Here is an 86984-nt window from a genome sequence, read left to right as displayed (position 1 = left end):
GTCTTCGCATGTCGCTGCCCGAGATCCTTCATCCACGTTGCTAGTTTCGTTAGCCCTTCTGCATCGTTGTGGAACGTGCAATCCTTCCCAAGCTCGATGCCGCGGAAATCTACTGCTCGAGCCACATGGACTTTCTTGGCGATGTCCGCTCCAACGACCAGTGTTGTTTCGGTAATTCGTGTAATTCGTTGATTCTGTTTCTGCTTAAGTTTATACTTCATGTTGAGTGCCTCTTTCGTATGTGGGATTTGTTCTTTGGACGGAACGTTTCCCAGTATACAAGAGGTGCTTTTTTCGTTCAAAGCTCAAATTACTTCATTACAGGAATGGCTCCTTTATCTATTTTTATTTAAGACAAATCTGCTTTTGCATTTGTGACATAGATGCGACAATAAGGTTTTGCGGAATAAAGGAAAGAAGCAGTATAATAACGGAACATGACACATTGGGTCCATTAGGGGCGCTCTATAAACCTATCACTCGAAGAATTTAATAGATTAAGTTGAGATAAGGAGTTGAAAGGGATGTCGGATATGTCGACTGTCGACTCGTACCGTCCTCTGCTGATGACGCTCGCCTACCGGATGCTCGGTTCCTTAAGCGAAGCGGAAGACATCGTGCAGGATGCGCTGGCCGATTACGCGATAACTGCGGATCACGCCAGCATCAAGCACGAAAAAGCTTATTTGGTTCGAATGGTCACCAATAGAAGCTTGAACCTGAAGCAATCCGCGCGCAAACGCCGCGAACTCTACGTCGGACAGTGGCTCCCGGAGCCTGCCATTGCCGTTGACGGGGTCGGCTGCGCGTCCGGCGCGCTCGGATCCGCGACCGGCAAGAGCGGGAATCCCGCCGATTACATCGAGCGGCAAGAGAACATCACGTACGTGATGCTCGTTATGCTAGAAAGGCTGACCGCCGTCGAGCGCGCCGTCTTCCTGCTTCGCGAGACGCTCGACTTCGACTATGGGGAAATCGCGGACATCGTGCAGAAGTCCGAAGCGAATTGCCGCAAAATTTTCAGCCGGGCCAAAGAAAAGCTGCAAGGCTCGGCGGTAGAAGGCGGCGGTGCGGAAGTGATCGATCCCATGCGGCTCAACGAAGAACAAGCATACGCTTTTGCCAAGGCGTTCATGCAGGCGGCCGAGACCGGAAATTCGTCCGCGCTCGTGGACATGCTGGCGCATGACGCCGTACTCGTAACCGATGGCGGCGGCAAAGCCCGCGCGGCGATCAATCCGATCGAGGGCAGCGAGCGCATCGCAGCATTCTTTATGGGTAACGCGCGCAAAGGCACGATGGGCGATTCGTTCTTGCCGGTCGACGTGAGCGGCCAACCCGGCTTGATCGTTACCCAGAACGGCCAGCCAGCCAGGATCATGGTGTTCGGTTGGGACGCGGAAAAGCGGATTTCGCGCATTTTTATTATTATGAACCCTGACAAGCTCGCAGGTGTCACAGACCGATTCGCTGCTTTGTCTTAGATAGCGAAAGCCGATGCAAGCAGGTCGGTACTACTATCTAAGGAGTGATTGGCAATGGAACCAAGAATGTTGTTGAGAGAGGTTAACCCTGCGGCTTTCGCGGCGATGGTCGGACTCGAAAAATTTCTGGACGGCGCAAGTCTCGACAAAAAACTAAAGGAGCTCGTCAAAATTCGCGCTTCGCAACTCAACAGCTGTGCCTTCTGTCTCCATATTCACGCAACCAACGCCCGCAAGCTGGACGAAACAGACGTTCGCATCTACACGATTAACGCTTGGCGCGACACGCCCTACTTCACCCCGAAAGAGCGCGCGGCGTTGGCATTGACGGAAGCCGTGACCCTGGTCGCCTCCCATCACGTTCCCGACGACGTGTACGAAGAAGCGGCCCGCCACTTCAGCGAGCAGGAAATCAGCGAGCTGCTAATGACCATCATCACGATCAACGCCTGGAACCGCATCGCGATCACGACGGGCATGACCCCTCCAGCATAATGGATGGCCTGGTCGCCGGGCGTTCTGGTGGACGCTGCAGCCATGTACGAACGCATGATAACATCCCACTTTGGGAGAACGATAGATGAATGACAACAGCGGCAGTCTAGGACCTTAGTTTCTTGTCCTTGGATGCCGCTGCTTTATATTAACGCTTCAGTCTAAAACTTATTTTACAAAGGATGCCGATTCTTCGATTCAAAAACCCCGCTAAATCAACAACTCTGGCCTGAGATCGACATTCCTCGTTATCGTTTGGGCGAGTTTCGACCCGTTGTGGTAAAGAAGCATTAGACTCAAGCCACCTAACTTTTAAAATCGACGACATCGATTAAATACACCCGATCCTGAAAACCGCCACGCGTCTCCGCCTTCTTCTCTCTTAAAACTTCAAGCTGCTCCCACGTCGAACCATGTACGCCAGCCAACGCCCGAATAACCTATAGCATATCCGCAAGCTCTTCTAGGGATTCCTCTGGACTTTGAGCGGAAAAGTATTCCTCTGACTCTTCTTTAAGCTTCATGACCAGTTCTTGGTTATACTCTTCTTCATCCAATATACGCGTGCGACATTCCTTACCCTTCGCTTGAATCACCTGGGGAATCCGATCACGAACAAGCTTATTATAAACCGACACGGGCATCTCATCCTTTTCATGTTAGTTACCTATTGTTGTAACACAACAACAGGAATAGAAGAGTTCGGTATTGTGGTTCATTTTATCGCAGAATGGTGTCCATCTCTGTATCCAAGCTCATACATCCGTTTCAATTCAAGCACATGAAGCTTCCAGTACTCCTCTTCCCAGGCCAGAAAACGATCCCGGCTCTCGATACTTAGGCTGCTCTTCAAGCTTGCAAATATCTCCTGCTCCCGACTCCGCAGCTTTGCAATATCTTCTTGTGCATCGATCTGCTCAAAAACAACCTCACTCACATCAGCGTCATAACTGCGCATCCCAATCCCCCTGAATATCGTCTCTCCCCTATCTCGCAGCTTCTGCCTCATAAACCAAATAGCAGCCACGATGAGCCAGATAAATCATCGACAATTGGCCCCGATCATTCACAATCACATACTCCTTGTCGTACTTATCGTAAAACAAACGATAGTGCTTATCCGGGGTAACACCGCTCCATGCTCCTCCGTCTTCCGTCCACCGCTCATCCTTCACGGGCATCCAGTGGGTGGCTTCATGTATGTCTGCGGTTACTCTAACGATGAGTTGATTTGAGGTTGGTTCGTGCATGCTTGACCTCCGATTGGTTTCTTTTTGGAAATGTGCTTTAAACTCCTGTAACAATTACACGCTTTACCGGGTTAAATGTTAATTTCATAAAACAAACCACTATTACAAATCATGTTTTGTTATTATTTTACTTTTTGTTGAATATTTTATCTGTTTTTGATTAGTATAACAGAATGATAATGGACTTAAAAGGAGAAATCTCCCTTGAGCGAACAACCCATTATCATCAAGCAAATTATCGGAAAAACCGTTAAAGCGATACGCATCAAGCAAGGCTTAAGTCAAGAAGATCTGGCGCATGAATGCGACGTGGACCGCTCCTATATCTCAATGATCGAGGTAGGCAGGAACGAGCCTTCCGTCACGAAAATATTCGACCTTTGCAAGGGATTGAAGATCAAACCGTCCGACTTCTTCAAGCTGGTTGAGGGTGAATATGAGAAGATGCGAGAGCAGGGGCAGAGTGGGTGAAGCTAATGGCACTAATCCTGAAGTGAGAAACAGGTGATGCGAATTGCTCGCATCCCTTGTTTCCCCGATTTATTTACTCCTTACATTAGTCCTTGCCTTCATAACGGAAGACTGTAATAAAATAATGCTTCCAAAATAGAGTATCCTTCTAATCGAACTTAAGAGAATATATAAATCAACGGGAAATAAGGAAACTAACGTTAAACGGATTTTGCTCCCTCCGGATTACAAGTAAATTGACTTTTATGGATTTATTTAAGCATGCTAACATAAAAAAGCGTGGAACAATGCTCCATTGTTCCAACGCTTTTTTATGGGAAGCTTATCCCCCCTTCACCCCCACACTCATAACCTTCCGCGCAAAGTCAATATGCTCATGATCCAACTTCACTTCCACGCGACCTCTTCGACGCGCTTCACGCCACAGAAGCAGTTCCTCTTCATTCTCTAGCTTCAACTCGGCCACTTCCATTGCCCGATCGAATATATACTTTGAAGTAAAAGCTATACTCCGAACCCCGTGACCTCCCGGGAGGATGACTTGTTCCCTAGGGTTCCATTCCTCGATTTCAAACACAACATAAAGCATATCTGGAGGATTATGCTTAGAAGGGATCACCGTGATTTCGCCGCGCTTTACAATCTTCCAGTCCTTTATTTTCCCGTAGTACTTCACCCCGACGATTTCATTGGTCTTGCCAAAAAACTTCTTCGATTGATACAGCGCTACATACTCCAACTGCGTTAGCAACTTGTGATGCGTTATATTCTCCAATGGTGTGTGGTAGAAGTTATCCCGCAGCGCAATCTCTAACTGCTCCTCTCGGCTCATGCAGCCAATCAGTACGTTTTTGCCACTGTACTTGTTATCGTAATACTCTTTCGACCCTTTTGGTCGGACTGCGCGCTCATATGCATTTTCCGGACTGTCCAGTATGATCTCATCCAGAAATTCCTCCAACAACTTTGTAGATCCCGGCAAAAACGGAAAAGCTCCAACATTAACGGCTTTAATACTTTTGTAGAAGCGATGCTCCCTATACCTTTCCTCATCCGGATAAGGAAACAACACATACGCCCCAAACATCGTCCGCTCGAACTGCTCTGAGTCTTTCTCCGCATGAACGATGGCGTCTCGGTAGCGATGCATGGTGTTGATATCGCCCTCCTCCGGGCCTGGTAGTCCATCGTACGTCGTATAATAAGAAGTCCCTGGTTCCGCAGGGTTCAATCTGTACTTCGCATCGAAAACATATTTATACTCCGTAGAAGTCTCCACTTTCTTTAGGGTAAGGACATTATCTGGTTTTTGCGTAAGTGTCGGTCCCCGTAATGTTTGGTTGTAATATAACTTAAAAACTTCCCCATTATTCGGGTTTCGGTAGGTGACTGTTGACGCGGCGGATTTCTTTAATTTAACGAACACACCGCTATAATCTAACTTGATAATGTCCTGCCTTACTAACTCATACTTCTTACTGAGCAACTGATGAATCTTAAGAAAACACCAATATTCGTACAAAGTGGCTAAGTCCTTCAATGACAAACGGAATAAATCATCCTGAATAGCAAGGCCTTTGAGCAACATTAGGTATGTCTTGTATACTTCGCGGTACCCCGGGGTCAGCTGCATGACAAGAGAACTCGAAAATCGCTCCATGGACCCCACTTGTAAAAAATCAAACTGAAGTACTCGTCGCACTTCCCTCTGCATCCGTGTCATCAGCTCTGACAGCATAGGATCATCTCTCTTTTGATCCTTAAGCATGTTCCACAAGTCTTTCAACTTCCGCTCAACGCGTAGAAACACCCAACGAACGAATCGGTTTTCTTGCGTGTCATAATTAATGATTCTTCTCGTGTCCAGCACATGAGTAGGTATGTATCTTTCGCCTCTAACCTGAACCAATCCATTCACTTGATCCTTGATCAGAAGCTGAGGATGTCTGCTCAAGTATTGCACGGTTTTGTGATTGATCTTCTTTGCCCTCTCAGCAGGGACAAGGCGTTGATCTTGGTGCATCTTCGTGTGCGGAGAGCTCTCGATCCGTTGTACCGCTTTTATCAATTGGTCAAAAAGGTAGCGCAATATGGTGAAATATTCCGTCAGACTCTGATGATTCGACTCTTTGAGCCCGGTTAATTGGTATGTTTTGCGCAGAAAATCAAACGTTAGGTTATGAAGCTGTTGATTAACATCCTGTAGAATGGTATGGTAATCTCTCTTGTAATCCATTTTCACCGGGAAAATTTCCAGCCTGAGCTTCAACAGAGGTGAACTGTTTAAACGAAGTTCAAGCTCTGTAAACCCGATCTCATTCTGAAAATTTAAATTCCCCGATAAAATATGCTTGCCCTTCGGCATTACAGCTTCTCTCATTGTAAAATTCTCATGGTAAAAAGTTAAATCGATATCCATTTTCTTCTCGACTAATAAACTATAAGTTTGCGTCTCATAGAAGATTGGAAAGCTAGCTTCTTGGTTCTCCCACGGTTCTAGCTCATCTGTTTTTGGATTAAAGACAGAAATAGATAATACCTGCAATTGATCAGAATGAGATGACACATGAAGCTCCGCCCGCTCCCATTCTCTCTCCTTCGTTCGATGTAACTGAAGCAAATCTACCGTTGGATGATACGGCTTTCCTTCCAGATAAAGATCAAATAAATTCGTAGTAATGTGCAGAAGGATAACACTCTTTTTAAGAGACCCAGAATGAAGTGAATCCGTCATGATCCAGCCTCCGTAGCATGAAAATGAGCTTCCTAGCCGTTTGAGGGTATTTCACACTACTTTCCTTCACTTGCTTCGCCCACGTCTGTTCGATATCTCTTTCCCCATCCACGTATTCTTTGCTATTAGAAGTGGAGCCGTTAAGAGAAAACAATAATAGTTCAATGATTACCTTTTTAACCTCTGAATTATTTCCTTGTATGCGAGGGAGAATTTTTTGCATGATCTGCAAATCCAATGCTTCATCCGTCGTCATTAAAGAAAACCGCGCGTTGTATATCAAGTAGAAACAGATTGAATCTCTGACACGGAAACCTACATGGGCATGGATGCTTTCTAGAATCGTGTTGATCTTTACCAACTGACTTACCGTGCTTTGGATGATACCTTTATACTCCGTGTATGCGTCCTTTAGCTGTAAATAGTTGCTGATCAAAAACCTTGCCGTTGGGTATAGATACTCTTGCTCCTCTTCGTTAGACATTGCCGCTTCTTCTAAGCCCGAGAAATTATCTAATTGGATATGGTTAAATTCGATAGTATTGGCTCGGTCCAGTACCTTTTTACTAAACGGATGCGTGGTTTCGTCCATGTTTACCGTACCAATAAAAAAAACATTTTCAGGAATACCAATGTTGCGACCTACTTGATCTTCAGCCACAACCGTATCGGTCACTATACGCCCTTCTTGCCAACGTTGAGTCTCTAAAATGCTAAGTAAATCGCTGAAGTAATGCTCCACCCTCGCAAGGTTCATTTCATCCAAACAAATAAAATAAGGTTTCCGTTGATTCTCCGACGCAGATGCTATCTCTAACACATAAGTTAACTTCCCGCGGCGGAATGTTCCACTAAGATCCTTGTAACCGATTAAATCAGATGGATCATTCCAATCCGGCCTAACGGGAATGAGCGTGAACTGCCCATTTGCTTCTGTGGCTCCGAGCGCTTCCGCGAATTCTTGAATGAGCTTCGTTTTCCCAGTACCGGATATCCCGGCTAGGATTACGAATGGTTTCGTTTTTAGGGATAGGTAAAAGTTTTCAATCAGAAGTTCTGGATATGTGAATCCTTGCTGTTGAATATAGCTTTTTACAACTTGTAGATGCGCTTTCGTCTCCTCATCGCTGAGTGTCACGAGTTCAACTTCTTCTTCTACCTCTTCCACTTCGGAGAGCAAGGTGAATTCCGGCCATGGAGTTCCCTTCGATTTGTTCTGGACAATACTTAATCCCTGCAATGTAAATGGAAACAGATATCCTTGATTGACACCACCTATTTTATTAATAGGTCCCTTAGCAATATGAAGCTGAAGTAAATCCTGAGAGATGGCTTCTAGTGGTATGGGCGGATTCAGGTCATGGTACTCGGTAACAACTAGACGTCCTGTCTCCTCCCACTGTTGATCGGACAAACTCGCTGGCTTGGGTCTCTCGACCGCTGCTGCCTGAACCTGACTAACTGCGCGTAAAGCCCCATTAGAGTAATGAAGGATAATGTCGTTAACCTCAACATCCTTCATTGTTTCCCAATGATGTGGTGTTTTTCCTCTGCTATCCTTTAGTGGAGCCCATAGAATACCTTCCTGTTTCTGAGAATTATAAGATGTCCCTTGGCATACCCACCAAATCGATCTTTGATCTTCGGGGATAGGCGTATCGTTCGTAATGAATCTCACCTCATATACAAAAGGTTTGTCTGTTGCATAAAACTCCAAGTACTCCGCGAACTCCTCGGGAACCGTGATCGGATTTTTAGTGCTTGCCGCCTGGCTGCGCTTATTAGACAAGTAATTGTATGTAGTGTTGAATCTCGTAATCATGTATTCCTTAAGCTCAGAGTTCGTGTCATACCTAATTTGTAAAGCTTCTCTCTTCTGCTTTTTTTGGTTAATCCGGCTTAAGTTACACTCGAATCGATTTCCTTCCTCGATAAGAAAAACCCTGTGACTTTGACCCAAAGGAACTTCGATATGTTGATTCGCTGCGACAAAATCCTCGTGAAAATCCATAGGAATGTGTGTTCCATACTCAAATATGGACCAATCTATTTGCTTTCGTCCTATGAGATTAGGGATGGCATCATCTTTCCACCAGCTGCGGTTTTTTTTGATCATTGGATACCTGCCTGCTTGTTGTTTTATGAAAACTGAAAAGGTTAACAATATAAATTAATTATATTACATTTTCCTGGAAAGGTGCATTAGTATCTCAAGAGACTATTTAAAACTAATGAGCAATATACGGTTCGAACAAATATTGATATGATAAAGGAAATATGAACGAATTAAAGTATCAACATAGGAGAGACCCAATATGGAGCGACTTATCCAAGACATTATCGCCTTTCGTGACGAAAGAAATTGGAAGCAATATCATAATCCTAAAGATCTAGCACTATCTCTGTCACTTGAAGCGAGTGAACTACTGGAAATCTTCCAATGGAAAACTAGCGAAGAGGCAGTGCGTACAAAACGAACTGAAATCGAAGAAGAGTTAGCTGACGTGTTAATTTATGCGATAACAATGGCTCACGATTTAGAAATTGATGTCGCTTCTGCAATACGAAACAAAATAAGCAAAAATGCTATTAAATATCCCGCACATAAAGCCAAAGGTTCCGCCAAAAAGTATAACGAATACAGCAGTGACTGAAGGAGCGAGAAATTGTGATCATCTATGAAGCAACTAAAAAGCAGTTCATGGATCATGTCACAGAAGATACAATTGCTGTGAAAATATACGAAACATTCGTCGAGCGGATCGGGCGAACATCTAAAAGCGAGATTAACGCTTGGAACAATTCCATGAATTATATGTACAAGGTTCTGAATACAAACGAAATACCGGATGATATCACCGTCGCCATTGAATTCCGGATCCCAGCAACCTCAATGAGAGTTGACTTCATACTGACCGGATTAGACGAAAACAACGCATCAGCAGTCATCATTATCGAACTCAAACAATGGTCTGAATTGAACCTCGTCGAGGACGAGGACGGTATCATACAAACCGTTTACAATCGCAAAAAAACGACTCATCCTTCCTATCAAGCCTGGTCATATGCAAAAACCATTACCGACTATAACGAAGCTGTACAAGACCGAGCAATATCCATATATCCCTGTGCTTACCTGCATAATTACATCCGTTCAGAGAATGACCCACTTACCAACGATATTTACCAACAATACCTCGATAGCGCTCCAGTATTTACTAAAGGAGACGCGCTCAAACTTCGAGGGTTTATTGCGACATATATCCGAAAATCGGATCGTAAGAAAGTCCTGTATCTGATTGAACACGGCAAAATTAAACCTTCCAAATCGTTGCAAGACGCCTTAATCAACATGCTCGAAGGCAATGAAGAATTCACCATGATCGAGGAGCAGAAGGTCGTCTACGAGTCTGCCGTGCGAATGGCGAAGGAAGCTGTGCGGCATGGCCGCAAAAAAGTGCTAATTGTCGAAGGCGGACCGGGGACAGGTAAATCCGTGCTGGGCATTAATTTGCTAGTTAAGTTCACCTCTTTAGAATTTGTAAGTCAATACGTCACCAAAAACAGCGCCCCACGTGAAGTGTACGCCAAGCAACTACAAAAGAATTATAAAAAGTCGTACATCAACAACCTATTTAAAGGTTCAGGTGTATTTTACGAAGCGCTTCCAAACGAGTTCGATACGCTCATCGTCGACGAGGCCCACCGGCTAAACGAAAAGTCGGGTCTTTTCAAGAACAAAGGCGAGAATCAAATCATGGAGATTATCCGTGCGGCAAAATTCAGCGTTTTCTTCATAGATGAGCATCAACGTGTCTCCCTTTCCGACATTGGAAATAAATCAGAAATCGAACGATTTGCCCAATTTTTTGACGCTGAGGTCCAAGTGATGCAATTAGAATCCCAATTCCGCTGCAACGGCTCCGATGGATTCCTAGCGTGGGTCGATGACCTGCTGGACATCAGAAAAACCGCTAACGCGGATGGCGTTGATTTTGACTATGACTTACAACTGATCGACAACCCAAACGAGCTGCGAGAACTTATCTTTGAGAAAAACCGTATAAAAAATAAAGCCCGGATTGTCGCTGGATATTGTTGGGACTGGGTTACGGAGAGCAAAAATAACGAGAATATATACGATATCGTCATCGAAGAACATGATTTCAAAATGAGTTGGAATCTCGGAAATTCAACAACTTGGGCTATAGATTCCGGTTCTGTTGAACAGGTGGGTTGCATCCATACATCCCAAGGTCTGGAGTTCGATTATGTCGGTGTGATCATCGGTGCTGACTTGCGTTATAAGAACGACCAAGTTATCACCGACCCGTTCAAACGTGCCAAAACCGACAAATCCCTTTCCGGCTTCAAAGCCATGTATAAGAAAAAACCTGCCGAAGCATTACTGCAAGCCGATCAAATTATCCGTAATACATATCGCACTCTACTTACACGAGGCATGAAAGGTTGCTACATTTACTGCGCCGATCCCGGTTTGCAGATGTATTTGAAGCAGCGGATTCGTAAAAGTAAGTTTATTTATGAGTTGTCGTCGTCTACTGCGCCAATCGCAGCAGAATCTCGCGAAATGTATGGTAAAGAGTAACGTTAAGCTTAATTATTAATCATTTCCTCAATAAGAGCACGGATGATGGCATCAGAAATCGTACCGTGGAGTATAAAAAAATCCCGAACGTCAATTCGACGCTCGGGACCAGTATCTCTATATCAGCGTTCACCCACGCAAACCCTCCATCAAAATCAGGAGCGTTAGAGCTTGACCGTAAGTCATCGGGGAAATCGGAATGTCTTTGTAAAACTGCGCATCATTGCCCACAGGCGTACCGTAGGAAACTTCTTGAACAACCCCGTTCTCATCGATTCGGGCAAGCACGGCCTTGAGCGCATTTTGTCCTACGGGCAAATAGCTTGGGTCCAGGTACCCTTTACGCACGGCTTTCAAGATGCCATAACCAAAAGCCGCCGTACAGGATGTCTCTTCATAGGAAGAGGGATCGTCCAGGACCGTATGCCACATGCCGTTATCCGATTGAAGGGAAGCCAGTGCTTCCACCTGGCTGCGCATGGTGTCCAGCAGGTACTGCTTGATTCCTTCCTCCATGGGGGCCATGTCCAAGAAATCTACGATGCCGCATGTATACCAGCCGTTGCCGCGCCCCCAGCGCACTGCCCCGTAGTTGTGTCTTCCATTGAAGTCCCACCCGTGAAAGAACAGGCCGGAATGGCGGTCATACAAATATTTGATATGAATCAGGAACTGCTTCTTCGCTTCCTCGACGTATTCCGGACGGTTAAAGTATACCCCCGCCTTCGTCAGGAAAAGAACGGTCATGAAGAGCGTATCGATCAAGATCTGACCGTCATTCGGATCACCGGTAATCATGTGCTGGAAAGCCTGGTCGCCGGTGCGGATCAAACCGTCTTTGCTGTCCATGATCCAGCGGCTCCACTCATCGCACACCCGGATATAGGTCTCGTTGCCTGTCAGCTCGCATAGGGAGATGAGCGTGAGCAGCGGCGAGCAGGTATTGATATTTTTCTCGGGCAAGCCTTCCCGGATACGGGCGTCGAACCAGCTTTGCAAAAATTGCAAGGTCTCTGCATCCCGGGTTTCCTCATAATACTGATAGATGCCGTATAAGCCTACGCCTTGGGGCCATTCCCACAGATGGATATCGATGAGCCCGATCGGATAAATCTCGTCCATCCCATCGTTCTTCATGGATTTCATTGCCTGGGACACACGTTGGATCGCATGTAGAACCGTCTCTTTGCTCATTGTACCGCAGCCTCCCTTACCTTTCGCGTCAATCGGCCTTCTCCTCCGCAATCGCGGATTTGCACAGTCTCTCCGTTCACGGTAAGAGGCTCCTTCCAGCCCAATCGCACATCTCCATATCTTGGATCCTCTACCCGGACCTGCAAGGTCTCTGCCGATACCTCAAGCGGCATGGTTACCATGCTTTCGATGAATTGATCGAAGGAGCGGAATTCCCGGTCATCGGAAGCGACCACCAGCCAGACGTTGCGGCGGCCTTTCGACGTAAGCTCGCGCCCGCGGTTAACGCCTGTCGTAGTAAGCTCCAGTCCGCCCGCAGCATAAACGGCTGCATACGCCCCTTCTCTTTCGCCGAAAAACCACGATCCCCGGGATTCGACACGGGTAAATGCATACGCCGGAAAGTAGGCATGCGTATAATCGGCGTCATGATCGGGATCAATGTCAAACAGCAGCATGCCGAGTCCTTTGTACTGCGCCGCTTTCGGCAAGTAGCCGTTCCCTGCCCAGAAGCACGGCCGTCCGGAGCCATGGGCATAGATTTCGCCCGGATGATTGACCCAGACTTGAGCCACCGGAGAAAACGCGAGATGCAGCACATGCTCTTGATATCCCTTTAAGCCCGCGCGGAAATCGGCGATGCTCGACATCACAAAGGAATGGGTCCGGTAATGGATAAGCTTGGCATAGCCGTCCTTGCCCTGCTCCAGCTCAAATTCCAGTTCATTCTCCGCACTCAGCCCCGTCAGCTCGCCCAGCTCCTGCGGCGGAACGTAGTCCGATAAATACAAGGACACATTGAAGGACGTGCTGTTTACATTGCCCGTGCCGTACCCGACCCAAATCAGAGAGGTTGTCCCCGCGGCGTGGTTTCCGATCAGCTCTTTCTCATAGCTTCGGCCGAACGTCGAGGTCAAGTATCCTTGATGGGCCTCCGCCGTCATGTAGATATACAGCAGATCCATCGCCTTCTTGGCCTGCTCCCGCAGAACCGGCAGCTCAGCCAGATCATACAGCTGGATCAGCCCCAGGAAATCAATCGGGATATAGGCGCTGGAATTCCACTCGGCCAACCCTTCTTCCATGAAGCGCTCGAACCAGCCGATCAGCTGCTTCTCCGCCTTCGCCTGTCTTTCCGCTCCGGTTTCCCCGCTGTTGGTAAACTTGTCCTCTGGGAACAACTGGCCCGCAAGAAGCTGGCAGCTGTGGAACAGAAGCGCATGATTTTCACTGAAGAACCACATCACATCGTCCCCGGGTTCATCGATCCAATAACGGAAGCCGAGAATCGTTTCCTTGACCTGCCTCCAGAAATCGTCGTCGAACAGGCCGCTGTCCCGGTAATCCCGCCAAAACCGGAATATGGCGATCAAATAAAAGTCGGCGCAATCCCGCCTCTCTTGTATGCCGGTCAGTCCGTTCAGAATCATAGCCCGGGACTGCTCAGGATCCCCTCCGGTTTGCAGCTTCGCAATGGCCGTATGAATATTCGGAATACCGAGCGCCGCTACGCATTCCAGGGCGACTTGCTTCCGCTCCTCCACCGTCATCGCTAAGCTGTTCTGCGGCTGAAACCGGCTGTTGTGCAGCTCGATGCCGAATAGCTTCCGAACGGTTGCATGGCCGATGCGGGTACTGAGCTCAAAATACTTATAATCTATGCTGTAATCCGAAGTATGCCCGAGGGACAGACGCTGCTGGCCTGCTTCAAGCTTCCGCTCCATGCTGTATTTGCCGCTAAAGAAGCTGCTGAAGCTCACATCAAATGTAATCTCGCTGCTGTACGGCTGCTCAAAAACAAGATGAATCTCGTCGTCCGTTACGCTGTCTTTGGGAAAATAAGCCTGTTCCAATGCTGCCTCGATGCCCATTACCGCTTGGGCGGGTTCCGTCTCCGTCAAGGGCAGGCGAATTTCCAATGACTCGGCTCCCGTATATTCGAGCGTGTAATGATAAAGGGTATCCCGCTCCGCCAGGTCCTCATGACAGATAAAAAATTCGTTTTCGCCTTCCTGCAGCTCGATTTCTACCTGCGTCTTCTGCTCTATGTTTCTTGTGAAAGGCGTGAAATCGCAGACCGGACGTCCGTTCACCCACAACGCCACCCCGCCGCAAGTTTTCAGGTTGAACACCGCTTTATGAGCTTGCGGGCTGACAATGACTGTGTAAGCGTATCTCAGCATGTGGGTAGGCACATAATAAAAACCGGACTCCTCGACGCGGGAGTTCCCCCATGGGAAGTAGAGATCCCATTTCGATTCCGAATCCCACATCCTTACGGTGTCTCCAAGCGAAGGCGGGTTCGATAACGGAAGCTCCGGCTTGGCTTCCCGTCTTGCTTCTACGAATTCCTTGCGGCAAGGATTTTCGTGGATGGAAAAGCCTTTGATCAGCCAATCGTTGATATCCCCTTCCATCGTCATCGGTTCAAACCGGACGTTTCGGGTGAGTATGCCGCTGACGAGCCACCGGTTTATGACCTGGTTCTGCAGGTTGAGCGGGGAATAAGCTGCATAGTGGCTGCCTGTTGTCATCTTCATATTCATGATGGTCCTCCATTGTCTGATATAGTGCCTTCTTAATCGGTTTATGTCTGGTGCATCTTGCGGTAGGCCTGAGGAGAGACGCCGGCATATTGCTTGAACATACGACTGAAGTGAACGGGATTGCTGAATCCCAATTGCTCGGACATAGATCCGATCGCTTCATCCGATAACCGCAGCAATTTCTTCGCTTCGTCGATCCGCTTGCGCGTGATATAGTTGTTAATGGATAATCCGGTGATCTCTTTGAAGCAGTGGCACATGTAATATTTGTTTAGATGCATCTCTTTGGCTAGTGCCCCAAGCGCGATCGTGTTTCTGTAGTGCTGGTTCAGATACATTAATATACGGCGCACATTCGTTTCCTTCAGCGACTGCGCCGGAGCTGTCAGCAGAGCGTACATCTCTTTCGATTTGCGGTAAATTTTGAGCAGCAGCTGAACCATCAGGCTTTGGATCATAAATTCGTTCCCGATCGCTCCCCTTTCCCTTTCATGAACAAGGGCGGTGAAATGGCTGCCGATATCGTCCATACCGCTCTCGTCCCATCGGATCAGCAAACCGTTCGGTTGTTGAAACAAGCCCAGAAGCTTTTCCGCCAAATCGGCGCCCGCCATTTCCTGAACGTAATCCGCCGTAAAATTAATATAGCTCCGGATATAAGCCGTATCTTTGGAAGGGTTCGGCCGATGCAGCACATCTCCGCTAAACAGAAACATATCGCCGGGCTGCAGCAAATAAATTTCATTGCCGATAATCAAGTGGACATTGCCTTGCAGGAAATAATAGATTTCATAGCCGTCATGCGTATGAAGCGGCCAGCTGTCCTGCCACTCCGATACTTCATGACGAATATAGATGCGCTCCCTCTTCAATACCTTATTAGTGAGAAAATGGGAATGATACGTCATATGCCGGCCCCCTCCCTATCTCATTGATTTGGATGAACTCCGTTTATATGAAGGTAGCGCTTCTATCCAAGCGTACCATACCTGCCGAACGCCATAAGCACGGAAATTGCCCTATACCCAACGGATGTTGCTGTTCTTTTTCCTTGAAAGAGAAAGAGCTACCGTCCGGCAGCCCTTTCGAACCTACGTATCCTACACCGACTATTTTCCTTGCTCGCTTATCGCCTTATCGATCAGCTTCGCCGTTTTGTCCAGCGCTTCCTTCGCCGTTACTTTGCCTGAAATCGCCTCAACAATGTTATTCTTCAGATCGGTAGAAAACTTCGGCACGATATCTTGTCTGGACCAGTCGTTAGCCGCAAGCGATGTCGTATTTGCCAGTTCGTCCGCAAACACCTCGAACATTTCTTTGCCGAAGGCATAATCCAGCTTGGCATTGTCCTTACGCGGGCTGATGAATAATGATTCCTTGTTGTACCTTGCATTTACTTCCTTCGAGGATAAATATTTGATAAAGTCTGCCGTTTCTTTTTCTACGCCTGTGCCTTTGAAGGCCATGACGTATTTACCGCCGGGCACAGAGGAGCGTATTTTTTGTTTCGGCATGTAGGTGACGCCCCACTCAAAGTTGTTGATGTCCTTGTAATTGCTCAGCATCCAGTTGCCCGCCCAATGCACGGCTACCGTTCCGGAACGGAACAGGTTGTTGGGGTTCTCGGACCCTAACCATACGGATGGAGGAATAATGCCGTCCTTATGAAGCTTGACGAAGTATTCCAGTGCCTGAACGCCTTCGGGGCTGTTGATGGCTGCTTTTTTGCCGTCCTCGCTGATCATGCTGCCCCCAAATTGATACAGCATGGTAGACCATCTGTGCGGTGTGAAGTCCCACACCAATCCGGACTTGGCTCCGCCCTTCTCCATAACCTGTTTGAGGGAAGCGGTAAACTCATCCCATGTCCAGACGTTGTCCTTGGAGGTTGGTACCTTGACTCCCGCTTTATCGAACAGCGTTTTGTTGTAGATGATTCCGTTGGCCGTAACGTCCATCGGCGCTGCGATAATTTTGTTATCTACGACATAATAAGGCTTGATGGAATCAATAAACTGGGAAGTGAAGCTATCCGCGCTTCCGACATACGGCGTTAAATCCAAAGCTTGATTCGCGAACATACCCGTATCGGTCATACGCGCAAGCGCAGGAGGCTTGCCCCCCGATATCATCGTCTTCAGCTTGGTCCCCAGATCTTTAAAAGGGACCTCGATCAGATTGATCTTCACGTGAGGATTTTCTTTTTGATAATCAGCCGTAATCGCTTTCATGACTTCGCCTTCAATACCATCCGTAAACCAGAGATAATCGAGGCTCACTTCCTTCTTGTCAGCGGTTCCGCCATTGCCCGCATCCTTATTGCCGGATGTTGCGCTGCCCGAGGTTCCATTTGAACAAGCTGCTGTAGTAAGGGTAAGAGCCGCCGCAAGGGTAAGCAGCATCGTCGGCTTAACGCTTTTTATCATTTTAACATTCCCCCAAATTATATTGTTAGCGGTTACAATGAAATGTTATCACAGAAGCTCTTCTCCGTTATATCAATTATTGCTCTTAATTTATCATATCTTGCTGTGCTGAATTTCCCGCCATATCGAATGGTAAAAACCTCCTGGAATACTCCTGGTATGGAGTCCAAGAGGTTCATCAACCATCCTCCCTATGGGAATCAGACGGGGACAACAGTTTCTTGAAGCTGCTGCTCAAGCTCTTCCCTGTAACGCTGTGTGTCTTCTTCGCTCCATTGCAAATAGTGCGCCATAAAAGCAATAACCGGGGCCTTATACCGATGCACCCAAGCGATATCGAACAGCAGGGCGCCCGTACGCCGGTTAAAGAAATCGGTCGGCCGTACGGCCATCTCCTCTTCCAAGGCATAGACGAGCATGGCCAGCACATCAAGCGGAAGTCCGTAAGCGGAAGCATCCGGTTCGTGCTTGGCCGACAGCTCATACATACGATCAATATTGGAGCCGTACTTGCGGATAAGCTTCTCCGCTTGCTCCCTGCTAAAGCCAAACTTCACGCCTTCCGCAGCTTTGCGCGCCATATAGGAGGGGAATTGACCGGGCCCTCCTACATGGCCTCCCGAGATCGGCATGCTTTTCGTAACGCACGGAGTAAAGCGGCTTACGCCTTCCATCCGGAACAATTCGGTCAAACGGTCGACAACCATTTCCGCCATTTTGCGGTAGCCGGTCAGCTTGCCCCCGGCTATCGTAATTAATCCGGACGGAGACTCCCAGATTTCATCCTTGCGGGATATTTCCGACGCGCTTTTGCCTTCTTCGAAGATGAGTGGCCGCAGCCCGGCCCAGCTGGATTCAACGTCCTCAGCCGCGATGTTCAGCGTAGGGAACATGTAATTGATGGCATCCAGGATATACGCCCGGTCTTCCGCGGACATCCTCGGATGAGCGGGATCTCCTTTGAAGACGGTGTCGGTGGTGCCGACGTAGGTCTTCCCTTCACGCGGGATAGCAAAAACCATTCGCCCGTCCGGCGTGTCGAAATAAACGGCTTGCTGCAGCGGGAACCGGGATTGATCGATCACGAGGTGAACCCCTTTGGTCAGCTGCAGATGCTTTTTCGTTTTCGATTTGTCCTTCTCCCGTAGCGAATCCACCCACGGCCCCGTCGCATTCACAATTTTCTGCGCATAAATATCATACGTCTTGCCTTGAACGGTATCGGTCACCTTTACTCCGACGGCCTTGCCGCTGCTGTCATAAATAAACTGCTCCACCTTCGTGTAATTAACAGCCTTGGCGCCGCGGGATACCGCTTCTTTCATGACCTCAATCGTGAGCCGCGCGTCATCGGTCCGGTATTCCACATACACGCCGCTGCCCTTCAGTCCTTCACGCTTCACGAGCGGCGCCCTGCGGATCGTCTCCTGCACGCCAAGCATAGTCCGCCATTCGCTCCGCTTGACCCCCGCCAGAAAGTCATACAGCCTCAAACCCACCGAGGTGCTGAATTTACCGAACGTACCGCCCTTGTGAAACGGCAGGAGCATCCATTCCGGCGTCGTCACGTGAGGACCGTTTTCGTAGACAACCGCCCGCTCTTTGCCGACCTCGGCAACCATCTTCACTTCGAACTGCTTCAAATACCGAAGCCCGCCATGGACCAGCTTGGTCGAGCGGCTGGACGTACCCGCGGCGAAATCCTGCATTTCTACAAGCACCGTGCTCATCCCCCGGGTCGTTGCATCCAGCGCGATCCCCGCTCCGGTAATTCCGCCGCCTATCACAAGCAGATCAAATTTTTGATTGTGCAGGGCCTCTATTATTTCCGTTCTTTGCTTACTTGAAAAACGTATGTCCGTCATCTGGCATTCCCCCGAATCAAACAAAGTTAAATGGAGATCAGGTCCTTGACATCAAAGCTTACGACCAGGTCATACTCGGTCTCAAGATTGTTGTACTTGATTTTCGCCGCTTTGAGCTCCAGGTCGTAATACCAGCCTTCCTCCTTCGCTTCCCACTCGGCAGGATCCAGGAACATAGGCAGCAAACGCCCCTGCAGCGTCACGCGAACCGGAGCTACGGTTCTTGCGATCAGGTCGATCACCATACGCTTCACACTGCTGGTATGGCCGCCTTCTTTCTGAAAGGAAATTGTTGTATCCCGCTTCGTCTCGACAGCGATCGTCGTTTTCAGATAATCCCCGTTCTTGTAATTGTTCGTTACTCCGTCGTCTTCATACAGCACAAAACTCGAATTTTCCGACGGCTCAACCAGCACATGCAGCTCTTCTATCGCATCCTTATGAATGTTCTGTACATGCGGCGCCATCGGAATGATCGCTCCGCTTCGGATCAGCATCGGAATAGAGCCGAGCGATACCTCCAGTTCGATTGTCTGTCCGCCTGCATAACGCTCTCTCGTATCCCAAAGGATCCAATCGCTTCCTTGCGGCAGGACGACCTTCCTCGTCTTCGCGTTCTTCTCCAGTACGTTGGCCACCAGAATCGAACGTCCCAGCATGAAATCAAAGCTCTCCTCCCAAGTAGCGGGGTCGTGCTGGAATTCATACACCATAGGACGCATCACAGGCGAGCCCGCTTCAGAGGCCTCATGCAGCAAAGAATAAAAATAAGGAATAAGGCGGTAACGAAGCCGGATCGCTTCCCGGATATACGATGTATACGAAGGATACATCCACGGCTCGGTCACCGTATTATCCGTGTTACAGGAATGGATGGAGAACCTTGGCTGAAAGATGCCGTTCTGAACCCAGCGGACGAACAGCTCCGGCTCCGGGGCCGGCCCGAAGAAGCCGCCGATATCGCAGCCCTGATTCGCAACGCCGGACAGTCCCATGCCCAAAATAACAGGGACATTGAATTTTAGACTATGCCAGCTCGTATTATTGTCTCCCGCCCAGGTTTGGGCAAAGCGCTGAATGCCGGCAAATCCGGCACGGTTGACGATATAAGGTCTCGTATTCGGCGCAGCCTCGGCGATCGCTTCTTTGGCCATTTGGGCCATCAGGTTGGGCAGAATCGGCCGTAATGCGCTGATTTCCTTCTTATCGCCTTCAAACTCACAGCGTGCATCCGGATTATTAATTTCATATTCATTATTGTCATTCCAAATCGACGTGACGCCCAGGTTAACAAACGATTCCTTCAGATGCTTCTTCCACAGCTCTCTGCCCTTCGGGTTCGTGAAATCGACGAAGGAAGCCTGTCCTCCCCAGTATCTGTCTGTCTGGGATTGTTCCCCTTGTTCATCCTTAATATAAGCGCCGGCCTTGTCGAACTCCTCATAAAGCGGGTGTGTCAGCAGCATGCCCGGCTTAACATTAGGGGCAAGCGCCGCTCCCTTGCTATGCATCTGCTCGATAAAGCTTTGCGGATCGGGAAACCGGTCATGGTTCCAGTTAAACACATACCTTTTCCCGTCTTTGCCTGTCGTGTAGCCGGATGACATGAAGAAGCCGTCGCAGGGAATGCCTTCCGCCTTGCATTTGTCCAGAAAGCGCAATATCGCTTGATCCGAGTCGTGATCGAGCTCGGTGTAGTACATCGTGGAGCCCATATAGCCAAGCGAATACCGGGTCGGCATGATCGTCTTGCCTGTCAGATCCGTATAATGCCGGACTACATCCTTCACCTCCGGGCCGTACATAAAGAAGAGGTCCAATTCCCCGCCGTCCGCGCAGAAATAACTGTATTTGTTCCAGTAGCCGCTTCGTTCGCAGCCCATATCAAACGCGGATTCATAACTGTTATGATAAAACAGGCCTGTAGCGGCTTGCGTCGATCCATTAAACTTTATATAGAAGGGAATATGCTTATACAGCGGGTCCGTTTGCTCGGAATCGTAACCGATCGTGTCTACATTGCGCATCCGCAGCCTTCTCTTCTTTTTGTTCAAATACCCGCTTTTCTCGCCAAATCCGTAGTAATGATCCTCATCCTTCATACACGAGTAGTGGTACAAGCGTCCCTGCTTATCCTTCACATAGGAGCGCTCCTTCAGATCCTCGTGCAGCACGCGCCCCTCCGCATCCGTAATTTCAATGGCAAAGGGCTCCCGGTGAATAAGAATACGCAGCTGATTGGTGGCGAGCAGCAGGTGGGTTCCCAAATCCTCATACCGGGCCGGGAGGGCCTCGACTCTCTTGCGGTCTTCCACCAGCGCATCCAGCTTATCGTCCCATGCGGTCATCGTCAGCGCATACGAGGCTTCTTCGGCGAACTGTTCGTCGAAAGAGCAGCGAATCCGGATGATGTTATCGTTCATTAGGTAGATGCGATACTTGGCCGCATCGGTTACCAGCTCTACATAGTGATTGGCTCCGACGACCTCCACCAGCTTATTGCTTACTTTCATGGTTTCCCCTCCAACTTTCCTATCCGTTATTTAAAAGCTCTGGCTGCATAAACGGCTTTTCTCCATCCTTCGTACAGGTCGCGGCGCCTCACATCGTCCATGTCCGGCACGAAGGTTCTATTTATTTTCCATTGACTCGAAATTTCCGACTGGCTTGTCCAATAGCCTATGGCGAGTCCGGCCAAATAGGCCGCGCCGAGAGCCGTCGTTTCGCCCACTACAGGGCGGTCAACAGGCACATTCAAGAGATCGCTTTGGAACTGCATCAAGAAATTGTTTTTAACCGCACCGCCGTCTACGCGCAAAGAATGTATAGAAAGACCTGCGTCCTCTTCCATCACCGCAAGCACATCCTTGGTCTGATAAGAAAGCGCCTCTAGCGTTGCCCGGATAAAATGCTCCTTCGTCGTTCCGCGCGTAAGCCCGAATACGGCTCCCCTGACATCGCTGTCCCAGTAGGGCGTACCGAGCCCGACAAGCGCAGGCACGACGTATACGCCTTCTGTCGATTCCACGCTTGAAGCCAATGACTCGCTTTCCTCCGCGTGTTCAATCATTCGGAGTCCGTCACGCAGCCATTGAATCGCAGACCCCGCTACAAAAACGCTGCCCTCCAGCGCGTAATCTACCCGGTTGCCGATCCCCCATGCAATCGTCGTCAGCAGTCCGTGCTTCGAGCTCACCGCCTTGCTCCCGGTGTTCATCAGCATGAAGCATCCGGTGCCATAGGTGTTTTTTACCGCGCCTTCCTCGAAGCAAGCCTGACCGAATAGCGCCGCCTGCTGGTCTCCCGCTGCGCCGGCAATCGCAATTTCCACACCGAACAGCTCTTTGTCCGTCACCCCGTACAGGCAGGAAGAAGGACGAACCTCGGGGAGCATTGAGGCCGGAATGTTTAATAACTCCAGCAGCTGCCGATCCCATTTCAACTCGCGGATATCGAACATCATCGTGCGGGACGCGTTGGAATAATCCGTCACATGGACTCTGCCCCCGGTCAGCTTCCAGATCAGCCATGTATCGATGGTTCCGAACAGCAGCTCTCCCTGCTCCGCCCGGGCTCTGGCGCCAGGCACCTCATCGAGAATCCAAGCCGCCTTGGTCCCGGAGAAATAGGCATCGATCAAGAGGCCGGTTTTCTCGCGGACAACCTCCCGCCAGCCTTGCGATATCAGCCGCTCACAGATCGAAGCGGTTTGTCTGGACTGCCATACGATCGCGTTATAGATGGGCTTGCCGGTCATTTTGTCCCATACGACTGTCGTTTCGCGCTGGTTGGCAATGCCGATGGCTGCAATTTGGCCCGGTTGGATGCCGGCACCCGTTAAGCAGGCGGATATGACGGATACCATCGAATTCCATATTTCCTCCGCATCGTGCTCAACCCAGCCCGGCTGCGGGAAAATCTGTGTAAACTCCTCTTGCGCCGTGTATACGATCTCGCTGTCGTGATTAAACAATATCGCTCTGGAACTGGTCGTTCCTTGATCTAATGACAAGATGAAGCGTTCCATAGTCCAAACTCCCTTAAAAAATCCCTTCGCAAGCAGAGACAACAGTCACTGTATGGAAGGGAGTTTACATTCACATTATTTCATTCCCGATGTCACCATACCGCTGACGAATTGGCGTTGGAAGATGATGAAAACAACAAGCACGGGAATCATCGTAATGACAGACATGGCGAGCAAGCTGCCCCAATCCACATTGTATTCCCCTATAAAGTTGGACAAGGCCAGCTGAACCGTATAAAGAGACGGATCGCTGATACCGATGAGCGGCCATAAGAAGTCGTCCCACCGCCACATGAAGGAGAAAATCGCCAGAACCGCCAAAATGGGTTTACAGAGCGGCAAAATGATCCGTGAATAAATGCGCCACTCCGATGCTCCGTCCATCCGCGCCGCCTCCAGCAGCTCATCCGGCACAGTAAGCAAGTACTGCCTGATCAGGAACACGCCCGTAGGTGTAGCCGCCGGCGGAATAATAAGCGCCAGCAGCGTATTGAACAGACCCAGGAAGCTAAGCACCTTAAAGATCGGGATCATAATGACCTCAAGCGGAATCATCAAGGTTGAGATGAATCCGACCAGCAAAATCGTGTCGCCCTTAAACCTGTACTTGGCGAGCGCGAAGCCCGCCATGGAATTGATCAACAGCAGCAGAATCGTCGAGCTGATCGTAACAATCGTGCTGTTCATGAAATAACGGCCGAAGTTGCCCTTCTCAAAGGCAGCCGTAAAATGCTCAAATGTAAACGGCGAAGGCCAAAAGGTGGGCGGAAAGTTGTATAAGTCGGTGTTCGTCTTGAAAGACGAGATGACGATCCAAAGCACAGGAAACAGCCAACATGCCGCCAAAAGAACTAGAGCTATATATAAGGCAGCTTTTGCGGAGGATTTCAGTTCCACGTTAGTTCGAGCCTCCTTTAGACAATCGGTTCTGCGTCGCCGTAAATATGACAATAAGAAGGAACAGCAGCACAGACATGGCGCTGGCCATACCCAGCTCTTGCTTGGCAAACCCGGTTTCGTAAATATACTGAACGATAAAGGTCGTTTCCTTGCCCGGTCCGCCGCCCGTCAGAGCGAACATTAGCGGGTACGCTTTAAACGCCTCGATCATCGAAAGCATAATGACCAGCACCGTAGTAGGCTTAAGCAGCGGCAGCGTAATGCTCCAGAACACCCGGGGCTTGGAGGCGCCGTCCAGCCTGGCCGCCTCGTAGAAGTCGGTTGGAATCGCTTGCAGTCCCGCTATGAAGATAACCATATAAAACCCGAGGCGCGACCAGACCGTTGCGATAACAACGGAGACATTCGCAAAGAATGAATCCGACAAGAAATGAACCGGATCGACCCCGAACAAGGTCAGAAAGTAATTCAGCACCCCGAAATCGCCGAAAATCCATTTCCATGTCAGACCAACAATGATGTAGGAAATCATTGTTGGCCAATAAAACACGGACCGAAACACGCCTTTAAACCGAAGGGGCTGAATCAGCATCATAGCTACGGCAAGTGCTACACCATAGATGAGCGGTACCACAATGACCGCATACAAACCTGTTTTCCCCAAGGCGGTCCAGAAATCTGTGTTCGAAAAGATTTCTTTATAATTGTCGAAGCCTACGAATTCCATCGGATTCAGACCGTCGTACTCGTGGAACGAATACACAAACCCGATAATAGTAGGAATGACAATAAAGGTGGTGAAGATCAGCAAGTTAGGCAGTACGAATAAATAGGGGATCAATCCCATGGATTGATTGGGACGCTTTTTAACCTTCTTTGCTGCCGGGACTATTGAAGACATCATTCATACTCCTTTCAACGTTATTTCTTCTCAGCGCTGATTGCTTTGTCAATTAAGCCTGCAACCTTATCCAGACCTGCCTGCGCCGTTGTCTTGCCTGCCACGATATCCGAAATGGTCGTCTTCAAATCGTTGCTGAATTTAGGTACGATCGTTTGTCTGGACCAATCCTCAGCTGCAGCCGGAACCGTGTTGCTCAGTTCATTCGAGAACAATTCCATCATTTCTTTGCCGAAGGCGTAGTCCAGCTTCGCATTATCTTTGCGCGGGCTGAGGAACAGCGCCTCTTGGGTGTATTTCGCGTTAACTTCTTTCGTCGTGATATAGTTGATGAAATCTGCGGCTTCTTTTTCTACGCCGGACTTTTTGAACGCCATAGCGAATTTACCGCCTGGTACCGAAGAGCGCACCTTGGCTTTCGGCATATACGTAACGCCCCATTCAAAATTCGTGATATCTTTGTAGTTGCTGATCATCCAGTTTCCCGCCAAATGCGCGGCAACTGTGCCGCTGCGAAACAGGTTATTCGGGTTTTCCCCGCCATACCAGACCGAAGTCGGAGCAATGCCGTCCGTATGCAGCTTCTTGAAATATTCCGCCGCTTGCACGCCGGCTTCATTATTAATCGTTGCTTTTGTTCCATCCGGACTCATCATGCTGCCTCCGAATTGATACAGCAAAGTCGACCAGCGCTGCGGCGTAAAATCCCAAACCAGGCCATACTTCGCCCCGCCTTTCTCCATGACCTGCTTCAGGGCCGCGGAGAACTCATCCCAAGTCCATACTTCATCAGGCGATGAAGGCACCTTGACTCCCGCTTTGTCAAACAACGTTTTATTGTAGATCAATCCGTTAGCGGTTACGTCCATCGGAGCGGCCACCGCCTTGTTGTTCACCACATAAAACGGTTTTAAAGAATCAACAAACTGTGCCGTGAACTTATCCAATCCGCCGTTGCTCTCGCTTAGCTCTACCGCTTGGTTAGCAAATCCGCCAAGCTCGCTGGTGCTGATCCGGGCAAGCGCCGGCGGCTTTCCGCCTGAGATCATCGTTTTTAATTTCGTGGAAAGGTCCTTGTAGGGAACCTCGATCATATTCACTTTGATGTTCGTATGTTTAGCCTCATAATCTTTAATGATGCTCTTCATGATTTCGCCTTCATTGCCGTCTGAAAACCAGACAAAATCCAGCGTTGCATTATTTGGGCCTCCAGCTGCCGTTCCCGCTCCGGATTGTTTGTTCCCGCAAGCCGACATGAATAGGACCAGAACCAAGAGTGTGGCGATGGACGCCGTTTTCCAAGCTTTCCGCATGATGCTACCTCTCTTTTCTCATTGATGACAAATCTATGTTTACCGCGGATTCGAAGTCGAAGCATCACGGCCCCACAGCTTGTTTACGGTAATGCTGAGGTGAGATTCCGGTAAATTTCTTGAAGGAACGGCTAAAGTGAACGGCGGTGTTAAACCCTAGCTTTTCCGATATGAAGGCTACCGGCTCATCTGTTGTTCGAAGCAATTTCTTGGCTTCCTCGATTCGTTTGCTGATCACATAGTTATTGATCGTTGAACCGGTGACCTCTTTAAAGCAGTGACACATATAATATTTGTTTAAATAAAGCTCTTTAGACAGCTCTTGCAAAGAAAAATTTTCTGTGTAATGCTGGTTAATGTATTGCAGGATGCGTCGAACATTTTCCTGGCTGTGCGATTGCTGTCCGGCAGGCGCAATTTCGTGCAGTCGCTTGGCTTTTCGGTAGGTGGCGATTAACAGCTGCGTTAAGAGCGTTTTCAAAATGAGCTGGTAACCGAATGATTCATGTTCGTTTTCCCGGTGAATGGCGCGGAAATATGTCGCTACCTCATCCCGTTCTTCCGGCGACCACCGAATTAGCATGCCGTTGGGCGCTTCAAACATCGACATCAGCTTCTCGAACATATCCTCCGGCATCTGCTCCCGCAGGAAAGCTTCGGTGAAATTGACATAACTGCGTATATAGGGAACATCCTTCGACGGGTTCACCCTGTGAATCGTACTTCCTCGAAACAGAAGCATATCGCCGGGGAATAAATCGTAAATTTCCTCACCAATGACATAATTAGCATTTCCTCGTTGAAAATAATAAACCTCAAGCCCCTCATGGGTATGAACCGGCCAGTTATACTGCCAATCATCCGCATCAGCCCTAACGTAGATGCCTAGTTTCTGGAGAGCGAGATTAGTGGGCGTATGAATTACCAAGAGGGCCCCCCCTTCGAAGTCAAGCTGCTCATCTTGTAGTAGCATTTACAGTAAAAAATATATCATACTGAAATTGCGGCGATTTATCATATATTGCTCCGTATTTGACTAGTATTGTTGAAAAGCAGATTGAAAATACGGGGAACCCTTTTGCATAATACGGCTTGCACAGCAACAACAAAGGGGCCTGCCCCTTACTGGGACAGCCCCCTTTTTCATTATCATCGCGGCGTCGAGCTGAAAAAACATAGTCGAGCATGAGTGTTTTCCGCTGCCAAAACCACAATTGGCCGCGATGCACACCTTTCACTTATTGGGCAAGCAGCTTATCCATCAGGCGAATGATCATCGCGACGGATTCAGCACGAGATGACGGATCATTCGGTTTGAATAAGCCGTTGTCATTCCCATTTATAATACCGGCATTTGCGAAAGCATGGATGGGCTCAGAGGCCCAGTTTGTATCGACATCTGTGAACAGATTGGATGTATTTGAAACATAGTTCGTAAGCCGAGCCAGGATTGCAACAATTTCAGCGCGGGTGATACCTTGATCCGGATGAAAAGAACGATCTTCATAACCTGAAACTACCCCTGCGGCCTGTAAGGCAGCAATCGCTTCAGAGGCCCAATGCCCTTGCGTATCAGCAAAGGAAGAACCGCCGGAAGCCGTCAGACCAAAAGCTTTTGCAACCATCGTGGCGAATTCAGCGCGGCTTACCTTTTCATTCGGTCGGAATGATCCATCGCTGTACCCCGTAATAATTCCCATCTTGGATGCGCGTTCTACCACCGAAGCACTCCAAGAAGAGGCTGCAACGTCCGTAAAGCTTAGAGCTGGAGCCGACTTCTCCTTTTCTATCATATGTTTAACTACATCCAGATCCACCTTGTCGTTAAAAACAGGCTGCGAAATTGTCGGCATCCGTGTTGGTGTTGGCGTGAGTGTTGGTGTCTGTGTTGGTGTCAGCGTTGATGTCGGTGCTGGCGTCGGTGTCGGTGTCGGTGTCGGTGTCGGTGTCGGTGTCGGTGTCGGTGTCGGTGTCGGTGTCGGCGTCGGCGTCGGCGTTGACGTCTCATCGTCGTCTTCCGTATGGTCCCTGGTTGGTTTCCGAATGGAGAACTCATCCATTTTATCGCCTGTAATCGTATGCGCCGCCACTTGAATCTTATCTTCCGTAATTTCAATAGCTGAATACACAGGGACATCTTCATCAAAGATATAATTCAAATAGTGATATGGACTGCCGTCATAGAACTTCCAGCCCGAAGCGCCCCCATCCAGATATACAGTACCCTCATTTGTAACTTTATTAGGCTTTCCGTCTTGCATTGGATACGTGCGCCCATATACATGATCATGGCCGACCAGAACCAAATCCACTTTCTTCGCTTCCAATATCGGCGCAAAATAGGTTTGCGTATATTCAACCAGTAACTCTCGCCCATTTTCCGTATGGTAAGCAGGTCGGTGAAACATAACGACCGTCCACTTCCTTTTGTTCCGATCCAAATCTTGCTTCAGCCAAGCGGCTTGATCGATCATTTGTTCTTCTGTTCCTTCAGAGTTCAATACGACAAAGTGAGTATTATCGACATCGTAACTGTACGCATACTGCAATTGGGACTCCGGCCCGTTCTCCGGGAAATTCGCTCCCTTTGTAAATACTTCTTTTCCTTCACTCTTTACATCATGGTTACCCAATGTCTGAGCCGTTGGAATCGTTGTCGCATAGATCGAAGACGCTTGCCAGAATTTTTGCCATTCTTCAAATGAGCCGCCTGCATCCACCATATCGCCTCCATGCATAATAAATTGCGTGGACGGGTATTGGGTCAAGGCGGTTGTCAATAGGTCCTGATAGGTTTCCATGCCTTTCAATTGATTGGTATGAGAATCGGTTACAAACAAGAATGAGGTTGGTGTCGCTTGGTTCCGATCCACTGTGGAATATTCATACCAATTCGTCCAATGGTCCTCATAGCCAACACGATACTTGTATGTCGTATCTGCTTTCAAACCTTCAATGAGAACATTATGGAACCGAATCTCTCCTTTTTTCCCATTTTCCTTCATGCTCAAGACCAGAAGCTCACTGTCAGCTTGCATCTGTTTTACATGACCGGCATCAGGTCTTTCTCCTGCCCCCCATTCGCTGGCTTCTATGTATTCAATAGAAGTGACGGGTAGATCCGAATAAGTTTGCCAGGCCACGCTCATTTGCGAAGACATATCTTCCGCCACGTAGATTTGCACATATTGAGGATAATTTGTACCGTACTGCTCTACGACTTCATAACTGACAACCTTACTGTTCTTATCACCGTAGACAGCCTGAACCTGATAGGCGCCAAGCGCCAATGTCGTCAGGTCTGTGGTGAATTGTCCATTCGCAGCCGTCTTCCCGAGAGATCCGCTTAATTGCTGACTCGTCACATTGGCTTCAGAGATATACCCTGTTGTTTCGCCATCCGGAAGAATCACTTCGAAAAATCCATCATCAGCTTCCGCGGACCCATAGTAACGATCACCGGCCTGCGCAACGAATAACACATCAGAAAACGTATCATCGTCCTCATATACATTAGATGTTACCGTGGTAACGGTAACGAGCGAGCTTTGCTTTAATAATCCTGTGAAAACAATATCTACACCTTCTTGCGGTGTTCCCTCTCGGTTAAATACTGTAAAGGTGGAAGGCGTCCCCAGCCCGACTCCCGTCATTTCCATCCGATAAGGAAATGCGATGGTATAGGGAATCGGAGCAGCAATCGGAGAGCTTGTCTGAACCTCTCCTGCTGTCAGACTCGTATCGCTCATCGTTATGGTTTTATACGCTTCGCCGCGCTCTAACACGGCATCCGGGCTCACTTTGAAGTGAACGGCAGCATCATGGGCTGTCGCCGACAGTTGATCAAGCGTTACCTGAACAACGCCTTGCTCAAGATGATCCGAGGTTACGGCAACACCGGGCGCCTGCGTAATACTATCCACTTGGAGCGTATTGGGATCGTAATGCAATGAAAATTTCGCCCGATCCGCATTCGCGTAACCGTTAATCTTAACTTGCACAGAGTAGATTTCATTACTTACCGCTTCTTTGTCGGCAGTCATGTATAAACGTTCTCCCGCCTGTATGGTGAAGGCATATGCTTTCCCTGCCGGGTTGCCGTTGTTATCCTTCACTTCGATGAGAAGCTCATGATACCCGCCATCCACATACTCTCCCGGATAGGTTAACAAGTGTGTAAGCGGAGAGTAAGTCACTCTACTTGTGATATCCGTTCCATCCAGAAACACGGACAACGTATCCAAATCCAACCCCGATCCGTCATCCTTCAGTTCAACCTTCAATTCGTCGATCGGAGCGAGCAATACCTCATTCTCGACAGGAGCTATTGGAGTAATGACGGGGACCGCCTTGTCCTCATCGGATTCTTCATAGATAAGAGTAATATCGTCTACCCAAATAGAGCCCTTATTTTTCTTGGTCATATTGGATTGCTTCAACTGAAAAAACAATTCAAGGAAAATCGGACCCGGCTTTCCCTGAGGAACATCCGCCTCGATATATTTCCACCCGTACCAATCTACGCCGTTCCCATTCGCATCATAAAATTCTGCCTGAAACGAATCTCCCTCGCTATCTCGAAACTTTGTCGTCAGCAAATGTCCTTCATTATTTCCAAAAACCCACATTCCTACTTTAATAGGATAACCCGTAAGCTGAATTCTCCCCGCCTTGTAGCCTACTTCTATTTGAGAGGGGTTATCTACGATATCGATCATATCGTAATCAATTCTAGCCGAATACTGCCCGTTTCTCACATACTTTATATGATCTTCTAAGTGCAGCGTTGCGTCATACATACGTTTAGGATTAAATTTTACATCCGAGATTCCGTCTTCAAAATCTTCAACCATCACGGACGCAGGTGCATCTGCCGCATAAACGCGAGGATTTTGGACAAAATCCGGGTGTAACCCTGCTGCTAGAAACACTGCCATGGATACGACTACTACTAATTTGTGTAATGATTTTGTAAGCATTCCTGTCCATTCACCTCTTAAAAGTTATAGATTCTAAGAGTACTGTAACAATGGAATGTAAAATCAATACCACTTACATATTAAGAATTTATAAATGGCCCTCATCATGATGACAAGAGCCATTTAACGCTTAATGTTTTTCTCGAACTACGGAGCCAAACGCACCGCAACATCATCAAAATAAACCTTGCTCATATGCGAATACACACCGATTTTTCCCGCTGAGAACGCGCTGTCTGTAGCTGTAGCAATAAGCTGGCCATTCACATAAGCCTGCAGCGTGTTTCCTGTTACGGTAAATCGCAGATTATGGTAAACTCCTGCGGCGAGCGGTGGGATTGGAGCTGAAATCGCAAGATCGGTTAGAGCGCCGTTTTGTATCTTGCTGATGTAGACTTTTTTTGAAGCGCTGTCGTAAGTCATACTGTAGTAGTTGTTAGGATCGACGAATCTGGCCACTACCCCCATTCTGCCGCTCGTTGCATCCGTTTTCCCCTTCGCTTCTACGCTGTAGTTGGTCCATGTTGAGGTTCCTGTGACTGACTTCGTTGCTCCTTTGTCCGCATTATTGGATAAGTAGGCTTTGGAGCCGTTTGGAGCCGATGCCACGGAGAAATTCCCCCAGGAAGAAACGACAGACCACCCGTTCGCGGTGCCCGATTCGAAACCCGTAGCGTACAGCGCGTCGTATACGAGCTCAAAAGCAAAGCCTTTGTCCGTCTCCAGCGTAACAGATAACGCCTGCCCGTTCACGGCCACAGGGATTTCCTGAAGGCGCGCGCCACCCAGCGCAAGCTTATACGCTTTATATCCGGAAGCAGGTTTATTCGTGGTTAACGTGAACTGAGCAGTCTTCTGCTTCACCAGTGTAGGCAGTGTCCCTTTGTAATACTTGATTTCGCCGGATGGCTGTGTCACATATTGTTCTCCTGTCGCCGCAACATCTGTTGTATAGACAAGCAGCATGCGTTCGCTATCCTTCAGTTCATTTTCGTCCAAGGAGGATGCAAAAAAAGTACCCTTCTCCACATCGCCGGTCACTGTCGCTTGCCCTATTGTGAACGTTTGATTGTTCATCGTTCCTGCCGCGGCAATCACTTTCGGCGTGTTCACGAAGTAGGTGTCCAGATTGAGATCGAATATGAGCTCCCCGGTGTCGGACAACAGCTTATTTTGATTCAAGGCAGCCAGCATTTCCGCCTTCTTGTTCGCATCGTCCAAAGCGTTAATAAACAGCTCCGCTACCTGTTTGTTCGACATTAATTCCGAAATCGGCGGCAGCTTATTGGCTGCCGGCAGATTGCCGCTAGCGATCTGTGCCGGCGTGAGGTTCGGCGTAATTTTGTACACAGCAAACGGTTCATTCGGTTTATCTGCATACACACTCACGGTCTTGAACAAGTGCGGAATATACATCATGTTAGCTACATAAGCGCTGGTTTCCGAGGCTGCACCTGTGTTGCGGGCCCATGTGCGATCCCACACGAACACGAATTTGGGACTTGCTGCCTGAACCGCCTCATTGCGGAAGAGAAGCGCCGCTTCCGTCTCCGTCATAATGGCAAGCGGGTCGCCTGCAATAGAGAATTCCTCTGCGGATCCCATCGCCAGATTCGTAAACCCATCCCCACTGTCCCGGCCGAAGGAGTATCGGTTCATCATATCCCAGCCCTGATAGGCCCCGACGGCACCAACAAAAATCCCGATATCCTCACGCCCTTTGACGGGAAAGGTATCTTGAAACTCGGTAAGCACAAATGGTTTGTTATACGGCTGCCTTAATGACAGAGCAGGATAATACGTTCCAAAATGGCTGTCCGTCCCCCAACGCTTCGGATAATTGGCGGCTGTAGCGCTATTGAAAGCCATACTTAGACGAGGCTCCAGAAGTGGATGATACTGATAGCCGCTCCCTGTACTATCGGTGAATCTATCGTTTGAATATTGGTAATAGGTATGGGTTTCATACACATCGGAAGCTTGATCGCGCCAATAGTTCACATTCGGACTATAAATGAAATTCATTCCGCCAATAGGCGCTTTAATGCCGAGCTCATCTTTTAAATACGCTCTCATCGCATTGGAGACATTAATCGTTTTATTTGAGTAATAAGCGCTAAGCTGATCTTTAATGTCCCCCCATGCATCCCAATAATTGTTAGGAAAGCTGGTGATGGCCGGCTTCCCTATCGAAGCCCGGTACTGGTTAAAATCCTGAAGCATGTAATCGCGCAAAGGCGCCTTCATACCGCTGAGACTCATATTCAGGAGTAAGGTTTCATTCCACGGGCTGACCCCGATCAGAACGGGGTCGTTCTTCAAAGCGAGTCCTGTGTAGGGGTTCACATGAGAGAGCCACGTGCCCGCGATCGCCTTCCACATATCCAGCGCCTGCGGGAGCAGCGGAAGCAAATACGGTAAATTCCCCCCGTCCGCATACTCGCCAAGTCCCGGTATATCTTTGAAATTATACAGGTGGAAAACATCGATCACCACATAAATGCCCTTGGACTTCAGCTTCGCAATAAAGTAATCCAACCGATCCAATTTACCATTAACACTATCCTCCAGCTCGGGCGTTGTCGATCCATTCTGAACGAAGATACCCGGCGCCCAACTGGTCATGGAATCGACCGGATGCAGCCGCACCACGTTGTAGCCTAACCGTGCGAGCCGATCTACCGTTTTATCCGCATCTTCCTTAGAGCCGTAATACATATTCCAGGTCACATTGGCTCCATATAGCTTCACCTTCTTGTTCGGCGCCTGCTCGAAGGTGTAGTCGCCGTCAGCCCCTTGCTGGATAAAACCATATTTCCCCGCCGGTGCATCATTCATCCCGGATAAATCCAGGGCGCTGCCGGGAACCGTCATCGGCTCCGTGTCCATGGGCACCCAGACATCGGCCGCCTGTGCTGCCGGTGCATAGCCCAAGAGTCCGCCGACGCCAATCATAGAGAGCATCAAAGTAATAACAAGGAAGGAAGTCCAGCCTTTACGGATCGATGTGTACATCATCCATCAGCTCCTTGAATTGAAATTACAGACCTAAGGCGTAACGGTAACAACCACATCGTCAAAATAGGCCTTCTGCACATGGCTATAAACCCCTATTTTACCGGCTGTAAAGCTTGAATCCGTGGCAGTGACAAGCAGCTGCCCATCCACGTAAGCCTTTAATGTACTGCCATTTACCTCAAGGCTATAAGTATGGTACACGCCGGCTGTCGGTGCTGCGGCCATCGGTGCTGATGCAAGGGTCGTCTGACTTCCATTCAGATTCTTGACGATGAATAGCTTATTGGAATAGGTATCATAATACATCGCGTAAAAATTATTCGGATCGACGTACCTTGCTATCAAACCGACTCGATTACTCCAGCTATCCACCTTAGTTTTAGCCTCAACCTTATAATTGGACCATTCGGCGGAACCCGCAACGGACTTCGTGGCGCCTTTGGCCGCATTATCGGATAAGTAGACCTTGGAGCTTCCATCCGCAACAACCGAGAACGTTCCCCAGAAGTTAACAACCGACCAGCCATTCGCGTTGCCGTCTTCGAAATCATCTACAAGAAGTGTGTTGGTTGTCGTGGCCGTCGCTTCGTTGCTTGCTTCCGATACCCGTCCCCCCGAATCGAACGCTTTGACCTTATACTGATAGGTTGTTGCGATTGTCAGGCCCGTATCCTTATAGCTGTTGACCACGCCATTCACCGTTGCGATTTCTTGTCCGTCGCGATAAATTTTATAGCCCGACACGCCGGTTTCATCCGAGGACTCCTCCCATGTGAGATCCATTTGTGAGGATGAGTTCGCCACGGCCGTCAAGTTGGAAGGAGCCGTAGGAGCTGCCGCGTCGTCATGACGGACAACCACGTTATCGAAGTATGCTTTTCGGCTGGAGCTGGTGATGAGGCCGACTTTTCCGCCGCTAAAAGCAGGATCTGTGGAGCTGGTTATGAGGCCGACTTTTCCACCGCTAGAAGCAGGATCTGTGGCGCTAATCACCAATTGGCCGTTTAGATAACCTTTTAATGTAGTGCCGACGGTTTCAAAGCGCAGCTTGTAGGTTGTTCCCGCTTCCATTTTTGGAAGTCCCGACACGGACTGAATCTCAATGTTCTGATTATTCTGGCGCTTTTCGAGCTTGGCTTTGCCGGGATTTGCGTGATAGGTAAAAGCATAATAATTGCCGCTATCCGCATACCGCGCTACAAGACCGAGGTCTCCCCTGGTATTGGACTCCTTAACGTCCGCTTCTACCCAATAATCAGTACCGTACGTTGCATCGGCCACGGAAAGTCCCGATTTTTCGGACAGATAGACGGAAGATCCGCCCTCCTGCACGGTGCTCCATTGTCCTTTCTGCGGACTCCAGCCGTTTGCGTTGCCCGCTTCAAAGCCATCCGCATAGATCGCATCGTACACGAGCTCGAAAGCGTAGCCTTTATCCGTATCAAACTGGACAATGACTTCATCTCCTGCGGTGACCACGGGAAGCTCCTGCAGCCGTACACCGTTGGTCGCCAGCTTGTAAGCTTTGTACGCCGCAGGCACGAGTGTCGTCTTCAGGCGGAATTCCAGGGTCCCGTATTTGGCAAGCGTCGGCAATGTCCCTCTTACATAGGTCCTCTTATTGCTATCGACAGGATCTTGAATGGTATCTTCCCCTGTGGCTGCTACATCAGTTGTATGGATGACCACGATTCTTTCACTTTTATCGAGAGATTGATCATCAAGCGCTGCTGCGGACACGGTTCCTTTATCCACACTCGCCTTCAAGGATACTGGACCAAGCTCGAATGTGTTGTTATTGAGTGTACCTACAGCTCCAACCATGTAAGGGGTATCGATGAGGTACGTATTTAGATTAAGATCAAAAACAAGCTCACCCGTGTCCGAAACCAGCTTATTTTGATTCAGATTGGCAAGCATGCTGTTTTTCAGATTGACATCGTCCAGAGCATTAATAAACGTCTCCGCAACCTGCTTGATCGTCATGCTGTTTGTAATCGTAATCTTATTCTGGGCGGGAATATTGCCGCTTGCGATCTGCTCGGGCGTAAGATCAGGTGTGATTTTGTAGAAGGCATAAGGTTCTCCAGGCTTATCTGCATACACGGTAACCATTTTGAACAGATGCGGAATGTAGTTTCGATTAGTCTCTTTATCTTCATTCTCCGTCGAAGCCGCATCCGTCTTCACCGATGTCTTATCCCTGACAATGACAAATCTAGGCTGGCCTGCCGTGACGCCGCCTTTACGGAAAAGAAGGGCGCTTTGAATTTCGGACATCGTGACCAACGTATCGGTTAGAATGTCGAAGGAGGTAAACCCGCCCAAAGTAGAGCTTTGTTGAACGGCTTGTTCTACACGGGACACATATTGAAATCTTTGCAGCATATCCCAGCCATTGTGGGCGCCGGCCGCGGCCGCGATCAATCCTAGTTCGTCCCGGCCTTTCGTCGGAAACTCCTGGTTATACTCCGTTAATGCAAATGGCTTCTGGTACAGCTGCCCAAGAGCAAGACCGGGAATATAATTTTTAAAGATACTCTGCCCGGCGTAAGTCGGCACATAGTTAGCCGCTGTTTCCGGATCAAATCTCATACTGTACCGGGGATGCCTCGCAGGGGTATAAGAGAAGGATGCTCCCCTCCCGTCCACAAGCCCATTGTATAAGTGGGTTTCGTGAATGTCTGTTTGTGTGCGCCAATAGTTGGCCAAAGAATCATTGATGTAATTCATTCCTCCGATGGGAATCTGGATTCCGATTACATCTGTAAGATAATTTTTCATTTCATTATAGGAAGATAACGCTTTGTCTGTGAAGTACTCGGCAAGATCGTCACGGATACTCGCAGGCGCACTCCAGAACGTGTTGGGGAATGTGGTGATCGCAGGACGCCCTTTACCGGCCAGAAATAGATTAAAGTCTGTAAGGAACCACGCATTTACATTTTCATTTGAAAAGTTAGCATTATAAAGGATAGCCTCATTCATGGGAGAAAGCCCCATCAAGATAGGATCATCCTTCAAGGCGATTCCGGTATATGGATTCACATGAGTAAGCAGCTGCTGAGCGAAGGATCGCCAGATCGCTTTCCCTTCCGGAAATAGCAGCGCCATATTTTTGTCTTCGAATGTGCCGTATTGGCTTAGGCCTGGTACGCCGGAGAAATCCGGATAGGCCATAAGGTCAATGTTGATATAGATGCCCCGCTCCTTCAATAAATAAAGAAAGTACTCGAAATTGTCCAGTTTGGCCGAATTCAATGTAACGGTGGTGGAAGTAGGCTTCTCCATAAGCCCTTTTGCCCAGTCATAATTTTCATCAATGGAATGGAAACGCGCCGAATTATAACCCATAGCTGCAATCCGGTCGGCGATGACCACCATTTCATCTCGGGAAGGATCCTGGCCATAGCTGCCGTTCAGATTGGTACCGAAGAACTTTACTTTCTTATTGGGCTCATCCGTAAAATAATAATCGCCATCCGCATCGATCTTGACGAAGCCTTTCGTTCCAGCCGGAATTGGATTCATATAGGACAAATCAAGCGCACTTCCGGGAGCTACCGCCAGTGTAGTATCAATAGCCTTCCAGGTGCTGTCAGCCACAATGGGAGCTGCTTGTGCGGTAGGGTCCGGCAGACCTGTACCCCCTGCTAATTGCACGATTAAAGCAGTTGCCAGCGTAACTGAAACCTTAGTCATCGTTCCTTTTCTCATTCTCAATCCTCCTGTTCAGTTGTATTAAAGCCCTTTCATAATTCTTTACAATGTCGCTGATTTGCGCGACAGCAACCACCTCCTTTCAGGCCTATCGAACCCGGCGCGCTTAGCTGAGCGTGCTGAAGAAAGCATGTGCCGCCTGCCGGTGTCCCGGCTCTACCGCATGCCCCATGAACGGAAACACTTGAATTGCTTTATCGGCGGACGAAATTTTGTTGTAAGCGGCGAAAATCGTCTCCGGCATGCAGACCGTGTCCTTGAGTCCTGCCGTTACGCGAATCGGCATATGAATCCATTCGGCCAAATTCATCACATCAAAATAACTGAGCGTACGCAGGACAGCGCCAAGGTGCTGCGGCATGCGTGTGACGAAATCAGCTGCCTCCGTCACCGAGCCGGTGGAGTAAAGCAGGCCGTAATCCATATGACACATATTGGGCACTTTCGCGACCGTCCCTTTGATGCGGGAATCTAGCGCGGAGACGACCAGCGCCAAGCCTCCGCCCTGGCTCGTGCCTGCGATGAAGATTTGATCCGGATTCACCTCCGGCTGCTCGCGTGCATACCGCACCGCCCGCAAACCGTCGATGGAGATCGCCCGGTAATAGCAGGTTTCCGGATCAAGAATCCCTTGCGTGACCCAGCCTGCGGTCTTCCCATAATCCTGAGGCAGCATATTGCCCGTCTCCCCGCCTTGACCGCGAATGTCGACCGCCAGCACCGCGTACCCCATCATCGCCCAAGCGGCGTAGTCCTCCGGGTTGCCCTTCGACCCGGAGTATCCGTGAAAAATAACGACGCACGGTACAGGAGCTTCGCCCCTTCCCGGCGGCAGCATGTATAAAGCGTGGATCGGCGTGTCGCTCGCACCCGTGAAGACGAGCTTGTAGACCGGCGCATCAACGAACGGAGATGCCATCGGCTCGCGACCGCAAGACCCGGCTTCCGCTGCTTCGAGGAGCACACGCTCCCAAAATGCCGCAAAATCCGGCTGAGCCGTTGGTTCCGGCTGAAGCTGACTCAGCTCCTTCAGTCGTTTCTCAATTGCGTTCACCCTTCATTCCTCCTTCCATCTGTCTCTTCATGCAGCCTCCCGCAGCAAATAAACGGTACATCCCTACCCCATATTTCCTTGCTATCACGGCAAGCCCCAACCATCGAAAAACAACTGGGGCTTGCGCGGAATTAGCGCTTAAGCTTCTGATGCTCGGCTTCGTATTCCTTAAGCATTTGATCCCCGCCAGTCGAACGCCATTTCTGGATCGCGTCGTCAAAGCCTTTATCATCCAGCTCGTTCATGACGTATTTGGTCACGGCATCGTCGATCAGCTTTTGCAGCTCGTTGCCTTTCTCGTTCCGCGTCTGCGAGACCAAGCCTGCGGACGGGTTCGGGGTAAGCGTCTTGCTTTTGCCGTTTTCCGCCACGATCTTGTACATTTCCACGTGCCAGTCCGGGTGACCATCTAACGGAACCTCCGGCTTCGTTGCCGCAAGAGCAGTCAGCGAAGCCAGCACAGGCCACTGATTGTTGATGATCGTCTTCTTGCCGTTCTCCACTTTGTAATCCGTGCCTTCAATGCCGTATACGCGGAAGTCGGCGTTCTCCGGCGCTGCCAGGCGATCGAGCGCGCCAAGAAGCTCAAGCAGACGCTCTTCCGTTTTGACCGTGCCTTTCGGGAACATCATCGTCGTGTAGTAGCCGGTGTTTGCATAGTTGAGGTTCGGGCCGTCCATATCAGAGAAAGAGAGGAGCTTCGCGTTTGCGTTATTATTCATCACCTTAGCCCACAGGTCTGCCCGGTCCACGTTGCCGAAGTAGGCCCCGGCTTGACCATTCACCAGTATTTCGTCCGTCTGGCTGAGCTTCGCATACGCAAAATCCTTATTCATAATACCCTCGGTGTACAGCTTACGGAAAAACCTCATCGCGTTCCGGTATTCCTCCGTTGCGAAGGCCGGTACGAATTTGCCGCCCTCCACTTTATAGCCGTTAGGCGCTCCGAATTTCTCTGCAAAAAACCAGAGCGGAAGTCCGGAGGATGCCAATCCATACGTGTCTTGCTTGCCATTGCCGTCCGGATCGTTCTGGGCGAACGCCTTCAGCACGTTGTACAGCTCATCCATCGTCCGCGGACGCTTCAACCCAAGCTTATCCAGCCAATCCTGACGCATATTGATCCCGCCACGGTCGAGGTCCATCGGCTTGTAAAGCGCCCATATTTTTCCGTCCACCTGGATCGCGTCGTCGCTGATTTTAGAGCGGCTGGCCTTCAGATTCGGGAATTTATCGACATATTTACCGACTTCCCAGAATGCTCCGGCACGGATGGCCTGGATAATGGAGGGCTGATTACCCTGCAGGACGACCAGAATATCGGGAAGATCACCGGAGGCAAGCGTTACGTTGACCTTATCCATGAAACTGCTGCCCTGGACAAAATCGGCTGTGATCTGGGCGTTCATGATTTGTTCCATCTTCTTGAACAGCGGACTGGACGTATCCGGCAGCGCGGACGACCAGTAAGGCTGCATCGTACGGATACTGATCGGTTTATTCGGTTGGGTGGACGGAGTCTGGCTCTCGCTTGGCGCATTGGAAGCATTGGGACTGCTGCCGCTAGCGCCGTTTCCGCTTGAACAACCGGCCGCAAGCGTTGTGGATACCAGTGTAAGCATCAGCAAGCCAGCCATCTTTTTTCTACTTTGTTTATTCATTTTCTTTAACCCTCCCAAACTAAATTGTAATCTATTGTTAAAGATGAGAATAGCTCATCCTTTAACCGACCCTACCATAACGCCGCTTGCAAAATATTTCTGTACAAAAGGGTAGACAACCAGAATCGGCAGCGTGGCGACGACGATAACCGCATTCTGCAAACTGCGGGACGGAACGTCGACTCTGACGCCCATCTCCGAGAGATCGAAGGTCGCCAAAACCAGAATATTCCGCAGCCAGATTTGGACAGGCCACATGCTCGGTTTGTTTAGATAGAGGAACGCTGAAAAAAAGTTGTTCCAATGTCCGACCGCGTAGAACAACGTAAACGTTGCCAAGGAAGCTGTGGACAGCGGCAGCACGATTCGCCAGAAAGTAGACAGATCATTGCATCCGTCGATTTTCGCGGAGTCGAACAGCTCCTCCGGCAGCTGCATGAAGAAATTGCGCATCAGCACCAGATTAAATGCGGCGATAGCGCCGGGGATAAGAACCGCCCAGTACGTGTTCAGCATGTTCAGCTGCTTCACGAGAAGATAATGCGGAATAACCCCCGCGTCGAACAGCATGGTGAACACGATCATGAGCATCATCCATCGTCGGCCTTTCAGCCCTCTGCGGGACAAGGCATAAGCTGTGATCGCGGTGAAAAATAGATTGATTGCCGTCCCTGCCACGGTAATGAATGCCGATACGAGCAAGCTTCGCGGAATTGCCCCGCCCGAAAAAATCATCCGGTACGCCTCCACCGAGAAAATTTCCGGAATGATAACGAACCGCTTGGCCGCAAGCTCCCCGGCCGTAGCGAACGAGCCGCCGACAATTGAGAGAAACGGGAACAGGCAGGCGAACGCGCATGCCGTCAAAAAAACATAATTGAACAGGCTGAATAATCGGCTGCCTGTACGTGTTGCTTGCGTTTGGATCAATGTGAACATCTCCTTCCTAAAAAAATGAAATCAGGTCTATCCTGGAGTAGCCGCTTCAGAACACGCCTTCCTCGCCAAGCCGACGGGCAGCGGCATTCGCCAACAGGACTAGCACAAGTCCCACCAGCGATTTGAACAAGCCGACCGCGGTGCTGTAGCTGAACTGCCCCTGGGTAATGCCCGCAGTGTATACGTAGGTGTCGAACACTTCGGCATACAGACGGTTGCCCGGATTCAGCATATTGAAGATTTGCTCAAACCCAAGGTCCAGCATATGCCCCAGCTGCAAGATCAGAAGGATCACGATCGTGCTGCGGATGCAAGGCAGCGTGATATGCCACATCAGCCGGAACCGCCCCGCTCCGTCCATCCGGGCCGCTTCATATAATTGCGGATCGATGGCGCTCATCGAGGCCAGATACAGGATCGTTCCCCAGCCGGCTTCCTTCCAGATATTCTGCGATGTCAGCAGTGTGCGAATCCACGTCTCAGTGCCAAGGAAGTTGATCGGCTCGGCTCCAGCCGATTGAACCATCTGGTTTATCAGCCCTCCTTCGGTCGTGAGCAGCATGTAGGTCATGCCGACAATCACGAGCCAGGAGAAAAAATGCGGAACATACAGAATCGTTTGTACCACCCGCTTGAACAGCTTGATGCGAACTTCGTTCAGCAGCAGAGCGAGCACGATCGGGACAGGAAAATAGAACAACAGTTTGTAGATCGCAATGATCAGTGTGTTGCGAAGCAGTATCGGAAAATCGTCATTGCTGAAAAATCGTTCGAAATGCTTCAGCCCCACCCAAGGGCTGTCCAGAAACCCGGCGAAAGGCTGATAATCCTTAAACGCAATCGCGATGCCAAGCATCGGTACATATTTAAAAACGGCAAAGTAGAGGATGCCCGGCAAAACCATTAAATAGAGCCATTTATGACGGCGGACCTCCTTGAGGAACTGGTTGGCAACCGATCCGACTGCCCGCTCGGCTGCCGCATGGGCGACGGTTTGTTTCATTTACGCTGCGCTCCCTTATCGTGTGTTGAACTGCTCCCTTATCATAGCCGTGACCTTGCATAACCCGATATAATCCGCTCAGCAGTTGTTCCGCATCCGGCGTGTCTTAGGCCGCCGATGCTCTCCAGAATAGAAATAATCAACAGAATAGATTATTGCCTAGCGTACTTTAGCTATCTTTGCATATCTACGATACTTCCCTATAATAGGGATACGGTTCGGAACTACGCGCGTCTAAGGACGAGGAAAGGGATCATGACTCCAATGAATGTGCCCAAATATTTGCGGCGTCTGCTGCTTTTTGCAATTCTTATCTCTACGCTGCCCGTGGTCTGCCTTGGCGTCTTCTCCTATTTCACCGCATCGGTGAGTATTGTGAACAAGGTGGAGCAGAGCATGCAGCAGCTGCTGGAGCAGACACGCATGACCGTCGAACAAAACCTGCAAATTGTGGAGCATACCATGAAGCAAGTTGCTGCATCCCCCCTCCTGGCAAAGGGAGCGTATACGCCGCTGCAGCCCCGCGAGTTCGAAATGATTCAAGAGCTCAACCATTTATTAGGAACGACCGCCGCCGGCAATTCCGATATTCGCAGCTTGTATTTCTTAAACATCAAAAACAAGTGGGCCATTTTCCCCAACAAAATATTCGACTTGAACGACAGCGAGCGAGAGGCATTCGAACGGTTGAACGAGCAAGTGAAGCTGCATCCCTTCATCCTGGAGCATAGCGCCGATTCCGGGCTCTCGCTTGCAGATGCCGGTATTCCGTACGGCTTCCTGTTTGCCAAGCCGATCCCTCAGTACGCGTCCGAAGCGAACAGTCTGGTGCTCTCCCTGATCGAGTATAAGCAGGTGAACCGCTGGATCGCCAATTCGGGACAATTCGGCAGCGTCTGGATCGCCAACGAGCGCATGCAGATGATCGCCTCAAACGCCGACAACGACACCCAGACGAAACCGTTGGAGAAGATTTTATCCGGGTTGGTCACCCAGGCAAGCTCGCCGACCGGCTACGCTAAGGAGAATCTGCTCGGCGAGACGGTCTATATTTTTTATCAAAAATCGGCCTACACGAACTGGACTTACTTATCCGTTGTGCCTATTTCGGTCATCAACCGGGAAAACTACGGGATCGCTTGGGCGACGCTGTTAACGGGCGCAGCGATCATCGGCATCATGCTGGTGCTTTCTTATAAAGGCTCTTTGCGTATGTATTCGCCTATCCATAATCTCTACAGCCAGCTCGCAAAGGATAAACAAGGGAGAAGAAATCTGGACGAGCTCGATTTTATCGCGAGCTCGCTCCTGAATATGCGGCAGCAGCTCGCCAATCAGGGGAAGGAACTGCACAAATATTACGTGTTGAAGCTGTTTCAAGGGGAATTTCTGCCTAAGGAAATTGAGGAAAAGGTGCTGCTCAGCCATCCGCGCTTCCGCGACTCCAAGCACTATGCGGTGCTTGTCATGAAGATCGATACATTCGAAGGGATCCGCTTCAGGGAAGCTGACCGGGAACTGCTGCTGTTTGCTGCGATGAACATTTTGCAAGAGACCATCCCTTCGCCGGTCCAGCTCTCGCCCGTCGTGATGAACCAGTCGCTTATCTGTCTCGTCTCCTTGAGCGGGGTTTCGCAGGAGCTGAACAAGCAGGAAGTCCTCGCCTTGGGGGAGGACGTGCAGCGGAATATCACCCAGTATCTAGGAATTTCTGTCAGCTTTGGCGTCAGCCGAACATTCTCGGAATTGTCGCTCGCGCAGGAAGCCCTGGCGGAAGGGCTGGACGCCCTGAAATATCGCGTTAAGTTCGGGAACGGCTCCCTGCTGTTTATTGAAGACGTGGAGCCGATCTCTGGCAGCGCCATGTTCCGGTACCCCGTCGTGCTCTCCGCTCAATTGAAGGACGCGATCAAGCTGAACGATAAAGAGACCGCGCAAGAGGTGCTTTCGCGGTTCATTCAAGCTTTGCTGCAGCATGCAGGCACGCCGGCCGACTACCAGCTCGTGCTGATCCGGCTGCTAAGCGAAATCTTAAATCAGTATCCTTTCGAGCACGGCCCCGACCAGAAGCTGATCCAGGACCTGATGGCGCAGCAAACCGCCGCCGACATTGAGGATTGGTTCATGCGTCAGGTAATCGGCCCGATCATGCAGCTCATTGAGGACAAGACCGATCAGGAGCACAAAAAAATTTCCGACGATATGATTCGGTGTTTGGAGCAGGAAGGCTACTCGGAGCTGACGCTGGAGGAGCTCGGGGTGAAGCTTAGCTACTCTCCAGCGTATTTAAGTCAAGTATTCCGCAAGGAGAAAGGCATGTCGTTCACGGAATATTTGACTGCCAAACGCATTAGCGTCGCGAAGACGATGCTGCTGGAAACCGAAGATAGCGTGAACCGGATCGCCCAAAACTTGCATTTCACGAATCCGCAAAATTTCATTCGCTCGTTCAAGCGCGAAGTCGGGATGACTCCGGGAAAATTCCGAGCATTAAACGGATATCAAGGGACAAGCGAAGACGAGGCCTAGTCCGCGAGAGATAGAGCTCTGCTGTCTGCTGCGCCAGCTTTTAGATACTTTGTTAGCGCGAAGCTCTCCCTCCCTACTATAGCGCCGGATAGTACGATAACTAAAAACAATGGCAACCGCTCGATCGTGATCGTCCAGCTGCCATTGCCGTCGGCTTCCTAAAAGTCCGGTGAATAACGTGCGGCCTCGGGCCTCTTGTTCACCGGACTCCTAGTTCAGCGCTGACTTGATGAGCGATTTCACATACGTATTGGTCAGCAGCTCCACATGGGATACCCCATAAATTTTAATGTTATTCGCTCCGAACAGGAAAGACCAGTTATTGGCGACTACGCCGTCATTCGCACTGTAGATCGAAGTCGTAGCTATGCCCCACGGAGCGTAGCTGGTCGTTACGCTGTTGGCTCCCCCCAGTGTAACCAGCTTCGAAACCTTCGTATTTCCTCCCTTATACAGAATGTAGTACAAGCTGTTGGCGCCGCCCATGCTATGCGCGACCATATGGACTTTCGAGTGTCCGGTTTGCTGGATCCACAAAGGAAGCAAGCGCTGCCGAGTTCAACTCCTGATGGCCGCTTTTACTTGGCAAATCTATCGCATACAGCTCATCCTCGCTCCACCCTTGGCCCAGCAGATAGCTTTTGATCGAGTCAAAATTCGTATCGCTGCCGGTTAATCCGTGAACGAATACGACCGGGACACGGGCAGTAGCCGCTTCTGCGGTGTTTGTCATGGGACTCCATGCACATGTTATCGCCAACAGGAGAGCAAGCATGCTGAACAGCATCATGAACTGCATTTTTCTTTTCATCATATGACCTCATTTCTTCTTGATTTATGGAACTGGCAAGCCCTTCTTCCGACCGAAACCGCTTTCAAAACAAAAAGGACCCTCTACCTCATCAATCGCCCAACCCCTTTCATATAAAGTGCTTACATAAAAAGATTAGCAAAAATAAGCCCAGTGAAATATCCCAAAACCTCTAGAAATGGTTCAAATAATAGTGGATCAGTTGTGGAGGAAACGGTTCGAATTACGGGAAAGTTGGTCGCTTATTTAGCAACGGGGCTGTAAATCGGAATAGCCCCTCCCGCCGGTCTTATGCGTTAGCCGGAAGCAAGGGGCTTTACGTAAAAATTTTGTCAGTGAAAACCTTGTGGAAATAACGGTCTGTCCATCATCGAATGAGCCAGATGAGGCGCTCCTTAATTGCGTTAAAGTTTAATCCTCTGAAGTCTTAACGCGTTTAATACAACCGAAACCGAGCTAAGCGCCATCGCAGCGCCGGCCAGCCATGGCGCCAGGAAGCCAAGCGCCGCGATCGGAATGCCGATGACGTTGTAAGCAAGCGCCCAGAACAAGTTTTGCTTGATGTTGGCCATCGTTTTCTTGCTCATAAAGATAGCGTCGGGAATGCTGTTCAAGTCTCCGCGCATAAGCGTGACATCCGCCGCCTCCATGGCCACATCGGTACCGGTTCCGACAGCCATCCCGATATCCGCCGTTGCCAGTGCGGGAGCGTCATTGATCCCGTCTCCGACCATGGCTACCTTCTTCCCGGACTCCTGCAGCTTTCTCACCTCAGCCGCCTTGCCTTCCGGCAGAACCTCGGCCAATACCTGCCCGATCCCGGCCTCAGCCGCGATGGCTCTCGCTGTCCGTTCATTGTCGCCCGTAATCATGATGACATCGATGCCAAGGCTCTGCAAGCGCCGCACGGCTTCCCTGGACGTTTCCTTGATCGTGTCGGCTACAGCGACGATGCCAGCATAGCGGCCGTCAATCGCGACGAGCATCGCGGTCTTTCCGGTCTCCTCCAGTTCATTCATCCTGCCGTAGGCGGCATCGGCCTGAATATCGTATTTGCCCATCAGCTTTCTTGTACCGACAAGCAGCTCTTTCTCTTCCACGACAGCGCGGATGCCATAGCCCGGAATAGCCTCGAATTGGTCTGTCTCCGGCAGCTCGATCCCTCGGGCCCCGATGCCTGCGGCGATCGCTTCCGCAAGCGGATGCTCCGAATGTTTCTCCGTTGCGCCTACAAGCCGCAAGAAATCCTGCTCCTTGAACTGACTCTCCACGATGACATCCGTCAGCTCCGGCTTTCCTTTCGTGACCGTCCCGGTCTTATCCAGGATGATGGCATCGACCCGGTGAGCGGCCTCCAGATGCTCTCCTCCCTTGAAGAGAATCCCCAGCTCGGCCGCGCGGCCGGAGCCGGCCATGATCGAGGTTGGCGTCGCCAGGCCCAATGCGCAGGGACATGCGATAACGAGGACGGCTATCGCTTTTTCAAGCGCGTCGGCGAAATTCCCCGGCTCGGCCGCGAAATACCAGACGAGGAAAGTAACGACGGCAATACCGACGACGATAGGGACAAATATCCCCGAGATGACATCGGCCACCCGCTGGATCGGCGCCTTGGACCCTTGCGCCTCCTCCACTACCTTGATGATTTGCGCAAGCGCCGTTTCTTTACCGACCTTCGTCGCTTGAATCCGCAGCATGCCGTTTTTATTGATCGTCGCGCCGATAACGAGATCTCCTGTGCGCTTCTCAACAGGAATGCTCTCCCCGGTCAGCATCGATTCATCGACGGAAGACGTGCCGTAGACCACTTCGCCGTCTACCGGAATTTTCTCTCCGGGCTTCACCACCACAACATCCCCGGCTATCACCTGCTCGACGGCTATCGTCATCTCCTGGCCTGCCCGGATGACCGTTGCCGTCTTGGCCTGCAGCCCCATCAAGGTTTTGATCGCCTCGGACGATCTGCCCTTGGCCAGCGCCTCGAACAGCTTTCCCAGCAAGATCAGCGTAATCAAGACTGCGCTTGTTTCATAATAAAGGTCAACCTGATGATGTCTGCCGGCAGTAAGCGTATTTATCGTCTGATAAAGGCTGTAGAAATAGGCCGCTGATGTGCCCAAGGCCACCAGCACATCCATATTCGCGCTGCCGTTCCTGAGCGCTTTATAGGCACCGATGTAGAACTGTCTGCCGATAATAAACTGAACCGGGGTTGCCAATGCCAGCTGAAACCAAGGGTTCATAAACAGCTCCGGCAGCCAGATGAAGGAAGTGAAGGAGAAATGGCTGACCATCGCCCACAGCAGCGGGAGGGAAAGCAGGGCCGACACCGCAAGCTTGCGCTTCTGATGCTTGATCTCTTTCTGCCGGCGGTCCCCCGCATCCTTCTGCTCCCCTTTGACCGCTGCCTGATAACCGATCGTTTCAATTTTCCGAACGATGTCGGCTGCGGTCACAGCGGCCGGATTGTAGGCCACATGAGCCGTTTCCAGAGCCAGATTCACGTTTGCTTGCGTCACGCCCGGCAGTCTGCCGAGTCCCTTCTCAATTCTGGCCGCGCATGCCGCACAGGTCATACCTGTAATCTGCAGATCAACCAACTCCGTCACAGTGCCGTAACCGAGCGCTTGAATTTTTTGCTCCATGCGGGAAAGATCGGTTTTACCCGGATCGAAGGTAACGGAGGCTTGCTCCAGCGTAAAATTTACCGTCGCCTGGGAAACGCCCTCCAGCTTGCTTAATCCCTTTTCGATCCGGTTAGCGCACGCGGCGCATGTCATGCCGGTAATTTGCAAAGTGGTTTGCCGCTGCTGCTCCAAAGCTTTATTGCCGCTCATATCCGCTTCCTCCCCTATCCATTATGTACCCCCATGGGGTATATAGAAGACCAAAAAAATGGCTTGGGGCTCCAAAATCCGGAAGCCCCATAAGCCTAGACGACATCGTAGCCTTGTTCCTCGATTGCTTCCTTGATCGCATCCAATGTGACTTGGCTTTCCTCGTATTGAATGCTGACCGAGCCTGCGGCAAGATCTACTTTCCCGGATACTCCCAATGTATTTAAGGCGCTCTCGATTGAGTTTACGCAATGGTTGCAAGACATTCCCTGGACAGTTAAAGTGGCTTGTTGCATAGTTATCCCTCCAAAATTAATATGTTATACCTGTCATTACCCTAAACTTCGAAAGCTTGCTTCCGACAGGATGCTTTTACTTGCTCTCGGTAATGTCATCATACTATACCCTCCATGGGTATGTAAAGAGCAAAACTAAATATTCTTGCGGTCTCCCTATTCATGCTTGTCCGTCCGTCGATCATCCGCAGACCGCGGGTTGTTCACCGGACTTCCAGTGCCGATCAGGTTATTTCTTATGTATGCCCCTATTTTTCTTGATTATCGGACCGTCGACCTTGCGCAAGGCCCCTCGCAGCCGGCGTCAATTACCGCTGTGCTGCGAGGGAAGCCTTGTGACCGCCTCCGGCTTTTCTACGGGGGGTCTTTATCTTGCCCGGCTATGTGCCTTGCTAACCTTCCTCAGCCGTAGACGGTCAGCAGCGCGGGAAGCTGCGCAGGATGATGACGAGCAAAATGTACAGCACCAGGATGCTTGCCGCGTTCATCCGGGGAGCGGCATAGGCAGGAGAGACTGCCGCAGGCATGTGATGATGGTGGTGGTGCTTTTTCGGAGCATAGATGTTGATTTCCTCATAGCTGGCATGGACGTTGATCGGTGCGCCATACATCGGCTGAGGCATGGCTGCCGGGGAAACGGCTGGGGAAGCCGGGGCTGCCATAGCAGGCATTTGCATCGGGCTTTGCATCATCGGTTGAATTTTTTCCATCGAGAGAACACCTCCGTAGATTTGCGAAAGTCCGGCATGCCGGCTTTCGTTGTTCAGAGCCCGATTGCGCCGGGGCAAATGCTCCTGTGCGATTGTCTCGGGACACAACAACAGTCTATGGTGACTCACCTATCCCGAGCACGGTATTCACCCATTTTCAGTTAAAATAGACGTCAGCCCTGTTTCAGCCGGTTCTTCCCCGGTTGTCTTCGGTTACGCGCTCGATGACAACGCCGGCTGCTCCGGCCGCGTAGGCCGCTGCCTCAAGCTGTTCACACTGTGGGGGATTGCCTTCTGCCGAACGCCAACAAGCCCGGAAGGGAAGACGAATGTCTGTCCCATCCGGGCTTGTCGGTTTGTCAGTTATACGTAAGGATTATGCTCGCGCTCGTAGCCGATCGTCGTCTTCGGGCCGTGTCCCGAATAAACGATCGTGTCGTCCGGCAGCTCGAAGAGCTTGCCATGAATCGAATCCATCAGATCGCGCTGGCTGCCGCCCGGAAGGTCGGTGCGGCCGACCGACATGCGGAACAGCACATCGCCGCCGAACAGCAGCTTGCCGTGCAGGATGCTGACGCTGCCAGGCGAATGGCCCGGCGTATGCATGATCTGGAACGTGCGGCCGAGCAGTTTCAGCTGCTGGCGGTCGTCCAGCGCATATTCTGCAGGATCGGTCGTGATCAGGGCTCCGAGCTCCGGCCAGCGGGCCGAGCCGTTGCGCTTCGGGTCGCCAAGCCAGTCGGCTTCCGCGTCATGCAGATAGACCGGGCAGCCCTTGGCTTTGCGCAGCTCGTCGACGCCGCCTATATGATCGAAGTGAGCGTGCGTCAGCAGGATCGCTTCGATCTCCAGGTCGGCTACCCGCTTCATCAGCGGGCCGGGATTCATCCCGGGGTCGATGACGATGCCCTTCTTCTCCCCGGGTACGGTCAGCAGGTAAGCGTTCGTCTGGATCGGACCCAGCTGGAACACTTCGACTTGGAGCGGCTTCAGTTCTTCGCTCATCGGCCGCTCTAGAACGTGGACAGCAGCTCGCGAAGCTCCTTGACGATAACCGCCTGATAGCCGGTGCCTTCACCGTACTGGCGTCCCATCTCTTCGCGGGCAACCTTGATTTTATCCTGATAATCCGGAGCTTCACGGTCCGGGTTTTCCTGCTTGAACCGGTTCATCACGGCTTGTACATGAGCCGGACGCGGCCCCCACTGCCCCAGGACGAATCCGCTGAAATCGGTAAAAATAACGATCGGGATCGCTTCACCGCCCATGGTCAGGAACTGGGCCATCACATCGGGATGCTCTTCCTTGATCAACAGCTCCGTCGGAATGCCCGAAATTTCCAGGGCGCGCAGAACCGCAGGCACGTTGCGGATGACATCGCCGCACCAGTCGGCCGCCAGAATCAGGCAGCGCAGATCGTCGCGATTGTTCAACGACTCGAAAAACTCCTTGTCCCCTTCATTCTCCCAGGCGAAAGCTTCGTACCATTCCTTGAATTTGTCCTGGTTTTTGGTCATCGCATTGATGAACTGCTCCGGCGACAATCCTTGATTCAGCTTGCTGCTCAAATTTTTGCTCATGCGCTTGGTTCATCCTCCTTCAGGCTGCTTACTATGGGTTATTGTACCAAAAAATCCGTCTGCGCTCCATCCCTTAGGCTCTGGCCTTCGTATCGCCGGGTGGCCGGCAGAGCCGCCCTGACAAACTTGCCGCCGCCGGCTCCGTCCGCGCCGTCTATTCGCTGTTCTCGAGCAGGATTTGCTCGATCCGGGCAACCTCCGCCGGAGCGAGCGTCCGGCTGGGGCGGTAGTTTTTCAGAAAAGGCACGAGACGGTCCGCCTTCAGCGCCGTGAAAGCCTGGCTTGTGCCGATCAGCCGGCTGTTCGGATGCGTGAAGCAGACGATGCCGATGACGTCCGCGCGCATTTTGTGCTGCCGCAGCAGCTCCTTGATGACATACTCATGCCGGTATAGCGGTGCTGTAGGGTCTATGCTGCCCTTATCCGGCTCTCCCGCTGCGGCCGTCTGCGACGGGCCTTTCTCCAAAGCTCTCTCCTCGAAGCGGATTTCTCCCGACCAAGGGTTCGCATCGATATGGAACACTCCTCCCGGACCGATGACAATATGATCAATTTCCTGCGGACTGCCGCTGCCTTTGACACGCCGGCCATGAAGCACACGGTATTCCCCGCCTATGTACCGGAGCTGCTGGGTTACTCCGCTGAGCGCGGCCCCGGCTCCCCCCGCCTGTCCGTCCGTCTCCCGCAGCGCAGGAGAAGCCTTGGTCCGCCGGCGCGCGGCGCGGCGAAGCAGCCATTTCCACACGAAATACAGCACTGCAAGCATGACGGCGCCGTACAGCAGAGGTTTCACATACGGACCTGCGACCTCGTCAATCTGCTCCCAATTGTTGCCCAGCGTCCGGCCCAGGTATACGAATAAGATCGCCCAAGGAATCGTGCCGAGCAGTGTATAGAAAAGGAAGACGGTGAGCCGCATGCGGGCCATCCCCGCCGGAATCGAGATCGCCTGCCGCAGCACCGGCACGAAGCGGGCCAGAAATACCATGCCCGGGCCATACCGGTTGAACCAATTTTCCGCCGTATCCAGATGCTTTTTCTTAAGATGCAGATATTTGCCGAACTTATCAAGCACCGGACGCCCGCCATAACGGCCCAAGCCGTACAAAATTACCTGCTGAAGCAGGCAGCCGATCGTACCGAATATAATGGCGCCGAGGAGCGAAACTTCGCCGCGAGAGACGAGATACCCGCCGTACGCGAGCACGATCTCGCTCGGGATCACCTCCAGCATAAGTCCAAGTAAAATTCCCCACACGCCAAGCCCTTCGATGAACAGAAGCGCCGATTGAATCCATGAATGCAGCAGCTCGCTCATAATTGTGCCGTCTCTTCCTTTCCTCCTCCAAATTGTTCACTGGCTTCTCTGTTATGGTCTGGGAGAATCTGTCATCTTCTCCAAGCCCATTCTATTCTATCATAAGCCTGTTCATGCCGCATCCGGCTATATGCGCATGCAGCAGCTCCGCAGGCAGGGATAACGCCTTCCGCTTCAGCCGGACAAGACCGTGGCTGAAGGACTTGCCGCCCAGCCCTGCGCAGACGGCCAGCTCGCCGGCAGCCAGCTCCGGCCGGACGCTGGAGCGCGGGATAAACGCAAGCCCCCAGCCGCTTCGCACCGCCTGCACGATCATCTCCAGCGAAGCAAATTCCGCCCGCATGGAGACGGCGGCGCCCATCCGGGCCAGCGACGCTTCCGCTTCGGCTGTGTAGGCGCAGCGCGGCCCGAATCCGATCAGCCTCAGGCTGCCGACCGCGGCTGAGCCGTCCGCTGCGAGCCGGGCAGCCTGAGCGGGCGCGGCGACCCAGATCAGCTCATCATCCGCGATAGGCAGGAATTCGATATCGGCAAGCCCCGGATCGCCGGGGATAAGTCCCAGCTCGATGCGCCGCTCGCGCAGCGCTTCGATCGTGTCGGACTGAAAGCCGCAGTCAAGCTGGACCTCGACTTGCCCGTAGCGGGCCATAAACGCCTGAAGCGGCTCCCAGAGGAAGGCGGCTGCGAACGACTCCAGCGCCCTGAGGCGCACGGTTCCTCTCGGCTCCCGCTCATCGGTCATGCCCGCTTCCAGCTCCGTCCCGAGCTCCAGGAACCGGTAGGCGTACGAGGCCAATCGGCGGCCGGCTTCAGTAGGCTCCACGCCGCGCGGCAGCCGGTCAAACAGCCGCTGCCCGACCGATTCCTCCAGCAGCCGGATTTGCGTAGTGACCGTGGACTGCACATAGCCAAGCTTCTCTGCCGCCCTGCCGATGCCGCCTTCCTCCAGCACCGCAATAAATGTACGAAAAAACCGTCCTTCCAGCCGGTCCAGCATCTGGTATCACTCATTTCATTATTCGATGATTGTTATCAAAAACATTCGTTATTCAAATGAATCATGTTCATGATACCATGCTGGAGTAATGATCGCCATCATGACATTCCAAAAATGGAAAGGAGAGAGCCCAATGAATCCCCATGCATCCGTAGATCCCGGCGCTTCGGCGAGTCCGGGCGGTTCCGCGAACTCTACACCTTCTCCCCGCGGTCAGGCGGCCGTCTGGCTGAGGTTGTCGCTCGCCGCGATCGGTCCCGGCGCCGGAGCGTTCGCCGCTATCCTCGCTGCGCTTCAGTTCGGCTCCTGGACGGGCTGGGCGCTGCTGATGGCGCCGTTTGGGGCCAGCTGCGTGCTCGTATTCGCTTTGCCCGACAGCCCGCTGGCCCAGCCCCGCAACGTCATCGGCGGGCATGTGCTCAGCACCGCCATAGGGTTAGCCCTGCTGCACACAGCAGGCATGCATCCTTGGTCGGCCGCGCTTGGCGTCGGCCTCGCCATCACGCTCATGCTGCTGACCCGTACGCTGCATCCGCCTGCCGGCGCCGACCCGCTCGTCGTTATGCTGGGCGGCGGCGCCTGGAGCTTTCTCGGGGCGCCCGCGCTGGCAGGAGCCGTCTGGATTGTGGCGGCCGCCTGGATATACCATCGGCTGCAAGGCCGGCGTTACCCGCAGCGCTGGCTGTAGAAGCGGGGCAGGCTTAGTCTGATGGGAGACGGGCCGGTTTTTTGGCATTTACAATTTTAGTTGTCAAACATATAATTGTTATGACAATTAATTTTGCAAATAGAGGTGACTCATGATGCCCGAACCATCTTCCGAATCCATCGGATTTCTTATCGGACAGACGCACCGCAAGATGGCCAACCTGCTTTCCATCCGTCTTCGCGAGCATGATATTACGACCGAGCAGTTCTCCGTGCTGTATCGTCTCCATGATGAAGACGGGATCAGCCAGAAGGAGATCGCCGCGCGTTCCGTGAAGGATCAGCCAACGATAGCCCGTATCCTGGACTGTCTGATCCGCAAAAACCTGGTGCGCAAGGAGATCAACCAGAACGACCGACGCTCGTTCCAGGTCTATCTGACACTGCAAGGCCGCGAGAAGATCGAGTTGATGATTCCGATCGAGAATATGACGCTCCAGGATATATTCGGGGATATGGAAGCGGCAGAGCTTGACATGTTCCGCCAGATTCATGAGCGCCTGCAGGACCGGCTCGGGCTGCTGCTGGAGGAGGGGGAACGTTCATGAATCCATCCGTCTCCCCCGAGCCGCGTCTATGGACGCGCAGCTTCATCCTGCTTACTTTAAGCAACCTGCTGCTGTATCTGAATCTGCAGATGATTACGCCGGCGCTGCCCTCTTATGTGACGGAGGCGTTCGGAGCCGATCAGTTTGCCGTAGGGCTTGTCATCAGTCTGTTCGCGCTGACGGCTGTCGTGGCCCGGTTGTTCACCGGACGGATGCTGAAGACCGGTCCGCGGCTCGCTATCCTGCTGGTCGGGCTTGCTTTCTATGTATTGGCGACAATAAGCTTCTATGCCGCCGGTTCCTTCCTATTGTTCCTTGCCATCCGTCTCCTATACGGCGTCGGCTTCGGAGTAGCCAGCACGACGTATGGCACGATGGTATCGGATATTATCCCGATGAAACGCATCGGAGAAGGGATGGGGTACTTTGGCCTGTCATCCGGCTTCTCCATGGCCCTCGCCCCGCTGATCGGCCTTTGGCTGCTGGACGCTTACGGGTTCGGCACGCTTATAGCCGTGGCTGCTGTGCTCGGCGCGCTGATCATTCCGCTGGTCTACGGCGTCCGGGCCAAGCGCCCACAGCAGGAGACAGCTCCCGCAGCTGCAGAGTCTGCGCCCAAAAGCATGTCTCCGGAGCCGCCGCCCGCCTCTCCCGCTCAGGCTGAATCCTCCGGCAACCGCAGGCTCAACCGGGGGATGCTGCTGCCTTTTCTGCTCAGCATGATGCTTGCGTTTACGTACGGAGGGCTTATCAGCTTCCTGGCCCTGTACGGCAAGGAGGCAAATTTGGCCAATGTCGGCTGGTTCTTCCTGTTCAATGCCGGCGCCGTCGTTCTGGTCCGCCCATTCGCAGGCAAGCTGTTTGACACTCGCGGCCACCTAGCTGTACTGCCGCCGGCAGCGCTACTCGTCCTTGTCGGACTTCTCTGCTTGTCCTATACTCACGGGCTTGCCGGCCTAATTGTCTCAGCGCTTTGCTATGGCACCGGCTATGGTATGCTCCAGCCTTCCCTCCAGGCTTGGATGGTAGGCTCGGTCAGCCCCGAACGCCGGGGCTCGGCCAATGCGGCCTTCTACAACTCGATCGACCTGGGCATCGCCCTCGGCTCCCTGCTGCTCGGGAGTATTGCGGCCAGCACCGGCTACGCCTGGATGTACCGGATGTCGGCGCTGACGATGGTGTTGTTCCTGCTGCTCTACGGGGGAACGCTGCTGATGGAAGCCCGCTTCCGCAAAGTGGCTGCTTCCGGTCTCAGCCGGTAGCCGTCTTTTTTGGCGGCCTTCCCTCTTTCCGGATAGAAGCATCCGTAGGATTACCCGGTCACAGCGCGGGAGGCCGGCATGGCGGAGGAGGCTGCTCAAGCGCCGTTATTACTGCCAGAGGAGAAGGCTTCTTACCGCATCATGAGCAAAAAGGTCGGGTTCAGGGCTGCTACAGCCCCTGGACTCGACCTTTTTGGATTCACGGCGGCCTGCCTGGGCCAGTTCAGCGCACAATTTCATAAGCGCAAGCCCGCCGGCAGGCTTAGAGACATGATCCAAGCCCGCAAACGGCCTCGATCGCACGCCTCGATCAGCGCCGCAAACCTCCGACGAGCCACACGGCAGGAGTCATCTCACGACCACGCTGCCAGATTCCATTTTCGGACTCCCCGTCCCGTCAGCCCAATCGTACGCCCCCATCCCTACCCGCACATCTGAGCCGTCCCCACCTGCTCATCTGGTACATCCGCCCCGTCTCCCGCATACCATAGGTGGGAAGGAGTGGGTGAACCTATGAATCCGGGAAATCACATGAAGCATCAGAAGCCGCTGCCGTCCGCCAGGCAAATACGCCGCACCTGCAGCCGCGAGCTGTACCGCGCCCGCAAAAAGCTCGGCCGTTTCATCACGCCCGAGCAGATCCGCGAGGCGGATGATTTTTATTACCGCAAGGTGATGGCCAATCTCCCCTATATTGCGGAGAATGGCAGCAACCGCAAGCTGCTGGCCGACTGGTTCGACGAGCATGTCAGCTCCGAGGTTGCCGCCATGTGGGGCGTAGAGCAGCCGGCGATGTCCCATGCGTTCCGCGAGTCGTTTGGAGGCTGATGCATGCGCATCGGCCTCTTCCTGCCGAACGCTCAAATTCGAGGCTTGACAATTGCGCGCGCCCCGAAGTCGAAGTCAAAATCAAACTCAAGACCGGCAACTCCCGGCTGCCGATACGAGCGAAGCCATCCTGCCGGAGTCGATCACCTCGACCTGCGGACCACCCGCCTCCCGGGCGGCCAGCCGCATCGCAATGGCGACGGTGCGGGCTTCGATCGCTCTGTACTTTGCCAGCGGCCCGATCATCAGCGTGCCCAGCGGCTTGAACAGCACCGCAGCCGCGCGCTCGCCCGGGCGCTTCTCCTGCCGGTCGCCCAGCAGCAGGGACGGACGAAGGATCACAAGCCGCGGGAGACCGAGAGCGGTCAGATCCCGCTCTGTCTCCCCCTTCACCCGGCTGTAGAAAATTCTCGATTGCGGGTCCGCGCCCAGCGACGACACGATGACATAACAGGCCGCCCCTCCGCGCCGTGCCGCACGGCCAAGGGCCAGCGGGTATTCATAGTCGACGCGGCGGAAGGCTTCCTGGCTGCCCGCCGTCTTGATCGTCGTTCCCAAGGCGCAGAACACATCCGCCCCCTGCAGCAGCCCTTCATTCCGTTCTCCATTCAGCTCTTCCTCCAAGCGGTCGAAGGAAATTTGCCGCTCCGAGAGCTTAGGGTGGGACAAGCCCGTTGTTCTGCGCACAAGCACGGTCACCTTGCAATAGGACGGCTGCTCCAGCAGCTGGCGGACAAGCTCCCTGCCCACAAGCCCCGTAGCGCCAGCCACAACAGCCGTTTTACTTGTTTGCTGATCCATCATTTGTGCTCCTTCGCCTGATTACTTTTTTCCGAAACCTGTCCGCCTGAAGACGCAGCGGCATAGATAGGCCATTGTACAATGGACACTGTTTCACTATACTAATTCTATTGCCTGCGAGGGACGCTTGCACAAGCAGCCCTCCAGAGAAATTCATCACGATTCTCATCTAAACGTTAGGAGTCTGCATCATGGAATGGCCCACATTGGACATGCTTCTGTTTCTGCTGGCGGCGGGCTTTATAGCCGCCTTTATCGATTCCGTCGTAGGCGGGGGAGGGCTCGTCTCCCTGCCCGCTCTGCTGCTCGCCGGATTGCCGCCAAGCATCGCGCTTGGCACCAACAAGCTGGGAGGGACTTTGTCCTCGCTGACCAGCACCTTATCTTTCCTTACATCAGGGAAAATTGACAAAAAAATCGCGCTGGCTCTGTTCCCCCTTGCCTTCGTCGGGTCAGCGCTGGGCACCTATACGGTTCATCTGCTGCCGTCTTCGTTCCTGCGCCCGCTTGTCGTTAGTTTGCTGATTGTCATTCTCATCTACACGTTGTTCAAAAAAAATTGGGACGGAACCGGCCGCCTGCGCCCGATGACAAAAACTTCGCGGACTGTGCTTGGGGCGGCCGCATTCGTGCTCGGCTTCTACGACGGATTCTTTGGCCCCGGGACCGGGTCCTTCCTTTTGTTCGTTTTCCTGCTGTTCGGCTACGACTTCGTAGGCGCCTCCGCCAATGCCAAGGTGCTGAACTTCGCGAGCAATATCGCCTCGCTGGCCTCCTTCTTCCTCCTGAAGTCAGTCCATATCGGCTACGGCCTGCCTATGGGGCTGGCGATGATCGCAGGCGCGCTGGTCGGCTCCCAGCTGGCCATCCGCAAAGGCTCGACCTATGTAAAGCCGCTTTTCATCGTCGTCACGACCCTGCTGATCGGCAAGCAGCTTTGGGACTTGTTCTGAACGGCAAAGGGAGAGATCGCCTCCATGACACGGAGCGAGCTCTCCCTTTCAGGTTCGACAGACAGTTCGGGATTCCTTTCCCCTAGCTGCTGTCATGAATGATAGACCACACAGGTGGACAGATGATCCGTCTGAGTCGGCGGCCAAATATGCTTCATCTGATTGCTCATCCATTCCTTGCCCGGATCGCGGACGATATACGGACTTTCCACTGCGCGGAGGTCTTCCCAGACGCAATCCACGCCCAGTCCGCCCGCATCCCCGGCAAACATGCTGCAGCTGCGGCAGAAGTCTTCCTTCTGCTGGTCATCCAATTTCACGACTTTATTTCTCAGGCAGCAGTAGATACGGCCGCTCTCATCTTTCAAATTACGATGCTGAACAGGTTGCATACATACAAAACTCCTCTCTCTCTTGCGCCCATGAAGACGCACTAACAGATAATACCCCATATATATGCGGACGAACCTCGATATGTGAACTTTTTTTAGCGGAAAACGATTAATCGTGTTAATCAATCACCGGCCCCCTTTACAAATAAGAAAAGATAGGTTAGTATTCTCCTCATACCATTTACCTAACTATCGTTAGTTAGAAAGCAGAGAGGGGCTGGAGCCTATGACATCCGACCGCATTAAAGAAGCCGCGCTGCAGCTGTTCACCCGCAGCGGTTACGACGGGGTCCCTTTGTCCGAAATCGCCGGGGCTGTCGGAATCAAAACTCCGTCCATCTACGCACACTACAAAAGCAAGGATGAGCTGTTCATGGCCGTGCTGGAGGATTGCCTCGGCGAGCATAACCGGCGCATGGAGCAGCTGATCGGGAGCCTGGAAGGACGGTCTGTGGCGGATAAGCTACGCACCATCCTGGAGGATGCCCGGCACAGCTATCTGCTCGGCGATGAGCAGGTTACCTTCCTGAAGCGGGCGATGCTGTTCCCGCCCTCTTCGCTGGAGGATCGGCTGCGCGATCAATTCTCAGGTTATGAGCAGGCGCTTCATGCCGCGCTCGGCGCGATGTTCGAGGAAGGCATCCAGGCCGGCCAGCTCAGTCCGCAGCCGATCGATGAGCTGATCGCTTCCTTTTATTGCGTGATGGACGGCTTGTTCCTGCAGCAGTTCTACTACCGTCAAGACGATTCGAAAGCCCGCATGCAAGCGGTCTGGTCTATTTTCTGGAAAGGAATATGCAAGTGAGCGGCTTATCCGGCCGAACGGCATAACAGGTGAACCAACATGAATAAACAATGGATTCAAGTCATTATAGCGTCTTTTTTCGAGGTGGCATGGGTAAGCGGATTAAAGCATGCAGACAGTGCGCCGGAATGGGCCGGCACGGTCGTGGCGATCGCTGTCAGCTTCTACGTGATGATCAAGGCGTCCAGCGTGCTGCCCGTAGGCACCGTCTATGCGGTGTTTGTCGGACTGGGCACGGCCGGTACGGTGCTCTCCGAGGCGCTTTTCTTCGGGGAACCGCTTCGCATCGCCAAGCTTGTGCTGATCGCGATACTGCTAATCGGGGTTATCGGACTCAAGCTGGTAACCAAGGAACCGGGGGAAGCTCAAGATAAGGCGGAAGGAGTGCGGACGATATGAACTGGGTGCTGCTCGTATGCGCGGGATTTTGCGAAATTTCCGGCGTTGCCATGATGAACAAGCTGAATCAGGACCGCAAGCTATCCTCCTTGCTGCTGCTTGCAGCGAGCTTCGGCGCCAGCTTCCTGCTGCTGACGCTGGCGATGAAGACGCTGCCGATGGGCACCGCCTATGCCATCTGGACTGGGATAGGCGCTTCCGGCGGGGCTATTCTGGGGATGGTCCGTTATGGAGAGCCCCGCAGTCTGCTGCGCATTCTGTTTATTACGATGATTCTCGGCTCTGCAGTCGGGCTGAAGCTGGTCTCGTAGGCGGGGAAAGAAGCTGCGACGACGGCGCTCGGAAGGCGCCACCTGCGCGATGGCTGCCGACGGCAGCCAGACCCATTTATACGATTTTTCATATAACTTCGTCTTATATGTTGCCAACAAAACGTATTTATACGATTTTCCACACAAATCTCTCATTTTTGACCGCCGCGGGGAGCATTTGTACGGTTTTCCATATAAATCCGATACGTTGACCGCCACTCCGGCGCATTTTATACGATTTTTCGGCTTCCTGTCTGAAGGGGCCTCTTTTTTTAATGAAACCTGATGCGTCAAGCTGCGGCAAATAAGCTACAGCAGGAAGACCCGGCGGAAGCTCCATGCGACCGACCGGGTCTTCCTTCATTACATGAACGCTACTCCAAAAGATCCATACATTTAGGCGCTCTCGAAGCTGGATGCATGGTCCCGTGCGCATCCTCAGAAGCCCGCATTCTGCCCCGCACCTATGACAGCTCAAGCCCTGTGCCGCCGCCAGCATCAACCTTCGCGAACTGGGTGCGGAACAGCCGCGCATACAAACCGCCTGCCGCCAGCAGCTCCTCATGACGCCCGGACTCGGCCACCCGGCCGTCCTCCAGGACGATGATCCGGTCGGCTGCCAGTATCGTGGACAGCCGGTGGGCGATGACAAGCGTCGTCCGGCCCACCATCAGCTTGTCCAGCGCCGCCTGCACGAAGGCTTCGGATTCCGAATCGAGATGGGATGTCGCTTCGTCGAGGATAAGAATCCGCGGATTTTTCAAAATCGCGCGGGCGATGGCAAGCCGCTGCCTCTCGCCGCCGGACAGCCGGTGGCCCCTCTCACCGACGGTGGTGTCATAGCCCTCCGGCAGCGAGAGGATGACCTCGTGCACGTGGGCCTGCCTGCAGGCTTCCTCCATTTCCGCTTCGGAAGCGTCCGTGCGGGCGAACAGCAGGTTCCCGCGGATCGTATCATGGAACAGGAACGACTCCTGCGTAACGAAGGCGATCTGACGGCGCAAGCTGTCGACGGTCAGACGACGGATATCCGTCCCGTCGACCTTCACTTCGCCATCCGTCGGATCATAGAGCCGCGCCAGCAGCCCGATCAAGGTCGACTTGCCGGCCCCGCTCGGTCCGACGATGGCGACCACCTCACCCGGATGAGCCGTGAATGTCACATCGCGCAGCGCATACTGCCCCGGCTGGTAAGCATAAGCTACCCGGTTGTATTCGACCAGTCCGGTCGCCTGCCCCAGCTCCCGCGCATCCGCCCCGTCCGCTATTTCCGGAACCAGGTCCTCGTATTCGAATAAACGCTGGAATACGCCCAGCACCGTCCCCAGCTCTACGCGCAGATTGAGCAGTGTCCCTACCGGACCGTACAGCATGCCCAGGTAAGCGGCGAAGGCTACGATGCTGCCGATCGTCATCGTCCCGTTGATGACCTTCCAGCCGCCATATAAATAGATCAGCGCCGTTCCGAGCGGACCGAGCACCCCGACCACCATCCCGAACCAGCGGCCGACCAGATTCAGCCGCAGCTCCAGCTCCATCACCCGCTCGTTCAATTGCCCGAACTGCCGCTGCTGGGCGGGCTCCTGCTGGAAGATGCGGGTCAGCATCGCGCCCGATACCCCGAATATTTCCCCCAGCTTCGCCGACATCTCTCCGCGCACCCGCTGCGTCTCGATGCGCAGACGCTTGCGGATGGCCGATACGCGGCGAACCGGCAGCAGGAAAAGCGGCAGGATGACGGTCGCCACCAAGGCCAGCTGCCAATCGAGCGCAAATAAAATGCAGACGGAGGTCACGACAATGGCCGATTGTGTGATCGTGGAGACGATCAGCGTCGAGACGATCGATTGGACGGCTTGCACATCGCCTGTCAGCCGCTGGATGATCTCCCCCGACTTGGCATCCGTGAAAAATTTCATCGACTGGCGCTGCAGGTTCGCGAACAGCGACTGTCTCAGATCCCGCATGACGCCCTGCGCGACCTTCGTATTCTGGTAATTTTGCCACACGCCGATCAGCCCGCTCAGCAAAGGCAGGAGCACCATCAGCCCCACCATGAGCATCAGGTCATGGGTTCTGCCCTCCGGCAGCGCATGGTCGATAATTTCCTTCATCACGAGGGGCGGTATAAGTCCTAATACGCCCCCCAGCAGCGCCAAAGCGAGTATGGCGGTCAGCGCCCATTTGTATGGCCGGAACAAGCCGTATACACGCGACATTTGGACGTCTTTCCAGCCTGCCGGCTCCCGCGGCTGACGTCCGGGACCGCCCTCTCCCATGCCCGCTCCCCTCATTGCTCTCCCTCCCCGATCATGGCAGCAACCTCCCGCCATAATCCGGAGGCAGCACCTGGCGGATCGCCGACGCAATTTCCTTAGCCATGTTCATGACCACATACAGGGATGTGCTTTGCAGCAGCGCGTATTTCTGCCCCTGGTCGGCATTCACGATAGCCGCGATCGAATAGGTACCCACCGGAGGAAGCCGCCGGCCTACCGACTTGCCCGGCGCAAGCGGCCGGTTCGACACCTGGTAATAACCGATCGACGCCGGCTGCCCCAGACAAGCGTCGACAGCCAGCACGACGCGGTTTACCGGCAGCGATGCCAGTCTCGTGGGCAGATTGCTGGCATCGAGGGGATGCGCCAGCGTGCCGATCACATCGCGATAGCCGGCCTCCTCCAGCAGCGAGCCGACCAGCGGGCCGAGCGCATCGCCGGTCGAACGGTCTGTGCCGACACATACGAAGATCATGTCATTTACCGTCGTCCCCTGATCGCGGATCATCCTTATAAACTCGGGCAGCTCCTCGGCCCGTACTTTTTTCCGAACTAACGGCTGAGCCGTCTCTTCCTGCATGACGTTACCACCTGTCTTTCGCCGGTCCTGTCCGGGTCCGCCCCGCGGGCGGTTCCTCTCCGGCATCATTCTTGTATTTGTTAGCATACTGTACGCTGTTCGAACTCGGCAACTATTTGTTGCGGTACTCGCCCGCATGCTATAATTCAGGACAAACCCGGGGACAGTTGGAGGTGCGGCCATGAGCCTGCTCGGCTTTCTGTCGCTGTTCGCGCTCGGCTACTGGATCTTTATGCTGGTAGATACGCTGCGGGCCCAGCGTCTGATGTTTACACTCCCCCATGACGAGGGTAATACAGTTATACAAACAGCGGTGCGCCGTCAGGCGGCCGCTGCCGATAGAACGCAGGGGCTTGCCGGGAAGCAAGCTTTGTTCGATTATCCGCTTGTGTCCATCATCATCGCGGCCAAGGAGGAGGAGTCGACCATCGCGGACACGGTCAAGCATCTGCTCGGTCAGACTTATCCGCGCATCGAGATTATCGCCGTCAACGACCGTTCCCAGGATGGAACCGGACACAAGCTCGACGAGCTGCGCAGCTGGTCCGAGAAGCGGGAAGGCATTCGCGTACCGCTGCGGATCATCCATATCACCAGCCTGCCCGCCGGATGGATCGGCAAAAACCACGCGCTGTATCAAGGCTATACCCAGGCGCGGGGCAAATATTTGCTGTTCACGGACGCCGACGTCCGCTTCTCTCCCGAAGCTGTGTCCGATGCTGTCGCTTACCTGCAGCAGGAGCGCGCGGATCATCTGACGCTGGCGCCCCGGATGCGGACAAGCGGCTTCTGGCTGAAAGCATTCGTTCATTACTTCTTCTTCACGCTCAGCCTGTATGTCAGGCCCTGGCGCTCCAACGACGATCTCCAGCATCGTCACGGCATGGGCATCGGCGCTTTCAATCTGATGACCAGACGAGCCTATGAGGCGATCGGGACGCACCGCGAGTTCGCGATGAGACCCGACGACGATCTGGAGCTGGGACGCCGGGTCAAGCGGAGGCGGCTGCGTCAGCGGCTGGCCTCTGGCGCGGATCATATCGAGGTGGAGTGGTACAGAGATCTGAACGAAGCTGTGAAAGGACTGGAGAAAAATTTGTTCTCCGGCTTCGGCTATAAAGTAAGCATCGCGGCGCTTGGCATTCTGGGTCAGCTGCTGCTGTTCTTCCTGCCGCTGGTTGCTTGGGCCTGGGCGCCCGGCTGGGCAGCCTGGTGCTTCGGCGCATCCGCAGTCCTGATGCTGATCGTTTACCTGAAGCTCATCCGTTCGATCACAGGCGGGGGAGGCCGCGAGCTTATCGGCTTGCCGGTCACGATTTTGCTGCTTGTCTACGTAGTCGGCCGCTCGGTAGGACTTACGCTGCGGCAAGGCGGCATTTACTGGCGCGGCACCTTCTATTCGCTGAAGGAGCTGCGCTCCATGCGCGATGAATAATCCAACCCATCGGTTGTGGCGTCAAGCCAAAGAGAGGCTGCTGCTTCATCAAACTTTAACACGCCCCTCTTCCGGCTTGCGATACAATATAATTAAAGCCTACAGGTAAAGGAGAGAGCTGCAATGACTTTTTCGGAGAAAGCACTTAAGTACACGGTCATCAGTACGGCGCTGACATTTACGCTCCTTACACTCCACCAGCTGATCCAGTCGATGTGATGAGCGGTCTGCCGGACATGCCGCCGGCCGGTACTTGCTCTCTGTGAAGGCAACTCCTGTATGTGTGTATAGGCGAATAACGACGGCAAAAGGGTGCGTCTCCCATCGGGGACGCACCCTTTTGCTTTTGCTCTTGCTTTTGCCGTCCGGCCTTAGCGCATCTGTCTGGGCTGCTGCGTGTTGGAGGCCGTAACGTCCAGACTTTGCTGAGCTTGCGTCAGCTGATCCCGGACCTGGACAAGCTCCTGAGCGAGGTGCCCTTGGTCCCTGGCTTCCAGCTGGCTGTCCGCCTTCCCCAGCGCATGCTGAGCCGCTTCGAGTTCCGCAAGCGCGGCCGCGAGCTTATGAGGATTGGATTCCAGCTGGGCATGGCGCACGGCCATCTCGGCATCCTTGGCAACCTGGATCGCTTTCTCGGCGTTATCGATCACATGCCGCTGCGGCATCTGATGCTGCTTCACGTCGGTCATGGGGCATCTTCCTCTCGGGGGGATTCTAGGGGTTCCCGTCCTTAAGATGCACGGATGGCCGCCGTTTCATTCCTAGTCCATCACATGCAGCATATCCTGAATGCGGTCTGCGGAAGCTTCCCGGTACTGCGAAGGGGTCAGCCCGACCAGCCGGACGAACACTTTGCCGAAGTAGCTGGTGCTGCTGAAGCCGCAGCTTCGAGCGATCTCGGTGACGGACAGCCCGCTCTGCCTGAGCAGCCTCGCCGCCTGCTCGATGCGCCGGTTCCGCACATAATCCATCGGGGTGCAGCCGAAGTAGCGGGGGAATGTTTTGCACAGATGATGCTTCGTGATGCCGACAATCAGGGCCACATCCTCAAGCGAGATATCCTCGTGAAGATGGTCCCGGATGTATGCGGCCGCCCGTTCGTAGGCATCCGGAACCCCTGCTTCTTTCAAAGGCAGGCTGCCGCCCGAGCAGGCTTTCTGAAGCAGCAGAAGCCACTCGTACAACCGCAGCGACATGTCGAACTTGTCCCCGATTCTCTTGGCCGATACGTCCCCGTACAGTCTCCACAGCCCTTCAAGCACAGGAGCGCCGGGCTCCAGCTGTACGATCGGCCCCATGCTCCGGATGCATTCGGCTCCGATCTCTTCCGCCAGCATCCCTTCAACGCGAAGCCAGACGAACTCCCAGGGGACATTCCCCGGCTGCTGCTCGTAATAATATTCATGATCGCTCGGCACCGTGACCAGAAACGCCTGACCCCTCACGAGCCTGTGTACGTCTTCGCCAAGCCGCAGGCGTCCCTCCCCGGACAACGTGTACTGAAAGATAAGTCCGCCGTGCTTCCGGCTAAGTCCCTGCCAGCGGTACTCCGGCCGCTCCGCGGTGCCGTGACCGATCGACACTATCCTGTAAAGCTTGTGACCCTGTCCGTCCGGGTAACGAAAGCCGAATGTATGCTGCACAATATTTTACCACTCCATCTCAATTCATTACCGTTGATTAAAACTAGAAAAGCGATTTAATATATAAATTACTTCATCAATATTATACCAATTATTAAGGGAGGGACAAGGGATGCGTATGCTTGGGGAATGGAAGGATTGCTACGCGGGGATCAAGGGCGTCAACCTGCATGTCGGCAATGCACGGCTGGAGAGGGTGTGGGATTTGTCGTCCGGAACGCCGATCACCGTCTCGATCCTCGATAAGCGGACAGGCGAGGAATGGATCGAGCCCTCAAGCCGTTTGCCGATGTTCCGATTGGCCTGCCTGGGCGACACAGGCGGCGCCGAATGGATCAAGGCGGCCTGCATGAAGGGGGACGACGCCGGGCTGTCGGCCCCTTATCTGAGCGTAGCCGTCGATTTTCACTACAGCTCCGCCCAGAGAACGGTTCGCTGCCTGACCCGATTGTATCCGGACTCCGCCTTCATGAGGCATGAGCTGCTCGTGCTGGCTTCTTCGTCCGTGCCTATATCCGAGACAGCGGACGGACCTCAGGTTATTTGGCCGCCGGCCTCAAACGAGACTGTCGCTTCGCGCGTTCCGGTCCCGGGATCGCCGGACTACCGGCTCGACGACAACAACAAGCAGCGTGCAGCCGCTCCGCCCGATTATGTGGACGCGATGGAGCTGGCCGAGCTGCACTGCCGCTGGGAAACGGTCAGCTTCCGGGATGTGACCGATACGAATAATAATCTGGTCAGCACGGATAAGGGGCTGCTGTACCCCAACGAGCGAAGAAGCTTGCGGGGCAATATCGCTCTGCTCAGCAGAACCGTCCGGCCCGGCGGACTGATTGCCTTGAAGGAAGGGCCTACTCCGCTCGCCCACCTTCAGGATATGGGCGAGGATTACCGCTTCAGCGGGCGCCGCTTGTTTACATCCGGTTCGGGTCTAAGCGCCGACGATCTGCAGCCGGAGGAATGGATGCATGCTTACGGCAGCGCTATCGCGGTCTTTGGCGGAAGCCGTTATGGGGCTTATGCCGCGCTGCACGACTACCATCGAGCCATTTACCGGTATCAGCCGGATCGGGATTATTACATCATGAGCAATACGTGGGGCGACCGGTCAAGAGACGGACGGGTGACCGAGACGTTTCTGGAGCAGGAGCTTCTTGCCGCGGCACGGCTCGGGATCGATATTTACCAGATTGACGACGGCTGGCAGAAAGGAGCCACGGCCAATTCGGTCGTTGCCGGAGGACGATGGAGCGATTATTACGAGGAAGGCAGCGACTTCTGGTCCGTGCATCCGGACCGTTTCCCGCGCGGGCTGAAGCCCGTGTCGGAGCTTGCGGACAGCCTTGGCGTCCGGCTCGGCTTGTGGTTTTCGCCCGATTCCTCGCAGGACTTTGCCCATTGGGAGAAGGATGCGGCCGTGATCCTTGATTTGCACCGCAAGTACGGCATTTGTTATTTCAAGCTGGATGGGGTCAATCTGGCATCCAAACGGGGCGAAACGCGATTCGTCCGCATGATGCGAACAGTCGTCGAAGCGACGGGGGGGCGAGTGACCTTTAATCTGGACGCCACTTCCCAGGTCCGGCTAGGGTATTTCGGCAGGAATCAGTTCGGCACGTTGTTTCTCGAGAACCGGTATACCGACTGGGGCAACTATTATCCGCACTGGACGCTGCGGAATTTGTGGAGTCTGGCGCCCTATGTGCCCGCCCAAAAGCTGCAGCTGGAGTTTCTGAACGTGTACAGAAACGCCGAGCTGTATCAAGGCGATCCGCTGGCCCCTGGCGCATCCGGCCTGCTGTACGCCTTCGCCGCTGCGCTGTTTGCGAATCCGCTGGCCTGGATGGAGCTGACCGGCCTGCCGTCCGCTCCCTTCGAGCAGCTGCGCCTGGCCATACAGGATGTGAAGCCGTATCACTCCGATCTGTTGTCCGGTCATATTGTGCCGATCGGCGAAGAGCCTACGGGCACAGGCTGGACCGGCATGCAGAGTATCGTAAGCGACCGGTCGGGATATCTGCTTATTATCCGGGAACGCCATCCATCCGAGACTTGCAGCTATGAGCTGTTTGTCCCCGGTCTCGCCAGCGGCCCTGACGCCGGCGGCTCGAGCCAGCCCTACGGGGAGCTGCTATGCACTCCGCTCCTGCAGATGGATGAGCGGGACCGGCTCGTACGGCCGAGGCCGGAAGGAGCGGCCTTCGCCCCGCTGCAGCTGCGTCCCGATGAACGGGGAGCCTATACGTTTACGCGCCCCGCTCCCTTTACATTCGCCTTGTATCATTATGCCTTCTACTCATAAAGCTTCAAGGTCGCTTGCCCGGCCAGACGCGAACAGGGAGCCGTTTATCGACAACGGCTCCCTGCTCATGGCCTTCTTTAGCTCCGCTCATACTGCACGAAGTCGTAATCGTACGGGTTCTTCTCGTCGCGCACGCCCGGCACCCGGGACACTTCCCGCCATTCGCCCGGCTCCAGCTCCGGAAAATACGTATCGGCCGGGAACACATGCCGGATTTCGGTGATATACAGCCGGTCGGTATAAGGAAGCAGCAGTCTGAATACTTCGGCGCCGCCGATCACAAACAGCTCCTCGTCCGCCTTCTCCCCGCCCCGCCCGTACGTTTCGGCCGCCTCGGCGACCGAGCGCACCACGCGGCAGCCTTCCGCCTGAAATTGCTCATCCCGTGTCAGCACGACATTCGTACGTCCCGGAAGCGGCTTGCCGATGGAATCATACGTTTTGCGCCCCATCAGAATGGTTGCTCCCATCGTCGTCCGCTTGAAAAATTGCAAATCCGCAGGCAGACGCCAAGGCAGCTTATTTTCGTAGCCGATGCCCCGATTTTCGTCCATCGCCAAAATATAAGAAATCGTCATGATGTGATGTACCTCCCTAGACTGCGATCGGCGCCTTGATGCCGGGATGAGACTGATAGCCTGTGAATTCGAAATCCTCGTACCGGTAATCGAAGATCGAATCGGGCTTGCGCTTAATTGTCAGCGTCGGCAGTGGGTAAGGCTCGCGCGTCATCTGAAGCTTCACCTGTTCCAGATGGTTCAAGTAAATGTGCACATCGCCGCCGGTCCAGATCAAGTCGCCCACTTCCAGCCCCGCCTGCTGGGCAACCATATGAGTCAGCAGCGCGTACGAAGCCAGGTTGAAAGGAAGGCCCAGGAACGTATCGACCGAACGCATCTGGAACATGCACGATAACCGCCCGTCGGCCACATAAAATTGGAAGGCATAGTGACACGGCGGCAGCGCCATTCCGTCCACCTCAGCCGGATTCCACGCGCTGACCAGATGCCGCCGCGAATCGGGACTCGTTTTAATCTGACGGATCACCTGATCGATCTGGTCGACGACTTGTCCGTTCGGGCCCAGCCAGGTACGCCACTGAGCGCCGTAGACGCGTCCGAGATTGCCGTCCTCGTCGGCCCACTCATTCCAGATTTTTACACCATTTTCCTGAAGATAGCTCACGTTCGTGCTGCCGCTCAGAAACCAAAGCAGCTCATGAACAATGGATTTGATATGCAGCTTTTTGGTCGTCAGCAGGGGGAATCCTTCCGCCAGATTGACTCTCATCTGCCTCCCAAACACAGAAACCGTGCCCGTGCCCGTCCGGTCTTCCTTGCGAACGCCATTCTCCAGTACATCGTGAAGCAGATCCAAATATGCTTTCATTTCATTGTTCACCTCTTGAGTTCCTTTATTCGCCGGAGCGATGAATGAATATGTATCATTATATAATGAGTTCCGGTTTTTAACTACCTGAATGATTAACCCCCTTACGGAAGTCCTTGGGGATGCCTTATACTTATGAAATCCGGCCTGATTTCCATATCGATGCAGGGAGGTGTAGCCAGCTTGCGAAAAATATTCATCATTGGCATTGTAGCCAGCGGAAAGACAACCCTTGCCAAGCGGCTGTCGGAAGCCTTACATATTCCGTGGTACGAGCTGGATGCTATCGTTCATCATCAAACGGCGACCGGGAGGCGCAAACGAACCGCAGACGAGCAAGTCGAGGTGATTCAGCATATTGATAAAAACGGAGAATGGATATTCGAGGGGACAGACCGGGCGTCCTATCGTTGCTTATTCGACATGGCCGACACCATCATCTTTCTGGATACGCCGCTGTGGAAAAGGAAAATACGAATTTTCACCCGGTTCATCAAGCAAAATCTTGGTCTCGAAAAATGTGGCTATCAGCCTGACAGGGAGATGCTCCGCTTGATGTATCAATGGACGCGAGAGTTTGAAGAAAATCGAGCGGATTTCGAATCACGGCTGCACCTATACGAGGAAAAAATGATCAGGCTATATGATAGCAAGGATATGAGTTTTGCAGCGCAGCTGCGTTATCCCGCTAAACAATCTGACTGATCGTTGATTGGGAATAGACCAGTCTACTTCGTATCTCCTTCCGCCTCCGCCTTCACTTGCTTCCTTCTTCCTCCCAGCCGCCGGATCAGCAGCCAGCAAGCGGCGATCAGCACGCCAGCGGCCAGCAGCGTTGTAGCGAGCACCTGGTCCACCATATGCTCGGCCGCGCGGCCGTACATATAGAACAACAGACCAACGATATAAAACTTGACCGCACGCCCGATTGCGGCGTACCCGAGCAGCTTCCATAACGGATAGTTCATACAGCCGGACATAATGGTGAACAGCTTGAACGGAATCGGCGTGAACGACCCGAAGAGGATAGCAGCTTCTCCATGGCGGCGAAACATCGCCGTGGCGGAGTCCAGCCATTTCTTGCTCATCCATCTGCTAAGCAAGGAGATTGCCCGATACCCTTCCAATAGCGTAGCCCACAGGCGTTCCCGCCAGACATCCGGCATAGCCGGCAGTAGCCAGCCATAGAGCATTCTCCGGCTGCATCGCGCTCAAAGACAGCTGAAGGAAAAAAGCCGGCACAGGAAAAATAATCGCATCGATCATGGCGTGAATGAACAATCCCGCCGCCCCGAAGCTCCGTAAAAACTCAATTACAGTTTCCATTTCTTCGCATTTCCTCCTCATTTCCGCATACAATCGGCCTTATACCAGATTAGCAGATGTGGAAAGACGGAGTAACGACCGCAGGTTTAGTTTCTGGCTGGACCTAGGTCCGGGCATGGATGACGGCGGCAGAGCCTTGCCGCTGGCTTGCGGTGTTGGGCTTGCCGGGTCCTCGAACTGGAGCGTCATTTTTGCCGTGTTTTTCGGCAATTTTATCTTAAAAGCCGAAAATACTCCTTCCTCTCTAGCTCTCTAGGGAGGAGATGAATCGGCGGTTTTGTGATTTTGGGGAACGTATGTGCAGAGCGGATACATGCTTCCTCGCACGGCGGACAGCCCGCTCCCGGGCAAGCCGCTCGATTACGCGCAGTCGCTTCATTGTCCGCTCCTTATTTTAGCGGCCCATACGCTGCGCAACGCCCGGGGGAAGCAGCAGCTCTGGAGCCGCTCCCGTCCCGTCATAGCGAACCTCCACGATCCCGCTCGGTACGGAGATGCTTAGCGCGAACGGCTGCATATCCGCAGGCAGCCGCGGCTCAAAGAAAACGTCCTTCCAGCCGGGCTCCGCCGGCTTCAACCCGATAATATCTTCGATCAGCACAGGGATGGGCGCGCTGCCCCAAGCATGACACAGGCTTGTATTCCACTTCTGCTCCTTGCCCCACGCCTCAAAGCAGCTCGTTGCCCCCTCCCGCAGCATTTGGCTCCAGGAACGCTCGTCCTCTCCGGTTATCAGCTCGTATGCTAGTGCGTGTTCGCCTGCATGGGCCAATGCCTTCAGTACAAAATAGGCCATGTATACGCCGCAGCTGAACCGTTTGCGGCGGATCTCGGCGACCAGCGCGGGCACGGCTTCCGCCGGAGCCAGATCGAACAGCAGCGGGAATACGCAGGCATGCAGAGAGCTGTGGCCGCTATGCTCGCTATCGGCGAACAAGCGGGTGTCCGGCCGATAGAAGGCGGCGGCGAACGCCGATCGCAGCGCCGGGAGCTCGTCTTCATAAGGAATGCCCAGCACGTCCTTGATCTGCTGCCCCGTCTTCACGCAGCCGTAGAACAAGGCGTTGATCACCTGATGACAGCCGTTTCCGACCGGCCGCGTCAGCGGGAAGTCATAGCCGTCCCGCAGGTTCTCGGGCCAGTCCACCAGATTCCATTTCTCCTTCACATTCTCCAGCAAGCAGTCAGAACGGGAAAATTGGCGAAAATAAGCAACGATGCCGTCGGCATAGGGCAGCATCTCCCGCAGAAACGCCAGATCGCCCGTATGCCGGTAATACGTTAGCAGCTGCATCGGCCACTGGCAGGAAAAATCCGCGATCTCCTGCATGAAATTACCCGGCGCAACCGCCATCATCCCCGGACAAACCGCTGTGCTGAGCGCAAAGTCGCGAAGAGCCTTCTTCACCATTCGCGGGTCGCCGCTTACATACAAGTGAGAATGGCCGATGACCGTATTGTCGCCGAGATACTGCCCCTTCTCTCTGCTTGGGCAATCCACATAGGACTCCTGAGCGCAGTTTCGGACAGCCCGGGCGCAAATATCCCAGATGCCGTCAAGCAAACCGTCATCCGAGCGGAAGCGGCCGGCTGTCCCGTCTATCAGCGGATAATGGCGTACGACCGCGGCAAAATGCCTTTCATCCAGCGCCCGGGGCGGCCCGATCACTTCCACGTAACGGAATGCCTTGTATTCAAACAGCTCCAGCACATCCTCCTCGCCGGACAGCGTCCACCGCTCGCGATAGCTGCAGTTGCAGCGCATATCATAGCGGACAAGAATCTCCATCCCCTGCTCTTCGGCCGCGCCCTTCCCGCTTTCATCCTGCCGGTCCCCGGCCGGCCACGCTCCGTTCAGTTCCTCGCCGCAAAAAATTTCGATCACATCGCCGGCTTCGCCCTGAGCCTTCATCGTGAATTGCCCGGTGATCTCCTCGCCGAAGTCGATCGCATAATGGCCCGGCCCGATCAGCCGCACGGCAGCCGGGTCCTTCCGATATACCTCGACGGGCGGCGTAGGCTGTACCTTTAACACGTACCCCGCTTCCGCCGGATTCTGCTCGGCGGCCGCTTGCCAGCCCGTATCGTCGAACCCGGGGCTGCGCCAGCCGCGATAAGCAAGACGGCTGTCCGCATGCTCCAGATATTGAGTGTCGTAGCCGGTTGCAGGCGCTTCCCAGCTCCCGTATTCCAGCGTACGCACGCAGCTCCAGCCCGCATCTGTTGCCGCCAGCAGAATCGCATCCCGCGCGGTCCCCGCTTCCGCCGCCCACAGCTCCGCGATCAGCCCCTGGCGCAGATCTCCGCTGTTATAGGCCCGGTTCACCAAGCCCTGGTAGTACACATGGACGGCAATCACATTGGTACCGGCCCGGACGTACGTACGAATATCAAGCCGGTTGTAGTAATAATGAAACGGATATCCCTGCGCGGGTCCCTGGGCGACAAAGGTGCCATTGATATGCAGCTTGTAGTAATCGTCGGCGCTTATATCCAGCCATACCTCTCCCTGGAGGTTCGCAGCGGACAAATCCACGCTTCGGCGAAACAGCGCATGATGATTTCTGAGCTTCGGAGGATGCAAACTATCCGGCTTAACGGCCATTTCCTTGTGCAGCATCGCCAGCGGGACCGTGCATTCAAAATCGGGATGCCGGATCCAGCTCGCCTGCCAATTTTTTTCCATAAATTCGCTCTCCTCCTATTGCCGCTCTATCGGGCTTGACTTGGAGCGGGCGTCAAACAGACATTGACCTGCACCTACACCCATGCTAAAGCACGGGGCTGCTGTCCACAAGCCACATTTTTCTCAGGCCCACATCTTTTGCAGCCGCGGCGCGGGCACGCATCCGCAGGCCGCGGATTGCAAAAATTGTGCGGTGCGCGAGAAGCGGGAATTTTACAGGCAAACCGCCCAGTCTGAATTTAACGGATTGCTATCCGCGCGCAGGCGGCATATAATGAGAGCAATTTGACGTACGGGAGTGGAGACAAGATGTACAAGATGCTCGCTATTGATATTGACGACACATTGATCAACGATGAGAAGCAGGTGACCGAGGGAACCCGGCTGGCCCTGGAGGCCGCGCTGGAGCGGGATGTCGTCGTGACGCTCGCCACGGGGCGCATGTATGCTTCGGCGCGCAACCTGGCCGCACAGCTCGGCTTGAATGTGCCGCTGATCACCTACCAGGGCTCGCTGGTGAAAAACTCGCTTGACGGAACAGTGCTGTACGAGCGTTATGTCCCTTTAACCGCGGCGCGCGCTATATTTGCCTACTGCGCAACCCATAAGCTGCATCTGCAAACCTACATCGACGATCAACTGTACGTGCAGGAAAGCAATGAGAAAGCTGAGGCTTACGCCGCCCTCTCGGGTATCCCTTATCTCGTCAGGCCCGACTTCGCAACACTTGCCGAAACGCCTTCGCTCAAGCTGCTGCTGATCGACGACCCGGACAAGCTGGACCGGGTGGCCGCGGAGCTGCGGGGCATGCTTGGCACCGAGGTCCATATCACGAAGTCGAAGCCCCACTTCCTGGAGATCATGCATGTGGAGGGCACGAAGGGTCATGCTTTGGCCCATCTGGCTCAGCATTTCGGCTTCAAGCTGGATCAGGTGATCGCCGTCGGCGACAGCTGGAACGATCACGAGCTGCTGGAGACGGCCGGGCTTGGAGTCGCGATGGCCAATGCCGTCGATTCGCTGAAGGCCATCGCCGACTATGTCACGCTGAGCAATAACGAAGACGGCGTCAAGCATGTGGTAGACAAGTTTATTTTACAGACGATCTAAACGAATCTCCATGCCTCCTCTTGCTCCCGCCGAGTTTCAGGCCGTCCGCTTCCGGTTAAAAACCTGTACAACCCTACAGGATGGAGGCGATGGGATGCCAAAATCGAAATATGCCGTATCTGTGGCAAACCGCACGATTATCGAGCTGGAGCAGTACCCGAATTCCGGTCCGCCCGCTTCGGTAACGGAGCTGGTCGTCGAAGCAACGCCCGAGGAAATTGCCGAGTTGGGCGAGCTGATCCGGGAGCAGGAGCATCGTGAGGAGAAGACTTTCGCCCGCGGTCCCGTGCCTTACAAATCCGCGGATCATGATGAAGCAACTAACCGGTATAACGATCATATAGGCCGGGTTTATACGGAAATTTATGAGCTGGGCACTCCCGAAACGCGCAAGCATATCGAGGAGATGGGCATTCTGGAAAAGCTCCGGCATCCCGACTACAGGCAGCCTGGTTACGGACCGGGCAATGCGATCGAAGCCATAAACGCAGGAAAAAAGAGGTGAGCCGCGGGCAAGCCTCTTCTTTTTTTTGTTCAGCTTTTTCCGCGGCTTACATATAGTTGGTTAGGGTGTCTTGGCATAAGCCTATGCGCAATACCAACCATCTTGCCCTGAAGAGGAGAGGTTATATGGCGAATTTTGATCCGAATGATGTCCCTGCACAGCGTGGGCTAATCCCCGGGCTGCCGGGCGGCTCAGGGACCTTCCCGGGGCCGGGCGTATTGCCGGGCGGGCCGGGCGGCGGACCCGGATGGCCGGGCGGACCGGGCGGGCCGGGCGGCGGACCCGGGTGGCCGGGCGGCGGGCCGGGGTGGCCAGGCGGGCCAGGTGGGCCAGGCGGCGGACCCGGATGGCCGGGCGGACCGGGCGGGCCAGGCGGCGGACCCGGATGGCCGGGCGGACCGGGCGGGCCAGGCGGCGGACCCGGATGGCCGGGTGGACCGGGCGGGCCAGGCGGGCCGAGCGGCGCTCCGCAATCAGGTCCCCCATCCTTTATCCCGAAAAAAAATCCTCAGCTGTTCGCCGTTGATCCGGGCAGTATCCGAAGATGTCTGTTCCGCTTCGTCTATATATGGCAGCAGAACGGGGATCAGTATTGGATTTACTTGACCTTTGTCGGCCCCAACTCGATATCGGGCTTCCGCTGGTTCGGGGTCGGTCCTTTCGGCTATTGGATTTTCTTCGGGCTTGATCTGCGGAGGATCGATTCCTTCTTCTGCTCTTAAGCCGCATACCTCCAGAGTTTCAGTCTCAGGGAGCAGGCGCGTCTTGCAAGTCCCGGTTCCGGGGAAGGCAGCCGCCAGCATGTCTTTCTAAGGAAAATGACCCGGCCCGGGACAGCAGACCATATCCTTTTATCCTTCCGCTCATAGTATACATAGACACATGCATATGGATGAGGGGGACAACGATGCGATATTTGGATATGCTGACGCGCCTGGGGATCGGCAGCGCCCATCCGGGCGGCTTCGCGGCAACCTTGACCCAATTCGAGCGCTACCCGCTGCCTGCAGGCGGACGGATACTGGAAGTAGGCTGCGGTACGGGAAGAACGGCCTGCTATCTGGCCCGCCTGGGGTATCGGGTCACGGGACTTGATCTGCGCAGCGAGATGCTGGGCAAAGCGGCCAAGCGATCGGCCGCGGAGCAGTTGGACATCGAGTGGGTGGAGGGCAGCATTACCGCACTTCCTTTCGCAGCGGATTCCTTCGATGTCATACTCGCCGAATCGGTCACCAACTTCGCTCCCATACCGGATGCGCTGGGGGAATATTACCGGGTGCTGCGCGCCGGGGGAAAGCTGTATGACCGCGAAGTCATTGCGCTGCCGCATATGCCGGAGCCATCCCGCCAGGACTTAAGCGAATTTTTCGGCTTCGACCGCCTGTATACGGAAGATGGCTGGCTGGAGGCTCTCGCGGCAACCAGATTTGCCCGCTACGAGATTCTCGAGCGGTCCTTGTTCGATGAGCATCTGGGCGAAGATCAGATCAAGCATCCCGATCTACAGCAAATTACAGACGGCTCCGCCTTCCTGGACCCTGCGTTATGGGAAATTTCGCTGCGTCACGATGAATTGATTCAACAGCATCAAACCGAGCTTGGTTATGCGCTGATTTGTGCGGTCAAGGGTTGACCGCATAACTTTATCGTGAAGGCAAAAGCTTGTCGGGGCGAAGGAGGCATGGTGATGAGATTAGCCGGGGAAGAAGCGGCAAAGCGGTTCGTTCAGACCCATTTTCCTCTTTGCGATGGAGCGCTGCTGGCCGGCAGCGTCGCCCAAGGCGGAGCAACGGAGGCATCGGATCTGGACCTGGTTATCTTCGACGAATCGCAGGATGGTCCGTTCCGCCGGACCTACCGCGACTTCGGCTGGATCATTGAGGTATTCGTGCTAACGCGCGAATCGTACCGGTACTTCTTCGACGTTGCGATCGAAAGCGCCATCCCTTCGCTGCTGCGGATGTGCGCTTGCGGCGTGCCGCTGCACGGGCAAGCCGCCATCAGCGACATCTTGGAGGAAGCCCGGAGCGCCCTTGCCGCAGGTCCGCCTCCTTGGGACATCCGGGAGCTCGATAAAGCCCGCTATGAGCTGAGCGAGCTGGCTGCCGATCTGACCGGTGCGGAGGATCGCGCAGAGTGCATGTTTATTGCCGCCGACTTGGGCCGTCAGCTCGCCGTGTTCGCTCTGCGGACCCGGTGCTGCTGGCTTGGCGAAGGCAAATGGCTGGTACGCAGCCTCCGCGACTGCGATGCCGGCGCAAGCGGCAAACTTGTTGCGGCGCTTGAGGCCTTTTACCGGAATTATCATAAATCGCAGCTGCTGACGCTTGCCGAAGAATGGCTCGCGCCTTATGGCGGCCCGCTGACGGAAGGTTATGCCGAAGGACAAGAGGCGGAAGAAGATTTCTTCGGACGAGGTTAAGCATAAGGGCTAAGCAGGGCGTAAGACCGATCCGGCCATTTAACCAAACTGTGTTTCAGAATTTTATCCACAATTCACACACAGATAATCGAACATTACACACATGTTATTCACATTTTCAACAGCTTTATCCACAATTCCGCTCACTAATCCTCCAATTCTGGTTTTCATCCCGCGATTATCAAATTTTATCCAGGTTATCCACTGAATTTGTAGAAATTTATCCACAATTCACACAATTCTGATTATATGTCCGCATCCCTCCGTCTATTCATCCACAGCGCTTTCCGTCCTTCTGAGTCTGCGTCCATACGCCAAACAAGCTGCACCGCCCCGCTTCCGCGAGCCCGATGCAGCTTGTTTACTTGTATGTCAGAGTCCGCCGGACCGTTACAAGGAAATAACTTTCCCTGTATCCTGCGATTCAAATGCAGCCAATATAACGTGCAGGGAGCGTTTGCCTTCCTCCCCGGAAATACGCGGAGGCGTGCCTGTCAGGATGCCTTCGACGAATTCGCGGATGACGCCGCTCGTCAGCTGCTTCTCATTGGTCGAGATGCCGCCGACATTATACTTCTCCACCGTGCCGTCGCGCAGCTCTACGATCACTTGATCCTGCGGATCGGTGCCGATCTTCATAACGCCGTTCTCGCACCAGAGCACCGTGCTGTTGTCCTCGCCCTTATAATACGTCCAGCTCGCAACCAGCGTGCCGATCGCGCCGCTTTTCATCCGCAAAATGCAAGTGGCGTTGTCGTCCACATCCGTGCCTTCCTTGTGGCGGGTCTCAACGAAGGCCGCTACGTCGGCAACCTCATCGGCCAGCAGCCAGCGGATCAGGTCGGACTTATGCACGCCCAGGTCGCCCATCGCGCCCATGACCGCTTCCGGCTTCCGGAAAAACCAGCTCTCCCGTCCGTCCACGCTCCAGCCTTCGGGACCCGGATGACCGAAGGACGTGCGGAAGGTCAACACCTTGCCAAGCCGTCCGCTCTCGAGGATTTCCTTCGCCTTCACATGAGGAGGCATCAAACGCTGGTTATGCCCGACCATCAGATGAACGCCTGCCGCTTCGGCCGCCTGAATCATCGCATCCGCTTCAGCCGTCGTAGCCGCCATCGGTTTTTCGACCAGCACATGCGCGCCGGCTTGGGCAGCCGCGATCGTAACCTCAGCGTGAATCGCATTCGGCGTACACACGCTGACCGCATCCGGCTTGACTTCAGCCAGCAATGTGCGGTAGTCCGTATACACCTTGCCGCCGTACTGGTCGGCAAATTTTTGCGCGCGCTCTTCGTTCAGATCGCAGAATGCGACGAGCTCTACCTGCGGCAGCAGGGAATATTCAAAGATATGACGAACTCTGGCAATGGAGCCGCAGCCGATAACGGCCACCTTCAGCTTAGTCATGAATCGTATCTCTCCTCATCCTTAAATAGTCGCAGCTCTAGACGCGCTGCAGATAATGCTCTTTCAGCCAATTCAGGCTGTTCGCGATGCTTTCCAGAGGCGGGTTCTGGCAGTTGTCCTGCTCGACGATCAGCCACTGTACCCCGGCTTCGGATGCCGCGGCTATCACTTCGTCCAAGGCTACGATGCCTTGCCCCAGCTCCAGCGTTACGGTGTTGTTATCCTCCACCTTGTAGTCCTTCGCATGAACAAGCGGCAGTCTTCCGGCGTACTTGCGGATATAGGCGACCGGGTCCTGGCCTCCGCGATGCACCCAGCATGCGTCCATCTCGACCAGCAGCTCAGGCTGCGATTCGAAGATCGCGTCGAAAATAAACGCCTCGCCGACCTTGCCCTCGAATTCAAAGGCATGGTTATGATATCCGAAGCCAAGCCCCTGCTTGCGGACTTCTTCTCCGAAGCTTTGCAGCTCGGCGATGATCGCCTTCCAGCCTTCCTCATCCTCGGCCTTCGCCCATGGCACGATAATCGTCTCGCCGCCGATCGTTTTCATATAATCGATCTCGCCCTGCAGATCGCTGCGCAGACGCTCCAGACTGACATGACTGCCGGGAACCTTCAGATTCAGCTCCTGCAAGAGCGCTTTCATATCCTCTGCAGACAGCCCGCCATATCCGGCGAATTCGACTCCTTCGTAACCAAGTTCCGCCACCTTGCGAAGCGTCCCTTCGAAATCCGCCGCCGTTTCATTGCGCAAGGTATACAGCTGAACGCCAATCCCCATCTTTCTCATGAAATCCACTCTCCCTTGTCTTATTCCATGTGATGCGCCATTTCTCCTTCTACTATACAAACAATCGAATTTATTGCATATAAACGATATAATGAAAACATCAACAATTTGGCTGCGAATTGCTCAAAAGGAGAATTGTCATGTCCGCTACGCTGCTTACCTGCGGGTACTCGTTTCATTCCGAACGCTTCACCATGCATCATAAAAACGGATCTCCCCATTATCTGTTCCGCCTGCAGACAGAGGGCGTCTGCCAGGTATGCATCAACGGCCGCTGGGCACATATCGAAGCCGGCCATCTGATCCTGATCAAGCCCGGCGATACGTATACGCTGCTTGTGGAGGAACAGCCGCTCCCGGACGGTCAGCTCGTTCCCGTCGCTAGCGGCGACTATTATTTGTACGGCGAAGGCGAGTGGCTCGAGAGCTGGTGGCGGCGCAGCGAAAGAGCTTCGGTCAGCCGGATCGTTCTGGATGAGAAGCTGGTGTCGCTCTGGCAGCAGCTGCTGCTCGAAAATATGCGTACGGCAGGCGGCGAAACGGCGGAGCTAACCGACTATTTGCTGAGGGCATTATGCCTCTACCTGGACCGCGCGGTCACCGAAACGGCGCCCAAGCAGGGCAAGCCGTTCGCAGCTGTCCGCATGAAAAGATTCATTGAAGAGCATGCTACTCGCAGCTTCAAGGTGGAGGAGGCGGCCGAGCAGGCCGGACTGAGCGTATCGCGGGCTGTTCATTTGTTCAAGGAATGCTTCGGCAAAACGATGATGGAATACGCGCTGGAGCTGAGATTGGCCGCCGCCGTGGAGCGGATGACGTATACGTCGATGACGCTGGATCAGATCGCGCAGACCTGCGGCTTTGGAGGCTACTCTTATTTTCACAGAGTTTTCAGGGAAACTTATGGCGTGGCGCCGGGGCGTTATCGCGGATTACAAAAAAAATCCCTCTAGTAGAGGGATAAAGCCAATGAGTCTTTTTCGTTAAGGGAGTGCAGAATGGCCTCGCAGCCGATCACTTCAATGCTGATGAGGGACTTCAAACATTTCTGCAGCGTATGTCTTCCGGTTGCCACCTTTTTGTCGAGCGCTGCCTTGAGCAGCTTCAGTGTCTTCTTATTCAAGCTGTCGGCGAAAACCGGGACTTCTTTGTTCTGAAACGTAACAAAAACTTTCATCCCTGACACCGTCCTATTCTATCTTTTGTATCGTAACCTACTATACTATTAGCATAATCTACTTTTATTAAAATAAGCTTAAAATAATATTACAAAATGGCGACAACTTTGGCAACCAAACGCTGGAAAAAAGTTTGCATTCCCTTCGTTTCCTTCGTATACTTTTGAATAGTAGCATTTGCAACTAATTTAAGTGAGGAACGAGGGACGCGCATGGCCGAGCACAAGTATACGATTCCACGGCTGATTTCGCTGCTGTACCGGTCAGGACATATGTACATCGCCGGACGGCTGAAGGAACGCGAGATCGGCAGAGGCCAATATATTTTCCTCAATGCGCTCTATAAGGGCGACGGCCTGAGCCAGGAGGAGCTGGCCGAATATTTGATGATCGACAAAGGAACGACGGCGAAGGCGCTGAAGAAGCTCGAAGAACAGGGCTATGTCGTTCGCAAGGCGAGGGAGAGCGACAAACGGTTCAACCGCGTTTTTTTGACGCCCAAAGCGCTGGAGATCAAGGACGAGGTTCGCGGCGTGCTGAGCGACTGGAGAAGTTTACTGACGGAAGGGTTGTCGGAAAACGACAAAGAGCTCGTCTGGACGCTGCTTGAACGTATGGGAGAGAATGCAGCTCGGCTGGCCAAGGAAGCTTCCCCTCCTGATGGGCCCGCTCCGGAACCAAAGTCCAAAGAAGGTGAGCCTTCTTGAACCTCAAGCTCGCCGGGACCCGGCTGGTCCATAATAACTTTCATGCCCTGACCCACCGGAATTACCGGTATTTCTGGATGGGCCAATGCGTCTCGCTGATCGGCACCTGGATGCAAAACATCGGGCAGGCGTGGCTTGTGCTCACCTTGACGGGCTCGCCCCTGCTGCTCGGACTGATCGGCACGGTTCAATTTCTGCCTATTACCCTCTTCTCGCTATTTGCCGGCGTCGTGATCGATAAATTTCCGAAAAAACGCATCCTGATCGTCACACAATCCGTCTCGATGTGTCTGGCGCTGACGATGTCCCTGCTTGTATTCACGGATACGGTGGTATGGCTATGTCATGACGCTTGCCCTGCTCCTCGGCATCACCAATACGTTCGACATGCCGACCCGGCAGGCGTTCAATATTGAGATCGTCGGCAAGGAAGACCTGATGAACGCCATCGCGCTGAACTCGGCCACCTTCAATCTGGCCCGTATCATCGGTCCCGCGTTTGGCGCGCTGATGATGGCTCTGCTCGGGGCAGGCTGGTGCTTTCTGCTGAACGGCCTGAGCTTCATCGCCGTCCTGTACGGGCTGACGCGCATCCAGGCGACCCCTTACGTTCGGGAGAAAAAGCAGGGAGCCGGCCTCTTGAACGAGATCAAAGACGGCATCGTCTACATCGCAGGCGACCGGCTGCTGTCCCAAACGCTGCTGCTCGTCGCCATCGTCGGGACGCTCGCCTATAACTTCGGCGTGCTCATACCCGTGTTGACCAAGGATGTGCTGCATCTGCAGGAGCAAACGTACGGCATCCTGATGTCATGCATCGGGATCGGCTCCTTCGGGGGCGCCATGGCGATGTCCTTCCTGAGCAAAGGAGGCCCCCGGCAGCGGCTGATCTTGTTCTCCTCGCTGCTGCTCTCGGTATGCCTTCTTCTGCTCGGCCTGATGCGCTCGCCCTATGCGGCCGGCGTCTGTCTGGCTGTCACAGGGGTATTCACCATCTTGTTTGCAACCAACTGCAATTCGACCCTGCAAATGCATGCCAAGGACGAATACAGAGCCCGTGTAATGAGCGTGTACTCGCTGGTCTTCGCCGGATCGACGCCGCTCGGCAATTTCCTGTCCGGCTTGGCCGCCGACCGGTTCGGAGCCAGCGCGGCCTTCCTGCTGTGCGGCGCCGGCTGTCTCCTGCTATGCGCATCGGTCATTCTGATCTTCCGCATCCGGAGGATGCCCGTGCCGGCCGACGATCCGGCCCAGCCTACGCGCGCCGCATAAGCGCGCGCCGCCATACCCGCACAGCCGCCGGCCTGAATCCTGTGGCGGTGCGGGTATGTTTTCGGGCTGCGGGCGGCTCGGCCGCGAAGCGAAAAAACGCACGAATAGCCGAGGAGAGCGTCCTCGGCTATTTGCGTTTTTATTTGTGTTTCTACTTGTGTTTCTACTTGCGTTTCTATTCTCATAGCCGTATCAATTTTCTTGCGCCCGGCCGCTCCATCGCTATCCCCGGAATGCAATCCGGATATCCAGCACCTCCGAGCGGCTGCCCAGCCGAAGCGGCGGCCCCCAGAAGCCGAAGCCGGAGGAAACGACGGCATGCATGGCACCTTTGCGCAGGTAACCCCAATCCAGCTCGAACAGGCGGCGCGTAATCAGGTGGTTCGGCAGCATCTGCCCGCGATGGGTATGCCCGGACAGCATGAGATCGACGCCCGCTTCCATCGCGGCCCCCAGCTTATGAGGCTGATGATCCAGCAAAATAATCGGCCTGGACTTGTCCGCCTCCGCCAGCAGAACGCCTACCGGCTTCCGGCCTTCGCCCATAAACCGTTCGACCGCATGGTCCTTGCGGCCTGCCACATAAAAGCTCCCGTCTACCAGCTCGACCCGGTCCAGCAGCACGTCGATGCCAATCTCCCGCATCTTCTCGACATAGTCGCCGATATGGCCGCCGATGTACTCATGGTTGCCCAGCACAGCATATACGCCAAGCGGCGCCTGCAGCTTGCCCATTTCCTCGGCCATTCCTTCGCGGACGAAGGGCTCGAAGCTGTCATCCAGCACATCGCCGGGCAGCAGAATCAGATCCGGGGCCAGCTCGGCTACTCGCTTCGTCAGCTTGGCGATATGCCGCTTGCCGATCGTCGTGCCCAAGTGAAGATCCGATGCTACCGCGATCCGCAGCTCCTGCCGCTTGCCTCCATGCTTGGCCACCTCCAGATCATAGCGGCGAACGATCGGATTCCAGGCATTCCATGTTCCCCGCAGGAACAGCAGCGCCAGCACCGCCAATTCTACCGAACCTGCGGTCAGGATAGCTTTCCCCGTGTCCATGCCCCCGCGTACGAGCAGCCAACCCGCCAGATGAGCCAAGGGCGTCAGCAGCAGCCCGTAGAAAAAAATTCCCAGTCCATAGGAGCCTATCGTCTTGAGAAGCTTGTACGGCCGGTAAGGCAGCACTTTATGCAGCAGCATCGAGCCGATATAGCCGAAAGCGATCAAAGCATACAGAATCCAATAGATCAGATCCGCAGCCCCGGGCAGCGCGGCATTCCAGTAGCGATACCCGCTCCAGGCGATATACGTGTTTAGCCCGATAAATACGAGCAGTACCGTGGCAATCATCATGATACGGTTTCTCATGGACATCCGACTCCTCGATGAATTCTTATTCCCTTGATGACTTCATCTGCTATTCTCTCACAAATGAGCCCATCGAGTAAAATGATGCCGCGCCGGGCATCGTACTAACATCTTTCAGACTTTGCGCAGCCCTAGAGAGGAGGCCGTTTCATGGATAACCGCACGACGCGCGACACGCATGCCCCTATGTCCTCCCCGGGTGTGGGAGAGGAGTCGCAGGCTCATTCAGGTGATGGCGCTGAGCCGCAGTTGCTGCCGCATTCAGCCGCCAGCGCTGCTCAGCAACTGCAAACTCGTTTAGCCGCTGACCACCTGTATGACCAACCCCGGATCGAAGCTCTGGCGCCACTGCATGAATTCGTGGACAATATCGTCCTAAGCTTCCGGGAGGCGCTGGATGAAGCGGACGACTAGGCGCATCCGATTCCCAGCCCGGCACCAAGACAGCAGGCCCTGCCCCGCTCTACGGGAACAATGCCTGCTGTGCTTTGCCTGGAGAAACGATGGAAAAGTCAACCTCGGCCAGATCACACTTAAATGGCATCCACACAGTCTGCGAAGCTGTCGAGTCTGTAAAATCTTTTGTGTAAACTCCAAAACCAATTTACTATGAAAGTAGACGAAAGGTTGGGGAGTACACATGGGATTGTGGACGAAAGAGCAACTGCGGACATTCATCAAGGAAAACAAGTTGGTAACGGCACAGGATGCGCAGAACGCGCTGAAAGACCTGTTTGCCGAGACGATCCAGGAGATGCTGGAGGCCGAGATGGATACGCATCTCGGCTACGAGAAACATGAGACGAGAGCCAAGGCCACGCCTAACAGCCGTAACGGCAAGAGCAAGAAAACGGTTATGAGCGAATACGGCGAGCAGGAGATCTTGGTTCCGCGCGACCGGTTGAGTGAGTTTGAGCCGCTGGTGGTCAAGAAGCACCAATCGAACGTGACGGGCATCGAAGACCAGATCGTAGCCCTGTACGCCAAAGGCGTGAGTACCCGTGAAATTCAGGATCATCTGCAGAATCTGTACGGGATCGAAGTGTCGCCGACGCTCATTTCCAATGTCACGAATAAGCTGTTGCCGCTTATCAAGGAATGGCAGAACCGGCCGCTGCAAGGCGTCTACGCGGTCGTCTATCTCGATGCCATCCACTTTAAGGTCAAGCAGGACGGGGCCATCGTGAACAAGGCGGCGTACATGGCCATTGGCATCGATTTGGACGGGAACAAGGACGTGCTGGGCATGTGGATCGGCGAGAATGAGTCGGCCAAGTTCTGGCTGAGCGTGCTGAACGAGCTCAAGAATCGCGGCGTACAGGATATTCTCATTGCCTGTGTGGACAACCTCACCGGCTTCTCCCAGGCGATTTCTGCCTGCTACCCGAATACGGAGATCCAGAAGTGCATCATCCACCAGATCCGCAACTCGACCCGATATGTGTCGTACAAGGATCTCAAGAAAGTAACGGCTGACCTAAAGCCGATCTACAAGGCCGCCACGGAAGAGCTTGCGCTTCTAGAGCTTGATCGATTTGAGGAAACATGGGGGACCAAGTATCCGCTCATCGTCCGTTCGTGGCGAAACAACTGGGAGGAAATCGCCACCTTCTTCAAGTATCCGCCGGAGATCCGCAAGCTCATCTATACGACGAATATGATCGAGAGTTACCATCGGCAGCTTCGCAAAGTCACCAAGGGCAAGAGCATTTTCCCGACGGATGATGCCCTTCTCAAAATGCTCTACCTGGCGACCATGGACGTTGTCCGCAAGTGGACAGGCCGGATCCAGAACTGGGGCCAAATCCTCCTCCAGCTCTCCGTCTTCTTCCCTGATCGCATCGGGCAGCATCTACGTTAAGGCTTCACTGTTGGTGGGTTTACACAAAATTCTTGACAGACCCA

General features: G+C 53.4%; 73 protein-coding genes and 4 pseudogenes. 28 read left to right on the top strand and 49 right to left on the bottom strand.

Annotated elements, in window-relative coordinates; translation table 11 throughout:
• Window positions 1-221: pseudogene (locus BLR08_RS26670) on the bottom strand (IS110 family transposase); the annotation flags it as partial.
• Between the two features lie 303 nt (window positions 222-524).
• Here BLR08_RS26670 and BLR08_RS26665 point away from each other — a divergent pair.
• Together BLR08_RS26665 and BLR08_RS26660 are read left to right on the top strand one after the other, a co-directional pair.
• Window positions 525-1484, top strand: coding sequence for a sigma-70 family RNA polymerase sigma factor (locus BLR08_RS26665; RefSeq protein WP_072337359.1), 960 nt, complete (start codon window positions 525-527; stop codon window positions 1482-1484).
• Window positions 1485-1538: 54 nt separating this feature from the next.
• Window positions 1539-1979: a carboxymuconolactone decarboxylase family protein gene (locus tag BLR08_RS26660; RefSeq protein WP_072337357.1), complete on the top strand. Its 441-nt coding sequence runs from the start codon at window positions 1539-1541 to the stop codon at window positions 1977-1979.
• A 305-nt stretch (window positions 1980-2284) separates the two neighbouring features.
• Here BLR08_RS26660 and BLR08_RS26655 read toward each other — a convergent pair.
• From BLR08_RS26655 to BLR08_RS26645, 3 genes and pseudogenes are all read right to left on the bottom strand, one after another.
• Window positions 2285-2623, bottom strand: a pseudogene (locus BLR08_RS26655) (hypothetical protein).
• Between the two features lie 71 nt (window positions 2624-2694).
• The gene (locus BLR08_RS26650) at window positions 2695-2937 is read right to left on the bottom strand and encodes a hypothetical protein (RefSeq protein WP_072337355.1); all 243 of its coding nucleotides are present in this window, start codon (window positions 2935-2937) and stop codon (window positions 2695-2697) included.
• A 28-nt stretch (window positions 2938-2965) separates the two neighbouring features.
• Window positions 2966-3229 (bottom strand): hypothetical protein, encoded by a 264-nt coding sequence (locus BLR08_RS26645; protein ID WP_072337353.1) that lies wholly within the window; start codon window positions 3227-3229, stop codon window positions 2966-2968.
• A gap of 204 nt (window positions 3230-3433) precedes the next feature.
• Here BLR08_RS26645 and BLR08_RS26640 point away from each other — a divergent pair, with 204 nt between their 5' ends.
• Window positions 3434-3700 carry a helix-turn-helix domain-containing protein gene (locus BLR08_RS26640; protein WP_256257791.1) on the top strand — a complete coding sequence of 89 codons (267 nt, stop codon included), beginning with the start codon at window positions 3434-3436 and terminating at the stop codon, window positions 3698-3700.
• 322 nt (window positions 3701-4022) lie between these two features.
• Here the strand turns inward: BLR08_RS26640 and BLR08_RS26635 are convergent, their stop codons facing one another.
• Together BLR08_RS26635 and BLR08_RS26630 are read right to left on the bottom strand one after the other, a co-directional pair.
• Window positions 4023-6434: a restriction endonuclease-like protein gene (locus BLR08_RS26635; protein WP_072337351.1), complete on the bottom strand. Its 2412-nt coding sequence runs from the start codon at window positions 6432-6434 to the stop codon at window positions 4023-4025.
• The gene (locus BLR08_RS26630; protein ID WP_072337349.1) at window positions 6403-8550 is read right to left on the bottom strand and encodes an McrB family protein; all 2148 of its coding nucleotides are present in this window, start codon (window positions 8548-8550) and stop codon (window positions 6403-6405) included. Before BLR08_RS26630 ends, BLR08_RS26635 begins: the two co-directional genes overlap by 32 nt.
• A gap of 199 nt (window positions 8551-8749) precedes the next feature.
• On the opposite strand from BLR08_RS26630, the gene BLR08_RS26625 reads away from it, so the two are divergent.
• Both BLR08_RS26625 and BLR08_RS26620 read left to right on the top strand, forming a co-directional pair.
• Window positions 8750-9088, top strand: coding sequence for a nucleotide pyrophosphohydrolase (locus tag BLR08_RS26625; protein ID WP_072337346.1), 339 nt, complete (start codon window positions 8750-8752; stop codon window positions 9086-9088).
• A 14-nt stretch (window positions 9089-9102) separates the two neighbouring features.
• Window positions 9103-11043, top strand: a complete 1941-nt coding sequence (locus BLR08_RS26620; protein WP_072337344.1) for a DUF2075 domain-containing protein — start codon at window positions 9103-9105, stop codon at window positions 11041-11043.
• 129 nt (window positions 11044-11172) lie between these two features.
• On the opposite strand, the gene BLR08_RS26615 is transcribed toward BLR08_RS26620, so the two are convergent.
• The 18 genes from BLR08_RS26615 to BLR08_RS26530 form a co-directional block, all read right to left on the bottom strand.
• The gene (locus tag BLR08_RS26615) at window positions 11173-12237 is read right to left on the bottom strand and encodes a beta-galactosidase BglB (protein WP_072337342.1); all 1065 of its coding nucleotides are present in this window, start codon (window positions 12235-12237) and stop codon (window positions 11173-11175) included.
• Window positions 12234-14783 carry a hypothetical protein gene (locus tag BLR08_RS26610; RefSeq protein ID WP_256257790.1) on the bottom strand — a complete coding sequence of 850 codons (2550 nt, stop codon included), beginning with the start codon at window positions 14781-14783 and terminating at the stop codon, window positions 12234-12236. Before BLR08_RS26610 ends, BLR08_RS26615 begins: the two co-directional genes overlap by 4 nt.
• Window positions 14784-14824: 41 nt before the next feature.
• On the bottom strand, window positions 14825-15691 hold the full coding sequence (locus tag BLR08_RS26605) for an AraC family transcriptional regulator (protein ID WP_072337340.1): 867 nt from the start codon (window positions 15689-15691) through the stop codon (window positions 14825-14827).
• A 201-nt stretch (window positions 15692-15892) separates the two neighbouring features.
• Window positions 15893-17209 carry an ABC transporter substrate-binding protein gene (locus tag BLR08_RS26600; protein ID WP_072337338.1) on the bottom strand — a complete coding sequence of 439 codons (1317 nt, stop codon included), beginning with the start codon at window positions 17207-17209 and terminating at the stop codon, window positions 15893-15895.
• A 200-nt stretch (window positions 17210-17409) separates the two neighbouring features.
• Entirely contained in the window at window positions 17410-19065 is a 1656-nt protein-coding gene (locus BLR08_RS26595; RefSeq protein WP_072337367.1) for a glycerol-3-phosphate dehydrogenase/oxidase, read from the bottom strand.
• A gap of 35 nt (window positions 19066-19100) precedes the next feature.
• The gene (locus BLR08_RS26590; RefSeq protein WP_072337336.1) at window positions 19101-21587 is read right to left on the bottom strand and encodes a glycoside hydrolase family 31 protein; all 2487 of its coding nucleotides are present in this window, start codon (window positions 21585-21587) and stop codon (window positions 19101-19103) included.
• Window positions 21588-21613: 26 nt separating this feature from the next.
• Window positions 21614-23101, bottom strand: coding sequence for a glycerol kinase GlpK (glpK, locus tag BLR08_RS26585; RefSeq protein ID WP_072337334.1), 1488 nt, complete (start codon window positions 23099-23101; stop codon window positions 21614-21616).
• 75 nt (window positions 23102-23176) lie between these two features.
• Complete coding sequence (locus BLR08_RS26580; protein ID WP_072337332.1) at window positions 23177-23998, bottom strand: carbohydrate ABC transporter permease; 822 nt, start codon at window positions 23996-23998, stop codon at window positions 23177-23179.
• Between the two features lies 1 nt (window position 23999).
• Entirely contained in the window at window positions 24000-24902 is a 903-nt protein-coding gene (locus BLR08_RS26575; protein ID WP_072337330.1) for a carbohydrate ABC transporter permease, read from the bottom strand.
• A gap of 20 nt (window positions 24903-24922) precedes the next feature.
• A complete protein-coding gene (locus BLR08_RS26570) occupies window positions 24923-26215 on the bottom strand; it encodes an ABC transporter substrate-binding protein (protein ID WP_072337328.1) in 1293 nt (430 codons plus the stop codon).
• A gap of 64 nt (window positions 26216-26279) precedes the next feature.
• A complete protein-coding gene (locus BLR08_RS26565; RefSeq protein WP_072337326.1) occupies window positions 26280-27143 on the bottom strand; it encodes a helix-turn-helix domain-containing protein in 864 nt (287 codons plus the stop codon).
• A gap of 310 nt (window positions 27144-27453) precedes the next feature.
• Complete coding sequence (locus BLR08_RS26560) at window positions 27454-31194, bottom strand: S-layer homology domain-containing protein (protein WP_083537508.1); 3741 nt, start codon at window positions 31192-31194, stop codon at window positions 27454-27456.
• 147 nt (window positions 31195-31341) lie between these two features.
• On the bottom strand, window positions 31342-34212 hold the full coding sequence (locus tag BLR08_RS26555) for a 3-keto-alpha-glucoside-1,2-lyase-like domain-containing protein (protein ID WP_143014466.1): 2871 nt from the start codon (window positions 34210-34212) through the stop codon (window positions 31342-31344).
• A 30-nt stretch (window positions 34213-34242) separates the two neighbouring features.
• Entirely contained in the window at window positions 34243-37929 is a 3687-nt protein-coding gene (locus BLR08_RS26550; RefSeq protein ID WP_072337321.1) for a 3-keto-alpha-glucoside-1,2-lyase-like domain-containing protein, read from the bottom strand.
• A gap of 109 nt (window positions 37930-38038) precedes the next feature.
• Window positions 38039-38986 carry an acetylxylan esterase gene (locus BLR08_RS26545; protein ID WP_072337319.1) on the bottom strand — a complete coding sequence of 316 codons (948 nt, stop codon included), beginning with the start codon at window positions 38984-38986 and terminating at the stop codon, window positions 38039-38041.
• A gap of 131 nt (window positions 38987-39117) precedes the next feature.
• Entirely contained in the window at window positions 39118-40647 is a 1530-nt protein-coding gene (locus BLR08_RS26540; protein ID WP_083537507.1) for a type 2 periplasmic-binding domain-containing protein, read from the bottom strand.
• Window positions 40648-40701: 54 nt separating this feature from the next.
• Window positions 40702-41577 (bottom strand): carbohydrate ABC transporter permease, encoded by an 876-nt coding sequence (locus tag BLR08_RS26535; RefSeq protein WP_371117717.1) that lies wholly within the window; start codon window positions 41575-41577, stop codon window positions 40702-40704.
• A gap of 55 nt (window positions 41578-41632) precedes the next feature.
• Window positions 41633-42589, bottom strand: coding sequence for an ABC transporter permease (locus BLR08_RS26530; RefSeq protein ID WP_072337312.1), 957 nt, complete (start codon window positions 42587-42589; stop codon window positions 41633-41635).
• Between the two features lie 255 nt (window positions 42590-42844).
• On the opposite strand from BLR08_RS26530, the gene BLR08_RS26525 reads away from it, so the two are divergent.
• Window positions 42845-45118 (top strand): helix-turn-helix domain-containing protein, encoded by a 2274-nt coding sequence (locus tag BLR08_RS26525; RefSeq protein WP_176835615.1) that lies wholly within the window; start codon window positions 42845-42847, stop codon window positions 45116-45118.
• Window positions 45119-45328: 210 nt separating this feature from the next.
• Here BLR08_RS26525 and BLR08_RS31905 read toward each other — a convergent pair whose 3' ends face one another.
• The 10 genes and pseudogenes from BLR08_RS31905 to BLR08_RS26485 all read right to left on the bottom strand — a co-directional run bounded on the left by BLR08_RS31905 (window position 45329) and on the right by BLR08_RS26485 (window position 53667).
• Window positions 45329-45619 carry a lipase family protein gene (locus BLR08_RS31905; protein ID WP_256257789.1) on the bottom strand — a complete coding sequence of 97 codons (291 nt, stop codon included), beginning with the start codon at window positions 45617-45619 and terminating at the stop codon, window positions 45329-45331.
• Window positions 45606-45932 carry an esterase/lipase family protein gene (locus BLR08_RS31900; RefSeq protein WP_256257788.1) on the bottom strand — a complete coding sequence of 109 codons (327 nt, stop codon included), beginning with the start codon at window positions 45930-45932 and terminating at the stop codon, window positions 45606-45608. The genes BLR08_RS31905 and BLR08_RS31900 overlap by 14 nt, the downstream gene beginning before the upstream one ends.
• Window positions 45933-46333: 401 nt before the next feature.
• Complete coding sequence (locus tag BLR08_RS26515; protein ID WP_072337307.1) at window positions 46334-48766, bottom strand: heavy metal translocating P-type ATPase; 2433 nt, start codon at window positions 48764-48766, stop codon at window positions 46334-46336.
• A gap of 95 nt (window positions 48767-48861) precedes the next feature.
• Complete coding sequence (locus tag BLR08_RS26510; protein ID WP_072337305.1) at window positions 48862-49062, bottom strand: copper ion binding protein; 201 nt, start codon at window positions 49060-49062, stop codon at window positions 48862-48864.
• Window positions 49063-49478: 416 nt separating this feature from the next.
• Window positions 49479-49772, bottom strand: coding sequence for a hypothetical protein (locus BLR08_RS26505; protein ID WP_072337303.1), 294 nt, complete (start codon window positions 49770-49772; stop codon window positions 49479-49481).
• A 363-nt stretch (window positions 49773-50135) separates the two neighbouring features.
• Window positions 50136-50777: an MBL fold metallo-hydrolase gene (locus tag BLR08_RS26500; RefSeq protein WP_072337301.1), complete on the bottom strand. Its 642-nt coding sequence runs from the start codon at window positions 50775-50777 to the stop codon at window positions 50136-50138.
• Window positions 50778-50785: 8 nt separating this feature from the next.
• Window positions 50786-51352: a thioredoxin family protein gene (locus tag BLR08_RS26495; protein ID WP_072337298.1), complete on the bottom strand. Its 567-nt coding sequence runs from the start codon at window positions 51350-51352 to the stop codon at window positions 50786-50788.
• A 154-nt stretch (window positions 51353-51506) separates the two neighbouring features.
• Complete coding sequence (locus BLR08_RS31895) at window positions 51507-52097, bottom strand: nuclease-related domain-containing protein (protein WP_371117720.1); 591 nt, start codon at window positions 52095-52097, stop codon at window positions 51507-51509.
• Window positions 52074-52670, bottom strand: a pseudogene (locus BLR08_RS31890) (DedA family protein); the annotation flags it as partial. The gene BLR08_RS31895 and the pseudogene BLR08_RS31890, both read right to left, overlap by 24 nt.
• Window positions 52671-52761: 91 nt before the next feature.
• Entirely contained in the window at window positions 52762-53667 is a 906-nt protein-coding gene (locus tag BLR08_RS26485) for a LysR family transcriptional regulator (protein ID WP_072337296.1), read from the bottom strand.
• Window positions 53668-53800: 133 nt separating this feature from the next.
• Here BLR08_RS26485 and BLR08_RS26480 point away from each other — a divergent pair, with 133 nt between their 5' ends.
• The 4 genes from BLR08_RS26480 to BLR08_RS26460 all read left to right on the top strand — a co-directional run bounded on the left by BLR08_RS26480 (window position 53801) and on the right by BLR08_RS26460 (window position 57013).
• Entirely contained in the window at window positions 53801-54355 is a 555-nt protein-coding gene (locus BLR08_RS26480; RefSeq protein ID WP_176835613.1) for an HPP family protein, read from the top strand.
• Between the two features lie 112 nt (window positions 54356-54467).
• A complete protein-coding gene (locus BLR08_RS26475; RefSeq protein ID WP_072337294.1) occupies window positions 54468-54923 on the top strand; it encodes a MarR family winged helix-turn-helix transcriptional regulator in 456 nt (151 codons plus the stop codon).
• Window positions 54920-56185 carry an MFS transporter gene (locus BLR08_RS26470; RefSeq protein WP_072337292.1) on the top strand — a complete coding sequence of 422 codons (1266 nt, stop codon included), beginning with the start codon at window positions 54920-54922 and terminating at the stop codon, window positions 56183-56185. Before BLR08_RS26475 ends, BLR08_RS26470 begins: the two co-directional genes overlap by 4 nt.
• Window positions 56186-56698: 513 nt before the next feature.
• Window positions 56699-57013: a dehydrogenase gene (locus tag BLR08_RS26460; protein ID WP_072337287.1), complete on the top strand. Its 315-nt coding sequence runs from the start codon at window positions 56699-56701 to the stop codon at window positions 57011-57013.
• Window positions 57014-57100: 87 nt separating this feature from the next.
• On the opposite strand, the gene BLR08_RS26455 is transcribed toward BLR08_RS26460, so the two are convergent.
• On the bottom strand, window positions 57101-57817 hold the full coding sequence (locus BLR08_RS26455) for an oxidoreductase (RefSeq protein WP_090586536.1): 717 nt from the start codon (window positions 57815-57817) through the stop codon (window positions 57101-57103).
• Between the two features lie 188 nt (window positions 57818-58005).
• Between BLR08_RS26455 and BLR08_RS26450 the strand changes: the two genes are divergently transcribed.
• Window positions 58006-58767: a sulfite exporter TauE/SafE family protein gene (locus BLR08_RS26450; RefSeq protein ID WP_072337283.1), complete on the top strand. Its 762-nt coding sequence runs from the start codon at window positions 58006-58008 to the stop codon at window positions 58765-58767.
• 92 nt (window positions 58768-58859) lie between these two features.
• Here the strand turns inward: BLR08_RS26450 and BLR08_RS26445 are convergent, their stop codons facing one another.
• A complete protein-coding gene (locus tag BLR08_RS26445; RefSeq protein WP_072337281.1) occupies window positions 58860-59159 on the bottom strand; it encodes a hypothetical protein in 300 nt (99 codons plus the stop codon).
• A gap of 226 nt (window positions 59160-59385) precedes the next feature.
• Here BLR08_RS26445 and BLR08_RS26440 point away from each other — a divergent pair, with 226 nt between their 5' ends.
• Genes BLR08_RS26440 through BLR08_RS26430 form a run of 3 tightly spaced genes read left to right on the top strand, consistent with a single transcriptional unit; the run spans window position 59386 to window position 60674 of the window.
• Window positions 59386-59964, top strand: a complete 579-nt coding sequence (locus BLR08_RS26440; protein WP_072337279.1) for a TetR/AcrR family transcriptional regulator — start codon at window positions 59386-59388, stop codon at window positions 59962-59964.
• Between the two features lie 39 nt (window positions 59965-60003).
• Entirely contained in the window at window positions 60004-60363 is a 360-nt protein-coding gene (locus tag BLR08_RS26435) for a DMT family transporter (RefSeq protein ID WP_072337277.1), read from the top strand.
• A complete protein-coding gene (locus tag BLR08_RS26430) occupies window positions 60360-60674 on the top strand; it encodes a DMT family transporter (protein ID WP_072337275.1) in 315 nt (104 codons plus the stop codon). The genes BLR08_RS26435 and BLR08_RS26430 overlap by 4 nt, the downstream gene beginning before the upstream one ends.
• Window positions 60675-60801: 127 nt before the next feature.
• Here BLR08_RS26430 and BLR08_RS26425 read toward each other — a convergent pair whose 3' ends face one another.
• The 3 genes from BLR08_RS26425 to yyaC form a co-directional block, all read right to left on the bottom strand.
• Window positions 60802-61038, bottom strand: a complete 237-nt coding sequence (locus BLR08_RS26425; protein ID WP_072337273.1) for a hypothetical protein — start codon at window positions 61036-61038, stop codon at window positions 60802-60804.
• Between the two features lie 100 nt (window positions 61039-61138).
• Window positions 61139-62968: an ABC transporter ATP-binding protein gene (locus BLR08_RS26420; protein WP_072337271.1), complete on the bottom strand. Its 1830-nt coding sequence runs from the start codon at window positions 62966-62968 to the stop codon at window positions 61139-61141.
• A gap of 16 nt (window positions 62969-62984) precedes the next feature.
• On the bottom strand, window positions 62985-63533 hold the full coding sequence (yyaC, locus tag BLR08_RS26415; RefSeq protein WP_072337269.1) for a spore protease YyaC: 549 nt from the start codon (window positions 63531-63533) through the stop codon (window positions 62985-62987).
• 181 nt (window positions 63534-63714) lie between these two features.
• Here yyaC and BLR08_RS26410 point away from each other — a divergent pair, with 181 nt between their 5' ends.
• Entirely contained in the window at window positions 63715-64968 is a 1254-nt protein-coding gene (locus tag BLR08_RS26410) for a glycosyltransferase family 2 protein (RefSeq protein WP_072337267.1), read from the top strand.
• 371 nt (window positions 64969-65339) lie between these two features.
• Here BLR08_RS26410 and BLR08_RS26405 read toward each other — a convergent pair whose 3' ends face one another.
• Complete coding sequence (locus BLR08_RS26405) at window positions 65340-65657, bottom strand: hypothetical protein (protein WP_072337265.1); 318 nt, start codon at window positions 65655-65657, stop codon at window positions 65340-65342.
• Between the two features lie 72 nt (window positions 65658-65729).
• The gene (locus BLR08_RS26400; protein ID WP_072337263.1) at window positions 65730-66611 is read right to left on the bottom strand and encodes an AraC family transcriptional regulator; all 882 of its coding nucleotides are present in this window, start codon (window positions 66609-66611) and stop codon (window positions 65730-65732) included.
• Window positions 66612-66723: 112 nt separating this feature from the next.
• Between BLR08_RS26400 and BLR08_RS26395 the strand changes: the two genes are divergently transcribed.
• Window positions 66724-68916, top strand: coding sequence for an alpha-galactosidase (locus BLR08_RS26395; RefSeq protein WP_072337261.1), 2193 nt, complete (start codon window positions 66724-66726; stop codon window positions 68914-68916).
• 77 nt (window positions 68917-68993) lie between these two features.
• Here BLR08_RS26395 and BLR08_RS26390 read toward each other — a convergent pair whose 3' ends face one another.
• The gene (locus BLR08_RS26390; RefSeq protein WP_072337258.1) at window positions 68994-69494 is read right to left on the bottom strand and encodes a dihydrofolate reductase; all 501 of its coding nucleotides are present in this window, start codon (window positions 69492-69494) and stop codon (window positions 68994-68996) included.
• 16 nt (window positions 69495-69510) lie between these two features.
• Window positions 69511-70305, bottom strand: a complete 795-nt coding sequence (locus tag BLR08_RS26385; RefSeq protein ID WP_072337256.1) for a thymidylate synthase — start codon at window positions 70303-70305, stop codon at window positions 69511-69513.
• A gap of 135 nt (window positions 70306-70440) precedes the next feature.
• Between BLR08_RS26385 and BLR08_RS26380 the strand changes: the two genes are divergently transcribed.
• A complete protein-coding gene (locus tag BLR08_RS26380) occupies window positions 70441-71010 on the top strand; it encodes a P-loop NTPase family protein (RefSeq protein WP_256257786.1) in 570 nt (189 codons plus the stop codon).
• A gap of 23 nt (window positions 71011-71033) precedes the next feature.
• On the opposite strand, the pseudogene BLR08_RS26375 reads toward BLR08_RS26380, so the two are convergent.
• A pseudogene (locus BLR08_RS26375) lies at window positions 71034-71631 on the bottom strand (YqaA family protein).
• 394 nt (window positions 71632-72025) lie between these two features.
• Window positions 72026-74317 (bottom strand): family 78 glycoside hydrolase catalytic domain, encoded by a 2292-nt coding sequence (locus BLR08_RS26370; RefSeq protein WP_072337253.1) that lies wholly within the window; start codon window positions 74315-74317, stop codon window positions 72026-72028.
• Between the two features lie 309 nt (window positions 74318-74626).
• Here BLR08_RS26370 and BLR08_RS26365 point away from each other — a divergent pair, with 309 nt between their 5' ends.
• The 5 genes from BLR08_RS26365 (at window position 74627) to BLR08_RS26345 (ending at window position 78354) form a co-directional block, all read left to right on the top strand.
• Entirely contained in the window at window positions 74627-75427 is an 801-nt protein-coding gene (locus tag BLR08_RS26365; RefSeq protein WP_072337250.1) for a Cof-type HAD-IIB family hydrolase, read from the top strand.
• 94 nt (window positions 75428-75521) lie between these two features.
• Window positions 75522-75932 carry a hypothetical protein gene (locus BLR08_RS26360; protein ID WP_072337247.1) on the top strand — a complete coding sequence of 137 codons (411 nt, stop codon included), beginning with the start codon at window positions 75522-75524 and terminating at the stop codon, window positions 75930-75932.
• A 125-nt stretch (window positions 75933-76057) separates the two neighbouring features.
• Window positions 76058-76654 carry a hypothetical protein gene (locus tag BLR08_RS26355; protein WP_072337245.1) on the top strand — a complete coding sequence of 199 codons (597 nt, stop codon included), beginning with the start codon at window positions 76058-76060 and terminating at the stop codon, window positions 76652-76654.
• Window positions 76655-76839: 185 nt separating this feature from the next.
• Entirely contained in the window at window positions 76840-77565 is a 726-nt protein-coding gene (locus tag BLR08_RS26350) for a class I SAM-dependent methyltransferase (protein ID WP_072337243.1), read from the top strand.
• 54 nt (window positions 77566-77619) lie between these two features.
• A complete protein-coding gene (locus BLR08_RS26345) occupies window positions 77620-78354 on the top strand; it encodes a nucleotidyltransferase domain-containing protein (RefSeq protein ID WP_072337241.1) in 735 nt (244 codons plus the stop codon).
• 390 nt (window positions 78355-78744) lie between these two features.
• Here the strand turns inward: BLR08_RS26345 and BLR08_RS26340 are convergent, their stop codons facing one another.
• Window positions 78745-79764 (bottom strand): Gfo/Idh/MocA family protein, encoded by a 1020-nt coding sequence (locus BLR08_RS26340; RefSeq protein ID WP_072337239.1) that lies wholly within the window; start codon window positions 79762-79764, stop codon window positions 78745-78747.
• Window positions 79765-79801: 37 nt separating this feature from the next.
• Entirely contained in the window at window positions 79802-80557 is a 756-nt protein-coding gene (locus BLR08_RS26335) for a sugar phosphate isomerase/epimerase family protein (protein ID WP_072337236.1), read from the bottom strand.
• Between the two features lie 140 nt (window positions 80558-80697).
• On the opposite strand from BLR08_RS26335, the gene BLR08_RS26330 reads away from it, so the two are divergent.
• Entirely contained in the window at window positions 80698-81510 is an 813-nt protein-coding gene (locus BLR08_RS26330; RefSeq protein ID WP_072337234.1) for a helix-turn-helix domain-containing protein, read from the top strand.
• On the opposite strand, the gene BLR08_RS26325 is transcribed toward BLR08_RS26330, so the two are convergent.
• The gene (locus BLR08_RS26325; protein ID WP_072337232.1) at window positions 81507-81734 is read right to left on the bottom strand and encodes a 3-dehydroquinate dehydratase; all 228 of its coding nucleotides are present in this window, start codon (window positions 81732-81734) and stop codon (window positions 81507-81509) included. The genes BLR08_RS26330 and BLR08_RS26325 overlap by 4 nt on opposite strands.
• A gap of 213 nt (window positions 81735-81947) precedes the next feature.
• On the opposite strand from BLR08_RS26325, the gene BLR08_RS26320 reads away from it, so the two are divergent.
• The 3 genes from BLR08_RS26320 to BLR08_RS26315 are packed head-to-tail and all read left to right on the top strand — an operon-like array spanning window position 81948 to window position 83714.
• Window positions 81948-82442, top strand: a complete 495-nt coding sequence (locus BLR08_RS26320) for a MarR family winged helix-turn-helix transcriptional regulator (RefSeq protein WP_072337230.1) — start codon at window positions 81948-81950, stop codon at window positions 82440-82442.
• On the top strand, window positions 82439-82858 hold the full coding sequence (locus tag BLR08_RS31885) for an MFS transporter (RefSeq protein WP_256257784.1): 420 nt from the start codon (window positions 82439-82441) through the stop codon (window positions 82856-82858). Before BLR08_RS26320 ends, BLR08_RS31885 begins: the two co-directional genes overlap by 4 nt.
• The gene (locus tag BLR08_RS26315; RefSeq protein WP_256257783.1) at window positions 82788-83714 is read left to right on the top strand and encodes an MFS transporter; all 927 of its coding nucleotides are present in this window, start codon (window positions 82788-82790) and stop codon (window positions 83712-83714) included. The genes BLR08_RS31885 and BLR08_RS26315 overlap by 71 nt, the downstream gene beginning before the upstream one ends.
• Window positions 83715-83936: 222 nt before the next feature.
• Here BLR08_RS26315 and BLR08_RS26310 read toward each other — a convergent pair whose 3' ends face one another.
• On the bottom strand, window positions 83937-85079 hold the full coding sequence (locus BLR08_RS26310; protein ID WP_072337228.1) for a metallophosphoesterase: 1143 nt from the start codon (window positions 85077-85079) through the stop codon (window positions 83937-83939).
• Between the two features lie 150 nt (window positions 85080-85229).
• Between BLR08_RS26310 and BLR08_RS26305 the strand changes: the two genes are divergently transcribed.
• Both BLR08_RS26305 and BLR08_RS26300 read left to right on the top strand, forming a co-directional pair.
• The gene (locus BLR08_RS26305; protein ID WP_072337226.1) at window positions 85230-85493 is read left to right on the top strand and encodes a hypothetical protein; all 264 of its coding nucleotides are present in this window, start codon (window positions 85230-85232) and stop codon (window positions 85491-85493) included.
• 226 nt (window positions 85494-85719) lie between these two features.
• Window positions 85720-86940: an IS256 family transposase gene (locus BLR08_RS26300; protein ID WP_072327300.1), complete on the top strand. Its 1221-nt coding sequence runs from the start codon at window positions 85720-85722 to the stop codon at window positions 86938-86940.
• Window positions 86941-86984: the final 44 nt, after the last annotated feature.

Origin of the sequence: Paenibacillus sp. cl123 (genome assembly GCF_900101595.1) — a bacterium.
In the GTDB taxonomy this organism is placed as follows: Bacteria; Bacillota; Bacilli; order Paenibacillales; family NBRC-103111; genus Paenibacillus_G.
Note: the sequence above shows the minus strand (reverse complement) of the source record. Positions and strands in the feature narration are given on the sequence as shown.

Bases quoted from the DNA above. Each gene is read 5' to 3' on its own strand.
- BLR08_RS26665 (WP_072337359.1), top strand. From the start codon at position 525: ATGTCGGATATGTCGACTGTCGACTCGTACCGTCCTCTGCTGATGACG.
- BLR08_RS26660 (WP_072337357.1), top strand. From the start codon at position 1,539: ATGGAACCAAGAATGTTGTTGAGAGAGGTTAACCCTGCGGCTTTCGCG.
- BLR08_RS26650 (WP_072337355.1), bottom strand. From the start codon at position 2,937: ATGCGCAGTTATGACGCTGATGTGAGTGAGGTTGTTTTTGAGCAGATC.
- BLR08_RS26645 (WP_072337353.1), bottom strand. From the start codon at position 3,229: ATGCACGAACCAACCTCAAATCAACTCATCGTTAGAGTAACCGCAGAC.
- BLR08_RS26635 (WP_072337351.1), bottom strand. From the start codon at position 6,434: ATGACGGATTCACTTCATTCTGGGTCTCTTAAAAAGAGTGTTATCCTT.
- BLR08_RS26630 (WP_072337349.1), bottom strand. From the start codon at position 8,550: ATGATCAAAAAAAACCGCAGCTGGTGGAAAGATGATGCCATCCCTAAT.
- BLR08_RS26625 (WP_072337346.1), top strand. From the start codon at position 8,750: ATGGAGCGACTTATCCAAGACATTATCGCCTTTCGTGACGAAAGAAAT.
- BLR08_RS26615 (WP_072337342.1), bottom strand. From the start codon at position 12,237: ATGAGCAAAGAGACGGTTCTACATGCGATCCAACGTGTGTCCCAGGCA.
- BLR08_RS26610 (WP_256257790.1), bottom strand. From the start codon at position 14,783: ATGAATATGAAGATGACAACAGGCAGCCACTATGCAGCTTATTCCCCG.
- BLR08_RS26605 (WP_072337340.1), bottom strand. From the start codon at position 15,691: ATGACGTATCATTCCCATTTTCTCACTAATAAGGTATTGAAGAGGGAG.
- BLR08_RS26600 (WP_072337338.1), bottom strand. From the start codon at position 17,209: ATGATAAAAAGCGTTAAGCCGACGATGCTGCTTACCCTTGCGGCGGCT.
- BLR08_RS26590 (WP_072337336.1), bottom strand. From the start codon at position 21,587: ATGAAAGTAAGCAATAAGCTGGTGGAGGTCGTCGGAGCCAATCACTAT.
- glpK (WP_072337334.1), bottom strand. From the start codon at position 23,101: ATGGAACGCTTCATCTTGTCATTAGATCAAGGAACGACCAGTTCCAGA.
- BLR08_RS26575 (WP_072337330.1), bottom strand. From the start codon at position 24,902: ATGTCTTCAATAGTCCCGGCAGCAAAGAAGGTTAAAAAGCGTCCCAAT.
- BLR08_RS26570 (WP_072337328.1), bottom strand. From the start codon at position 26,215: ATGCGGAAAGCTTGGAAAACGGCGTCCATCGCCACACTCTTGGTTCTG.
- BLR08_RS26560 (WP_083537508.1), bottom strand. From the start codon at position 31,194: ATGCTTACAAAATCATTACACAAATTAGTAGTAGTCGTATCCATGGCA.
- BLR08_RS26555 (WP_143014466.1), bottom strand. From the start codon at position 34,212: ATGATGTACACATCGATCCGTAAAGGCTGGACTTCCTTCCTTGTTATT.
- BLR08_RS26550 (WP_072337321.1), bottom strand. From the start codon at position 37,929: ATGAGAAAAGGAACGATGACTAAGGTTTCAGTTACGCTGGCAACTGCT.
- BLR08_RS26540 (WP_083537507.1), bottom strand. From the start codon at position 40,647: ATGAATAAACAAAGTAGAAAAAAGATGGCTGGCTTGCTGATGCTTACA.
- BLR08_RS26530 (WP_072337312.1), bottom strand. From the start codon at position 42,589: ATGAAACAAACCGTCGCCCATGCGGCAGCCGAGCGGGCAGTCGGATCG.
- BLR08_RS26525 (WP_176835615.1), top strand. From the start codon at position 42,845: ATGACTCCAATGAATGTGCCCAAATATTTGCGGCGTCTGCTGCTTTTT.
- BLR08_RS31905 (WP_256257789.1), bottom strand. From the start codon at position 45,619: ATGGTCGCGCATAGCATGGGCGGCGCCAACAGCTTGTACTACATTCTG.
- BLR08_RS31900 (WP_256257788.1), bottom strand. From the start codon at position 45,932: ATGATGAAAAGAAAAATGCAGTTCATGATGCTGTTCAGCATGCTTGCT.
- BLR08_RS26515 (WP_072337307.1), bottom strand. From the start codon at position 48,766: ATGAGCGGCAATAAAGCTTTGGAGCAGCAGCGGCAAACCACTTTGCAA.
- BLR08_RS26510 (WP_072337305.1), bottom strand. From the start codon at position 49,062: ATGCAACAAGCCACTTTAACTGTCCAGGGAATGTCTTGCAACCATTGC.
- BLR08_RS26505 (WP_072337303.1), bottom strand. From the start codon at position 49,772: ATGGAAAAAATTCAACCGATGATGCAAAGCCCGATGCAAATGCCTGCT.
- BLR08_RS26500 (WP_072337301.1), bottom strand. From the start codon at position 50,777: ATGAGCGAAGAACTGAAGCCGCTCCAAGTCGAAGTGTTCCAGCTGGGT.
- BLR08_RS26495 (WP_072337298.1), bottom strand. From the start codon at position 51,352: ATGAGCAAAAATTTGAGCAGCAAGCTGAATCAAGGATTGTCGCCGGAG.
- BLR08_RS26485 (WP_072337296.1), bottom strand. From the start codon at position 53,667: ATGCTGGACCGGCTGGAAGGACGGTTTTTTCGTACATTTATTGCGGTG.
- BLR08_RS26480 (WP_176835613.1), top strand. From the start codon at position 53,801: ATGAATCCCCATGCATCCGTAGATCCCGGCGCTTCGGCGAGTCCGGGC.
- BLR08_RS26475 (WP_072337294.1), top strand. From the start codon at position 54,468: ATGATGCCCGAACCATCTTCCGAATCCATCGGATTTCTTATCGGACAG.
- BLR08_RS26470 (WP_072337292.1), top strand. From the start codon at position 54,920: ATGAATCCATCCGTCTCCCCCGAGCCGCGTCTATGGACGCGCAGCTTC.
- BLR08_RS26460 (WP_072337287.1), top strand. From the start codon at position 56,699: ATGAATCCGGGAAATCACATGAAGCATCAGAAGCCGCTGCCGTCCGCC.
- BLR08_RS26455 (WP_090586536.1), bottom strand. From the start codon at position 57,817: ATGATGGATCAGCAAACAAGTAAAACGGCTGTTGTGGCTGGCGCTACG.
- BLR08_RS26450 (WP_072337283.1), top strand. From the start codon at position 58,006: ATGGAATGGCCCACATTGGACATGCTTCTGTTTCTGCTGGCGGCGGGC.
- BLR08_RS26445 (WP_072337281.1), bottom strand. From the start codon at position 59,159: ATGCAACCTGTTCAGCATCGTAATTTGAAAGATGAGAGCGGCCGTATC.
- BLR08_RS26440 (WP_072337279.1), top strand. From the start codon at position 59,386: ATGACATCCGACCGCATTAAAGAAGCCGCGCTGCAGCTGTTCACCCGC.
- BLR08_RS26435 (WP_072337277.1), top strand. From the start codon at position 60,004: ATGAATAAACAATGGATTCAAGTCATTATAGCGTCTTTTTTCGAGGTG.
- BLR08_RS26430 (WP_072337275.1), top strand. From the start codon at position 60,360: ATGAACTGGGTGCTGCTCGTATGCGCGGGATTTTGCGAAATTTCCGGC.
- BLR08_RS26425 (WP_072337273.1), bottom strand. From the start codon at position 61,038: ATGAAGGAAGACCCGGTCGGTCGCATGGAGCTTCCGCCGGGTCTTCCT.
- BLR08_RS26420 (WP_072337271.1), bottom strand. From the start codon at position 62,968: ATGAGGGGAGCGGGCATGGGAGAGGGCGGTCCCGGACGTCAGCCGCGG.
- yyaC (WP_072337269.1), bottom strand. From the start codon at position 63,533: ATGCAGGAAGAGACGGCTCAGCCGTTAGTTCGGAAAAAAGTACGGGCC.
- BLR08_RS26410 (WP_072337267.1), top strand. From the start codon at position 63,715: ATGAGCCTGCTCGGCTTTCTGTCGCTGTTCGCGCTCGGCTACTGGATC.
- BLR08_RS26405 (WP_072337265.1), bottom strand. From the start codon at position 65,657: ATGACCGACGTGAAGCAGCATCAGATGCCGCAGCGGCATGTGATCGAT.
- BLR08_RS26395 (WP_072337261.1), top strand. From the start codon at position 66,724: ATGCGTATGCTTGGGGAATGGAAGGATTGCTACGCGGGGATCAAGGGC.
- BLR08_RS26390 (WP_072337258.1), bottom strand. From the start codon at position 69,494: ATGACGATTTCTTATATTTTGGCGATGGACGAAAATCGGGGCATCGGC.
- BLR08_RS26385 (WP_072337256.1), bottom strand. From the start codon at position 70,305: ATGAAAGCATATTTGGATCTGCTTCACGATGTACTGGAGAATGGCGTT.
- BLR08_RS26380 (WP_256257786.1), top strand. From the start codon at position 70,441: ATGAAATCCGGCCTGATTTCCATATCGATGCAGGGAGGTGTAGCCAGC.
- BLR08_RS26370 (WP_072337253.1), bottom strand. From the start codon at position 74,317: ATGGAAAAAAATTGGCAGGCGAGCTGGATCCGGCATCCCGATTTTGAA.
- BLR08_RS26365 (WP_072337250.1), top strand. From the start codon at position 74,627: ATGTACAAGATGCTCGCTATTGATATTGACGACACATTGATCAACGAT.
- BLR08_RS26360 (WP_072337247.1), top strand. From the start codon at position 75,522: ATGCCAAAATCGAAATATGCCGTATCTGTGGCAAACCGCACGATTATC.
- BLR08_RS26355 (WP_072337245.1), top strand. From the start codon at position 76,058: ATGGCGAATTTTGATCCGAATGATGTCCCTGCACAGCGTGGGCTAATC.
- BLR08_RS26350 (WP_072337243.1), top strand. From the start codon at position 76,840: ATGCGATATTTGGATATGCTGACGCGCCTGGGGATCGGCAGCGCCCAT.
- BLR08_RS26345 (WP_072337241.1), top strand. From the start codon at position 77,620: ATGAGATTAGCCGGGGAAGAAGCGGCAAAGCGGTTCGTTCAGACCCAT.
- BLR08_RS26340 (WP_072337239.1), bottom strand. From the start codon at position 79,764: ATGACTAAGCTGAAGGTGGCCGTTATCGGCTGCGGCTCCATTGCCAGA.
- BLR08_RS26335 (WP_072337236.1), bottom strand. From the start codon at position 80,557: ATGAGAAAGATGGGGATTGGCGTTCAGCTGTATACCTTGCGCAATGAA.
- BLR08_RS26330 (WP_072337234.1), top strand. From the start codon at position 80,698: ATGTCCGCTACGCTGCTTACCTGCGGGTACTCGTTTCATTCCGAACGC.
- BLR08_RS26325 (WP_072337232.1), bottom strand. From the start codon at position 81,734: ATGAAAGTTTTTGTTACGTTTCAGAACAAAGAAGTCCCGGTTTTCGCC.
- BLR08_RS26320 (WP_072337230.1), top strand. From the start codon at position 81,948: ATGGCCGAGCACAAGTATACGATTCCACGGCTGATTTCGCTGCTGTAC.
- BLR08_RS26315 (WP_256257783.1), top strand. From the start codon at position 82,788: ATGACGCTTGCCCTGCTCCTCGGCATCACCAATACGTTCGACATGCCG.
- BLR08_RS26310 (WP_072337228.1), bottom strand. From the start codon at position 85,079: ATGAGAAACCGTATCATGATGATTGCCACGGTACTGCTCGTATTTATC.
- BLR08_RS26305 (WP_072337226.1), top strand. From the start codon at position 85,230: ATGGATAACCGCACGACGCGCGACACGCATGCCCCTATGTCCTCCCCG.
- BLR08_RS26300 (WP_072327300.1), top strand. From the start codon at position 85,720: ATGGGATTGTGGACGAAAGAGCAACTGCGGACATTCATCAAGGAAAAC.